This window comes from Rhodococcus marinonascens NBRC 14363 (assembly GCF_001894885.1).
Classification (GTDB): Bacteria; Actinomycetota; Actinomycetes; order Mycobacteriales; family Mycobacteriaceae; genus Rhodococcus_F; species Rhodococcus_F marinonascens.
The window spans coordinates 1-90,943 of the sequence record NZ_BCXB01000023.1 but is presented as its reverse complement, the minus strand read 5'-3'; the positions used below and the strand labels follow the sequence as shown (position 1 = coordinate 90,943).

Genomic DNA, 90,943 nt, shown 5'->3' with positions numbered 1-90,943 from the left:
GGAGGCGCTTACATAATTAGATCCGCTTCCATATAGTTGGGGTATGAGTTATTCAACGATGTTCCTGGAACCCGCGGTAGCCGACGCACCAGCTCACCAGCGCCCAATCGACCGAAAGCAGAACAGGGCTCCTGTGGCGCTGGCTGCGGTCGCGTGTGTGGCCGCGGTCTTGTTCGTCGTCCTGAACATCTTCGCCCTCGCCGGCCATGTCGGCGCGGCACCCGTGGTGATCGCGCTGCTGGTACTCGGTGTGTCCCTGGCCGGGGCCGTCGGAGCGGCCTTCGCCCGACACTCCTAGCTCGGAGTCCGGCGGGGATATTGCGATGCCGGTTCGTAGGATGGCCTGATGCAATTGCGCTCGGGAGATCGTCGTCGGCAACGGTCGGAGGCAAGCCGGTCGGCGATCATCGGTGCTGCCCGGCAGATCCTGGCCGACGGCGGAATCGAAGCGGTCCAGGTCGAGGCTGTCGCGGACATGGTCGACATGTCCGTGCAGACGATCTACAACCGCGTCGGTCGGCGATCGCAATTGTTGCTTGCCGTCGGAGAGCAGGCGATGGAGGAATGCAGCCAACTCCTCGGTGACGCCTTCGACACCCAGGGGACTCCCCGGGAACGGGCCGGGGCCATCGCGGCGGCCTACATGACCTTCGCGTCCGAGCATCCGAGCGAGTTCCAGCTTCTGGCCAACCCGGTGGACGACGACGCCCGCGAGCGGCTCGGTGAGTTGCAGCGCAAGGAGGTCGCGCGGCTCGCGCAACTGCTGCGCGACGCCTGGCAGTCGGGCGACATGGCGCTTCCCTCCGATCCGACGCAGGTTGCCGTCGCACTCTGGGCGATGATGGACGGCATCGTCGCCTTGCGATGGAAGGCGACTCAGCTGCAACTCGGCCAGGCGTCGTTCGAACAGGTGTCCGAGACCGCGGTGAGCATCATGTTCTCCGGTCTGGGTAGCAAGACGGCGGAGTGACACGGGCCTCTGGGGACGACCGCGAGCCCACGATTGCCCCGTGAGAGCTCGCTGGAGTCGCCGTCATGACATGTGCCCGAGCGCAGCAACTTCGGACGCGAAGCGGGCGGCAGCGCAGTGGGTGCTCGCGTAGGGTCGCCCCGCCCCCGTTGGGGGTGCCATCCGCGGTAGTTGCCATGGCCGTTCCTCGCCTCGATCCTCACCCGCACTGAATCCAGTGGCCGCACCCACACCGAATCGGGTGTCCGCGGTCTGCCGGTCCAATAGGCTGGCTGCCTGTGCAGCCTGTGACGAGCGTCCCCGACATCCCTGCATCGACGCGGCTGCCCGTCGAGGTGGCTGTGCTTGGCGACGTCGCCACTCGCAGGGACGGTGCCCTGGTGCCGCTGGCCGGAGCCCGGGCCCGGAGTCTGCTGGTCGCGCTCGCGCGACGGCCCGGACGCAGGCGTAGCGTCGCAGCCCTCGTCGAGGATGTGTGGGGTGAGGAGCCACCCAAGTCGCCGGCGAACGCCCTACACACCCAGATATCGCGGCTGCGTGCGGTTCTGCCGTACGGCGTCCTCGAGTCCGGGACCGCAGGCTACCGGCTCACCCTTACAGCCGAACAGGTCGATCTCGCGCGGGCGCGACAGCTCGCCCGGGCGGCGGGCGAGCAGCATGCCGACGGCGATCATCTCGGCGCCATCGAGACCGTGCAACTGGCCGGCGCGCTGTGGCGCGGTGAGCCAGGCGCGGACCTGTCGGACGGCGACCTTGCGCGCGAGCTGGTGAGCGAGGCAGCGTCGTACCGCGACGCGCTCGCTGCGACGGAACTCACTGCCCTGTTCGCCCTGGGGGAGTTCGAGCGAGCCCTGCCGAAGGCGCGCGCCGTCGCGGATGCTGCCCCGTTGGACGAGGGCGCGCACGCCGTGCTGATGGAGTGCCTGCGCGGTGGGGATCGATCCAACGAGGCACTGGAGGTGTTCGCGGGTCTGCGCGACCGGCTGGCTGATCGACTCGGGACCGACCCGTCGCCGCGGCTCGTCGACCTCAACGCGGCGATCCTGCGCGGCGGCGCGGAGCCCGCACTCCGGGCTGTTCGGGACGACGTGAGCGCAACGCGCGCATACGAACCCGGCATGCTGCCGAACGTGATCGGATTGCGTGCCGCACCGAACCGACTGTTCGGCAGAACGGGGGATCTGGCCGCGCTTGAGAGCCTGCTCGAGTGCTCGCGCGTTGTCACGGTGCTGGGGCCGGGTGGTACCGGCAAGACCCGGGTGGTCCATGCGCTCGGTGCTCGGATGGCCGGTCGGATGCCTGTCGTGCTCGTCGAACTGGCGTCGTTGCGCAGCGGTGAGGACCTGATGGCCGCCATCAGTAGCACCCTCGGCCTCAGCGAGAACGGTCTCACCCCAGGAGCATTGACCGGCGCGCGTATCCACGATTCGCCGCAGCGGCTGCGTGATGCACTGTCTGCCGCGCCGACCCTGCTGATCCTCGACAACTGCGAGCATCTCATCGACGATGTCGCCGAGGTGGTGTCCGATCTGATCGGGGCGAGTGACCAACTCACGGTGCTCGCCACCAGTCGCTCCCCGATGTCGATCACCTCGGAGGCGGTATATCCTCTGCCTCCGTTGGCAATCGGCGACGAGACGTCGCCGGCGGCCGAGCTGTTCCGGGCACGCGCGCTCGCCGTCCGGCCGTCGGCGAGGCTCGATCCGGCCGAGGTGACGCAGCTGTGCCGGACGCTGGACGGGCTGCCGCTCGCGATCGAGCTGGCCGCCGCGCGGGTTCGCACGATGAGCGTCGAGGAGATCAATGCCCGTCTTGTGGACCGCTTCGCGCTGCTGCGTTCGCGTGACCGCACGTCTCCCGCACGCCACCGCACCCTGCGTGCCGTCATCGAGTGGAGTTGGAACCTCTTGGAGGAGTCGGAACGCGCCGCGCTGCGCAGGCTGTGCCGCTTCCCCTCCGGGTTCACCCTGGACGCCGCCACCGCGCTCGCGCAGTGGGACGGGGTCGATGACGTCGCGGACGCACTCGAAGGGCTGGCGAACCAGTCGATGCTGTCGGTCGTCGAACCGGCCGAGGGGACCGACTCGGTGGGGCTGCGGTATCACATGCTCGAGACCGTCCTTGAGTTCGGCGAAGAGCAGTTGCTCATGGGCGCGAATTCGTCTGAGGCCGAAGAGGTTCAGCGCCGGACAGTGCGGTGGGCCGAACAGCTCTCCCAGGAGGCCGTGCGTGATTTCTTTGCAGGCAAGCAGATCTCGGTAGCACGCCTTGTCCGGGCCGAGCATGACAACCTACGTGTGGTCCTCCGACATGCGCTGGCCGAAAGACAGGTCCGGACCGCGTTGACGGTGTTCCCGGTGCTCGGTGGCGTGTGGGCGGGCTGCGGTGCCCCCTCCGAGGTGTCTGCCTGGGCGCCGAGACTGCTGGACCTCGACGGATCGACTCTCTCACCCGACGAGGTTCCGGGCGACCACCTCGCCATCAGTTACGTGCTGGCCGCCATGAACGGGACCATGAACGGAAACGTCCGCACGATGGCGCTCGCACGGACGCGGCTGCGGCGTCTGCTCGCCGCGCGACCCGACATCTCCGAGCAGCTGCGGATCGCAGCGGCGCTGATACTCACCCCTGCGGCGGGCAGGGGGTTGGCGCGGTTGCTCGCGACCGCCGTCCGTTCGGACGATCCGGACGCCCGCATCCTCGCGCTGGTGGCGAGGTCCAGCGTCCGGGAGAACAACGGTGACCTGCACGGCTCCGAATCGGACGCGAAGCGCGCGCTCACGCTGACGGCGGAACCCGACTCGTGGCATCATGCGCTGCTGAGTCAACATCTGGGCCGCCTTTGCGCTCAGTCCGGGCGTTACGCCGAGGCCATCGCCCACTACCGGCGCTCCGCCGAGGGGCTGTGGAAGCTGCACCTCTACGACGAAAGCCTGCAGGTGCGGGGGTTCATGGTGGCCGCACTGGTCGGCGGCGGGCAGATCGCGCAGGCGCGAGCGGAACTCGCGCGGCTCCGCCCGGCGCACCGCGGCGGGCTCGTGCACGCCGACGATCCGCACAACCAGGCGTCGCTCGCGATGACCACGGCGGAGGCGGATCTCGCGGCCGGGTTCGTGGACCGTGGCCTGGCCGAGTACCGGCGCGCCGCCGCGTGTGCCGGCGATCTCGCACTAGCGGTGGGGGTCTACCCCTACGAGGTCATCGTGGCGGCAGCGGCAATCGATGCCCATGTCCTCGCCGGACGGATCGAGCTGATCGCCGATCTGGCGGACCGCTTGCCGTCCGTCGCTGTGGTCCGGCTCGGGCCGGGAGGGTATCCCGACCTCCCACAGACGGGCGCCGTGGCGTGCGCGGTCGGCGCGGTCGACATCGTCACCGGTCGCGACCCGGGCCGGGGGCTGCGCCTGCTCGCGCTTGCCACGAGAGTGGCTGCCCGGCAGGACTGTCCCTCGATGCGCCTGGACCGGCACCTGACACGGGCGCGGACGCTTCTCGGTGGCGCGGGCGTCGCGACGGCGCTGACGTCCGTGGAGAGGACGCCCCGCGCCGCCGCGCACCGCGAGATCCTCGACATCCTCGCCGGGCTTGACTCGTGAACCGTCAGGCCTTGCGCATGTAGATCCACACCGTCAGCGGTGCCATGATCGCGGCGATCAGGGCCGCGCCGAGTAGGGCCCACGCGGTGTGGATGCCGAGGTGTCCGTCGTTCGCGAGTTCGCGGACGGCGGTGACCAGATGTGACACGGGATTGACGTCGACGAAGGCTTGCATCCATCCTGGCATCGTGTCTGCCGGGACGAACGCGTTGGACAGGAACGTCAGCGGAAACAGGATCAGCATCGAGCTGCCCTGCACGGCAGAGGCCTTGTTCATGAGCACACCCATCAGGGCGAAGATCCAGCTGATCGCGAAGCCGCACACAATGATCAGCAGTGCGGCTAACACCACGCCGACGGGGCCGCCCTGGGGGCGGTAGCCCATGGCGAGACCGACGGCGATCGTGACGGTCGTCGCGATCAGGTACCGGAGGACGTCGGCGAGCAGTGCCCCCGACAGCGGCGCGATCCGGGCGATCGGCAGTGACTTGAATCGGTCGAACACCCCCTTGTCCATGTCTTCGCGCAACTGTGTTCCGGTCACGGTCGACGTCGTGATCACCGTATGCACCAGGACGCCCGGGATGATGATCGGCAGATACGACTGCACGTCGCCGGAGATCGCACCGCCGAAGATGTAGGCGAATACGGCGGTGAAGACGATCGGCTGGAGTATCGCGTCGGACAGTTGCTGGGGATTGTGCTTGATCTTGAGGATGCCGCGGTAGGCCATCGTGAAGGTGTGGGCGACCGAGTCCCGGAGGCTGATCCGGTCGACGGCTTCTATGGTCGGCGTTCCTGCGGTGCCGGCGGGCGGGGTGAGTGTGGTGGTCATGCGACGCTCCGTTCGGACTCTGTGGTGTCGTGCCCGGTGATAGTGAGAAAGACCTCGTCGAGGCTTGGCTTGGAGACGGTGATCTCGTCGACGGCGATCGATCGATCCCGAAGTTGCACAAGCAGATCCGAGGCAACCGACGGATCGGACAGCGGTGCTGTGAGACGGCCCGATTCGGGGTTGACGATGACTTCGATGCCCAGTGCAGCGGAGAGTGCGGTCCGGGCCTGCTCTATCAGTTCGCGGTTCGCGAGGGTCAGCTGCAGCGTCGATGCTCCTACCGAAGCCTTCAACTCGTCGGCGGTACCGTCCGCGACCACCCGACCGCGGTCGATGACAGCGATCCGGTCGGCCAGCTGGTCGGCCTCGTCGAGGTACTGCGTCGTGAGGAGCACTGTCGAGCCTTGCGCGACGAGTTGTCGAATGGTGTCCCACATCTGGGCGCGCGTGCGCGGATCGAGCCCGGTGGTGGGCTCGTCGAGGAACAGTAGCGGGGGCCGGGCGATGAGGCTGGCCGCCAGGTCGAGACGCCGACGCATACCGCCGGAGAAGTTCTTCAGGGGCTTGGACGCCGCCTCGGTCAACGCGAACTCCTCGAGTAGTTCGGCGGCTCTGCGCTTGGCGGCCACGCGGCCCAGACCGAGCAGACGCGAGAAGATCACGAGATTCTCGGTGGCCGTGAGATCCTCGTCGACCGACGCGTACTGGCCGGTGACGCCGACAATGGAGCGGACGGCCGCCGACTCGCGGACGACGTCGCGGCCGAAGATTCGCGCTTCGCCGCCGTCGGGACGCAGCAACGTCGCGAGCATGCGCACGGTCGTGGACTTGCCGGCACCGTTGGGGCCGAGCACGCCGTACACCGATCCGGTCGGCACAGTGAGGCTCACGCCGTCCACCGCGCGCTGCCCACCGAAGGTCTTGACGAGCCCGACGGCTTCGATTGCCGGGGGTGAGGTGTTGAGGTTCATGACCTCACGATGAGGGAGGCCGCTTGCATAGAACTCACATCAGCCTTGCGCCGAGCTTGCATGTGCTCGCACACCGACGCGCCCCGGGGCCGTCGTGGTTGGGGACAGTGGGCGGTGGGGTCACGGGTGAGTCCAGGCCTCGCGCAGCGCAGCGCGGCCGCCGGGCTCATCCGTCGTCGACGGCGCGGTCGGCGAGCGCGGCGATGACGGGGGAGGGCGATGACGGGGGAGAGCGCCCTTGCGTACTCGATCGTGAGGTGGTTGTCGTCGCGGAACCAGGTCGCTGCCGATGATTAACGGGCAACGGTCGGCTGTGCAGGACAGGTCGGTGAGATCGGCGTGCCGAACGCCCCGGCCGCGGTGGGCGCCGCCTCGGCCGCTATGCCGGAGGCGTTCATCGCCACCGCGAGCTCCGGAGAACACGCCGTGGCGTCGTCGAGGTGCGTGGACAGACACGTCGGCACCGTCGAGTGCGGATCCGCCACAGGACCGAGGACCAGCACGTCCGCCCCGGTGGCCCGCGCAGCCGATTCTCGACTCTCGGTACAGGAATCTCTGCTCCACGTGGAGCAGAGAGGAGGTTAAAAGTACCAGGGGTAAGGCGTCCAGTCCGGTTCGCGCTTTTCGAGGAAGGAGTCGCGGCCTTCGACGGCTTCGTCGGTCATGTACGCCATGCGGGTTGCCTCACCGGCGAAGAGTTGCTGGCCGACGAGTCCGTCATCCTGCAAGTTGAACGCGTATTTGAGCATGCGCTGCGCCTGGGGGGACTTGCCGTTGATCTTGGTGGCCCAGTCGATCGCCACGTCCTCGAGCTCGGCGTGGTCGACGACCTTGTTGACCGCGCCCATCTGGTGCATCTCCTCCGCGGTGTAGGTCTCGCCGAGGAAGAAGATCTCGCGGGCGAACTTCTGTCCCACCATCTTGGCGAGATAGGCACTGCCGTAGCCGCCATCGAAGCTGCCCACATCGGCGTCGGTCTGCTTGAAGCGGGCGTGTTCGCGGCTGGCGAGCGTCAGATCGCACACCACGTGAAGGCTGTGGCCACCGCCTGCGGCCCAGCCGTTGACGAGGCAGATGACGACCTTCGGCATGAACCGGATCAGTCGCTGGACCTCGAGGATGTGAAGGCGTCCCGAGCGTGCCTTGTCGACGGTGTCCGAGGTCTCGCCGGCACGGCCGGTGGTCGCATCCTGCTCGGTGTACTGATATCCGCTGCGGCCACGGATACGCTGGTCGCCGCCGGAGCAGAACGCCCAGCCGCCATCCTTGGCGCTCGGGCCGTTGCCGGTGAGCAGCACAGCACCCACATCGGAGGTCATCCGGGCGTGGTCGAGCGCGCGATACAACTCGTCGACGGTGTGCGGGCGGAAGGCGTTGCGCACCTCGGGACGGTCGAATGCCACGCGGACGATGCCCTGGGTGACATGCCGGTGGTAGGTGATGTCGGTCAGATTCTCGAAACCGGGAACCGGTCGCCAGTGCTGTGGGTCGAAGGTCACGGCGTCGAGGCTATCGGGTGGTGTTGTCGGGTGCCGCGCGCGCAGGCGCTTCGTCCGGGTTTACCGTGCAGGTATGAGCGAACAGACCGCCGACGCGGCAAACCGGGCAGATTCATTGCCGCAACGCGACGACGACTACGAGCATCACGGTGGGTTCCCCAAGTTCGAGGCCGCAGCGCCCGATCCCGACTGGTCACGGTTCGTCGAGGGCATGCGCACTCTGCAGGATCTTGCGGTGTCGATCAACGCACCCGACGACGTCCTGGCGCAGGCAGCCGACCAGGTCGAAGCACTCGGCGAACTCCTCGGTCGCTACGTTGCTCCCGAGGGCGAATCTCCGGCAGGCCGGTCGATCCAACTCCCTGGACGCGGCAGCCTGCTCATGCTCCCGTGGACCGTCGAAAAATTTGGTCCGGACGGGGTCCGCAGCAAGGGCGTGTTCCGGCGCTTCCACCTCGGCGGCAACGGCGCGGCGCACGGCGGCACGCTTCCTCTGCTGTTCGATGACCTGATGGGAATGATCGTCCACGCGTATGGGCGTCCCATCAGTCGCACCGCCTACCTGCACGTGAACTACCGTGCGATCACACCGCTCGACAAGCCGTTGACCGTGGAGGGCAGCGTCGACCGCGTCGAGGGACGTAAGACGTTCATCACCGCCCGCCTGACCGACGGCGACACGCTGCTCGCCGACTGCGAGGCGCTGATGCTCGAGCTGCTACCCGGGCAGCCCTGACGCCGTGACGTCCCTGCCTGCCGTCGAGGAAGTCCTGGCCAACGCCGTCGTGGTGAGTCTGCACATGCGCGTGCGGTTTCGGGGCATCACGACGCGAGAGGCACTACTGCTCCGCGGTCCGGCCGGTTGGGGTGAGTTCTCGCCGTTCCCGGAGTACGCGGACGACGAAGCGGCGTATTGGCTACAGTCCGCGATAGAGGACGCTTGGCTCGGACCGCCGCCCGCGGTGCGGGCTTCGGTGCCGATCAACGCAACCGTCCCCGCGGTCGAGGCCTCCGCGGTGCCCTCCGTCCTCGAACGCTATCCCGGCGCGCGCACCGCGAAAGTGAAAGTGGCCGAGCGCGGGCAGATCCTGGATGACGATCTCGCGCGGGTGACTGCGGTGCGCGCGGTCATCCCGAACGTGCGTATCGACGCCAACGGGGGATGGTCGGTGGATGAGGCCGAGGCGGCGCTGCGAGCCCTCACCGCGGACGGTCCGCTCGAGTATGCAGAGCAACCGTGTGCGAGCGTCCCCGAATTGGTGGAGGTGCGCAGACGGGTGCCCGGTGTGCGGGTGGCCGCCGACGAGAGCATCCGCCGCGCAGAGGATCCCCTGAAGGTCGTGCGAGCGGGTGGAGCCGACATAGCGGTCGTGAAAGTCGCCCCGCTCGGGGGGATGCGGAGGGTGCTGTCGCTGGCCGACGAGTTGTCCGCGCACGGGGTGCCGGTGGTCGTGTCGAGCGCCCTGGACACTGCTGTGGGCATCGCCGCCGGCGTGGCAGCAGCAGCAGCGCTTCCTGACTTGCAGTTCGCGTGCGGGCTGGGAACCGGGGGGTTGTTCGAGTCGGACGTGGCCGGGCTACGCGAACCTGTCGGCGGGGCGATGGCCGTCCGCGCAGTGAGACCCGACACAACCCGAATCAAGGCGCTCGCCGCGCCTGCAGGGCGTTCGCGCTGGTGGATGGAAAGGCTGCGCCGGTGCCATGCCCTGCTCGATAAACGTGATGGTCTGTTTTTCGTATAGTGTCTGGCCGAACCTGATCGCTCAGTGAATACGGAGGCATTGAAAGTGGTTGCAGCTCTAAACGAAACCCTGCTCGACGAGTCGCGCGTTCCCGCGGTGATCGCGGACGTGCAAGCTCTGATCGACGCAGAGGTCTCGGACAAATCGGGAGCCTCGGGGCTGGCGCTCAAGGGTGGGTACGCCACGGTCAAGAAGTTGGGACCGTCCATCGTGCCGTCCGCAGTCGAGGGCCTGCTACCCGAATTCGTCACCAAGCTCGAGCCGTACTGGCAAACCTTCGCAGCCAGTGGCGAGAGTGGATTCTCCGAATACCTGGTCGCGCGCGGCGACGAGGTCGCGGACTCGTTGCTCGGCATCACCGACGAGCGCATTGAGGGCAGCGACCGTTCCGCGATCAAGAAGGTGTACTCCACGCTGCGTCCGTCGGCAAAGAAGAACGTGATCGAGGCACTTCCGCGTCTGGGAACTCTCGTCCAGAAGTACGCCGGCTGAAGTCCTCTGTGATGTGGCGAAGTGTGCCGCGGGACACTTCGCCACATCGCGGGCGGGTCAGTAGGAGGCGTGGCCGTGGCGCCAGTAGCCGGTGAACGCGATGTCGGACTTGGGGACGCCTCGGTCGCTCACGAGGTGGCGTCGCAGGGCGGTGGCCAGTCCGCTCTCTCCTGCGACGAACGTGTACGACGGCCCAGCCGGCAACTCGGCCTCCATGACCGTGTGCAGCGCCAGCGCCCCCGGACGGGCAGTTGCATCCCCGCGTATCAGCCAGTGCACGTTCACCCCGTCGCCCACCCGAACGTCCTGAGCGTCGTCGGCATCGGGAATCTCGATGAATACCTCGGCGCGCAGGTCGCGACGCGCCGAATTCATGATCCCGGCCATTGCGGGGAGGGCACTCTCGTCGCCGACGAGCAGTTGCCATTCGGCACCGGGTGTGGGGTTGTAGATCAGTCCCTCGTCGAGAATTGCCACTTCGTCCCCGGCAGTGGCCGTGCGCGCCCACGCGGATGCAGGACCGAGGTCGCCGTGCGAGGCGAAGTCGATGTCGATCTCGGTGGTATCACCGAACATCCCCGCTCCGGCCGCGCGAAAGTCGCGGATCGTGTAATTGCGTACGACGGGCCGGAGATCTTTGGCCATCAGCTTGTACTGGGCGTACCAGAACCCGCTCGCGGACGTCGGTAGCCGCAGCGTTCTCTGACCCTGCTGGGGGACGAACATCCGGAACCATTGGTCGAAACCCATCGGGCTCACGGAGCTGAGTTCGTCTCCCGCGATGGTGACCCGGACGAAATTCGGGCTGATCTTCTTTCCGGCGACGACCCGCGCGGACGAGATTTGGCGGTTCTGAGGTTTGACGAACTTGCCGCGCTGAGCCATGGCGTTGGTTTATCCCCCATTGGGTGCGATTTGTCAGGTAAGCCTAACCAATAGTCTCTCATTGTGGTCGGTCCAACGTCACAACGTGCGGTGGCAGCCCCCACTCGTTGCGACCGAGCCTGCTGAGTGGGGCGAGTTTCGTGAAGTCCGGCAGTCCGTCGTCGGCAACCGCCTCGGGGCGCACTGCGACCGTGACCACGTCGCCCATCACCACGAACGAGTCGCCGACCGGTACCACCTGCTTCAGGGTGCATTCGATTGCGACCGGCGATCCCGCGACCCGGACGGGCCGCACCTGCTCGCTGAGCTCGGTTTCGATGCCCAGTTCGGCGAACTCGTCGACGTCGCGGTCGAAGGCGGCGGAACTGGAGTTGATCACCGCCATCAGTGGTTCTGTCGCCAGGTTGATGACGAACTCTCCGGTGGCCTCGATGTTGTGGAGACTGTCCTTGCGGGTGACCGACGTGAACTGGACCACCGGCGGGTTCACGCTGGAGACCGAGAAGAAGCTGTAGGGCGCCAGGTTGGCCACGCCATCCTGCGAGAGCGTGGACACCCAGGCGATCGGCCGCGGCACCACCGAGGCGGTCAGGACCTGGTACATGCGGAGTGGCGGGAGTTCGGCGGGATCGAAGATCGTGCGCATGGGTTCATGGTGCATCGTCCGTGGTGTGGCCGCGAACCAACGAGGTTACGTCGCCGAACGCGCTCCCGCGGATCTGGCAAGCTCAGGTTGTGAACCCTTCCACTGCGCAAGCCGCTACAGTCGTCGACGAACTGGTCCGTGGGGGGGTGCGAGACGCTGTGCTCTGCCCGGGTTCGCGGAATGCCCCGCTAGCGTTCGCGCTGCATGCGGCCGATGCAGAGGGGCGACTGCGGCTGCACGTGCGCATCGACGAGCGCACCGCGGGATTCCTCGCTGTGGGTCTTGCCGATGCGAGCGGCAGTCCCGTCCCGATCGTCATGACTTCCGGCACCGCGGTGGCCAACCTCTGTCCCGCGGTCTTCGAGGCCAATTATGCACGGGTGCCGCTAGTGGTACTCAGTGCGAATCGCCCATACGAGATGCTGGGAACGGGCGCCAACCAGACCATCGAGCAGCTCGGACTGTTCGGCAGCCAGGTGCGCGCCACCATCAGCCTGGGGTTGGCCGAGAGCGACCTCCGCGAGAACAGTCAGTGGCGTTCGGCCGTGTGCCGGGTTCTCGCCGCGGCTAGGGGTACGCGGTCGGGCAACGCCGGTCCGGTGCAGTTCGACATTCCGCTGAGGGAACCACTCGTCCCCGACGTCCATGCACAGGGCCCGACCCCGCAGGGGCGACCAGGAGGGGCGGCGTGGACCACCACCCGGATTGCCACGCTCGACGTGCCGCTCGATCTCGACGTCACTGCCGACACCATTGTGATCTCCGGGCACGGGTCCGTCCTGCGGCCTGAGCTCGCCGGGCTTCCGACGGTCGCGGAACCGACGGCGCCCTTGCACGGCATTCCGGTGCACCCGATGGCACTGACGCAACTCAAACCGCGCCAGGTCATCATTACAGGACGCCCCACACTGCACCGTTCGGTGTCGAAGGTTCTCGCCGATCCCACGGTTGACGTCTACGCGCTTACTACAGGCCCGCGCTGGCCAGATGTGTCCGGCAACGTTCTCGCGACCGGTACCCGCGCGGTGGTCACTGGGGAACCTGACGTCGCCTGGATCAACCGGTGCCGCAAGCTGTCCGAGCACACCGACAATGCGATGCGGGCGCAGCTCACCGCTCACCCGAAAACAACCGGACTGCACGTGGCAGCCGCGGTGATGGACGCCCTCTCCGACGGTGACCAGCTACTGCTCGGGTCGTCCAACCCGGTGCGCGATGCCGCGCTCGTCAGTTACCCGTCTCTGCGGATCAGGGTGCTGTCCAACCGGGGTGTGGCCGGCATCGACGGCACTGTGTCCGCGACAGTCGGCGCGGCCCTCGCATATGAGGAAGGGCGCACCGTGGCTCTACTCGGCGACCTCACATTCCTGCACGACGCATCCGGATTGCTCATCGGCCCGGGTGAACCACGGCCCTCAGACCTGACGATCGTGGTGGCCAATGACGACGGCGGCGGCATCTTCGGACTACTCGAACAGGGAGATCCCCAATACGCCGGCGTGTTCGAACGGGTCTTCGGCACGCCGCACGGCGTGGATCTCGCCGCGCTCTGCGCCTCCTACCGCGTAGAACACCATCTGGTCGACGTTGTCGAGCTGTTCGATCGGCTGAGTGTTCCGCAAGCCCCATGTGACCGTGGAATCCGGGTACTCGAGGTGACCACCGACCGCTCCGGGCTGCGCGAATTGCACGCCTCGGTGCGGGCGCAGTTGTGACAGCGCAGGTAGCGAGGCGCCTCCGGTATGGAGTGCTGGTAGCGGCGGCCGGGATCTCGATCCTGGCCGTTCTCTTGGTGCTGGCCGCCTGGCGAAATGACCACACCATCGAGTCCGATAGGGGCGTCGCTACGGCCGAGGTGCTGTCGGCGGGTTCCATGCGCTCGGCGATCAGCTTCGTGACACCCGACGGGGTGACGCACAATCCCCAACTCGGCGTGCTCTACCCGACCAATCTCACCGTGGGCCAGCGGATCGACGTCGAATACGCGCGCAGCGATCCCGACCTGGTCCGGGTGTCCGGCCGCGACGCCAGGGTGGCCATTGTCCCGGCGGGGTCGGTGATCGTCGTGACGTGGCTGGTCGCGGGTCCGGTGAGCTGGTATCTCCGGCGGCACGAAAACTCGGCAGTGCTTTCGGTGCCGACCTCATCGTGAGTCTGCGAAGTTCGCACGTGGCCTGAGATCTGCGGCTGGTTGCCTTCTGCTCGGCCTTCGACGGGATCCGCCACGGAGTCCGCGCATGGTGCCGACATATGTATCGGGCCGCGGTTGGTAGCGTTTCGCCTGTGGCAACTACACACGGTTCGCGGGCGTCGCTCGAAAAGGATCCGCATGAGGTCGCGTCGATGTTCGACGCAGTCGCGAAGCGCTATGACCTCACCAACACGATTCTGTCGTTCGGGCAGGATCGCAGTTGGCGCAAGGCGACACGGTCCGCGCTGGCGCTGAAGCCCGGGGAGCGAGTTCTCGACCTTGCCGCGGGTACGGGGGTGTCGACCGTTGAACTCGGAAAGTCGGGTGCGTGGTGTGTGGCCACCGATTTCTCCAAGGGGATGCTGCAGGCAGGCATCGACCGCCGCGTTCCAATGGTGACGGGTGACGCCATGCACCTGCCATACGCCGACGCAGTGTTCGACGCCGCAACCATCTCCTTCGGCCTTCGCAACGTCTCAGACTTCGACGCCGGCCTCCGAGAGATCGCCCGGGTCACCAAGCCCGGCGGCCGCCTCGTCGTGAGCGAGTTCTCGACGCCGGTGTTCGGGCCGTTCCGCACGATCTACATGGAGTATCTGATGAAGGCGCTGCCGAGGGTCGCCCGCGCCGTCAGCAGCAACCCGGACGCCTACGTGTACCTCGCGGAGTCCATCCGCGCGTGGCCGACCCAGCGTGAACTCGCCCAGCGTATCGAGGCAGCCGGGTGGCGGGACGTGCAGTGGCGCAACCTCACCGGTGGTGTGGTGGCCCTACACCGCGCCACTCGCTGAACCTCAGCCGAACAGGGGTCGCGAGTCGACCTTCTGCGCCACCCGACCAGACGCCCGCCATACGCGGGCGGTGAGGTCGCTGTCCTCCTCGGTGACGAGGTTGCCCATGACACGGACCGCGACGGTCATCAGCGCCCGTGACCGCATCGCCACCGGACCGGACGTCGGTAGAATCTGCGGAACGGTCAGTAGTCCGGCGAGGCGCCGCGCCACCGAGAACGCCCGACCGTAACGCTCCCGGAGAATAGAAGGCCACAGTTGCGTCAGGTCGTCGGCGTCCAGGATCTCTGCCACCAGACGACCGCCCTCGAGTCCGTAGTCGATGCCCTCGCCGTTCAACGGGTTCACACAGGCTGCCGCGTCACCGACGATCGCCCAGTTCCGGCCTGCGATGTGTGACACCGCACCGCCCATCGGCAGCAAGGCGGATCCGACGGCCCGGAGTTCACCGTTCCAGTTCCACTCGGCGCGTCGCTGCGCGGTGTAAAGGTCGAGCAGTGGCCGCAGTGCACCCGAGGCTGGACGTTTGGCGGTAGCCAGGGTGCCGACACCGATGTTGACCTCGCCGGTTCCGAGGGGGAACACCCAGCCGTATCCCGACTGCAGCGTGCCGGCGCCGTCACGCAGTTCGAGGTGTGACGTGATCCACGGGTCCGCGCTGCGGGCGGTCGCGATGTAGGCGCGGGCGGCGACCCCGTAGGCAGTGTTCCGATGCCATTCACGGCCGAGTTGCTTGCCGAGCGTGGATCGGACGCCGTCCGCGATGATCAGTGTTCGGCAGGCGATCGTAGAGGTGCCGTGGATGGTCTCGAGCGTGACGGCTGTTACCTGATCGCCGGTTCGTTCGACCCCGACCGCCTTGGCGCCCTGCACCATCACCGCACCGGCGTCGACCGCGTTCGCCCGGACCTTGTCGTCGAGTTCGGTGCGGGCCACGGCGCTGCCGACCGAGGGGAAGGACTTGCCCGGCCACTCGAGTTCGAGTTCGTGGCCGAAGCCGCTGAGCCGCAGTCCGCGGTTGGTCCCCTTCGACCGTACCCACTCGCCGAGACCGAGAAGATCGAGTTCCGCGACGGCGCGCGGTGTGAGGCCGTCGCCACACGTCTTGTCTCGGGGGAATACGGCGGCGTCGACGAGGACTACGTCGCGGCCCGCGCGGGCGACCCAATACGCAGCCGATGAACCCGCCGGACCAGCGCCAATGACCAGGACATCGGTGGCGGTGGGTGGCGGGGAGCCCGCGGGCGACTGTTCTTCTGCTAGCACATGTACATCCTGTCAGGCGTCGCGATTCGACCACGGCGAGCCGTCATCCGTACCGCGGCGAGCCCGACGGGGAGCGGTACCGCTAGGTTCACTAGCGTGGTATCCGGGCCGTCAACGACGGCGCGGGACCGAGCCGTCACTGACGACAGGAATGGGTACTGAGAACGTGAGCACCGAGGGCACAGCACATACTGCTGCCGACGCCGTAGTAGAGACTACGGTCGCCGGGATCGATCTCGGCGACCCGCAGCTCGCCGCCGCGGTCCGTGAAGGACTGGAGAAGGTTGAGGAACTGCTGGTCAGTGAGCTTTCGGACGGAGAGGATTTCCTGACGGAGGCCGCATTGCACCTCGCGAAGGCGGGAGGTAAGCGCTTCCGCCCGCTGTTCACGGTGCTCACGGCGCAGCTTGGACCCAACGGCTCCGACCCCTCGGTCGTCACGGCCGCTACGGTCGTGGAACTGGTTCATCTCGCGACTCTCTACCACGACGACGTGATGGACGAGGCGTCGATGCGTCGGGGCGTCGTCAGCGCGAACTCACGGTGGGGCAACAGCGTTGCGATTCTCGCGGGCGACTATCTGTTCGCGCACGCGTCACGTCTCGTCTCGACGCTGGGACCGTCCGCCGTTCAGATCATCGCCGAGACGTTTGCCGAACTCGTCACGGGCCAGATGCGCGAGACGATCGGCCTTCGCGACGAGCAAGATCCGGTCGAGCACTACCTCAAAGTCGTCTGGGAGAAAACGGGATCGCTGATCGCGGCGTGCGGACGCTTCGGCGGCACGTTTTCGGGTGCGGATGCGGACCACGTCGAGCGGCTCGAACGCCTCGGCGATGCAGTTGGCACCGCGTTCCAGATCTCCGACGACATCATCGACATCTCTTCGGTGTCGGCGCAGTCGGGCAAGACGCCCGGAACCGACCTGAGGGAGGGCGTCCACACGCTTCCCGTCCTGTACGCGCTGCGTGATGAGGGTCCCGACGCCGATCGCCTGCGGGTACTCCTCGACGGCCCGATCACCGATGACGACGAGCTCGCGGAAGCCCTCACGCTCCTCGATCGGTCGCCTGGGATGTCCGCCGCGAAAGCGAAGCTGGGGGAGTTCGGGGTCCAGGCGCGTGCGCAGCTTGCCGAACTTCCGAAAGGTCCCGCCAACGACGCACTCGTCAAGCTCGTCGATTACACGATAGAGCGCGTCGGCTGAGCCGTACTGGTCATCACCCGGGTCCTCATCACCCGGTTTCTCGTCGTCCGAACGGGAACCGTCCGGCCACCTTGCTTCGTTGAATCATCATGATCCCGAAATATGAAACGATCGTGATCGGGGTGACAGCGATAGGAAGGTGAGACGTGCACTACGCAAACGGGATGAAGACTCTGGTTCTTTTGGTCGGCATGTCGGCGCTGATCGTGTTCATCGGCGCGTTGTTCGGCAACCCGACCATCCTGCTGATGGCGATCGTGTTCGCGGTGGGGATGAACGCATACGTGTACTTCAACAGCGACAAGATGGCGCTCAAGGCTATGCGTGCCCAGCCGGTCACGGAGGTGCAGGCGCCGGCCATGTACCGGATTGTCCGGGAGTTGGCTACGACGGCGCACCAGCCTATGCCGCGGCTCTACATCAGCCCGACGAGTGCGCCCAACGCGTTCGCGACAGGTCGTAGCCCCCGCCATGCCGCGGTCTGTTGCACCAGCGGCATCCTGCAAATCCTCAACGATCGGGAACTGCGTGCGGTGCTCGGGCACGAGCTTTCCCATGTCTACAACCGAGACATCCTGATTTCCTCGGTGGCCGGTGCCATGGCTGCGGTCGTATCGGGTCTTGCGAACTTCGCCATTTTCGCGAACATGTTCGGGGGACGCGGCGGGGGGCAGGGCACCAATCCGATCGCGCTGCTACTGGTGGCGCTGCTCGGTCCGATCGCCGCGACGATCGTGAAACTGGCGGTGTCGAGGTCGCGCGAGTTCCAGGCCGACCAGTCGGGCGCGGAACTCACGGGCGACCCCCTGGCGCTTGCGTCCGCGCTCCGAAAGCTCGAGCAGGGCACCCAGGCTGCCCCTCTGCCGCCGGAGCCTAAGCTCGCAGCCCAGTCGCATCTGATGATCGCGAACCCGTTCCGCACCGGTGAGAAGATGAGCAGGATGTTCTCCACCCACCCGCCCATGGCCGAACGAATCCAGCGTCTCGAGCGGATGGCGGGGATGTAGACGGCTCCGCCGCCGGATAACATTGCCGCCTTTTGGGGGTCTGCGCTTCAGTGGATCGCCAACCCTTCGTCGACGGTCCCTGGTGTATCGCGATGAAATGATGCAGTCTGAGGTGTGGAGCCTCGGCTCGACGCATGGGGAGGCTCGACACCTGGGGAGGACAGCATGGCAACCAATCACAAGTCGACATCCAAACACTTCCTCGAGCTCTGGGGTGACAATGCAATGCACAGGTCGGACGACTACCTGGCCGCGAGCTACGTCAACCATCAGATGCCCGACGCCGCGGGCGGCACGTCGACAAAGTCGCTGGCAGAATGGAAGTCCCTGCTCGCGGGCTTCCACGAGGCCTTCTCGGACGTGAAAATGGAAGTCCTGCTACAGGTTCACGAGCGAGACTACGTCTGCTCGCGATTTCGAATGACGGGCAAGCACACCGGCGCCTTCGAGGGCCTCGCAGCGACTGGCAAGACGAGCACATGGACCGGAGTCGACACGGATCGGTACGAAGACGGCAAGCTCGTCGAGACATGGGTCGATTGGGACAAGTACAGCTTCCTGGACGGTCTTGGGCTCGCTCCGCGAGATAGTTGATTTCTTGAAAGGTGAGCCGCAGCGAGGGCGGTGGTAGGTCGGGGCACGCCGGCTACAGCATGTGCCCTACTGCTGGGGGTATTCGTCGACGGCTTCTGGCGTTGGCTGCCGGTAGCTCACACAACTGGACCACCGGCAACCCCCGCCAAATGGTCACCGGTCGCCTACCACCGTTGACCCCACTGAGGCATCAACCATCTAGCGGTAGTTCACGAACTGCAGAGCAATCCCGAAGTCCTCACCCTTCAACAGTGAAATGACGGACTGCAGGTCGTCGCGCTTCTTGCTACTCACCCGTAGTTCTTCACCCTGGATCTGAGCCTTGACCCCCTTGGGGCCCTCGTCGCGGATCTTCTTGGTGATTTTCTTGGCGTTCTCTGTGGTGATGCCCTGGACAAGGCTGCCGGACAGCTTGTAGATCTTTCCGGACTGCGAGGGCTCGCCGGCATCGAATGCCTTGAGCGAGATGTCGCGCCGGATCAACTTCTCCTTGAAGACCTCCAGCGCCGCAAGCAGTCGCTCCTCGCTGTCGGCGGTCAGGGTGATGGTTTCCTCGCTGGACCATTCGATCGATGCTCCCGTGTTCCGGAAGTCGAACCTGGTCGACAATTCCTTGCCGGCCTGATGCAGGGCGTTGTCCACCTCTTGACGCTCCACCTTGCTCACCACATCGAAGGACGAATCAGCCACTTCATACTCCTAGGTTCATCTAGTCTTCCTCGTCGCAACCCGGCCGACGGCTCACCGAATGCCGGCGAGCAGATTCGACGCTATCGGTTCGCAACCGCCCGTATCCACCCGGTTTGCAAAACGGGGGCCTATTCGTTGTATTCTTCTTTCCGCAGCGGAGAGTGATTTCGCACAGACTTCGAGCTCCTCCTGCGACCCGGCAGATTGCCCGAGCGGCCAATGGGAGCGGACTGTAAATCCGTCGGCTTATGCCTACGTAGGTTCGAATCCTACATCTGCCACCCACAGAACCCCGGTGAGCGAACGCTCGCCGGGGTTCTGTCGTTCGTGGACGAGAACTGGGCTCTACCGGTGGGCGCCTCGTCGTCGGCCTCGCTGCGCCGGAACGGTCGGGTGAGACAACTAGGGGAAGTCGCTGACCAGCAAATTTGGTTCTGGAACAGACTTCTGTGTAATCTCGTCAAGGCTTCGACGCGCAGCGATGTGCGAGCGGAGCACGCCCCCTTAGCTCAGTCGGTAGAGCGTTTCCATGGTAAGGAAAAGGTCAACGGTTCGATTCCGTTAGGGGGCTCGCTGGATTGAAGTGGGACGCATTGTGCGCGACACTCGACACCGAGGCGGTGTAGCTCAGTTGGTAGAGCAAACGACTCATAATCGTTGCGTCGCCGGTTCAAGTCCGGTCACCGCTACACAATATGCATGATCCAACCTGATTGATCGTAATCAGATACACCCGAAAGAAGGCATCCTGTGGCCTCCTCGACTGACGTTCGGCCCAAGATCACTTTGGCCTGCGATGTGTGCAAGCATCGTAACTACATCACAAAAAAGAATCGGCGCAACGACCCCGATCGCCTGGAGATCAAGAAGTTCTGCCCGAACTGCGGAACTCACCAGTCGCACCGAGAGTCGAAGTAACGAGATCAAGGCAGGGCAGCGTCGGTGTGGGAGCCTTTCGGGCTCCTGAACGGGCCGGCGTCCCAGGCTAGATTCCAGGCTGGAAGGGATTGTTTCGCGTGACCGATATCGACGTGACCACTGAACCGACGTGGACAGCGTCGGTGCCTGGCAATTCCTTGGATCCGGCGGCGCAGGCGTCGGCGATGGTCGGCCATCACTACCGTGTAGAGGACTTCTACGAGGTAGGGCGCGAGAAGGTTCGCGAGTACGCGCGGGCGGTGCAGGACACGCACCCCGCGCACTACGACGAGAGCGCGGCAAAGGGCCTCGGCTACGACGGTCTCGTCGCACCGCTCACCTTCGTCTCTATCGTGGGTGCTATCGCGCAGCGTCGCCTCTTCGAGGAGATCGTCATCGGATATGACCTCAGTCAGATCATGCAGACCGATCAGCGGCTTGTATTCCACAAGCCGATCACGGCCGGTGACCGACTCTTCTGTGACGTGTACCTCGACTCCTTCCGGCAGGTCGCGGGCAGCGACATCATCGTCACCAAGAACGTCATCACGGATCAGAACGACGATCTCGTTCAGACCACCTGGACCACGCTGGTCGGTCGAACCGGCGGTGAGGTCGACGAGAACATCGCCCACGCTGTCAAGGATGTGATGATGCATGTCGCTTCGTAAGTTCGCCGAGGTCAAGGTGGGGGACGAGCTTCCTGAGCGGGTGGTCACTCTCACTCGTGGAAACTTGGTTCACTACGCCGGTGTCTCCGGTGATCCGAATCCGATTCACTGGAGCGACGAGGTCGCTAAGCTCGCGGGCTTGCCCAACGTTGTCGCGCACGGAATGCTCACCATGGGTCTCGGAGGCGGATTCGTCTCTTCCTGGCTGGGAGATCCCGGTGCAGTGGCCGAGTACAACGTCCGGTTCACGAGTCCCGTGTTCGTAGAGGCTCACAAGGCCGCCGCCGTGGAGTTCACCGGCAAGGTGAAGTCGCTCGACGAGGAAAGTAAGACAGCTGTAGTCGCGATCGTGGCGCGCTCCGAGGGAAAGAAGATCTTCGGTCGCGCCACCGCAACGGTCCGTCTGGCCTGACAGCCCGGGCGGATTGGGTTTGTTCCGGGGCTTTGAAGTACACTGAGATTTCTGGGATTACTCAGCGCTGCGCGCTGCCCTACGGTGCTGTTCAGCCGGCTAAGGGTAGCGCGCGTGTCATGTGATCGCAGAGAGGTCGGTACGGAGCTGGTCCACAATTATGGATCAGGTCACCCGACCAAAGGGGCGTAGCTCAACTGGCAGAGCAGCGGTCTCCAAAACCGCAGGTTGCAGGTTCAAGTCCTGTCGCCCCTGCCCCCGGATGCCAGCGACTGAGAGGAACGACGTGAGCGAGGAGCGCGCCAAGCGCGGCGGCGACACATCAGGGTCGACGCGCCAGGACGGTGTCGAAGATGCCGCGGCCGACGCCACTACGCGTTCCGACGCTCCCTCGGGCAAGCCCAGTGGGAAGCGTCAGAGCCGTCGTTCGTCGGCAGGTACCGAAGGTTCCGTGAAGTCGCCGGAACGTTCGAAGCCGGACGCGGCCACCAAGGTCAGACCCGCAAAGAAAGACCGGGCCGAGAAGCCGCGCAAGGAGAACATCTTCAAGCGCTTGCGCAGGTTCCTCCGCGAGGTCATTGCGGAACTCCGCAAGGTGATCTGGCCGAATCGCAAGCAGATGATTACCTACACGAGCGTGGTACTGGTATTCCTGGTGTTCATGGTGACGTTGATCGGAGTGCTGGATTTGGCGGTCATCAAGGGCGTCACCTGGTTGTTCGATTGACGGAATCCGCCTCGGTGGATCCGAAGTATGTGAGTGACGAGAGGAAGCGAGTGCCCCAGTGAGCACCCCCGAGAACGACACGAATGAGGCTTTGGCCGAAGAGCGTGTTTCTGCCGAGGCGGCAGCCGAAGTGGATGTCGAGGCTGCCGACGAGGGCATCGAAGCCACGGACACCGAAGCCACGGACACCGCAGGCGACGACCTTGCCGAGGCTCCGCTCGACGAGGCGGCGGCGGACGACGAGCCTGCCGCGGCTGAGGAGGCGGAGGATCCAGTTGCCGAGTTGAAGGCCGCGTTGCGCAGGGCTCCCGGCGACTGGTACGTCATCCACTCCTATGCCGGCTACGAGAACAAGGTCAAGACCAATCTCGAGACCCGTGTCCAGAACCTCGACGTCGGCGACTATATCTTCCAGGTGGAAGTTCCCACCGAAGAGGTCACCGAGATCAAGGGCGGACAGCGCAAGCAGGTGAATCGCAAGGTTCTGCCCGGCTACATCCTCGTCCGCATGGAGCTGAACGACGAGTCCTGGGGAGCTGTGCGGAACACACCCGGCGTCACCGGATTCGTCGGTGCCACTTCGCGCCCTTCCCCGCTGACGCTCAACGACGTAGTCAAGTTCCTGCTCCCGCAACAGGAGCAGAAGAGGCAGGCCGCGGCGGCTTCAGCGGGGGAGTCCGGCGCAGAGAGTATCGCGAAGCCGCTCATCGAGGTCGAGTTCGAGGTCGGCGAGTCGGTCACCGTCATGGATGGCCCGTTCGCGACGCTCCCCGCCAGTATCAGCGAGGTCAACGCCGAACAGCAGAAGCTCAAGGTCCTCGTATCGATCTTCGGTCGCGAGACCCCGGTCGAGCTGTCCTTCACGCAGGTCGCGAAGATCTAGCGGCTACATACTTGCACTGCAGTAGCAAGAACAAACCCAGCAAGAATTAGGAAATCGAGATGCCCCCCAAGAAGAAGAAGAAGCTCGTCGGGCTCATCAAGCTACAGATCCAGGCTGGTCAGGCTAACCCTGCACCGCCCGTGGGTCCCGCGCTTGGTCAGCACGGCGTGAACATCATGGAGTTCTGCAAGGCATACAACGCGGCGACTGAGTCTCAGCGCGGCAATGTGGTGCCGGTCGAGATCTCGGTCTACGAAGACCGGACCTTCGATTTCAAGCTGAAGACCCCTCCGGCTGCCAAGCTGCTACTCAAGGCTGCAGGCGTGCAGAAGGGCTCTGGCGAGCCGCACATGACCAAGGTTGCATCCGTGACCATGGACCAGGTGCGCGAAATCGCGAAGACCAAGCAGGAAGACCTCAACGCCAACGACATCGAGCAGGCCGCGAAGATCATCGCCGGCACAGCACGCTCGATGGGCATCACGGTCGACGGCTGAGTCATCTGATCTGTTGACGGCATCGCCGTCGGATCGACTGACCGGACCGCGGTCGAAGTAAGCGTGGGAGGGTCTGCCAGGCCCGGACCACAACTGAACCATTTACCACTGCGGTAAGAAGCGCACCGCGGTGAGAAGTTAGGACAGAAGATTATGGCAAAGCGCAGTAAGGCGTATCTCGCCGCCGCTGAGAAGATCGACCTCGACAACCTGTACAGCCCGTTGCAGGCTGCGAAGCTGGCGAAGGAGACGTCGTCGAGCAAGATGGACGCGACGGTCGAGGTTGCCGTCCGCCTCGGCGTCGACCCGCGTAAGGCGGACCAGATGGTTCGCGGCACGGTCAACCTGCCGCACGGCACCGGTAAGACCGCCCGCGTCATCGTGTTCGCCGTCGGCGAGAAGGCAGCCGAGGCCGAGGCCGCTGGTGCCGACGTGGTCGGTGCCGAGGACCTCATCGAGCGAATCCAGGGTGGATGGCTCGAATTCGACGCCGCGATCGCAACCCCCGATCAGATGGCCAAGGTCGGCCGCATCGCCCGCGTCCTCGGACCGCGTGGCCTGATGCCTAATCCGAAGACCGGCACCGTGACGGCTGATGTCACGAAGGCCGTTGCCGACATCAAGGGCGGCAAGATCAACTTCCGCGTCGACAAGCAGGCCAACCTGCACTTCGTGATCGGCAAGGCTTCGTTCGACGACGCCAAGCTGGTGGAGAACTACGGTGCCGCGCTGGACGAGATCCTGCGTGCGAAGCCGTCCTCCGCGAAGGGTCGCTACGTCAAGAAGGTCACCGTGTCGACGACCACCGGACCGGGCATCCCGGTGGACCCGAACCGCACGCGCAATCTTCTCGAGGATGCCGAAGCGTAGGTCTCGTTACAGTTCACACGGTTCGGCCGGTACGGAACCTCCGTACCGGCCGAACCACTTTTTTTTGCGGCTTCTGTCGTTGTCGAAGGAACCCCATGGGATTCGTGCGCTAGCTGGCACTACACCGAATCAGTGTGCGTGCCAGGGTCGATTTGGTGGCGGAACCTGCAATGCCGTAGGATTCTCTGCGGAGTCCAGCGCAGTATGTGAACTCCACCCCAAATCATGTTCTACCCAAGACCGTTGGTGATCGCTTCCCGCAAGGGTGCGATTGAAAGTCCGGGAATGTCCGGCGGCCCACGCAGGAGGACGAGGTAGGGGGACGCTATTCGGTTGTGGTTTTCGCGCCGCGATCGTATCGCTTCCTCACACGCCCCGTGTGCCCTGCACCGGGGCGTTTTGCATGTCGTGGATTGTGTGCTCCGGAACGTCCCGGTAGTGCGCGGCGGTTCCGAAGTGGGATAACGACTGTCATGAGAGGAGGCGAAGTATGGCAAAGCCTGAGAAGGTTTCCGCGGTTGCGGAGATCGCCGAGCAGTTCAAGGGTTCGACCGCTGCTGTGATCACGGAATACCGTGGTCTGACGGTGGGCAACATTACGACACTGCGACGCGCCCTCGGAGAAGGTGCCACCTACTCCGTCGCCAAGAACACCCTGGTCAAGCGTGCCGCCGTAGAGGCGGGCGTCGAGGGCCTTGATGACCTTTTCGTCGGTCCGACCGCCATTGCATTCATCAAGGGCGAGCCCGTCGATGCTGCGAAGGCTCTGAAGGACTTCGCTAAGGACAACAAGGCGCTCATCATCAAGGGCGGCTACATGGATGGCGCTGCGCTGTCCGTGGACGAGGTCAACAAGATCGCGGACCTCGAGTCCCGCGAGATCCTGTTGGCCAAGCTCGCCGGCGCGATGAAGGGCAACTTGGCAAAGGCCGCAGGCCTGTTCAACGCTCCTGCCTCGCAGATGGCCCGTCTGGCCGCTGCACTGCAGGAAAAGAAGGCCGCAGAAGGCGGAGCCGCAGAGGCGCCCGCCGAGGCTGCAGCCGAAAGCTGATCCGCACCCGCGCATCACTGCTATAACCCAGCCCGGTCGCGGATCAGCGACATGGGACTTACAGGAAGGACCGCCACAATGGCGAAGCTCAGCACCGACGAGTTGTTGGACCAGTTCAAGGAGCTCACCCTCCTCGAGCTCTCGGAGTTCGTGAAGTCATTCGAGGAGACCTTCGAGGTCACCGCCGCTGCTCCGGTTGCCGTTGCCGCTGCAGGCGCCCCGGCTGCTGCCGGCGCCGAAGCTGCTGAAGAGCAGGACGAGTTCGACGTCGTCATCGAGTCGGCCGGCGACAAGAAGATCCAGGTCATCAAGGTCGTCCGTGAGGTCGTTTCCGGCCTCGGCCTGAAGGAAGCCAAGGACCTCGTCGAGGGTGCTCCGAAGGCCATCCTGGAGAAGGTTGACAAGGCCGCGGCTGAGGCTGCCAAGGAAAAGCTCGAGGCTGCCGGCGCGAAGATCACCGTCAAGTAAGACGGTCGCTACTGCGCCGTTCGCGGAGCAGACGACAGGGCCATTCCCCCTCGTGGGGAATGGCCCTGTCGTCGTCTCCGCGAACGGTCCCAAGGTATCGAGAGGGCCGTCGAAACCCGGACGCGGGACCAGGATTTCACTCACTGATCAGATGTTCTTCGGCGCAAACCCGGCCCGCACCCGGTACGTGTACAACCGGGCACTGGCCGAGCGGTCCCACGCCTGGACGCAGGAACAGCGGCGTGTCACCTACGCGGACACCTCGACAATGCTGACCGGGTGGAAGCGCGACGAAGACACCACCTGGCCGACCGAACCCTCCACGGGGCCGCTACAGGAATCGTTGCGGCAACTCCATGGGGCGTTCGACAAGTTCTGGCGCAAACAAACCCGGTACCCGCAGTTCAAGAAGAAGGGCAGGAGCCGGGACTCGGCCACCTACTACTCGAACTGCTTCAGGTTCCGGGACGGGCGGATCACGCTCGCGAAACAGGCCGAACCACTGCACATCGTCTGGTCTCGGCCGCTGCCGGACGGGGCGGCCGGCTGGTATGGGCGGCAGGTGGTGGCGATCGAGAGGTTCTATCCGTCGAGCAAGACGTGTTCCGCCTGTGCTCGGGTCGAGTCGAAGATGCCGTTGCACGTTCGGGAGTGGACCTGCCTGTGTGGCAGCGTCCACGACCGGGACGTGAACGCGGCGAAGAACATTTTGGCCGTTGGACTGACGGTGACAGCCTGCGGAGATGGTGTGAGACCGTCCCGCACGTAAGTGGGGGAAGGCAACTATCGGTGAACCAGGAAACCCTGGGTGCGAACCCGGGAATCCCGGCCCTTCAGGGCCGGGAGGAAGTCAAATCCCGGTCTGGACACGTTGGTCTGGGGTGGTGGACCGGACTTTGGCATCTATTCTTACTCATGAGTAGTATCCCCCGTTACAGATAGCACTTCGATGCGATAGGGTGACCCAGCCCATATGGAGTGCGTACATCGGACGGTCGCGGAGGTATTTGGTGGGAGTCGAGGTAGCCGTAGAGGGACTGACAAAGTCCTTCGGCTCGCAGAGGATCTGGCAAGACGTCACGTTGACTCTCCCTGCAGGCGAGGTGAGCGCGTTGCTGGGTCCGTCGGGTACGGGCAAGTCGGTATTCCTGAAGTCCCTGATCGGTCTGCTTCGTCCGGAGCAGGGATCGATCGTGATCGATGGCACCAACATCCTGGAGTGCTCGAGCAAAGACCTGTACGAAATCCGCAAGCTGTTCGGTGTGCTGTTCCAAGACGGTGCCTTGTTCGGATCGATGAACCTGTTCGACAACGTGGCGTTCCCGTTGCGGGAGCATACGAAGAAGTCCGAGTCGGAGATCCGCAATATCGTTATGGAGAAGATGGAACTCGTCGGTCTGCTCGGGGCGGAGGAGAAACTACCTGGCGAGATCTCAGGTGGGATGCGCAAGCGTGCCGGGCTGGCCCGGGCGCTGGTCCTGGATCCTCAGATCATCCTGGTCGACGAGCCGGACTCTGGTCTGGACCCAGTGCGCACCACCTATATCAGCCAGACGCTGATCGACATCAACGCCGAGATCGACGCGACAATCCTGATCGTTTCGCACAACATCAACCTGGCGCGTACGGTGCCGGACAACATCGGCATGCTCTTTCGCCGGCAGTTGGTGATGTTCGGGCCGCGGGAGGTGCTGCTCACCAGCGAGGAGCCGGTGGTCAAGCAGTTCCTGAACGGCACGATGATCGGACCGATCGGCATGTCGGAGGAGAAGGACGAGGCACAGATGGCGCAGGAGCAGGCGATGGTCGACGCCGGCCATCATGCCGGTGGCGTGGACGACGTCGAGGGCATCGTCCCGCAGATGAAGGCGACACCAGGGATGCCGTTCCGTCAGGCCGTAGCCCGCAGGCAGGAACGGGTGCGGAACATCATGCACACATTGCCAGAGAACGCGCAGTTCGCCATTCAGGAAAGCCTCGACGAGAATCCCAACGGCAGAGCTGACCACGCATACAGCCTGGAAGACACGCAGATCATCCCCGTATATCAGGGCGATGGATACGAAAACACCACTAGCGGGCAAGGGTAGGCGCAACGGATGGGGTTTACCCGCAACTCGATCTTGCGGCCGGTCGACGGCGCGCTGACGCAGGCCGGCAACATAGTCGAGCTCTTCGTCGAGGTCGCACGCAACGCGTTCAAGCGGCCGTTCCAATTCCGCGAGTTCATCGAACAGGCCTGGTTCATCGCGAGCGTCACGATTCTGCCTACAGCGCTGGTCGCGATTCCGTTCGGTGCAGTGGTGTCACTGCAGACCGGATCGCTGATCAAACAGCTTGGTGCAGAGTCATTCACGGGAGCAGCCAGTGTGCTGGCCGTCATCCAGCAGGGCGCCCCGTTGGTGACGGCACTATTGGTGGCGGGAGCGGCAGGTTCGGCGGTCACCGCGGATCTCGGCGCACGGACGATCCGCGAAGAGATCGACGCGATGGAAGTTCTCGGCATCAACCCGGTCCAGCGTCTCGTCGTGCCTCGGGTCCTCGCCATGATTGTTGTCGCGGTTCTGCTCAACGGACTCGTGTCCTTCGTCGGCATCGCAGGCGGCTACTTCTTCAACGTGATCCTCCAAGGGGGCAACCCCGGTGCGTATCTGGCATCGTTCTCGGCCTTTGCACAACTTCCCGACCTCTGGGTCGGCGAGTTGAAGGCGGCCGTCTTCGGACTCATTGCCGGCGTCATCGCTTCGTACAAGGGGCTCCATCCGAAGGGCGGACCGAAAGGCGTCGGTGACGCAGTCAACCAGTCGGTGGTCATCACGTTCCTGCTGCTGTTCTTCGCGAACCTGATCATCACCATGGTGTACCTCCAGATCGTTCCGGCGAAGGGATCGTGACCCGATGACAATCACAAAGGGACGCGGTGACCGAACCCTGATGGCGGTACGCCGAGTCGGTCGTGCACCGCTCAACGTGCTCGATAAGGCCGGCGAGCAGATGTCGTTCTACGCCAGGGTCATCGCCTGGATTCCCCACACTCTTGTGCACTACCGCAAGGAAGTGCTCCGACTGCTCGCTGAAGTCACCTTCGGCACCGGCGCTCTTGCTGTCATCGGTGGCACGATCGGCGTCATCGCGATGATGTCCGGTTTCACCGGCGTAGTCGTCGGCCTACAGGGCTTCGCTGCGCTCGAACAGTTGGGCAGTTCGGTCCTCACCGGCTTCCTGTCTGCCTACGTCAACACTCGCGAGATCGCCCCGGTCGTTGCGTCGCTCGCGCTGTCGGCAACTGTCGGCTGTGGTTTCACCGCTCAACTAGGTGCCATGCGGATCTCGGAAGAGATCGACGCACTGGAGGTCATGGCGGTGCCCAGCGTGCCCTTCCTCGTCACCACTCGCATGATCGCGGGGTTCGTTGCCGTCATCCCGCTCTACATCGTGGGTCTGCTCGCCGCCTATCTGGCCTCCCGCACCATCAGCACCGTCTTCAACGGACAGTCGACAGGTTCGTACGACCACTACTTCAACCTGTTCCTACCACCGCAAGACGTCCTCTACTCGTTTGCGAAAGTGCTGATCTTCGCCTTCGTGCTGATTCTGGTCCACTGCTACTACGGCTATCACGCTTCCGGCGGTCCCGCCGGAGTGGGTGTGGCCGTGGGTAGGGCCGTTCGCACGGCTATCATCGCCATCGCCGTTCTCGACTTCTTCGTGAGCCTCGCCCTGTGGGGCACGACTACTACTGTGAGGGTGGCCGGATGAGCAACACGGCGCCGGTCGTGGGCCGACGGGTGCTTGGACTGGTGTTCTTCCTGGTCCTCGCACTGTTCCTGGCCGTCACCATCGGCATATACAACAAGTCGTTCACCAAGGTCGTCGAGGTCAGCCTCCTCACAGGCACCGTCGGAAACGCTCTGCCGGCCAACGCGGACGTGAAGGTCCGCGGTCTCATCGTCGGCGAGGTCCGATCGACGTCCACCAGGGAAGGCGCGGTCACGTTGGCTCTGGCTATCCAGCCGGACAAAGCGGGGTTGATCCCGGTCGATTCGACGGCTCGTCTGCTGCCCAAGACACTGTTCGGTGAGCGCTATGTGTCGCTCATCCTTCCCGAGGATGACAGCGCTCCCCCGATCCAGCCCGGCGACACGCTGTATCAGGACCAGAGCGGGAACGCTATCGAGGTCAGTGAGGTTCTCGACGGTCTGCTGCCGCTGCTTCAGGCGATTCCGCCACAAGACGTGGCTAACACGCTGGGCGCACTAGCCCAGGGCCTGAGTGGGCGCGGTACCGAAGTCGGTTTGACGATCGACCGTCTCGAAGAGATCTTCGGCGGACTGAACACCGAGCTTCCGGCCATCCAGGAGGATCTGCGCGGTCTGGCCGACTTCTCTCAGACGTATTCCGAGGCGGCGCCCGATTTGATCGACGCACTCGATAACCTGCGGACTCCCGGAAATACTGTGGTGGAGAAGCAGGGTGAGATCGCCACACTGCTCGCTTCTCTGACCGGGACCTCGGCGAGTACGGCAGATCTCCTACAGACCAACGCCGATTCGATCGTCGGTATCGCCGCAGATTCACGCGAGACGCTGCAACTTCTCGGTCGCTACTCACCGACCTTCGGTTGTGCTTTCGCGGGATTCGCGAAGACCGCACCCGCCGCTCTTGAATTGCTGGCTTTGGACGATCCGTATCCGGGCGCACGTGCCACCGTGCAGTTCGTGAACCCGAAGGGTCGATACTTGCCCAACCAGGATGAGCCGCGCCTGCTCGATGACCGTGCGCCCGCTTGCTACGACAACGTGACTGCATCCGGAGGATTTTTCCCGCAGTATCCGGGTGGGTCTTCGTACAACGACGGCGCCTACCAGGTTCCTTCTCGCAATCCGGGCCCCTCGACCGTAGAGTTCTTGCCGCCGCCCGCCGGCGTTCCGGACAAGGTCCCGGGATACGGGGCCGAGGTCATGCCCGCGAGTTACGCGGGTTCGAAGATGGAACAGGACACATTGGATGTTGTTTACGGCGAGGCCGGCGGCATCACCCCCGAGGACGTACCGAGTTGGACGACACTCGTCGGCGCGCCGGCCATGAGGGGGACCGAGGTGAGCTTCAAGTGAAGAGCCTGGCAGCACCATTGGTGAAGCTGATCGTGTTCGCTGTGGTCACCATTCTGGCGACCGGTCTGCTCGCGGCCACCATTGCCAACCTCGGTGGCGGGGGCGGCGCCAAGTTCAACGCGATCTTCTCGGATGTCACCTCGCTTAACGAGGGCGACGAAGTCCGAATCGCCGGTGTGCGTGTCGGCCAAGTGGAGAACATCGCGATCTACAACGAGCACGAAGCGAAGGTCCAGTTCACGGTGGCGGAACGCGATTGGCTTCCGGCCGGCACCACCGCAACCATCCGGTTCCGGAACCTCGTTGGGCAGCGCTACATCGCGCTCGAACAAGGGGAGGGGCCGCAGGGTATGAAATTGACTGGCGGCGAAACCATTCCGATCGAGCGGACGAATCCGGCCGTCAACCTCACCACGCTGTTCGACGGATTCCGGCCCTTGTTCCAAACCCTCAGCGCCGACGACGTGAACAAGTTGTCGTACCAGATCATCCAGGTGTTTCAAGGTGAGTCGGGAACGATAGAGGATCTCGTCAAGAACACGGCAAGCCTCACCAACACGATTGCCGACAAGGATCAGGTGATCGGGACGGTGGTCAACAACCTCAACGACGTGCTCGCCACGGTGAATCAACGTGATGATGAACTCGATTCGCTGATCGTCAACACTCAGCAACTCGTCACTGGGTTGGCAGCCGAGCGGGGAACGGTCGGCTCGGCGGTGACCTCTCTCGCGGGACTTACCGACGCGACGGCCGATCTACTCGAACCCACCAGGCCCGCGATCACCGAATCCATCGCGTCGCTCAACACGTTGGCCACCACGCTGAATCGTAACTCCGAAACGGTCAACAGTGTCCTCGAGACGCTTCCAGTGAAGCTTGAAAAGCTGGGCAGGGCAGCCAGTTACGGATCCTGGTTCCAGTTCTACCTCTGTGGGGTCGACATCGTCGCAGGACCAGGTACCGCGCCCCAACTGAACTTGCCCACTGGCCTACCTACTGTCAACGAGGCCGTCTACACGAACTCGGCGAAGCGGTGTACCCAAGATGGGCTACAGGAGTTGCAATCACGATGAGCAGACGTCGCAGCCCGGCAGTGGCTGGAGCCCTCGGCATTTTCGTAGTGCTGTTGGTTACCGTCTCGGCCTTCTTCCTCGATTCGCTGCCGATCATCGGGGCCGGATCGACCTACCATGCCCAATTCGCTGAGGCAGCGGGTCTCAAGCCGAACAACGAGGTCCGGATTGCAGGTGTCAAGGTCGGAAAGGTCACTTCGGTCGACCTCGACGGTGACCGCGTCGATGTGGCCTTCAAGGTGTCGGATGCGTGGGTCGGTAACGAGACGTCGGCCTCGATTCAGATCAAGACCATACTCGGCCAGAAGTATCTGGCCCTCGAGCCGCGTGGTTCGAAGACGTTGAATCCCCGTGATGTGATCCCCCTGGATCGCACCACTTCTCCGTACGACGTGATCGAAGCGTTCTCGTCGACCGCTGAGACGATCGGCGACATCGACTCCGATCAGCTCGCGGAGAGCTTGGCGACGCTGTCTCAGGCATTCGAGGGGACCCCCGCGGAGATCCGCGCATCGCTGGATGGCGTGAGCAGGCTGTCGCACACCATCGCGAGCCGCGACCAGGAACTGCGAAAGTTGTTCGATGCGACCAGCACGACTACGACGATCCTCGCGGACCGCGATGCCGAGTTCAACCGATTGATCAGTGATGCCGGACTGCTGCTGGGCGAGTTGAACAGCCGTCAACAGTCGATTTCGCAGTTGCTGACTGGAACGCAAAGGCTGTCACAGCAATTGACCGGACTTGTTCGCGAGAACGAGGCTGCCATCGGCCCCGCGCTCGAACAGCTCAATGGCGTCGTCGAGATCCTGAAGGCGAACAACGAGAACCTGGATCAGGCGACCAAACTGTACGAGCCCTTCATTCGCCTCTACACCAACGTGGTGGGTAACGGCCGTTGGTTCGATCAGGCCGTTGTGAATGTCCTGCCGCCGTCGATACCCGATTCTTCCAATACGCGCGAACCAGGCCGACAGTTGGGAGGCAACTGATGATAGACGTCGAGAACGGAGCCGCTCGCAGTGGACGCCGCCGCGCTATCACGCTCATCGCCGGTATCGTCGTTGCAGCGCTGGTGATTACGGGCGCAGTATGGTGGCTGTTCGCCCGGGCAGGTACCACGAAGATCACCGCGTACTTTGACAAGTCAGTAGGTATCTACGAGGGCTCCGATGTGCGCATCTTGGGAGTAAAGGTCGGGTCTGTCGACAGCGTCGAGCCGCAGGGCGCGCAGGTGAAGGTCGAGATGCGGGTCGATCGCGGAGTGGACATTCCCGTGGACGCGAAGGCTGCCCAGATTACCCCGTCCGTGGTGTCCGACCGCTACATTCAGCTCACGCCCGTCTACACGGGAGGGGCCAAAATGGCGAGCGGCGCGATTATCGAGCGTCAGGACACGGCCACACCTGTCGAGGTGGACCAGCTGTACGAGAGCATCGATCAACTCTCGAACGCTCTGGGCCCGAACGGGGCGAACAAGGACGGAGCGCTGTCGCAGTTCATCGAGACCGGCGCAGCAAACCTCGACGGCAACGGAGAGGCGTTGGGTGAGAGCATCGGCAACCTTTCAGACGCAGCCCGTACGCTGAACGAGAGTCGCGGCCAGATATTCGACACCGTCAAGAACCTCCAGGTGTTCGTGGGCGCGCTGGCGGCCAACGACCAGCAAGTCCGAGAATTCAATTCGCAGCTCTCGGATCTGTCGGGTTTCTTGGCGGGGGAGCGGGAGGACCTCGGTGCTGCCCTCAACCAGCTGGCGATTGCGCTCGGTGACGTCTCGAAGTTCGTGGCGGACAACAGGGAGATACTGGCGAAGAATGTGGACGACTTGGTTCCGGTGACGCAGACGCTCGCGGACAACCGGGAGTCTCTGGTCAACTCGCTGACCCTGCTTCCGCTGGCGATCAGCAATCTGGCCAACTCGTACGATGCGGAGTCGGGCACCCTGGCCTCGCGTGTGGTCTTGCAAGATCTGGAGGAACCTGCCGCCCTTGTCTGCAAGCTGATCGATCTTGGCAAGCTCAAGCCCGGAGATCCGCAGTTCGAGCAACTCGGACGGCAGATGCGGCCGTTGATCGACAACTGCATGAACATCGCCTCGGATATCACACAAGCGACATCGTCTCCGTCGCTTGTGCTTCCGTTCGGGATCATGAGTGGGGAAAACATCCAGCGGATGGTGACGCCTGGCACAGTGCCGGGTGTGGTGTCGCCGCGACTCGAAGGTGTACTGGGCGGTGAGGGCCAATGAAGCGGCCGATAATCTTTGGAGCCGGTGTTTGTGCCTTGGCGGTCGCAGTGAGTTCCTGCTCGTCCGAGGGAATCTACGGAGTTCCTCTGCCGGGCGGTCCTGATATCGGCAATGATCCGATGCATCTGACGATTCAGTTCGATGACGTTCTCGACCTCGTGCCGCAGTCCGCGGTAAAGGTCGACGGTGTTCCCGTGGGCCGGGTCGAATCGATCAAGGTAGCGTCGGACGGGTGGACGGCGGACGTCCAGGTCATCCTCGACTCGTCGGTCGATCTTGCGGCCAACGCTGTCGCTGCCATAGATCAGACCAGTCTGCTCGGTGAGAAGTTCGTGCAGCTGTCCGAAACACCGGGTGACAAGGATCCCGCGCGACTGGAAGACGGCGACAGGATCGGTCTGGACCGAACACGGCACGCCACCGAAATCGAGCAGGTTTTCGGCGCGCTGTCGCTGCTTCTCAACGGTGGCGGTGTGGGCCAGTTGCAGCCGATCGTGCACGAACTCAGCACCGCCCTCGACGGGCGTGAGGATCGTGTGCGGGGATTGCTCGAACAGGCGAACACCCTCATCGACGGTCTGAACCAGCAGCGCGACGACATCACGCGCGCCCTCGACGGACTCGAGACGCTGACCACACGGGTCGACGAACAGAACGAGAGGATCGGGCTCATTCTCGACGAGCTTCCGATTGCCGCCGAAGTTCTCAACGAACAGCGTCCGCAGCTCACCGAGCTGCTCGTGCAGTTGGACCGGCTTGGCACGGTCGGGACCGACGTGATCAATCAGTCGAAGGACGATCTGATCGCCGATCTCCTCGCTCTCCGTCCGACGTTGAAGGCTCTCGCTGAATCGGGCGACGACCTGCCGAAATCACTCGCATTCATTCCGACGCTCCCATTTCCGGACGGTATCGAGAAGATTGCGCTTGGCGGATCGGTCAACCTGTTCCTGTCGGTCGATCTTCAGATCGGCAACGCACTGAGCGCCCTCGGAGTCGGCCAGGGCGATCCGGTGTATTTGCCGCCAAAGTACGGCGAACCGAAGCCGATCGTCGATCCGTCGAACCCGTACTACAACGGCAATGGTCCAAAGTCAGGTTGGCCAACCGTGTCGCTACTTCCGATTCTGCCGACGATTCCCGCCCCGACGGATGTGGCGGCCCCGGGTCTTCCCGAAGCGGCACCCGCGGACGGCGAGGGCAATGACGAGGAGAGCACGATACCCAGCGAGTCGCGGTCTCCGCAGAATCCGCTCGAGGGACTGCTCGAACAGTTCGGAATCGGAGGTGGACAGTGAGGTCGCAAGTGATCAGGATCCAGCTCATCGCGTTCGCCATCGTGGCGATACTCGGGGTGGTCTACGTCGGGGGCAAATATGTCCGACTCGACAACTTGCTGGGGTTCGGTGAGTACAACGTGAACGCGCAGTTCAAGGACTCCGGCGGAATCTTCACCAATGCCGAGGTCACGTATCGCGGTGTTCCGATAGGTCGGGTGGGCGATCTGTCGCTCACCTCGACTGGTGTCAACGTCCAGTTGAAGATCTCCAACAGCTGGTCGGAGATTCCTGCATCGGCCAAGGCGGTCGTCGCCAACCGGTCCGCGATCGGCGAGCAGTACGTGGACCTCCAGCCCGACAGCGATGAGGGCCCGTTCCTCGGGGGTGGCTCGGAGATCGTCGAGAGTAACACCAGCACACCCGTTCCCGTGGAGCAGGTGCTGATGGCCACCGACACTCTGGTCAAGTCGGTGCCGATCGACCCTCTGCGCACAGTCGTCACCGAACTGGGAGCGGCATTCAACGGCAGAGGTGAGGACCTGCAGACATTGGCGGATTCCCTCTCGACGCTGTCGAAGGACGGACTCGACGTACTCCCGCAGACGTTGTCCCTCATCAGAGACAGTGAGACCGTGCTGGCGACGCAGACCGATCAGTCGTCGGCGATCGTTCAGTTCAGCTCCGACCTGGACGCCGTTGCCGCGCAGCTACGGAGCAGTGACCCCGACATCCGCTCGATCATCGACCAGGGAATTCCGGCGAGCGAGGAGATCGGAAAGCTGGTGAACGAGACTGGTCCGAACCTCACCACCGACTTGACGAACCTTGCCGCACTGAGCGAAGAGCTGGCTCCACGGGCAGTCGCTCTCCGTCCACTCCTGATCTTCCTGCCGGCTATCGCCGGGGCCGCCGGGACCGTGGCACCGGGGGATGGAACTGTGCACCAGGGCCTTGTTCTGGAAACCAACAATCCACCGGCGTGCACAATCGGCTACGAAGGGACTTACGAGATCCTGGCCGAGATGAAGCGGCAGGACCCGAACTTCGACGATACCCAGCAGGACTTTCCCTTCAACACCGAGGCAAATTGCGATGTGCCCCAGGGAAGTGTGACCGGCGTGCGTAGTGCAGACAGAATCGTGTTCGCAGATCCGGATACGATTCAGCCATGGGACTTCGATCCGAAGGTCATGCCGGACACGCTCAACTTGAATCCCATCGCAACGCAACTCGCACCGCTCCTCGGGGTTACCCCCAAGTAGCACTCGGCCTCCGCCGCGAGTGAGCAGAAGAAGACAATAAGTAGGGTATTGCTGTGACGCGAATTACCACGGACCCGGAGCCGGGACAACCCGCGCCGGGGAAGAACAGAATTCTGAATGCCTCGTTCGGCGCGGTGACCGCACTGGTGGTGATCGCGGTCGTCGCAGCCGGATGGTTCGGCTCGGGGTGGGCACGTGCTCTCTTCGCGGACAAGCCGATCGCCGTCGCACGCGATTCGGCGTTGACCGGCGCCCAACAGGCGGGGATCAACCTCAATACGGTGGACTCCGCGAACATCGAGGGGTCCTTCGAGAACATGAAGTCGTCGATCACGGGCGACCAGATGAACCAAGATCTTCAGTCGACGATTGACGGGCTCACCGACCAGATGCAGCAGACGGGGGCGTCGAGCAAGGCCGAATTGATTCAGGGCACCCTGACAGAATTGAACACGGATGACGGCACGGCGAAAGCTCTGGTCGTCGTGGCGGTGACGACGACGTGGCCGGACCGGTTCGACAAGGTCAAGGTGACGATGCGACTGGGCGTCGAGGACGTGGACGGGGTTTGGAAGGCGTCGTCGGTCGAACCGGTTGGCGGACGGATTCCGCTCGAAAATGGTCGGATCCCGGCGGTAGGCGCGGACCCTGCGCCCACCGGTCAGGAGCCGGCGCCCGATGGTAGTGCCGGTGGTCAGTAGACCTGATGTGCTGCGGTATCCCCTCGACGACAGGTCGTCGTGTTTTGAGTATGACGACGAGTCGTCGTGTAGTGAGAAAGCGGTAAAGTATGCCTCCCAAGCCTCGTAACAACGTGCCGGGCAGCGCTGCAAAGGGCAGGCGTCCGCGCGTAGCGGGGACCCGCAAGGCAACCCCGAAGCCGCCGGCGAAGACGGCCGAGCCCGCAAAGCAGGCCGAGCCCGCAAAGCAGGCCGAGCCCGCAAAGCCGGACTTGGCGAAGAAGTCCACTGGGGCGGAACCAACGGTGTCGACCGAGAAGCCGGTGTCGACCGAAAAGCCGGCTGCAGCCGGCAAGACCAAGATCGCGAACCTGCAGCCGCGGATCGGTACTCAGCAGCCTCCGCCCGCCGTCTGGGTCGAGGCGCCCGGCGGGAACAGCGGGGGCAACAGGATCACGTGGAAGCTCGTAGGGATCCTCGGTACGGCCGCGTTCGTGGTGGGCGTGTTTGCTGCAGCGGCGGCGTTCAAACCGGGAGCAAACATCACCAACACCGCGTGGGTCGACGAAGGCACGACCGCGGAAGTGACCAGGGCGGGCACCGACGCGATCGAGACGCTGTACACGTACAACTACGAGACCATCGACCAGGACTTCGACAACGCTCGAGAATACCTTGACGACGCCAGACGGCAAGAGTTCGATTCGACCGCGGACATAACGAAAGATGCTGCAATCCAGACGAAGACGGCCACCCAGGCAGCGGTCACCGATATCGGTGTCACCGTCCTCGACGGCGACCGAGCCGAACTTCTCGCGCACATGAACGTCAGCGCGACCGGAGACTCGGTGGCGATCGGCAGTGCCGCGACCCCGCTCTCAATCAAGATGGAGAAGATCGACGGCAAATGGGTGCTGTCCCATATCTCTGACAGTGACGGCTGAGTCGGCACCGCCGATGTGACGGCTGACGCGCTACGCGACTCCGCGCCTTGCGGGGGTCCGGCACCCGGGAGATCGGCGTGCAGAGTCGCTCGTCAGCGAATGGAGGATCATCCGACCCCTGTGCCCGTCGACCCTTGTGCCCGTCGACCCCTGTGCCCGTCGACCCCTGTGCCCGTCGACCCCTGTGCCCGTCGACCCCTGTGCCCGTCGACCCCTGTGCCCGTCGGCGAGAGCGGATACGAGCACCTTGCGGGTGGCGGGTGGCGGTGGCGACGGATCGGACTCGGACTCGGACTCGGACGGTCGATGACGTGAGCGTTCCGGCGCTCGCGGCCCCGCCTCCCCCGAAGATTGTCGGTTCCGTCAAAATTGTCCGCGATCGCGGGCGCACATCATTCGCCGACGTCAGCGGCTATGGAGGGATCCCGGGAGCGTCCTGCGACCGCTGTGAAACCACGCGACATGCGCCCTATCTCTTGACGCCACGTTGATCACCCGTCACTCTGATGCGTGAACATGCGCAGTGCCGCGTGGCCGAGCGCCCCAGCGGGTGCTGCTTCGGGTGCCCGACTCGACATCTACTGAGTTTGGGTGTACTTTTGGACGTTGCGCTGGCTGCCTCCTGTCCACCTCTCGTCCGTAACGCTTTGAAGGCTTCACTCTTCAGCAACTGTGGCGAGTTTCGTTCGGGTTGTAAGCAGCGAAATTCGAAGCAGATACAGCGGCGGTCGCAACAGCAAGAGCGGCCCGCGTGAGGTGCTGGAAGGACGCATCTTGGCAGTCTCTAGCCAGACCAAGGCAGTTTCCGGAATCCCCGGAGCCCCGAAGAGGGTTTCGTTCGCGAAAATTCGCGAACCCCTCGAAGTTCCCGGGCTACTTGATGTACAAACCGATTCTTTCGAGTGGTTGATCGGTGCGCAGAGTTGGCGCGAACGCGCCGCGGCACGTGGCGACAACGCAGTTTCCGGTGGCCTGGAGGACATCCTCGAGGAACTTTCGCCGATCGAGGATTTCTCGGGCTCCATGTCTCTGTCCTTCTCGGACCCGCGCTTCGACGAGGTCAAGGCCACGACGGAGGAGTGTAAAGACAAGGACATGACCTACGCGGCGCCGTTGTTCGTCACCGCGGAATTCATCAACAACAACACCGGTGAGATCAAGAGCCAGACGGTCTTCATGGGCGACTTCCCGATGATGACCGAAAAGGGCACGTTCATCATCAACGGCACCGAGCGTGTCGTGGTCTCCCAGTTGGTGCGTTCCCCTGGTGTCTACTTCGACCACTCCGTCGACAAGGCTACCGAGAAGGACCTGCACAGCGTGAAGGTCATCCCGGGCCGTGGTGCGTGGCTCGAGTTCGACGTCGACAAGCGCGATACCGTTGGTGTCCGCATCGACCGCAAGCGCCGTCAGCCGGTTACCGTGCTGTTGAAGGCTCTCGGCTGGACCACCGAGCAGATCACCGAGCGTTTCGGTTTCTCGGAGATCCTCATGGCCACGCTGGAGAAAGACAACACCGCCGGCACCGACGAGGCTCTGCTCGACATCTACCGCAAGCTGCGTCCCGGCGAGCCGCCGACCAAGGAGAGCGCGCAGACGCTCCTGGAGAACCTGTTCTTCAAGGACAAGCGCTACGACCTGGCTCGCGTGGGTCGCTACAAGATCAACAAGAAACTGGGTCTCAACACCGGACAGCCGATCGTCGCGTCGACCCTCACCGAGGAAGACATCGTCGCCACCATCGAGTACCTGGTGCGCCTGCACGCCGGTGACAACGAGATGACCGCCCCCGGCGGCGTCGCGGTGCCCGTCGAGGTCGACGATATCGACCACTTCGGTAACCGTCGTCTGCGTACGGTGGGTGAGCTCATCCAGAACCAGATCCGCGTGGGCCTGTCCCGCATGGAGCGTGTTGTTCGTGAGCGTATGACCACCCAGGACGTCGAGGCCATCACGCCGCAGACGCTGATCAACATCCGGCCTGTCGTGGCAGCGATCAAGGAGTTCTTCGGAACTTCCCAGTTGTCGCAGTTCATGGACCAGAACAATCCGCTGTCCGGACTGACGCACAAGCGTCGTCTGTCCGCACTCGGCCCGGGTGGCCTGTCCCGTGAGCGTGCCGGCCTCGAGGTGCGAGACGTGCACCCCTCGCACTACGGCCGCATGTGCCCGATCGAAACCCCTGAGGGTCCGAACATCGGTCTGATCGGTTCACTCTCGGTGTACGCACGGGTCAACCCGTTCGGCTTCATCGAGACCCCGTACCGCAAAGTCGAGAACGGGCAGGTTACCGATCAGGTCGACTACCTGACCGCGGACGAGGAGGACCGCCACGTCGTCGCGCAGGCCAACTCCGTCATCGACTCCGCCGGTCACTTCACCGACGAAAAGATCCTTGTTCGTCGTAAGGGTGGCGAGGTCGAGTTCGTCTCGTCCTCCGACATCGACTACATGGACGTCTCGCCGCGTCAGATGGTGTCCGTCGCGACCGCGATGATCCCGTTCCTCGAGCACGACGACGCCAACCGCGCGCTGATGGGCGCGAACATGCAGCGTCAGGCGGTGCCGCTGGTTCGCAGCGAGGCACCTCTGGTCGGTACCGGCATGGAGTTGCGTGCCGCTGTCGACGCAGGCGACGTCATCGTCAACGAGAAGACCGGTGTCGTCGAAGAGGTCTCCGCCGACTACGTCACGGTCATGGCCGACGATGGAAGCCGCAAGACCTACCGGATGCGCAAGTTCGCGCGTTCCAACCAGGGCACCTGCGCCAACCAGCGTCCGATCGTGGATGAGGGACAGCGTGTCGAGTTCGGACAGGTCCTGGCGGACGGGCCCTGCACCGAGAACGGTGAGATGGCGCTCGGCAAGAACCTGCTCGTCGCGATCATGCCGTGGGAAGGCCACAACTACGAGGACGCGATCATCCTGTCGCAGCGACTCGTGGAAGAGGACGTCCTGACCTCGATTCACATCGAGGAGCACGAGATCGATGCCCGCGACACCAAGCTCGGTGCCGAGGAGATCACTCGCGACATCCCGAACGTCTCCGACGAGGTCCTTGCCGATCTCGACGAGCGCGGCATCATCCGTATCGGTGCCGAGGTTCGTGATGGCGACGTACTGGTCGGAAAGGTCACGCCGAAGGGCGAGACCGAGCTGACCCCGGAGGAGCGCCTGCTGCGCGCCATCTTCGGTGAGAAGGCTCGCGAGGTTCGCGATACGTCGCTGAAGGTTCCCCACGGTGAGACCGGCAAGGTCATCGGCATTCGTGTGTTCTCGCGCGACGACGACGACGATCTGCCCCCCGGTGTCAACGAGTTGGTCCGTGTCTACGTGGCGCAGAAGCGCAAGATTCAGGACGGCGACAAGCTCGCCGGCCGTCACGGAAACAAGGGCGTCATCGGCAAGATCCTCCCGCAGGAGGACATGCCGTTCATGCCCGACGGCACCCCGGTCGACATCATTCTGAACACCCACGGTGTTCCGCGTCGTATGAACATCGGTCAGATCCTGGAGACTCATCTCGGTTGGATCGGCAAGACCGGCTGGAATGTATCGATCGCAGGCGACGGCTCCCGCCCCGATTGGGCAGAGAACCTGCCGGAGGAGATGCTGACGGCTCCCGCCGACTCCAACATCGCCACCCCGGTGTTCGACGGTGCCAAGGAAGACGAGCTCACCGGTCTCCTCGGTTCGACGCTGCCGAACCGCGACGGCGAGGTCATGGTCGCGCCCGACGGAAAGGCGACGTTGTTCGACGGCCGTTCCGGCGAGCCGTTCCCGTACCCGGTGTCGGTCGGCTACATGTACATCATCAAGCTGCACCACTTGGTCGACGACAAGATCCACGCTCGCTCGACCGGTCCGTACTCGATGATCACCCAGCAGCCGCTCGGCGGTAAGGCCCAGTTCGGTGGCCAGCGCTTCGGTGAGATGGAGTGCTGGGCTATGCAGGCCTACGGCGCGGCTTACACGCTGCAGGAGTTGCTCACCATCAAGTCGGACGACGTGGTAGGTCGAGTCAAGGTGTACGAGGCCATCGTCAAGGGCGAGAACATCCCCGAGCCGGGCATTCCCGAGTCCTTCAAGGTACTCCTGAAGGAGCTCCAGTCGCTCTGCCTCAACGTGGAGGTGCTGTCCTCGGACGGTGCGGCCATTGCGATGGCGGACGGTGACGACGAGGACTTGGAGCGGGCCGCGGCGAACCTGGGCATCAACTTGTCCAGGAACGAAGCGGCGACGGTCGACGACCTCGCGAACTAGGTAACGGTCCCCGGGTCGTGGGAAATCACGGCCCGGGGGCGTAGTTCACATTTGGAATTGGCAGTCAGGAATCGGCGGCCACCGCTGATCCACAATCCCTCTGGGGAAAGGAAGTTACGTGCTCGACGTCAACTTCTTCGATGAGCTTCGCATTGGCCTCGCCAGCGCTGAGGACATCCGCAATTGGTCCTACGGTGAGGTCAAGAAGCCGGAGACCATCAACTACCGCACGCTCAAGCCCGAGAAGGACGGCCTCTTCTGCGAGAAGATTTTCGGCCCCACCAGGGACTGGGAATGCTACTGCGGTAAGTACAAGCGTGTCCGCTTCAAGGGCATCATCTGTGAACGCTGCGGTGTCGAGGTGACTCGCGCGAAGGTTCGGCGTGAGCGGATGGGCCACATCGAACTGGCTGCCCCGGTCACCCACATCTGGTACTTCAAGGGTGTGCCCAGCCGCCTCGGCTACTTGCTCGACTTGGCGCCGAAGGATCTCGAGAAGATCATCTACTTCGCCGCGTACGTCATCGTCGGCGTCGATGAGGAACTTCGTCACAACGAGCTGTCCACGCTCGAAGCCGAGATGCAGGTGGAGAAGAAGACTGTCGCCGATCAGCGCGACGCCGACCTCGAGGCCCGCGCCCAGAAGCTCGAAGCCGACATCGCCGAACTGGAGGCCGAGGGCGCCAAGTCCGACGTCCGCCGCAAGGTGAAGGACGGTGGCGAGCGCGAGATGCGTCAGCTCCGTGACCGTGCCCAGCGGGAGCTGGATCGTCTCGAGGAGATCTGGAACACGTTCACGAAGCTGAGCGTCAAGCAGCTCATCGTCGACGAACTCCTCTACCGCGAGCTGGTCGATCGCTACGGCGAGTACTTCACCGGCGCCATGGGCGCCGAGTCGATCCAGAAGCTCATGGAGAGCTTCGACATCAACGCCGAGGCCGAGAACCTGCGCGAGACCATCCGCAGCGGCAAGGGGCAGAAGAAGCTCCGCGCCCTCAAGCGACTCAAGGTCGTCGCCGCGTTCCAGACCAACCAGAACTCGCCGATGGGCATGGTTCTCAACGCGGTGCCGGTGATCCCGCCGGAGCTGCGGCCGATGGTTCAGCTCGACGGTGGCCGATTCGCCACCTCGGACCTGAACGACCTGTACCGCCGCGTGATCAACCGCAACAACCGCCTCAAGCGACTGATCGATCTCGGCGCTCCCGAGATCATCGTCAACAACGAGAAGCGGATGCTGCAGGAGTCGGTGGACGCGCTGTTCGACAACGGCCGTCGTGGCCGTCCGGTCACCGGTCCCGGTAACCGTCCGCTGAAGTCCCTGAGCGATCTACTCAAGGGCAAGCAGGGTCGATTCCGTCAGAACCTGCTCGGCAAGCGCGTTGACTACTCGGGTCGTTCCGTCATCGTCGTCGGTCCGCAGCTCAAGCTGCACCAGTGCGGTCTGCCGAAGCTGATGGCGCTCGAACTGTTCAAGCCGTTCGTGATGAAGCGTCTGGTCGATCTGAACCACGCGCAGAACATCAAGTCCGCGAAGCGCATGGTGGAACGTCAGCGCGCACAGGTGTGGGACGTTCTCGAAGAGGTCATCGCCGAGCACCCTGTGCTGCTGAACCGTGCACCGACGCTGCACCGACTGGGCATCCAGGCGTTCGAGCCGCAGCTGGTCGAGGGCAAGGCCATCCAGCTGCACCCGCTGGTGTGTGAGGCGTTCAACGCCGACTTCGACGGCGACCAGATGGCCGTGCACCTTCCGCTGTCCGCGGAGGCGCAGGCCGAGGCTCGCATCCTGATGCTGTCATCGAACAACATCTTGTCGCCCGCGTCGGGTCGACCGCTTGCCATGCCCCGTCTGGACATGGTCACCGGTCTGTACCACCTGACCCGGTTGGACGAAAATGTGGTCGGCGAACTCGTCGCGTCCACCAGCGACGAAGCTGAGCATGGCGTGTACTCCTCGCCGGCCGAGGCCCAGATGGCTGTCGATCGCGGCTCTCTCGTCGTGCAGGCGAAGATCAAGGTGCGGCTCACGCAGCAGCGCCCGCCCCGTGACCTTGAGGCTGAGCTGTTCCCCGAGGGCTGGAACTATGGCGACGGCTGGACTGCGGAGACGACGCTGGGCCGTGTGCTCTTCAACGAGTTGCTCCCGGTGGACTACCCGTTCGTCAACGAGCAGATGCCGAAGAAGCGTCAGGCCACGATCATCAACGATCTCGCCGAGCGCTACCCCATGATCGTGGTCGCGCAGACAGTCGACAAGCTGAAGGACGCCGGCTTCTACTGGGCCACGCGTTCGGGTGTCACGATCTCGATCTCCGATGTCCTTGTGCCGCCGGAGAAGGCCGAGATCATGGAGTCCTTCGAGCAGCAGGCCGATCAGATCGAGAAGAAGTACCAGCGTGGTGCACTGAACAAGACCGAGCGCAACAGTGCACTGGTCAAGATCTGGTCCGAAGCCACCGATCAGGTGGGTAGGGCGATGGAGGCACACTTCCCCGACGACAACCCGATCCCGATGATCGTGAAGTCCGGCGCCGCCGGCAACATGACTCAGGTTCGTTCGCTCGCCGGCATGAAGGGCTTGGTGACGAACCCGAAGGGTGAGTTCATTCCGCGTCCGATCAAGTCTTCCTTCAAGGAAGGCCTGACCGTTCTCGAGTACTTCATCAACACGCACGGCGCCCGTAAGGGTCTGGCCGATACTGCGCTCCGCACCGCCGACTCGGGTTACCTGACGCGTCGCCTGGTGGACGTCTCGCAGGACGTCATCGTCCGTGAGGTCGACTGTGGAACCGAGCGCGGCATCGTCACCACGATCGCCGAAAAGCAGGCCGACGGGTCGATGATCCGCGATGCCCACGTGGAGACGAGCACGTACGCCCGTACGCTGGCCGCCGAGGCGGTAGACGGGAACGGCAACGTCATCGTCGAGCGTGGACATGACCTGGGTGACCCGGCTATCGATGCGCTGCTCGAAGCAGGCATTACGCAGGTCAAGGTCCGCTCGGTGCTCACCTGCACCACCGGTACCGGCGTCTGTGCCACCTGCTACGGCCGTTCGATGGCCACGGGCAAGCTCGTCGACATCGGTGAGGCGGTCGGTATCGTCGCCGCGCAGTCCATCGGTGAGCCCGGTACCCAGCTGACCATGCGTACGTTCCACCAGGGTGGTGTCGCCGGAGACGACATCACCGGTGGTTTGCCGCGTGTCCAGGAACTATTCGAGGCCCGCGTCCCCAAGGGCAAGGCTCCGATCGCCGACGTCACCGGTCGCGTGCAACTCGAGGACGGCGATCGCTTCTACAAGATCACCATCGTCCCGGACGACGGTGGCGAGGAGGTTGTCTACGACAAGCTCTCGAAGCGTCTGCGTCTGCGTGTCTTCAAGCACGAAGACGGCAGCGAGCGCCTGCTGTCTGATGGTGACCACGTGGAGGTCGGTCAGCAGCTCATGGAAGGTGCTGCCGATCCGCATGAGGTGCTGCGTGTCATGGGTCCCCGACAGGTGCAGATCCACCTCGTCAACGAGGTCCAGGAGGTGTACCGGAGCCAGGGTGTGTCGATCCATGACAAGCACATCGAGGTCATCGTGCGCCAGATGCTGCGTCGCGTGACGATCATCGACTCGGGCGCCACGGAGTTCCTGCCCGGTTCGCTGACCGAGCGTGCGGACTTCGAAGCGGCCAACCGTCGGGTTGTCGCCGAGGGCGGCGAGCCTGCAGCCGGACGTCCGGTGCTGATGGGTATTACCAAGGCATCACTGGCGACCGACTCGTGGCTGTCTGCGGCGTCGTTCCAAGAGACCACTCGTGTGCTGACCGATGCGGCCATCAACTGCCGCTCGGACAAGCTGATCGGTCTGAAGGAAAATGTGATCATCGGTAAGTTGATCCCTGCAGGTACCGGCATCAACCGTTACCGCAACATTCAGGTTCAGCCGACCGAGGAGGCCCGCGCTGCCGCGTACGCGGTTCCGTCGTACGACGACCAGTACTACAGCCCGGACGGCTTCGGCCAGGGCACCGGTGCCGCAGTGCCGCTGGACGACTACGGGTTCAGCAACGATTACCGGTAGTTGCTCTGTGCTTGGTTGACAAGTCTCGAGACTCTTCAACCAAGCAATACAGACGTGTTGGCCCCACCCCACTCTCTTCGGGGGTGGGGCCAACATTTGTTTGACCCACCGGTCTGTGGGTGGCCACAGTTGCGATGCGCGGTCGATGTTCGGCCCCGGTGCTCCATAACGACTACTCTCGACTACACCTGCCTGATATCCCTGATATCCCTGATATCCCTGATTCGTTGAACGGAGACGAGGATGCCGGAGAAGAAGATCGATCGCGTCAAGGCTGAGTCGGCGCTCGAGGCGGTGCGGGAAAGTCCCACGATCGCACTCATCACGGTGGCACCGGCACTCGTCGTGTTCGGCGTGGTGTGGTGGCTGCTCGGATTCTGGCTTGCGCTTGTGTTGGCCGTGGTGCTCGGGGTCGTCGCGGTCGCCGGGCGGAAGTTGTTCTGACGCCGCTACCTCGGGACGTGGAATGTGGTCAGTGACGCCCCATTCGAGGTGAGTTCGTCCCAGTCACACGCCACCGTGAGCACGGCGAGTGCCGACGTCGGGAACTTCTCCCGCGTCACGCGGGCCGCCGCGGTCTCGAGGTCGTCCGCCAGATCCAATGCTGTCAAGGGCATACCCGGAACATGGCCGACTACCAGCAGAGTGCGCACCGAAGGCTCGATCCGCGCGATCTCCGCCAGAACCTTTGCGGCGTATGCGCCGTAGAGTTCGTCCGCGAATCGGGTGGGGGCGTCGACCCGCGTGGCCTCGAGAGTTTCGCGGGTGCGGCGAGCGGTCGAACAGAGCACAGCATCGATCGGTGGCTGAGTCGACCGTAACCATTCGCCAGCCGCTCCAGCATCCTCGCGCCCGCGCGAGGTCAATGGGCGTTCGTGATCCGTGGCGCCCTCCGAATACCCCGACTTGCCGTGGCGCATCAAGATCAGGGTGCGGGCGGGTGCCGGGGAGTTCGCGGGCATGGGTTGACGCTAGATCAGGTTCCTCGCGAGCGCGAGTCTGCGCGGATCGAGATTTGCCGATGATTCTTCGGTGGCACACGGGGTCGAGAAGATTCTGGGCGAGTCGTTGCTACCAGTCAGTAGATTGAGTTTACTGTGCGAACCGGTTGTTCTACTGAAAGAGTTGGGGGCTCAGGTGGTGGCTGTCTGCGCCAGAACAGCAGGGGGAGGTAGGTGACTGCTGGCCGAATTCTGTATGTGTTGTGCCGAGGCAATCGCCGAGGTCTCCCCGCACCGAAGCGTAATTCGTGAATCCGGAAGCATTCGGCGGACGGATCTCTTTCCGGGCCGTTCCCGCGATAGCAGACCAAGTGGAGACGCATTGATGGACATTGAAGGCCGGCAACAGTTCATAGAGACTCCCGATGGAAAACTTTCTTCGGAATGGTTCCATGCCGAGAACGAGCACACTCGTTTGGTCTTCTTCCCAGCGATGGGTGTCAAGATCCGCCACTACCGAAGATTCGCGGCAGGTCTGGCCCGCGCAGGGATCACGTGCATCACCGTCGAGTACCGCGGCCAAGATGGCAACTCGAGCATCGATCGCCGCAGCCGATTCGGATATACAGAGATCGCCACTATCGACATACCTGCTGCACTCGCTGCGGCCGCACAACCAGGAGTGCTGACATGGGTGGGTGGACATAGTCTTGGCGCCCAACTGATTACGCTTGCCGTCGGCACGGACGGTCTCGACGCAGCCGAAGGAGTTATTTCCATAGCAGGAGGAACGCCGTACTTCCGCAGCTACCCGCTACTCGATGCATGGCGGCCGCTCCTGGGAACCACCGGACCTGCCTTCGTCGCAGCCGCAGTCGGATACTGGCCCGGCGACAGGCTCGGGATGGGTGGCCGGCAGTCGAAGTACCTCACTCGAGACTGGGCACGCCTTTCCTGGTCGGGAGATTTCACAAAACTCCGGGGGATCCAAGGCAGTTCAACCGATTTCAGCAAATTCGACCGGCCATTTACTGCAATCGTTTTCGACGATGACGCACTGGCGCCGGTCTCGACAGCCGAGGCACTCGTCGCGACACTTCCACACGCACACGGAAGAGTCGTTTCTGTCGCCGGAAGCGGCGGGCACGTCGAATGGCTGAAGAAGCCAGAGAACGCGGTTTCCTCGATACAGGCGGCGGTTGCTGTTCCTGAAAAATCCTGACCGACACGATATGGGAGCCTGAAGATGTTGACCATGAAGACGAAATGCGAGGCGTGCCGATCGTCTCTACGAAACGATTCCGCCGCAACGATCTGCAGCTACGTATGCACATTCTGCAGTGCCTGCGCAGCCGAGATGGACAATCAGTGCCCGAACTGCGGAGGAGAGCTGTGCGCCAGACCGCGTCGCACAACGGGCGCGGTGCAGATCAGTCGTCGCGCACCCGCGCGAATCCTCCGGTCTCTCAGGACCCGTCGTTGAACGTCTGATTGCTGCGCATGGAAGACACCGTAGTAGCGCTTCTGTTCCTGATGTTTGCGTTGGTGAACGGTTATGGCGTATACGTCGGTTACCGGGGCTGGGTCACCGACCCGGAGAAGCATGGCTGGCCGATTCCCGACAAGGTACGCGACAGCCCCGAGCTGACTCGAGTCGCGAATTCGCTCGTCACCCGCTGGTGCGCGGTGTCTTCAGTGCTCGCGCTGATCCCCGCGGTAGCCCTGATGCCCAGGATCTTGTCGGAGTTCCAGATCGAACTCTCGATCAAAGAACTCCTAGCCATCGCCGCTTACGGCATGGTCGTCTCCGTGGTGGCTGGGTACCCGTTCGACCGCATCTCACGCCTGTGACCCACCCGACCCACGAGGCGGCGCACTGAGGTGCGGGTAGTTTCGGGCGACTCCGTGGAAAAGAGTACAGCGATGCCGCGCGAGATCTGACGCGTGAGATCGATTGTGCCGGTAGTCGAAACGTTGCCCCAGACGAGCTGGTCCACCAGCTCGAGGTGGAGATCAGCCCGTTGGCCTCGCTGAACTCGGAGATTCCGCTGGTGTGGATGCTGTTGTGTCGAGTGGTCCGACATGGGCCACCGCCCGCAGGGCACCTTCGACCAAGAACCAGACGGTCAGCGACGTGTCGTCCCGGCGCCAACGCAGGACGATCTTGTCGCTCGAGACGATGGGGGCAAGGTACTCGAGTACGGCGCGATGAGGGTTGTCGACGAGTCGGCCGCCTCCGGGATGCTCGTGGTCCGCAAGCAACTCCTCCACGGCCTGCCAGTAGACGGCATTGTTCACGTGGTCGAACGGGTCGATATCGGTGCGGCGCAGGACGAATTCAGAGTCTTCGATGCCCTCCTCATCGGCGGCCGGAGCGTTCTCGACGAGCCAGCGCTTCCACTTGAGCCGGTGTTCGTCGGCGGATTCGCCGAGACGCTCGATGAATCCGTCGTCGATCCTGGTGGGCATCCCGGTGTCGCCGCTGATGTGGATCCAGAAGCCCTCGGTCTCGATCAGGGCGCCCGCCTCGCCCTTGACCTGCACCCGCATGTTCGTCCAGCGGGTCGACAGCGCCGAGCACCAGCGCCGAAGGTGGACCCGCTCGGGCCACACGGCAGGCCGCACGATGTCGATGACGGTGCGCCGGACGATCCACAGCGGGTGGCTGTCTGCAGCATTTACGGCATCGAGGTTGTCCAGTCCGACGTCCTGGAGGTAGCGCGCGATCCCGTCGAGGCGCAATCGCTTTGCGGCGTCGATATCGCCCGTACGGACGGGCCAGGAGGTCTCGAAGAATCGACCTTGTGAGGGTGGAACGGCGAGTGGTCCGTCGAGTGCCAAGATGCTGTTCCTTCTGTCGTGGGCGTAGCCCCGATTCTTCCAGTTCGCACAGGTGCTTGTTCGTGGACGTGATTCTCAGTACATATCATATATGTGTTACTAGAGGTGACATAAAGTAGTTCGATCCTCTGCACCGCGTGAGGAAACCGCAATGGCATATGTCATCACCCAGGCCTGTTGCAACGACGCGAGTCGTGTCTCCGCGTGTTGCATCCACCCGGTACCGGGTAAGCGGGAGTACGCGCAGACCGAGATGCTGCGTATCGACCCGGAGACCTGCATCGCTGCGGGGCCTGCGTCGACGCTTGCCCAGGCGATCTTCCCCGAGGACAAGCTCCTCGGCTCCCTGGCCCGATACAAGGACATCAACGCCGACTACTACAAGACGCATCCGATGCCCGAGGGCTGGATACCGCTGACACCTGCGACTCCGCCGCGACGCGATCTGGGCACGTTACGAATCGCTGTGGTGGGCACCGGCCGCTTGCTACGCGGCCGGTGAACTGCTCGACCGGTCTGACGTCGAGGTCGAGATGTTCGAGAAGCTGCCCACGCCGTTCGGGTTGGTGCGAGCCGGCGTCGCCCCCGACCATCCCGGAACCAAGGAGGTGACGCGAATGTTCGAGTGGAGTCTCGACAGGCCCAACTTCGAGTTTCACCTCAACGTCGAGATCGGCAAGCACGTCACTCACGACGAGTTGCTGGAGAACTATCACGCCGCCTCCGATTTCGTCGCCTGGTACAACGGTCACCCCGACTACGTGCAACGCACGTTCGACCTGTCCGGGAAGTGTGCGGTTATTGTAGGCAACGGCAACGTGGCGCTCGACGTGGCCGGCATCCTCACGATGAACGTCGAGGAGTTGGAGCGGACTGATATCGCGGATCAGCCCTGGCTGTATTGCGTCTCAGCAACGTCGAGGAGGTGGTGATCCTCGGTCGCCGCGGTCGCGCTCAGGCTGCCTACTCGGGTCCGGAGTTCCTGGCGCTCGGCGACCTCGAGAACGTGGACGGCGTGATCGACGGCGCCGACCTCGACCTCGGTGCCGCAGACCCGGTCCGGCCGGGCGATCCGGCCGCCGCGATGGAGGTCCGGCTCGCCAGGGAGTTCGGGCAGCGTGAACCGCGGCCCGGTTGCAAGCGCATCGTGTTCCACTACCTGACATCGCCGCTCGTGGTCACGGGTTCCGCCCGGGTCGAGGCCCTGCGCTACGGACGCAACAAACTGGTGATCGACGAGTCAGGCTTGCTGTCCTCGAAACTGCTATCGGCGAAGCCGAGGGGCGAAGAGGGGTCGCTCGACACCTCCCTCGTACTGCGCTCGATCGGGTATCGCGGCAACCCTGTCGGCGGAGTCGCGTTCGACGAGAAGCGTGGCGTGATCCCCAACGAACGGGGCCGCGTCTGCGATCGAGTGTTCGTGTCCGGGTGGATCAAGCGCGGTCCCAGCGGCGTCATCGGGACCAACAAAGTGTGCTCCAAGGAGACGGTGTCGACTCTGCTTGCCGATTTTGAGGCCGGGCGGTTCCCGACCACGGTGGGGCCCGTACGGACGCGAAGAAGCTGATCGAGCGACGACAACCGGAACGGATCGGGTTCGCGGGCCGGCGCGCGATCGATGCGGCGGAGAGGGCGCGTGCGGCAAGTTCCGGACGGCCGAGGGTCAAGGTGACCGACCGATCCGAGATGGTGTCCGTCGCCCGAAAGCGCAGGCATCTCTTCGCTCGTTGGCCCGACTGGTTCGTCCTGCTGTCCGCTCGAACGGAAAGTCGAGGGGCACGCGTCGGGATTGTGACACCCGACACCCTTAATTAGGTTGCGTCATAGTTGCTCTTGGGCAATAGTTGCGTAAGCGTTAGTATTTGGAAGTGCCTCTCAAACCTCCTGATCTCCTCTTCGAACTTCTCAACGATTTCTTCACCCAGTTGTTGTGCGTGGGGGAGTCGGAGTCGATGGACAACCTCATCGAACTGGACCTCACATTTTCACAGGTGCGGATACTCTTCGCGCTAACCCATCACGATGAACCGCTTCCGATCAACGAGGTGGCGGAACGGTTGCGGCTCTCTGTGGCCGCGGCTGGTCGGAACGTCGACCAACTCGTGAAGCTCGGACTGGTCGTTCGCCGGGAGGACGAGCGTGACCGGCGCGTCAAGCGGGTCTCGTTGTCTGATGCTGGGCGAAGGATCGCCACCTGGCACGTCGAATACAAGCGTGATCAGTTGCGACGGTTCGCAGGACTGATTCCGGATACCGACCGGACTCGACTGATCGAGGCACTACAGCCGATCCTCGCGGGGGATTCCCTGCGAGAACTTAACCAGGAGAGATGCGGATGACAACGCCGAAGGCCGCGCCCGCGGCGCCCGACAAGCTGGACAGCACGGTCCTCAAGATTGCGTCCGTGGTGGTGCTCGGCGCCATCATGTCGATCCTCGACGTGACCGTGGTCAGCGTCGCGCTCACTACGTTCGCCCAAGACTTCGACAGCACCTACGCCACCGTCGCATGGACGATGACCGCGTACACGCTCGCGCTGGCCACCGTCATCCCGGTGACCGGGTGGGCGGCCGACCGCTTCGGAACCAAGCGCCTGTACATGACGGCGTTGGTGCTGTTCGTCCTCGGTTCCGTAGCGTGCAGCATGGCCTGGGACATCACCTCGCTGATCGGCTTCCGCGTCCTTCAGGGGCTTGGCGGTGGCATGCTGATGCCCCTTGGTATGACGATCATGACGAGGGCCGCGGGTCCTGAGCGGGTGGGTCGGGTCATGGCGGTGCTCGGCATCCCGATGCTGCTCGGTCCTATCGGTGGCCCCATCCTCGGCGGCTGGCTGATCGAGGCCGCCAGCTGGCACTGGATCTTCCTGATCAACGTTCCCATCGGTGCTGTCGCCCTGGCCGCTGCCTTCATTATTCTGCCGTCCGACCGGCCGTCGCCTTCGGAGTCATTCGACTTCCTCGGAATGCTGCTGCTCTCGCCCGGTCTGGCGCTGTTCCTGTTCGGTGTGTCGTCCATACCCGAGGTCGGAACGGTGGCATCCGCCCGGGTGCTGGTGTCCGGTGCAATTGGACTCGCGCTGATCGTCGCGTTCGTCTTCCACGCCCTGGGCAAGGACCATCCGCTGATCGACCTGCACCTGTTCAAGAACCGGCAGTTGACTGTCGCGGTGATCACTATGTCGATGTTCATCGTCGCGTTCATGGGTGCCGGGCTGCTATTCCCGAGCTACTTCATCCAAGTCGGTGGTCACACCACTCTCGCCGCCGGTCTACTGATGGCGCCGCAGGGTCTCGGCGCGATGCTGACCATGCCGATCGCCGGACGTCTTGTCGACAAGATCGGTGCGGGCAAGATCGTGCTGACCGGTTTGCCGTTGATCTTCATCGGACTGGGTGTCTTCACTCAGGTTGCCGCGGATTCCCCGACGTGGTTGCTGATGGGTGCTCTGTTCGTGATGGGTATGGGCATGGGTTGCACGATGATGCCACTGATGACCGCGGCGATCGTGACGCTTTCCCATGAGCAGGTGGCGCGTGGTTCGACGCTGATGAACATCGTGCAGCAGACCGCCGGCTCGATCGGGACAGCTGTGATGTCGGTGGTCCTGACGAATCAGATTCTGAGCCACGGGGCGGCCGGACTGGCGGCCGCGTCGCGTGGCGATTCACCGGAAGCGGCGCAGATCGCCGCGCAGACGCCGCCGGACGTGCTGGCAAACGGGTTTTCGGAACTGGCCGATTCCTTCGGCAACACGTTCGTCGTGGCGGCGGTTCTGATCTTGCTGACGCTCATCCCTGCCTTCCTGCTGCCGCGCAAGAAGTCGGTGAACCCGAACCTTGGGGCCGAGGATGCCCCGACGGTCATGGTGCACTGATCTGCTCCACCCAGATCCGAGGTTCCGCGGGCAATCGAACCGTCCCAGCTGATCGCCCGATTTTCGTGGCGCCCAAGTAGTCGGTGGTCAGTATTTGCCAAAAATTTTGCGATGGGCAACGTCATTGCTGGGACGATGAGGGGGTGCGCAATCCACGATGGTTCACCCCGCGACCGGGACGCTTGGTTTCGCCGCCCCCTCGCCCCCTCCGTCGATCATGGCCGCAACCCGTGCAACTGCACGACTTCGAGCGTGCTGGTCTGCTCGACGGTCTCAGCGGCTCGGACCGTACCGCGCGCGTGGGAGTGTTGAACACCCTGGCCGGTGAAGGTGTATCGATCGAAGAACTGCGCACCGCTTCGTACGAAAACCAGCTTGCGCACCTGTTGCTCGAACACGCGCTGGCTCCGAAGAGTAACCGCAGCATCGACGAGATCTCTCAGATGACCGGAGTCACCGTGGAGGATGTTCGAAGGTGGTTCCGGGCGATAGGCAGGGGGGTGTCGGAAGACGGAAAGTACTACACCGACGCCGACGCGGATCTCGTTCGCGGGCTCGAGCAGTACCGCGAACTGGGGTTGGATGAGAGTGGGATGTTCGCAGCCGCGCGCGCTCTCGGCCGCAACATCTCGACAGTTGCCGACTCGGCCGGTGCAATCCTCCAGGAACGCCTCGAGGCCGCGCGTGACCATCCAGAATTGGCGCTGCGCTACGCGGTCGAGGTGCGGCGGATGGTGGATTTTCAGGCGCAGATCCTGGGCCACATCCTGGCGGCCAATCTTCGTCACCAACTGCGGTCCGACGCAGTCGGGATCGCTGGCGATTCCAATCTGCACATGCGTGGTGCTCAAGAGGTCGGTGTGTGTTTCGCCGACCTTGTCGGGTTCACGCTTCTCGGTGAGCGGGTGGCGCCCGGCGATCTGGGCCGGGTGGCCGAGCGACTCGACCGACTGGCCACCGAGATAGTGCAGCCACCGGTGCGACTGGTGAAGTCGATCGGCGACGCGGTCATGTTGGTGTCCCCCAATTCCGCGGCCCTGGCCGACACCGCTCTCGATCTCGTGCAGGCCGCTCGCACGGAAGGACTTCCGCCGCTGCGGGCGGGGATCGCGTGGGGCACCGCGGTACCGAGCGGGGGCGACTGGTTCGGACGACCGGTCAACATGGCCAGTCGGGTCGTCTCGGTCGCGCCGTCACACGAAGTGGTGGTAACCGGCGATTTCTATGACGAACTCGACACCGGGGAGTTCTGGGGCGAGACTTTGGGCCGTCATCGACTGAAGGGTATCGGCGCTCCGCAGGAATTGTTCGAGATCGGACGCCGTTCGGTGGCCTGAGCGACGCCGGGTGCAGGGCGATTGCGCGGCAAAGTTGTCGAGTGAGCGGCGCGCCGCCGGAAACCTGTCGTCACCTGACGCTAGTGTGTGTGTCACAGCTCACAGAAGCACATCGAGTGAGGCGCATCATGACTAGCGATTTGGGCGCAGGCTGGCACTTTTACGCGGTGGTCGAAACCGCGGTGGACGGCGGTCACACGCTCGCCGCGTTCGGCCCACGACCCACGGCACTCGACGCCCTCCGGTTGGCGGTGTACTCAATCAACCGCACCGCGTACTCGATGCTCGAACAAGGAATCGCCGGCGACCCGCGTGCCGACGCGCGTGTGGTCGAGCGGCTACCGATCACGTCGTTCACCATCAGGCGGCACCGCCACGGGACCAGTGAACTCGATGCTCGATGGATGCTGAACGGTCGCAGGAATCGCAAGCGGCATTCTCGGCCGTCGAATGCTCCTTCCGGTCCACGAGTTGCCTCCTGACCGTCAGGACATTCAATTCACGCGGTCCGGTCGCGACCTGCTACTCAGCACGGATCCGACTCCGGCCGTGACGACGAGCGCGATCGCGGCCAGCGACTGCATGCCGAGTAACTGTCCGAGCACGATCACACCGGCCAGGGTCGCCGCCGCCGGTTCCAGCGCGATGAGAACGGCGAATACCTTCTTGCTCATCACCCGGAGCGCCCGCAACTCCAGTGAGTACGGGATCACCGAGGACAGCAGCGCCACTCCGGCGCCGACGGCCAGGATTCGGGGATCGAACAGTTCGGAGCCGCCCGACACCACTCCCAGGGGAATCGTCAGGACTGCCGCAACGATGCTCGCTCCTGCGAGGCCGTCCGCGCTGGGAACCTTTGCCGCGAGATTCGAGCCGGCGATGATGTATCCGGCCCAGGCAGCCCCGGCGGTCAGCGCAAACGCCACACCAACGAGGTCGAGGGACTCGCCGCCCGAATTCTCGCGTAGGCCGAGCAGAACCACGCCGGCCAGTGCCGCCAGCACCCACACCCCGTCCCGCAGTCTTCGCGACAGCAGTGCGGCGAGTGTGAGTGGACCCAGGAACTCGATCGTGACGGCGGTCCCCAGCGGCAGTCGCGCAACAGCCTCGTAGAATGCCGAGTTCATCACGGCGAGGGCCACTCCCAGCGCGAGCATTCCCTGTCGTTGCGATCTCGTCCACCGCCGCCATCGAGGCCGTACGAGCACGCCGAGGATGAGCGCGGCGATGGTGAGGCGCAAGAACACGGCACCCCCCGCACCCACCGTGTCGAACAGAGTGCTCGCGAAGGCGGCGCCGAACTGTACGGACAACACCGCTCCGAGGACCGAGACGACGGGAAGAAGCTGACTGTGGGGTTCCGTGGTCCCTGGTGAGCGGGTGCCCGTAGTCATTGGTCAGTGCAATTCGGGCGCCGGCCCTCTTGCCGCAGCTTCTTTGTCGTTCGCAGGTCCCGCGGCGGGTTGACCGCCACCCGGCCGACCGGTGCGCCCGCGTTCCGGAGTGCCTCGATCACGTCCGGTTCGGAAATCGGGTTATCGGCTTCCGGTCGGTTGAGCGTCCAGGTGATGATGTCGTCATCGTGGGTGATGAGCACGGCGCCGGTCATGACGACTCCCTGGGCTGCGGGGCGATGAGTAGAGACCGCCCCAGTCTGTCACTGCTCAGATGCCGCTGCGCCGGACCAGAGCATCGGTGGCTGACGGCGCGAACATGCCGAGTACCCGGAACACCTCCGCGTATGTGGGGAGGAGTTCGGTCGGTCGGGTCCGGACCGCCGTGACGAACCACTCTGCCGCCTGCTCGGGAGACAGTGCGGGCATGGCGTCGTAGTCGACGGTGGGCGCGATCATCGGGGTACGCACCAACGGGAAGTCGAGTGTGGTGACAACGATTCCGTGGTGGCGCACTTCGGAGCCGAGGCTGCGACCGAACGCGCCGACCGCGGCCTTTGACGCGTGATAGGCGGCGAACTTGGGCATGACGCCGGCAGGCACGCCCCACGTAGCGACGTTGATGATGTGTCCCTCGCCCCGCTCAATCATCGACGGGAGTAACGCGAGTGTCAGTCGTGTCGAGCCGAAGTAGTTGATGGACATGGTTCGTTCGAAGTCGTGGAAGCGGTCCAGCGAGTCCTCGACCGTCCGTCGGATGGAGCGACCCGCGTTGTTGACGAGAACGTCCACGGGGCCGATCTCGCCGAGCACCTCCGACACGAGGGCGTCGACAGACTCCGGATCGGTGAGGTCGCACGGGACGGCGTGCGCGTTGCCCCCGGATTCGAGAATATCGTCGCGAACCGACTCGAGGGCCTCGGAACCGCGTGCGACAAGGACGACCTCCGCGCCGAGAGAGGCGAGACGACGCGCGCCAGCCTCGCCGACGCCTGACGATCCACCGGTCACGAGAATTCTCTTCCCGGCGACGGTGTGGCCGGTTTCCGGTAGGAGGCGGGAGGCCAGTGCCAGAGGGGAGGGAAGTGGGTTGAGCGCGGCCTGAGTCAGCAACTGTCGGATCATTCGACCAGACTGTCAGCTCTTTGTGGGACATGCACTCAAATAACAATCAATCGTGCTTGCTTTTCTATTTTAATGGTGTGATGCTGCTCTCATGGCCGAACTTCAGAGGTTCATTGATGACATGTGTGCCGAGAGTGAGTCGCTGGATGCGCTGGTCGCGGGCATCCCCGATTCTCGCTGGGCCGAGCCGACACCAGCCGAGGGTTGGACCATCGCTCACCAGATCGGGCATCTGTTGTGGACGGATGAGGCAGCCCTGCTGGCCATCACGAACCCCGACGGCTTTACCGAACAACTGACGGTTGCTGCATCGAACCCCGCCGGCTTCGTCGACGCCGGCGCCGAAGACCACGCGCAGCGGCCACCCGCGGAACTGCTCGCGAGCTGGCGCACGGCCAGGGCTCGTCTCGCTGAGGCCCTCATGACGGTGCCTCCCGGGCAGAAGATTCTCTGGTACGGCCCGCCAATGAAGGCGGCGTCGATGGCGACCGCCCGATTGATGGAAACGTGGGCGCACGGTCAGGACGTGGCCGACGCGCTGTCGGTGCCGCGGAAGCCTACCGGGCGGCTGAGGAGCATCGCCCACCTCGGTGTGCGCACCCGCGACTTTGCCAGCGTGGTCAACGGGCTCACGCCTCCCGCTGAGGAGTTCCGGGTCGAACTCACCGCCCCCGACGGGGTGTCGTCTTGGGTCTGGGGCCCAGAAGATGCGGCACAGAGGGTGACGGGCCCGGCGGAGGACTTCTGTCTGCTCGTCACCCAGCGCGCTCACCGCGAGGATCTCGCTCTCGTCGTCACCGGCCCGGACGCCGATGCCTGGCTGGACATTGCGCAGGCGTTCGCCGGCCCGGCCGGCGGTGGCCGCGAAGCGGGAACGCGATGACGGTACGGATCGGCAACTGCTCCGGTTTCTACGGTGACCGCCTGTCGGCGATGCGCGAGATGCTCGAAGGTGGCGAACTCGACTATCTGACGGGCGACTACCTCGCCGAACTGACCATGCTGATACTCGGCCGCGACCGGATGAAGGATCCGAACCTCGGCTACGCCAAGACGTTTCTCCGTCAGGCGGAAGACTGCCTGGGGCTGGCGCTCGACAAGGGCGTGCGGATCGTCGCCAACGCCGGGGGACTCAACCCCGCGGGTCTGGCCGACGCTCTGCGGACGGTGAACGACACGGTCGGGCTGTCGGCGAAGATCGCCTACGTCGAGGGCGACGACCTGGCGGCACGTGCGGCCGACCTCGAACTCGGCAATCCGTTGACGGCCAACGCGTACCTCGGAGCGTGGGGCATCGTCGAGTGCCTGAATGCGGGCGCCGATGTCGTGGTGACCGGACGGGTCACCGACGCCTCGGTGATCGTCGGCCCCGCCGCAGCGCACTTCGGCTGGCAGCGCAACGATTTCGACCAGCTCGCCGCGGCGGTGGTGGCAGGCCATGTCATCGAGTGCGGCACCCAGGCCACGGGCGGCAACTACGCGTTCTTCACCGAGATCTCAGATCTCGACCGGCCCGGCTTCCCGATCGCCGAGATCGAGGCCGACGGGTCGTCGGTGATCACCAAGCATGCGGGCACCGGCGGCGCGGTCACTGTCGGCACCGTCACCGCGCAGTTGTTGTACGAGGTGACCGGCGGTCGCTACGCAGGACCTGACGTGACCGCCCGCATCGACGCCGCCGAACTCACGCAGGTCGGCCCCGACCGCGTGCGTATCACCGGCGTCGTCGGTGAGGCACCACCCCCGAAACTCAAGGTGTCGTTGAACAGCCTTGCCGGGTTCCGGAACGAGGCGGTGTTCGTTCTCACCGGACTCGACATCGAGGCCAAGGCGGCACTGGTGCGGCGTCAGTTCGAGGGCGGGCTCAGCACCCGGCCGGCCGAGCTCGACTGGTCGCTCGCACGCACCGACCACCCGGATGCCGACACGGAGGAGGCGGCCAGCGCGCTGCTCCGCTGCGTCGTGCGGGACTCTGACCCGAAGGCGGTGGGGCGAGGGTTCTCTTCCGTCGCAGTGGAACTCGCTCTCGCGAGCTATCCCGGATTCACCCTGACGGCGCCACCCGGCCACGGTGAGCCCTACGGTGTCTTCACGCCGGGCTATGTCGATGGCAAGCAGGTGCCGCACGTCGCGGTTCTGTCGGGCGGCGCGCGCGTGGACGTCGAGCCGGCCGCTGAGGTCCGCGACCTCGAGGACGTTGCCGAACCCGACCTGCCGAGCCCGCTGAGAGTGGGGCCGACGACGCGCGTCCCGCTGGGTGTGGTCGCCGGCGCCCGCAGCGGCGACAAGGGTGGCAACGCGAACGTCGGGGTGTGGGTGCGCACCGACGACGAGTGGCGGTGGCTCGCGCACGTGCTGACTGTCGACGAGGTGAAGCGACTTCTCCCTGAAGCCGCCGACCTCACCGTCACGCGGCACGTGCTGCCGAAGTTGCGTGCCGTCAACTTCGTCATCGAGGGAATTCTCGGCCAGGGTGTGGCGTCCCAGGCGCGGTTCGACCCGCAGGCCAAGGGACTCGGTGAGTGGCTGCGATCGCGTCACCTCGATGTCCCGGATGCACTTCTCGAAGGGAAAGTTCTGTGAGCGTATGGGATACAGCGGAACGGCTGGAGCTGCGCATGACGGTGCGAGGTTTCGTCGAACGGCAGATACTGCCGTATCTCGACGACTGGGAGCGCGAGGGTGAACTGCCCCGAGCGCTGCACCGCGAGGCCGCCGAACTCGGACTGCTCGGTGCCGGATTCCCCGAATCCGTTGGCGGTGGGAGTGGCGACCTGATCGACACGGTCCTGATCTGCGAGGAGTTTCACCAGGCCGGGGCGTCCGGTGGCGCGTTCGCGTCGCTGTTCACGGCGGGCATCGCGCTGCCGCATCTGGTGGCTGCAGGGGATCCGGGCCAGATCGAGAAGTGGGTGCGCCCCACGCTGCGCGGGGAACTCATCGGGTCGCTTGCCATCACCGAACCGGGCGGCGGTTCCGATGTCGGGCACCTGCGGACTACCGCGGTGCGCGATGGCGACCACTTCGTCGTCAACGGCTCGAAGACGTTCATCACTTCCGCCGTCCGGGCCGATTTCGTGGTCACCGCCGTGCGCACCGGTGGGCCAGGGGCATCGGGTGTCTCCTTGCTCGTGATCGAGAAGGGGACACCGGGATTCGAGGTGACCCGCAAGCTCGACAAGATGGGGTGGCGTGCCTCGGACACCGCCGAGTTGTCGTTCGCCGACGCGCGGGTTCCGGTCGCCAACCTGGTCGGTGCCGAGAACAGCGGCTTCGCACAGATCGCCCAGGCGTTCCTCACCGAGAGGATCGCGATGGCCGCACAGGCGTATTCGAGTGCACAGCGGTGCCTCGACCTCACGCTGCAGTGGGTCCGAGACCGGGAGACCTTCGGCCGCCCGCTCATCAGCAGGCAGTCGGTGCAGAACACCGTCACGGAGATGACGCGCAAGGTAGACGTCGCACGGGTGTACACCCGTGCGCTCGTGGAGCGGTCGCTGACGTCGAACGAGGACTTCATCGCGGAGGTGTGCTTCGCGAAGAACACCGCTGTGGAGGCGGGAGAGTGGGTCGCCAACCAGGCGGTCCAGTTGTACGGCGGGCTGGGCTACATGCGCGAGAGTGAAGTAGAACGTCAGTACCGCGACATGCGGATCCTGGGTATCGGGGGCGGGACCACCGAGATCCTCACCGGGCTCGCGGCCAAGAGATTGGGGTATCAGTCATGACGACGCTGAAGTCGTTGCTCGACACGAATTCTGCGGAGTACACGGAGGCTGCGAAGGCCATGACCGGCAAGCTCGCCGAGATCGAGGCCGAGCACACCAAGGTGCTCGCCGGCGGCGGGGAGAAGTACACCGAGCGGCACAAGAAGCGCGGGAAACTGCTCGCGCGAGAGCGGATCGAACTGCTGCTCGATCCCGATTCGCCGTTCCTCGAACTATGCCCGCTAGCGGCGTGGGGCAGCGATTTTCCGGTGGGCGCCAGTACCGTGGTCGGAATCGGGGTGGTGGAAGGTATCGAGTGCCTGATCGTCGCCAACGATCCCACTGTTCGCGGTGGAACCAGCAACCCGTGGACCGTGCGGAAGGGATTCCGCGCCAACGATATCGCGCGGCAGAACCGGCTGCCCGTAATCTCCCTGGTGGAGTCGGGGGGTGCCGACCTCCCGACGCAGAAGGAGGTCTTCATCCCCGGTGGTCGCATGTTCCGCGACCTCACGCAGCTGTCGGCGGCGGGCATCCCCACGATCGCGCTCGTGTTCGGAAACTCTACGGCCGGCGGCGCCTACATCCCCGGGATGTCCGATCACGTCGTCATGATCAAGGAACGGTCCAAGGTCTTTCTCGCCGGACCGCCTCTCGTGAAGATGGCTACCGGTGAGGAGTCCGACGACGAGACTCTCGGTGGTGCCGAGATGCACGCGCGCAAGTCTGGTCTCGCCGATTACCTGGCCGTCGACGAGCAGGACGCCATCCGGATCGGGCGCAACATCGTCAAGCGGCTGGGCTGGAAGAAGCAGGGTCCGACGCCTCGCGCCGCGGTGATCGAGCCGATCGAAGACCCGGAGGAACTGCTCGGCATCGTCCCCGCCGACCTCAGGATCCCATTCGACCCACGCGAGGTGATTGCCCGCATCGTCGACGGTTCCGACTTCGACGAGTTCAAGCAGATGTACGGCTCCTCGCTGGTCACAGGCTGGGCCGAACTGCACGGCTACCCGGTGGGCATCCTCGCCAACGCCCGCGGCGTGCTCTTCAGTGAGGAATCGCAGAAGGCCACCCAGTTCATTCAGCTCGCGAACCGGTCGAACACGCCACTTCTATTCCTGCACAACACCACCGGATACATGGTGGGTAAGGAATACGAGGAGGGCGGCATGATCAAGCACGGGTCGATGATGATCAACGCGGTCTCCAATTCGACGGTCCCGCACATCTCGATACTGCTCGGTGCCTCGTACGGAGCCGGGCACTACGGCATGTGCGGACGTGCATTCGACCCGCGATTCCTGTTCGCCTGGCCCAGTTCCAAGTCGGCGGTGATGGGCGGCGCACAGCTCGCCGGAGTGATTTCCATCGTCAGTCGTGCCTCGGCCGAGGCACGCGGGCAGGCCTTCGACGAGGAAGCCGACGCCGGCATGCGGGCGATGATCGAGAACCAGATCGAGGCCGAGTCGGTGCCGATGTTCTTGTCCGGCCGACTCTACGACGACGGCGTGATCGATCCGCGCGATACTCGAACCGTGGTGGGAATGTGCCTGTCGGCCATTGCCAACGCCCGAATCGACGGCGCCGAGAACTTCGGCGTCTTCCGGATGTGAGGACTGTGTTGTCTACCCCGACCGCTCCGCTTGCCCCGAGCATGATCGCGTCCGTTCTGGTCGCCAACCGCGGCGAGATCGCGCGTCGCATCTTCGCCACCTGTCGGCGCGCGGGTATCGGCACCGTGGCCGTGTACTCGGACGCCGACGCGCTGAGTCCGCACGTTTCGGAAGCGGACGTCGCTGTTCGGCTGCCGGGCAGCAGTCCTGCCGACACCTATCTGCGTGGCGACCTCGTCATCGAGGCAGCGCGCCTCGCCGGTGCGGACGCCATCCACCCCGGTTACGGATTTCTTTCGGAGAACGCGGAGTTCGCGAGCGCCGTCGTCGACGCCGGACTGACGTGGATCGGTCCGCCGCCACCCGCCATCGAGAAGATGGGCTCGAAGGTGGAGTCGAAGAAACTCATGGCCGCGGCCGGCGTCCCAGTGCTGTCGGACCTCGACCCCGATGCCGTCACCAAGGCTGATCTGCCGGTTCTGGTGAAGGCGTCAGCGGGTGGTGGCGGTCGCGGTATGCGCGTGGTGCGTGCGCTCGCGGACCTGCCGGAGCAGCTGGAAGCCGCACGCCGCGAGGCGCAGTCGGCCTTCGGCGACCCGACCGTCTTCTGTGAGCGATACCTCGAGACCGGCAGGCACATCGAGGTCCAGGTGATGGCAGACCGACACGCAGCGGTGTGGGCGGTGGGGGAACGGGAGTGCTCGATCCAGCGTCGTCACCAGAAGGTGGTCGAAGAGGCGCCGTCGCCGTTGGTCGAGGCGCGTCCGGGCATGCGGGACCGACTGTTCGACGCTGCCCGTCTGGCCGCGAAGGCCATCGACTACGAGGGCGCCGGAACGGTCGAGTTCCTTGCCGACGACGCCGGCGACTTCCACTTCCTCGAGATGAACACCCGGCTGCAGGTGGAACATCCCGTCACGGAGTGCACCACCGGTCTCGACCTCGTCGAACTGCAACTGCAGGTGGCATCGGGGCAGGCTCTCGCCGCCGAACCTCCCGCCGTGTCCGGACATTCGATCGAGGTGCGGCTGTACGCCGAGGACCCTGCGCGGGGCTGGCAACCTCAGAGCGGCCCGGTTCACCACATCGAACTACCCGGCGGCTACACAGAATTCGACGTTCTGCACGCGCCCGGTATCCGGCTTGATTCCGGTGTGGTCGGTGGTTCGACGGTTGGCGTGCACTACGATCCGATGCTCGCCAAGATCATCTCGTTTGCGCCCACCCGCACGCAGGCAGCAACGCGGCTGGCCGCTGCGTTGAGCCGCGCAAGAATTCACGGTTTGCGCACCAACCGGGACCTACTGGTCAACGTCCTCCGTCATCCGGCCTTCCTCGCCGGCGACACCGACACCGCCTTCTTCGATACCCACTCCCTGGACGTGCTGTCGCGACCTCTGGCATCGGCCGAGACCGAGCGACTCTCGGCACTGGCCGCAGCGCTCGCCGACGCCGCACACAACCGCGATGTCGCCCCGGTGAACACGTCCCTGCCCAGTGGGTGGCGGAACCTGGCGTCCGCGTCGCAGAGTAAGACGTTCACCGCGAGCGACGGCGACATCGAGGTCCGGTACCTGCTCACCCGATCCGGGCTGAAGGCCGACGAGTTCGAGAACGTCACGCTCGTGTCGGCAACCTCGCGGCACGTCATGCTGGAGGTGGGCGGCCTGCGGCGGTCATTCGAGGTGGCCCGGTACGGCGACGACGTGTTCGTCGACTCCGCGCTCGGGCCGGTGAGCCTGCACGCGGCACCGCGATTCACCGACCCCAGCGAAGTCGTGGCGGAGGGATCGCTGCTCGCGCCGATGCCTGGTTCGGTGATCCGACTGGGCGCGGCAGTCGGCGACTCGGTCGTCGCGGGCCAGCCGATCATCTGGCTCGAGGCAATGAAGATGGAACACACGATCAAGGCGCCGGCCGCCGGCGTCGTCGGTGAACTTCCTGTCGTCCCCGGTCAACAGGTCGAGGTGGGAACGGTATTGGCCGTCGTCGAAGCATCGACAGTTAACACAGCAGAAAAAATTGAGGGAGAGTCATGACTTTCATCGAGACCGAAGAACAGAAGGAACTCCGGGCCTCGGTGTCCCGCCTCGGAGAGCGCTTCAACTACATTGACTACGTTCTGCCGAAGGCGCGGCGCGGAGAGCCGCTGACCGAATTGTGGAACGAGGCAGGCAAGCTCGGGTTCCTCGGGGTCAATCTGCCTGAGGAATACGGCGGTGGCGGTGCAGGTATCTACGAACTCGCTTTGGTCCAGGAGGAGCTCGCCGCCCACGGCGCAGGTCTCCTGCTGGTGGTCGTGTCGCCGGCGATCTGCGGCACCATCATCGGCAAGTACGGTACAGAAGACCAGAAGCAGAAGTGGCTGACAGGTCTCGCGGATGGTTCGAAGATCATGGCGTTCGGCATCACTGAGGCCGATGCCGGTTCCAACTCCCACCAGATAGCGACCACGGCGCGACGTGACGGCGCGGACTGGCTGCTGACCGGGAACAAGATCTTCATCTCGGGTGTCGACCAAGCCGACGCCGTGCTGATCGTCGCCAGGACCGAGGACTCGAAGACCGGGAAGCTGAAGCCGGCGCTGTTCATCGTCCCCACCGATGCCGAGAACTTCGTGAAGACGGCGATGGAGATGGACATCGTCGAACCCGATCACCAGTTCATGCTGTTCCTCGACAACGTCAGGCTTCCGGCGGACGCATTGGTGGGGGAGGCGGACGCAGCTCTGATGCAGCTGTTCGCCGGGCTCAACCCCGAGCGCATCCTCGGTGCGGCGATGGCAATCGGCGTCGGACGCTACGCCCTCGACGCCGCCGTCGACTTCGCCAAGCAGCGAACGGTCTGGAAGGACCCCATCGGCGCCCATCAAGGGATCTCCCATCCTCTGGCGCAGATCAAGATCGAGCTCGAACTGGCCAAACTGATGATGCAGAAGGCGGCGGTCCTCTACGACAGTGGCGACGACTTCGGGGCCGCCGAGGCCGCGAACATGGCCAAGTACGCGGCCGCGGAGGCCGGCATCAAGGCCCTCGACCAGGCGATCCAGACGCATGGCGGCGCCGGTCTCACCAAGGAGTACGGCCTCGCCTCCATGCTGGGGGCGGCGCGCATCGGCCGCGTCGCGCCGGTGAGCCGCGAGATGATTCTGAACTTCGTGTCCCAGCATTCGCTGGGCCTGCCGAAGTCGTACTGAGCAGGGAGGAATCCATGACCGACACTGCAACGGACACGAATGTCACGTCGGACCGGTACGTCCGGTACGAGGTGGAGCGCGGGTTCGCGACCCTCACGCTCGACTCGCCGCACAACCGGAACGCCATCTCGGGCCGGCTGGTGAACGAACTCCACGAGGGTCTGCGGGCAGCGGCCGCGGACCTGGACGTTCGTGGCGTCGTTCTCACCCACACCGGCGGTACGTTCTGCGCTGGCGCCGACCTGAGCGAGACCTCGGGTGACGTCGGCTCGCGCACTCGGCAGATGGCGGAGTTGCTGCGCGCGATAGTCGAGCTGCCGAAACCGGTGATCGCGCGGATCGACGGACACGTTCGGGCCGGCGGTATGGGACTTGTTGGAGCGTGCGACCTCGCGGTCGCCGGGCCGCGCAGCACTTTCGCCCTCACCGAGGTGCGCCTCGGACTCGCTGCGTCGATCATCTCGCTCACCGTGCTGCCGCGGATCGACTCTCGTGCGGCGAGCCGGTACTTCCTCACGGGTGAAAAGTTCGGCGTCGACGAGGCGGAAGCCATCGGGCTGATCAGTGCGGCCGCTCAGGATCCGGACGGCGCGGTCGAGGAGTTGCTCGATCAGTTCCGGCTGGCGTCGCCGCAGGGGCTGGCCGAGTCGAAGACGTTGACCACCCGCGCCGTGCTCGCCGACTTCGACCGGTACACCGACGAGTTGACCGCACAGTCGGCGAGGCTCTTCGAATCCGAGGAATCCAGGGAGGGCATGACGGCGTTTCTGCAGAAGCGGCCGCCGAGATGGGCTTCCGGCCCCACACGTGATTGAGGGTCTCTTGGACTCGACCCACGCGCCGGGTGAAGCGCTGAGAGCGGAAGGTACACGATGACCAGCGAACCCAAACAGGACCGTAGCCGGGTCACGCGCCGACACCTTCTCGAGGAAACCATCGATTGTCTCGCGCAGCAGGGTTGGGCAGCCACGACGGTCAGGCTCGTGGCTCAGCGTGCCGGCGTATCCCGCGGCGCGGCACAGCACCACTTCCCTACTCGTGAAGACCTCTTCACCGCGGCGCTCGAGGTCATGTTCGAGGCTCGGATGGAACAGGCGCGGCGCGAGGCCACTGATCTTCCAATCGGGGTGGGTCGCACCGAGGCCGTGGTGTCGAGGCTCGTCGACTACTACACGGGGACCCTGTTCAAGGCCGCGCTTCAGGTGTGGACGGCGGCCGCCGCCGACCCCGAGCTCCGGGCACGAATCGTGCCGCTGGAGGAACGGTTCGGTCGGATCGCGCATCGCACCGCCGTCGAACACCTCGGGTTCGACGACTCGGACCCGGTCGCGCATCGCATGGTGCAGGCCACCCTCGACCTCGCCCGAGGACTCGGACTCGCGAACGTGCTCACGGACGATTCCAAGCGACGTGCCGAGGTCGTCCGTCATTGGGCGGCCCAGTTGGATGCCGGGATGCGACGCGGCGAATTGGTAGAGCCGGGTGAAGTACGCGCGAGTGACGTGACCCGTTGACCTTCTCTGGCGTGGTCCTCGAGTTGGCCGTACTCGACCAGTGCCGCATCGGCCCGGAGTCTGGGAGAGAGTGAAAAGTCAGCCTCGGAATTCTTCGATTCCGCGAACGACGAACTCTCCGATTTCGATCATTGCCGTTGACTGTCAACGAGTCTGTACCGATCAGTGTCGAGAACGGTAAGCGACTACCGTTCATTTAGATTTCGTCCTGAACGAAGGGACTTGTGTAGACGCGCAATACCTATTCGACTCCCGTGGAATTACGGATGTCGCAGTTTCCACTAGTTCCTATTTCGAGCGAAGGATCGGCTGGATCGGTGCTCTTGACGTGAAGTTCGTCAGTGATGCCAAGTGTGTCGACGATAAAGTCTCGGACATACTCGAATAGCTCGTCAGCTGTTCGTGTAGAAGAATCGCGGGTAGGTTGGTAGCGCATCTCGCGGGCCGGGGATGTGCACGCGATTGCAGAGGACGAGAATGATATTGCGATCAGTGGTGCGACAACGAGTTGAGAACCGGTGCGGCGACCCATCCTGTTGCCCTTTCTTTGTAGACAGTTCAGTGGCAGGAAGGGTTGGCGAGCGTGGTTCGGGTCGTCATGACGGGGGAGTCCACATGCTTCCATTGTCGATACTGTAAATCTCGGTCGCCGACGAAAGCCATATTTTTTGTCGGGAGGCCTTGCCGCGTATTGAGCAGATCTCTGTCAACATTCCCCCGCGGTGCTTCGTTGTGAAGTTCGTGCAACTTGAATAGGACGCGTTCCAGGGATCCAGTTGGTCCCCCCCGGAATCAATTCGATACAGGAACTACCTTGCGGCTGCATTCGCGAGGTCGAATCCCGGAGAGAGAATACCAGGTCGAGTTTCGACTCTCGCTGAGAGTTACAAGTATTTAGTCCAAGCCTGTCGCTACTCATCCAAATCAACGCCGGCACTGGTGTTGTTCGTTGGACTTATACGGACACGGCCCGTCGATAGATCGATGCCTTGGCCGGAGGATGCATCCAGCCGTGTTGTTTTCTTGCTCTGAATTTCTTCAATTGAATGTTGATTCGAAGGAGCAAAGAGCTCATCCATCGCCCCTAACATGCCGCTGCCGGCACTACCGCGGCGCTTTCCGTTACCTTTCCGCCAAAAGATCCAACCCTTCTGTTCTGCCCAGAGCCCTAATCTATCGATAGTGATCATTCCGACCACGACCACGACCACGACAAGTGCCGTTTGCAATTCAACCCCCTTTCCTTCACCACCGTATTGTTGTCGGAGAATCAATGTTCCGCGACACATTCAGTGGATTGATTCGTGCGGCAAGCATTCTTGCTCGCAGCGTTGTACGCAGGGATTCTGCATCAGAATTCGTGGGCATGATAGCTACCTCAGAGACCAAGCGCGCACACTGAGGTCTTCTCACTTGGAATGCGTGAGGTCGATGCAACTGGCGGTGCCGGTGTGTCGTGAGAGCAGGACGTGGAGTCCTTGCAGCAGGCTCGGTTTCGACGAAGATTCCGAACCGCCCTGTACGAAAGACCCCACGTGTTCGCCTACCCTGCCATCTGCGACGTGCCCGAGGAGACCCTGCGGTCCGTGACCGCGTTACTGCAGGCGCACCGACACCGGATCCGTACCCGGCCCGGTCGGCGGGCGTCGACGGCCCGCACGCCAGCGAAACTGGTCCTGCGGTGGTTCCGCGACGATGCGGTGCTGCGGGTTCTCGCCGCCGAGGCCGGCCTGGCGATCTCCACCGCGTATCGATACCTGCACGAGGGCATCGAGGTGTTCTCCGAGCACGCCCCGGACCTGCAGGAGGTACTTGATCGAGCCACGCAGCAAGGATGGTCGCACCTGACGTTGGACGGGACGCTGATCGGGATCGACCGGGTCGGCGAGCGCAACGACGGCGGTCATCACCTGTGGTATTCGGGCAACCACAAGACCCAGGTCGGAAACGTTCAGATCCTCGCCGACCCGTCCGGGTTCCGGTGTGGTCGAGCCCGGTTGAACCGGGCAGTGTCCACGATCTCACCGCAGCCCGGACACACTGTCTGGGCGCGTTGTACAAGGCCGCAGCCGACGGGGTACCGACTCTGGCCGACAAGGGCTACGAAGGCTCCGGGATCGGGGTGCACACCCCGGTCAAGGGTCGCAGTCTCGGAGTCGAGAATCGCAGTTATAACATGCTGTTGACCGCGGTACGCGCGATCGGAGAGCGCGCCAATGCCGAATTGAAGGAGCGTCGGGCATGTCTCCGACGAATCCGACTGTGTCCGCGCAAGATCGGTTCGATCGTCGTCGCCGCGACTATTCTGTCGACGCTCCAACGGGGCCGCTACTGAGAAGACCTCACTGTGGTGGTTTCGAATTCACCTTGAGCGGGCTGGATGGCGCCGGTGTGTGGATTCCTGGGGACGCTTCGACGGAGCGAGAAAGACCTCCGTGTCATGAGCAATGACTTCGGCTCGTCCTGCCCGGAGGTCACCGGTCGGTAGAGTCACCGATCATGGGTCGAAAATCGGGAGCGCTCGTGTTGGTCGCTGTCTCGGCCGTTCTGGTCGGCTGCGCGGACGCGGGGGACGGTTCCAGCACGGTTGCCGCCGCGCCGCCGCATCAGGTGACCGCTCCGGGGCCGTTCTTCGGCGAGTGCGGCTCCGTCACCGACGACGAGGTGGCGGAGGCGTTCGCGATGCCACCCTTCACCGCGGTGACACGCAATTCGGTCGGCTGCGAATGGGAAGTGGCGGGAGCCGGCGGCCCGAGCGTGACGTTTTCGTGGTACCGCGGCAGCCCCATCGGCCGCGAACGTGCCGGGTCCGAGCTGATCGGAAGACCGGCCACCACGATCGACATCCAGGGGCATCCGGGGTTCGTTGCGTCATCGGGAGGAATCTTGTGTGAACTCGGTGTCGAATTCGGCGGCGACTTCATTCACTGGTCGGTGATGTATGCGAACGCGCGACCGGCGGCCGACCCCTGCGAGGTGGCTCGTGTTCTCGCTGAACTTAGTGTCTCGAGGGCTACATGAGCGCGAACGTGACCAGTCGCCGGACTCGGCGCGCTGTGGAGGTGGTGGCGGCGACGACCGCAGTCGCGTTGATCGCGGGGTGTGGTTCGTCGATCCAGGGCTCCCCCCGCGCCGAGGGGGCGTCGTCGTCCGGTGACAGGCAGCAGTTCACCGCGCTGCTGGAGGAATGTAATGCGGTGACCGAAGATCAGATCGCGCGCACCGTCGGTGCTGACGCGATCGAACGTGGTTTCTTCGGCGCGATCTGCCGGTGGGACACGGTCGGGGCCACCGGGCCCGCGAAGGTCACGTTCAACTGGTTCGAGACGGGGTCGCTGGATACCGAGAAGGCGACCGGCGAGAAGCTGGGCTACGCGGTGGAGTCATCGACCGTCCAAGGCCGCAGGTCCGTGGTGATGCGGCCCCCGGACGATCCAGGTTCGTGCGGTGTGACGGTCGGATCGCCCTCCGGGGGGATCGTCGGTTGGTGGGTACAGTTCAAGACTGGGGCGGCGGATCCTTGTGATACGGCATCGACGCTCGTCGATCTGACGCTCAACTTGAGCAGTTAGATCAGGGGTTTCCTTCCGGGATGTAGCGACGATCAACGAGGGGCGTCGGCGTCGGTAGCGATCCGCTGACGGGTGCTCTGGCGGTGAGGATGGATCAACGCCCCAGTGGAAGGAGTCCGCGATCGGCGAAGACGTTCTTGGCGACGAAGGTGGCGTTCATTGCTTTCGGCATCCCGCAGTAGACGGCTGCGTGCAGGAGTGCTTCGACGATCTCTTCAGGCGTCAGTCCGACGTTGAGCGCAGCGTTGATGTGGACGGTCAGTTGCGGTTCGCAGCCGCCCAGGGCGGTGAGCATGCCGAGGGTGAGCAGTTGTCGATCTCGGAGTGCGAGCTCGGGTCGGCTGTAGATGTCACCGAACGCCCAGGCCACGATCTGGTGACTGAGTTCGGGTGAGATATCAGCGAGCGAGTCGAGAACTTTCTGGCCGTCTTCGCCGTGGAGGGAAGTCAGGACTTTCGATCCCCGGGCGAACTGTTCGTCGCGAGTCTCGGCAGGATCGGTGTGCGTAGACGCCATTGCGGGCCCTCTTTCTGCTCGGATATGAGCCGTTCTACCGTAGAACTTTCCGCTGATCGGTCCTGCAAATCAACATTCACGCAGTTCGCCTTTAGCATAATCTGGGCCGTTTTGACCTTCCGGCGCGCCGACGGGTATCGTTGTGGGTCGTGTCCGGCCTGAGCCGGCCGATTTGTGTGCCTAGCATGGTATTGCCGAGCGCGCGTTCGTGCAGATTGTCTGCATGGAGCGAGTATCCGGCTGCCTGTGTGGGGGTATGCGACACACCCGACCTCGGGTACGTGCGAGGTGCGGGTGAGGGGCAGTAGCTCTCTTGCCCCAACTGCTAGATCCCTAATTTCAGAACAGCCAAGGTTGCTTGTCCAGAGCAGTCTGTTCAATACGAGAAAGCCGGTAAATGCCAACCATTAATCAGTTGGTCCGTAAGGGCCGCCGCGACAAGACCGCGAAGGTCAAGACGGCAGCCCTGAAGGGTAGCCCGCAGCGTCGTGGCGTGTGCACCCGCGTGTACACCACCACCCCGAAGAAGCCGAACTCCGCGCTTCGTAAGGTCGCGCGTGTGCGTCTGACCAGCTCCGTCGAGGTCACCGCCTACATCCCTGGTGAGGGACACAACCTTCAGGAGCACTCGATGGTGCTCGTCCGCGGTGGTCGTGTGAAGGACCTCCCCGGCGTTCGCTACAAGATCATCCGTGGCTCACTGGACACCCAGGGTGTCAAGGGTCGCAAGCAGGCACGCAGCCGCTACGGCGCCAAGAAGGAGAAGAGCTAATGCCACGTAAGGGCCCCGCTCCGAAGCGCCCCCTCATCAACGACCCGGTCTACGGTTCGCCCTTGGTGACGCAGCTGGTCAACAAGATCCTGATGGACGGCAAGAAGTCCACGGCCGAGCGCATCGTGTACCAAGCTCTCGAGCAGGCACGCGAGAAGACGGGCACCGACCCGGTCGTCACACTCAAGCGCGCGCTGGACAACGTCAAGCCGGCTCTCGAGGTGCGCAGCCGCCGTGTCGGTGGCGCCACGTACCAGGTGCCGGTCGAGGTTCGCCCCGGTCGTTCCACCACGCTGGCACTGCGCTGGCTGGTCACCTTCTCTCGCGCACGTCGTGAGAAGACCATGGTCGAGCGTCTCGCCAACGAGCTCCTCGACGCCAGCAACGGCCTCGGTGCCGCTGTGAAGCGCCGCGAGGACACCCACAAGATGGCCGAAGCCAACAAGGCATTCGCCCACTACCGCTGGTGACGTCACGTCGGAGCGGTCACCATTGATGGCTGCTCCGACGTTGTCGCCGCGTCGGGCCCCACAGGGGAACCGGCTGATCTACAACTCGAGACAATGGCCCCGCTGGTGAACACCGGGGAGGCCGACACCCGATACACGAGCTACGAGCGGGGAAGAATCCTGTGGCACAGGAAGTGCTGACCGACCTGAACAAGGTCCGCAACATCGGCATCATGGCGCACATCGACGCCGGCAAGACAACGGCCACCGAGCGGATCCTGTTCTACACCGGTGTCAACTACAAGATCGGTGAGACGCACGACGGTGCGTCGACGACGGACTGGATGGAACAGGAGAAGGAACGCGGCATCACGATCACCTCCGCCGCGGTGACCTGCTTCTGGAACAACAACCAGATCAACATCATCGACACCCCCGGGCACGTCGACTTCACCGTCGAGGTGGAGCGTTCGCTCCGCGTTCTCGACGGCGCTGTTGCCGTGTTCGACGGCAAGGAGGGCGTCGAGCCCCAGTCGGAGCAGGTGTGGCGCCAGGCCGCCAAGTACGACGTTCCGCGCATCTGTTTCGTCAACAAGATGGACAAGATGGGCGCGGACTTCTACTTCACGGTCCAGACCATCATCGATCGCCTCGGCGCAAAGCCGCTCGTCCTGCAGTTGCCGATCGGCGCCGAGGACGACTTCGACGGCGTCGTCGACCTGGTCGAGATGAAGGCCATCACCTGGCGCGGCACGGTCGCCATCGGTGCCGCTCCCACCTTCGAGGAGATCCCGGCGGATCTGGCCGACAAGGCTGCCGAGTACCGCGAGAAGCTGCTCGAGACGGTCGCCGAGTCCGACGAGAAGCTTATGGAGAAGTATTTCGCCGGTGAGGAACTCAGCGTCGAGGAGATCAAGGGCGCCATTCGCAAAATGACGGTTGCCTCCGAGCTGTACCCGGTTATCTGTGGTTCCGCGTTCAAGAACAAGGGCGTCCAGCCCATGCTCGACGCGGTCATCGACTACCTGCCGAACCCGCTGGACATCGGCAACGTCGAGGGTCACGCCCTGAATAATGAGGAAGAAATCCTCACACGTAAGCCGAGCAAGGACGAGCCGTTCGCGGCGCTTGCCTTCAAGATCGCCTCGCACCCGTTCTTCGGCAAGTTGACCTTCGTCCGCGTGTACTCGGGCCGTCTCGACCCCGGCGCCCAGGTGATGAACGCGACCAAGGGTAAGAAGGAGCGCATCGGAAAGCTCTTCCAGATGCACGCCAACAAGGAGAACCCGGTCGACGAGGCCGTGGCCGGTCACATCTACGCGATGATCGGGCTGAAGGACACCACCACCGGTGACACCCTCTGCGATCAGAGCAACCCGATCGTGCTCGAGTCGATGAGCTTCCCGGACCCGGTCATCCAGGTGTCGATCGAGCCCAAGACGAAGTCCGACCAGGAGAAGCTGGGCACCGCGATCCAGAAGCTCGCCGAAGAGGATCCGACGTTCTCCGTCGAACTCGACGACGAGACCGGCCAGACCGTCATCGGCGGTATGGGCGAGCTTCACCTCGACATCCTCGTCGACCGCATGCGTCGCGAGTTCAAGGTCGAGGCCAACGTCGGTAAGCCGCAGGTCGCCTACCGCGAGACCATCACCAAGAAGGTCGAGAAGCACGACTTCACCCACAAGAAGCAGACCGGTGGTTCGGGTCAGTTCGCCAAGGTGATCATCGCGCTCGAGCCCTTCGTCGGTGAGGACGGCGCCACCTACGAGTTCGCGAACAAGGTCTCCGGTGGCCGTATTCCGCGTGAGTACATCCCCTCCGTCGACGCCGGTGCACAGGACGCGATGCAGTACGGCGTTCTCGCCGGTTACCCGCTGGTCAACCTCAAGCTGTCGCTGCTCGACGGTGCATACCACGACGTCGACTCATCGGAAATGGCCTTCAAGGTTGCCGGTTCGCAGGCGCTGAAGGAAGCCGCCCGCAAGGCCGGCCCGGTCATTCTCGAGCCGCTCATGGCTGTCGAGGTCACCACCCCCGAGGAGTACATGGGTGACGTGATCGGCGACCTGAACTCCCGACGTGGCCAGATCCAGGCCATGGAGGAACGCAGTGGTGCCCGTGTCGTGAAGGCGCTGGTTCCGCTCTCGGAGATGTTTGGCTATATCGGTGATCTGCGGTCGAGGACCCAGGGCCGGGCAAACTTCTCCATGGTGTTCGATTCCTACGCAGAGGTTCCCGCGAACGTCTCGAAGGAAATCATCGCCAAGGCGACCGGCGAGTAACCTCGGTTCCAGCCGGCCGAAGCACGATCGAAGTAATAACAACCGCACTGCTGCATACCGCAAGCATCAATCAGTCCAGGAGGACACAAAGTGGCGAAGGCGAAGTTCGAGCGGACGAAGCCGCACGTGAACATCGGCACCATCGGTCACGTCGACCACGGCAAGACCACGCTGACCGCGGCCATCACCAAGGTTTTGCACGACGCGTACCCGGATCTCAACGAGGCCTCGGCCTTCGACGAGATCGACAAGGCTCCTGAGGAGAAGGCTCGCGGTATCACGATCAACATCTCGCATGTTGAGTACCAGACCGAGAAGCGCCACTACGCGCACGTCGATGCTCCCGGCCACGCCGACTACATCAAGAACATGATCACCGGTGCCGCGCAGATGGACGGCGCTATCCTCGTGGTCGCGGCCACTGACGGCCCGATGCCCCAGACGCGTGAGCACGTGCTGCTCGCCCGCCAGGTCGGCGTGCCGTACATCCTCGTCGCCCTGAACAAGGCCGACATGGTGGACGACGACGAGATCATCGAACTCGTCGAGATGGAGGTCCGTGAACTCCTCGCTGCGCAGGAGTTCGACGAGGAAGCTCCGGTGGTCAAGGTCTCCGCACTCAAGGCGCTCGAGGGCGACCCGGAGTGGACCAAGAACATCCTCGAGCTGATGAAGGCTGTCGACGACTCCATTCCGGATCCGATCCGCGAGACCGAGAAGCCCTTTCTCATGCCGGTCGAGGACGTCTTCACGATCACCGGCCGTGGCACCGTTGTCACCGGTCGTATCGAGCGTGGCTCGGTCAACGTCAACGAGGATGTCGAGATCGTCGGCATCAAGGAGACCAAGACCAAGACCACGGTCACGGGTATCGAGATGTTCCGCAAGCTCCTCGACTCGGGCCAGGCCGGTGACAACGTCGGTCTGCTGGTTCGTGGCATCAAGCGCGAAGATGTCGAGCGTGGACAGGTTGTCGTCAAGCCCGGCACCACCACCCCGCACACCGAGTTCGAGGGTCAGGCGTACATCCTGTCCAAGGACGAGGGCGGCCGCCACACGCCGTTCTTCAACAACTACCGTCCGCAGTTCTACTTCCGCACCACGGACGTGACGGGCGTTGTGACCCTCCCCGAGGGCACCGAGATGGTCATGCCCGGTGACAACACCGAGATGTTCGTCAAGCTGATCCAGCCGGTCGCCATGGACGAGGGCCTGCGCTTCGCTATCCGCGAAGGTGGCCGCACCGTCGGCGCCGGCAAGGTCACGAAGATCACCAAGTAGGCACCGCCTACGCGATCACCAAGTAGGCACCAACGCCAATGGCGCTCACCCTCCGGGGTGGGCGCTATTGGCGTTTCTCCGAACTGCGGCTTCTCTGAAGGCGGGCGGTGGTCTACCGCCATTCCTCACAGTTCGACGTGTGCCGCCGGATGGTCGGCACGGTCGAGATGGAGCAGGACCTGGGTGGCGACCTGCTCGCCACCGATCGTCGACTCGACCCAGGCCGCTATGTCCTCTGATGCGCGGGTGAAGTCGGCGATGTTGATAGTTGGATCGGCGGTTACGACGATCAACAGGGTGGGGAGTCCGCGTTCGATCACGGCCCGCGCCCGTGTCTGCCGGACGCCGGGATACTTGGCGAGTTCGCTGGACACTCCGCCGGCGATGGAATTGACGTCCACTGTCACGTAGGTGCCCGTCTCCGGGTCCGGCACGGCGACGGGGGAGGTGCGTCGCCGGGTCAGGTCCAGGGCGAGCAGGATGATCCCGAACACCAGTCCCACGACCACCGTGGCGACGAGTGCCCACACCCACCAACCCTGTTCGGGCAATCTGCTGACCAGGTCGCGGTCGTATCGCGACACCCATTCGCGCACGATCGGCACCTTCAGGTCCCAAGCTATGGCGTAACCGCCGACCCCGAGGAGTGCTAGTCCGACGACGAGGACGATCAGCCGATTGACGGCGGCGGTCCGATGCGTCATGACCTCACCTGCACTCGCAGTTCAGGCGAGGTGCCGAGCAACGACAACGTCGGCTGGACGGACTCGCGGACAGCAGTGGTGACATCTGCGGCGGATGCTGCCTCGTTGCGCACCACTCGGACCGTGACGTGCCTGCGATCCACGGTCGTGTGCGCCGACAGCACGCCGGGAACGGTGCCGGCGTGGCTGCTGGTATTGCGGGCCAGGTCCGTGGGCCGTAGCCAGACGGTCGGGGTGTCACCGATTTTCAGTGGCAGGTGGGTGCACGGCCGGGGCTTGAGGGCCGCGACGATGAACGCGATCCCCACGATGACCGCGCAGGTCGCCACGGGGACTATCCAGTCGGACCAATGGAGTCGCCCCAGCCATTCGGCGGTGTTGCGGATCCAGGGTGCGTTGCCCAGGGTGCCGCGCATGATGAGAAGTTCACGCCCCGCGACGACGGCGAGGCCGAGGGCTGTAATGGCCACGATGACGGCAGCAGGCACGGCGGCGGGTGTTGCCCGTGGCGTGCGTGGCCGGACGGGTACCGCCCGAATGGGTGACGTCGTCGAATCGGCTTGCTCCGGATATAGGGTATCTGGTGAAAGTTCCTCGGTTGCAGCAGATTCTGTTCCAGCAACCACAATGTTGAGTTCGCAGACCGGCATCCCGGTCATCTGCTCGACCTGATGGCAAACTTCTCCGCGCAGTCGGCGGTTGAGGACATCGAGTCGGCACGGCCATCCCACCGCGATGTAGAGGTTGATGGCAACAGCGTTGGCGCCGGTCGAGACGTCGGCGCGGGGGAGGTCTCGTCCGGTGAACCGGGACAGTCCGCCCGACTGCTTGACGACGCCGGGTACCTGGAGCGCTGCGGCGACGGCAATCTTGACGATGGCGCGCTCCTTGATGACCACAGCGCCGCGCGAGTCGGCTTCCTCGAACGCCGTGTCGTTGTGGGGTTCGGTGGAGGGACTGGCGGCGAAGGGCTCAGCCACGGCCGCGGCTTCGCAGGATGGCGCCGAGGTCGAGGTGACCATCGCGGTGTGCGCCCACAGCCATGCCGAGGGCGCCGAGTAGCACAGCGAATACGAACCCGCTGAATCCGCCGAGGATGCCTGCGATTGCCAGGAGTAATCCGACGATCAAGCCGGTGACTGTGCTGTTCATTGACTTTGTCCTGTCTCTGTCAGGAGATCTTCGATGGTCACGTCGACGGGGACGCTCACCAGCGGTTCCACTGCGGCCCGTACTCTTTCGGCGGTTTCGACCACATTTGCCGGGTAGCGCGCCGCGAGGTGGACGGCGCAAGACGCGGGGCCCACGGTCACGCCGGTCACACGCCGGCCCGGAAGGTAGGTCGCCACTTCACCGAACGCGCCCCCGTGCATGGCGGCAACGCCCGGAGTTGCAAGAACGGCGGCCACGATACGTTCGGAGAGGTCTTCACCGTCGGTTCCCGGCGACGGTGCACCGGTCACTGCACCCTCGGTTTGGTATCGAGTTCTGACCCGGCCTCGGATTCCTCGAACAGCATGACGTCGAAGACGGTGATGTTCACCTCGGTCACCTCGAGCCCGGTCATCCGCTCGACGGCGGTAATCACGTTGCGGCGGATACCGACTGCCAGTTCGTGGAGCGCAACACCGTATTCGGCGACGATGCCGATGTCGATGGCGGCCTGCTTCTCGCCGACCTCGACGGCCACGCCTTGGGCGTGGTTGACGCGGGCGCCAGGGATGCGATCACGCAGGGCGCCGACGGCACGAGCAGTGCCTCCCCCCACGTCGTAGACGCCGTTGATCTCTCGTGTAGCAATCCCCGCTATCTTGGCGACCACGGCGTCCGCGATGATGGTCCGCCCTTCGGAACTCATGAGTTCCGGCATCGCTCCGGCACCGAATTGCACACGGCTGCGTTCGCCTGAGTCGCTGGTCATCGTCGATCCCCTTCGAGTTGCCTGCCCTGTGTTCCACAGTAGTGATCGTGGCCGGTACGCGTGGGCCTCCCACGCCTCTTTCCCGCTGCGGATCTACAGGATGTCGGCGCAATAATCTTGATTCGTGTGAACCGGTAGCGGTCAGCCTGACCTGGGCACACCAGACCGCCGCGGGTAGCGTTTGCGCCCATGAGCACTCTTCGAGAGGTAGGCGACCGCGAGTCGTGGCACTGCTGGTTGTGTGACGAACCGGTGGACCCCGACATGTCGGTCAACGATCCGCGCGGCCCCAGTATCGACAGTGTGGTCACCGCGAAGAAGGCGAAGGCGAAGGCGAAGGCCAAGGGCGGAGTGGAGCGGCTCGCTCACCGTGCGTGCAACACCAAGAAGGGTGCTGTGAGGCCGGTCGTGCCGTGGCCGGACCGGTTGTTCGTCGTCGACCCTGCCCCAATCATCGGTGTGGTCGAACAACTCGGCCGCAAGGGTGGACGTGTCGCGGTGGCTCGATGCCCGAGCAGGCTGGACGCAGAGGAGGCGTCGGAGTGGTTGCTCGATCGACTGTCCCGCCTCGCGCCGGAACTGCGCGTTCACGCAGAGGTCGATGCCGCCGGCGGTGCTTTCCTACTCGTCGTCCGCACGAACTGACCCGTCGGATCGCCGACCGGCGGGCGGTGGCCACACCTGAGTGGTCCCGACAGCGGAATTGAGGTGGACGAAATAATCGCCCCGGGATGCCGTGGTGAATCGGGGGCGGTCAGGGTACGGTCTGGATCAGAACATGAATCTGACCTCGAGTGCGAAGGAAGTCCGATGAATCTGGCCTTGACCGACGAGGAGCTGGCGTTCCGCGAGGAGATGCGAACGTTCTTCACCACACAGATTCCGGCGGAGATCCGCGAGCGCTACGCGCGCGGCGAACATGTGGGGAAAGAGGCTTTCACCGAGGCCCAGCGAATCCTCAATGCGCATGGGCTGGCGACGCCGCACTGGCCAGTGGAATGGGGTGGTAGGGACTGGACGCCGGTGCAGCAGCACATCTGGCTCGACGAGTTGCAGCTCGCATCGGTCCCTGAGCCGCTCGCATTCAATGTTGGGATGGTCGGGCCGGTCATTGCGGCATTCGGTTCGCAGGAGCAGAAGGAGAGGTTCCTTCCCCCAACGGCCAACCTCGACATCTGGTGGTGTCAAGGCTTTTCCGAGCCGGAGGCCGGTTCCGACCTGGCATCGCTGAAGACCCGCGCCGTTCGTGACGGCGACGACTACGTGATCAACGGTCAGAAGACGTGGACCACCCTTGCGCAGTACGCCGACTGGATCTTCTGCCTCGTCCGGACCAACCCCGATGCCCCCAAGCGACAGGCCGGCATCTCGTTCATTCTGGTGGACTTGAAGACGCCCGGAGTCACGGTGCGCCCGATCAAGCTGATCGACGGTGGCTACGAGGTCAACGAGGTCTTCTTCGAGGACGTGCGCGTGCCCGCCGAGAACCTTGTCGGCGAGGAGAATCAGGGCTGGAGCTACGCCAAGTTCCTGCTCGGCAACGAACGCACCGGAGTCACCCGTCTCGGATTCTCCAAAGTCCGGCTTGCGCAGGCGAAGGAGTGCGCCGCCGAGATCTCGGTCGGGGCGGGGACGCTCCTCGACGACCCGCTGTTCGCCGCGCGGATCGCGGAACTCGAGAACGAGATCATCGCGCTCGAACTGACCCAGTTGCGCGTCGTCGCCAGTTCGGCTGACGGCAAGCCGAACCCGGCGTCGTCGTTGTTGAAGCTGCGTGGGTCGGAACTGCAGCAGGCCACGCTCGAACTGCTCGCCGACGTCGCCGGGCAGGATTCCCTCCCCGTCAGGGCTGGTGGTGCCATCTCCTCACCACTGTGGGCGCAGCAGACTGCCCCTACCTACATGAACTACCGCAAGGTTTCCATCTACAGCGGATCGAGCGAAGTGCAGCGCAGCATCATCGCCTCCTCGATCCTCGGATTGTGAGGCGTGACATGGACTTCGAATTGACCGACGAACAGAAGCTGCTGCGCGACACCACTCGCGAACTGCTGGTACGCAATTACGATACCGAGAAGCGCAACGCAGTAACCGACACCGAGCAGGGCTGGAGCCCGCAAGTGTGGAAGCAGCTAGCTGAGGTGGGTTTGCTAGGGTTGAGCTTCGACGAAGAAGACGGCGGAATGGGCGCCGGACCCGTCGAGGTCGCAGCGGTGATGACCGAGATCGGTCGCCGCCTGGCCCCTGAACCCGTCCTCGACGCGGTGCTCGTGCCGGGCGGTTTGATCGCCGCGGCAGGTAGCAAGGAGCAGCGTCGCCGAATTCTCCCCGAGGTGTCCGAGGGCAACTTCCTGCTCGCATTCGCCGACCGGGAGCCCGGCGTGCGCTGGCCGTCCACCCGAGTGTCCACGACGGCGGTGCAGGACGGTGACTCCTGGACCCTGACGGGAATCAAGAACCCTGTCGCGCAGGGCGGGAACGCGAACGCGCTCGTCGTCACCGCGACTCTCCCCAGCGGTGGTCTCGGGCTGTTCCTCGTCGATGCCGACGCACCCGGGCTCACCCGCACCGCATATGCCACCCACGACGGACTGCGGGCGGCGCAGGTCGAACTCTCGAACACTGTGGCCGAGTCTCTCGGCGAGGGCGGTGACGCTTCGCCGGCGATTGAGGAATCCCGTATCCGGGCGCAGGCCGCACTGTGCGCAGAGGCAGTCGGTGCGATGGAGGAAGCGCTACGGCTGACGACCGAGTACCTGAAGACCCGCAAGCAGTTCGGCGTCCCGATCGCGAAGTTCCAGACTCTCACACATCGCGCCGCCGACATGTACGTGCTGCTGGAGTTGGCCCGCAGCATGAGCCTCTACGCGACCATGTCGCTGGCCGACGGAACAGTGGACGCGGTGGTTGCATCCCGCGCCAAGCTGCAGATCGGCCGCTCCGGCCGGGAGATCGGGCAGGAGGCGATCCAGATGCACGGCGGGATCGGCATGACTGCCGAGTACCCCGTCGGTCACTATCTGAGCAGGCTGACCGCTATCGAGCACACCCTCGGCGGCTCCGACGACCACCTGCGGGTGCTCGCGTCAGCAGTCTCGCAGGGGACTGTGAGCATCATCTAGCACCCGCCCGTGGGTACTTCTCGACCACGGTGGGTCGAGAAGTATCCATATGGTGTTGGTCTCGGATTGGTATCGGATAGAGCGCATTCGACGTGTCGCACAGGGACCCCGGAGGTGATGCGGCTAACGTTCGGCGCGAAACACCGTCTTCGAACTCACGAGGGATGTAGGTCATCCCGGTGGAGGAGCGCTGTTATGGGGTCCAGTCCAGTCAAAGCGATCATGTGGAGCTTGCTCGTTGTCGGGCTCGTCGGTGCGGGGATGGGAATCTCCGAACTGCACGTCCACGGGACCGTCGCGTCGTTGATCGTCGCGTCGGTATCCGGTCTTGTCCTGCTCAGGATCCGTGCCGACGCACATCCGGAACTGCCCAGTGACCGCCGAATGGCCGTCGGCTGAGCCGCAACGTCCGTCTCGGCTCGTCCGGAGACTGCCTCATCTGGAGACCGCTCTGAGAGCGGATATTCTCGATCACTCGAGTTCCCTCAGCCCTGTCTTGCGATGTTCGATGTTGGCGGCCGCCGTGGAGAAGGCTTGCCGCCAGCCGTGGTCACGGGTGCCGACGGCGGCCGCGTGGAGCAGTGGCACTGCGGAGAAAGGGAAGTGGGTCTCGGCGCTGCGGAGTATCGAATAGTGGCTGTGACGGGAGAGTGGCCCGAGATCGGTGCCTGTTTCGGCGTGTCTGTCCGCAACGTCCTCGAGACGGATGATCATCCGTCTCGCGAGTTCGAGCGGCCAGGGGTGAGGGAGACCGTCGAATAGGGCGATACCGTCGACTCCAAGCAGGTAGGAGTCGGCCTGCCCCGACAGGATGTATTCCAGTCGTTCGCGGGCGGGGACTATGGAAACCACGCGCCGTTCAGCCTTCCGGCCCTCCCGGTGCAGCAATGCGGAGGCCCATTGCGGATTATGCTGGAGCACCGCGGCGTTGGTCCACGCCTCCATCATCACTTCGCGCCACTGATCCTCGATCTGAATTTCGAATGCCGCGGAGGCCGAACCGATCATGTTCTCCCACAACGACAGCGGAGCAGCCGTAACGGCCATGCGTAACCACCAGGTACGGATTCCCTTGTTCTTGTAGTGGAATTCCTCGATGCCATCCCGACGTGCTGAATCATCCAGGGAACCAGGCATATTCACTGCGAGACGAGTGCGCACTGGCTTCGTCTCCACCCGCACCCACGCCCGGGAGCGGGCCGCCATTCGTGCGGCGTACGCGGAGTCAGGTAGCCGCCAGAGAAACTGGACGGCGTGCCGGCGTACCTCTTCCAGCCGATCGTCGAGTGCGTGCTCGAGCAGTGCCTCATCAGAGTTGCCGAGTCCCGTCCGGAATGCCGCGATGAAAGCCGCTCGGTGCTCGCCCCGCTCGAAGTCCCACGTGCGGTGCAGTTCGGCCCTCGCGGCCGCCGGGTTGACTGCACGCATCGTGGTGAACCATTGCAGGCGTTCTGGGTGTGAGCCGTGGGTCCACACGTCGGAGCGATCTGTCCTGCGGATGAGCATCTCCCAATCCGGGTTTCGGGCGGCGAGCCACTGGCCGCGCGGGCCGACCAGTCGCAGGATGTTCTCGCGGTGCATCTCGTTGGTGGATGCGATTGCCATCAGGTCCTCGACGAGATGGTCCGGCGCCCGGTATCCGCGCTCGGCCGCCGCCGCGAACCACTCCGGGAGCGTCCACGACTTCGCGGCGAGCAACTTCATCAGATGGGATGCGGCAGCGGGTGGTAGTTGATGCCGCGAATCGTCGTCGTGCGGCACGGCGCCGGATCCGGCAGACCATTCGCCCCGTCGTCCGAACAGCTCGCTCGCGAACGCATCGCACGTGCTGCCGGTTTGTGCGCGCGAAGTCGATAGCTTGCTCGTGGCAATGAGCGAGCGAGCATCGGGGGAAACCGATGCGGCCCGTCCTTCCGACCAAGGCGACGTCACTTCGCCACCGTAGGCTGTTGCGGCGCACGGGGAGGAAGGACGCGCACCTTTCGGCGGTGCTGCCGTGAAATCTTCGTGGGGCGGTCGCCGACTCGCTTCTCATGTGCCGCTCGCGCGCCCCAGGAGACAACGTCTCAGGGGGTCAAGCTAAGCCGTATTCGGGCTGGGTGTGATGGTTTCAGGTCACAATCAGCGTTCCTCGCCAAGTGGCGCAGGGCTTGGGCGGCGATGTGCGTCTGGCAAGAAGCAGCGACATTGATCGCCAGGCTGCGCCGCGAAGCCGTTCACCGAGCACTCCGAACCGCTTCGCCTGATCCCTGGTCCCCGACCGAGTCGGGCACTCGCACGTCGCAGAACCGGATTGATGGTTCTTCCATCGGGTCCGATCGGGGGACGCCAAGCTCCCCCGATGTGGAGGCTGTTCGGGGGATATCTAAGCCTTTCGCTTGGCTATAGATTTTGTCGCAGTGGGCCGTAGGGAGGATCGTGCCTTCACCACCACTGAGCAATTTGCGCACCGTTTTCGCACCCACGCGACAGTTTCCCTTTCTGTACTACTCGGCAAGAGAGCAGGAAAGATGAAGACAGCCAGGCAGTGGCCGACGATCGCCGCCGCGATCACCCTGACCGCGGGAACGTTCATGCTCCCAGGCGGGTTGGCATCGGCAGACGACGCACCTTCCGGGGCGGACGTGCAGACCACCGACGTGAAGTTCACGACCAGTTGCTGGTCATCTCACGGTCGATACAATCCCTTCGGCATCGGAAAGGACGGGAATGCCACCAGCGACTGGGGGTATCGATCACCGCGCCGACCACGGTGGCTCCCGGGCAACAGTTCACCTACAGAATCCAACCCGACTCGGTGTGGATGAGGTCGAAAGACCCTACCGGCGTCTCGGTCACCGGGTCTTCTGATGACCGCACCTCCTGGATTCGGATGAAGTATGACATCGATATCCCGTCGGGAACGACGTTCGTCAGGGCTACGGCGGGCAACGACATGAACAAGAATATCGGCGGCGCCACAGTCACCGATGACCAGAAGCATGGCGTGTTTCGCGAGGAGGTCGATGGCGAGGCGCCTGACCTGCTTCGCGTGAACACCGACGGCGAGGAGGTTGAGAACGGGACTGTGCTGAGGCTGTCGGTGGGCAACATCACCGAAGGAACGTCGGCGGCCCCGACGGGGAACGGGCCCAATGCTCTGTCCGCAGACTGGGGGCACGACAAGAGGCTCGGACTAGCCACTCCCGAGATGGGCGCTTCACGACAGGAAATTGATTTTCCTGCCATCGAGGTGACAGTCATGGCCGATGCGGACGCCACCACGATTGAACCGACCCTGCGCAGTACGGTCGGCAATCCCGGCGATGTCGGAGCGGACGCTTATCAGAGCCCGAAGAACTTCTTCACCTTCCAAACAGATCATGGATATGAGGACGGACACTCTGACGGAAGTAAGATCGTTGGCAACCAAAATTTCAGCAATCACAGTATCCGCTGCTCACCTCGGGATACTCCAACCTCGACGGTGAATGTCGGTGGTCAGCCGCTGACAACGATTCCCGTTCTCCCCAACTCCACCGACGACAGCCTCAACTCCACCGACGACCTCTCTGTCGCCAGTATTTACGGGTTGGATGGTCGGGTATTGGATGTGGTCGACGAGGGAACCGACGTCGGTTCTCGGATACAGATATGGGATCCACACGGCGGACCGAACCAGAAGTGGGCGGTAACCGGCTCAGATGCGTTCTCACGTGAGATTGTCGGTTCCTCCGGGATGTGCTTGCAGAAACTCAACGTCGGCTCAGGGCAGTTCGGCGATGATCCCAGCGCCGATGGCGTCACCCCGGTCGAGTTGGGTATCTGTTCCGGGAACCAGAACCAACAATGGGTATTTTTCCCCGAAGTCACCGACGGTAGCCAACGGGGTGGCCCTATCGTCGAAGCCTCCACCGGCAGCAGATGCCTCGAGGTGGCAGATAGCTTCTCTGCCAATGGCACCCCTGTGCAGCTCGCTCCGTGCACCGAACACGCCAATCAACTATGGAACATGGCCTGATTGATCAGGCGGATGCCGGGCATCCTCCGGGTGCCGCACATCTCGAAATCTGTCAAGCGGGCAGAGTGAGACGCCGTCGGGTGACGTTACCCCGACGGCGTCTCGTGCTTCCATGTATCGGTTGATGGCGAGCGTCGTCGTTGACGGCGCAGGGCACCCGAACGCCCAGGCTCTCTCCTAGAAGGAGGGGGTCTCCCTTACGTGAGCCGTGGGTCGCACCTCACAACTCCGGTATGGCGCACCGAATCTCCGTCAACCTCCCCAAGTAAGGCGGTCTCTCGTGTCAAGCTGACATGAGGAACTACCTCGAGGAGGGCCGGTGATCCGCGGAAGGTACTTCGAGTTCAAGGGGCGTCCCGCCGTGCGGTTCAGGTGCGCGTATCAGTGCTCCAAGCAGACGTTGTGGAAGGCTGTGTCCGAGCCGGACGAACTTGCGCACTGGTTCCCATCGCGCGTTCGGATCGATCCCTATGCCGGTGGCGATATCGAGTTCTTCCCGGATCAACACGCTGATCCCGAAACGGGGATTGTCCTCGTGTACAGCGCCCCGCGCACCCTCGCGTTCACGTGGAGCGGCGACGAGATCCATTTCGAGGTAGAACCCACCGCCGAGGGTTGCGCGCTGACGCTTGTCAACGTCCTGGAGGTGCGAAACACCGCAGCGCGAATCGCCGCCGGATGGAGTGTGTGTCTCACCGACCTGAACCGGTTCCTGGACGGATCGGACGTGTCCGGGCACCGCGGCGAAATGTCTTCGGAGTGGAGACCGCTCTACCAGACCTACTTGGGGGAGGGGATGCCGTCCGGGGCGATGATTCCGGGAGATTCGACCTGACCGTTGTTGCGGAGGTCGGAGCCGAGGCGTTTGAACATTCCCTCCATGCGTGACACCTGCTCGGCCGGTGTGTCTACGGCGATGTTCCGGCCGGTCCGCAGCCATCCGGCCCGCAGCGAAGATGTAAGCCAGTTATCCAGCGCAGCTCGGGTTTCGAACTTCAGTACGATCACGCACACGTCGGACACACTGCTTTCCTTGAGCCATCCTCCGCCGAGGAAGCCGGGGAACAACCGGGCCAGTCCGAGGCCGGTCTGGATCCAATCAGCGAATTCCGAGTCGCAACCTGCGAGGACTCGGCGCACGATGGTCGTGGTGACGTCGTCCACCAGTTCGCTCGCGCGGGCACCATCGGCGACGTTCGCCATCGTCGTAACCTCGGTTCTCGCTTGTCCATTACTCGTACCATCTTAAACTACCAGCGGTTTCGAGGTCATTGGTCATGGAAACGGAGCGGAATGCCGGAATGTGTTGCCGGGTGGAGCAGAAGGCACTCCCGGTCGGGATCTCCGACCGTGCGGAGACGACGGACGTCACCGGCCCGATACCGCGCATCGACGCTCCCACCGAAGACAACCTCGGCGCACTCTCCACCCATCAGGTCGACGGGCAGACGGGCCCACCCATTCCCGCCCGCAGCCTCGACGACATCTTCGACTCCGAATTCTTCGCGGAAGGAACACCCTGATGAAACTCGACACCGTAGAAGAGGGCTGGGACACCTCCGACGAAACCGGGTACCAGAACCCGGATGACTACGACCCGACCGCCGCCGACGAGGACCCGACCCTCGACCCCGACGAGGACGAGAACCCCGAATCCACCACGGCCGCCGACGAAACCGTCGAAGGCAGCGAGGGCGGAGAGGGCGGCGAGGTCGAACCGATGTACGGCAGCGTCGTCGAGTGGGTCGAAGACTTCTTCACCCAGGTCATCCGCCGCCGCCTGGGTGCCGGCGGCGGCGAAGGCGGACTGGCCTGGGACGACCGCTGGTGGCTCTACCCCGAAGTCGCGGCCCGCCTCAAATCCCTCTGGTACGCGTGGGAGGAAGCCCGCGTCTCCGACAAGGCATCCGCAATGTCCTCCTGGTGGATCCACCACCTCGAACCACACCTACGGGTGATCCTCGACGGCGAAACCGGTCCTATGGCCCACGCCAAACCCGACGGATCATTCTCCGGGTGGCCCGCCCTCCCACACCAGCCCGTACCCGCGGAACTGCTGCCCGCCCTGGTCGCCGACTGAGCACCGCACCGGCGCTTCACTGCGTTCTCGGTCCAGAACGACTCGTCACGGGATACGAGAACTCCAGGTAGCTCGGGCGCAAGTTCGTCCGCCGCGCAGACCGGTGCACGTTGCAGGAAGCTTCATTCCCCTTGTGGACTGCTGCAACCCCGGTCGGGGTGGCGGTCACTACCCCGGACGGGTCCCACGCCTACGTCACCAACGGTAGCGACGATTCGGTGTCGGTGATCGAGACCGCCGGCAACACGGTGGTCGACACCGTCCCGGTCGGGGACGCCCCGGTCGGGGTGGCGATCACCCCGGACGGATCCCACGCCTACGTCGCCAACGGTGCCGATGATTCGGTGTCGGTGATCGGTCGACACCGTCCCGGTCGGGGACGCCCCGTTCGGGGTGGCGATCACCCCGAACGGGAAACGCGCCTACGTCACCAACATATTCGGCGCTTCGGTGTCGGTGATCGCCATCGACCAGTGCCTCGGCTCGCTGTGCCTCGACTTCGGGTCGCTGACCGGCAGCGGCTCGGGTGCAGGCAGCGCGTTCAGCTGACAACGGCACCGTTTAGCCGGATGACGCCGCCACCTCGACCGTGAGGGTGGCGGCGTCATCCGGTTCGTTGACGTGAGTCGTGCGGTGGTCGGGTGAACTGGCGGCCGACCGTGTTGCAGGCCCGTTCTACACTGCTGCCGCGACGAGAAAGAGGTCGCCGCACACTGCCGTGTTCGACAAGGAATGTTCCCTGTCGGCCCTGATCCGGGAAATGTTCTCGGATCAGCAGGGTGCGGCGACCTCTTTTTTCGGTTTCTGCCGGCATCGGGGTGGGGGCCTAGAGTGTGTGCGCTGTGTCGCGGTCGGCCTGTCGGTGGAGTTCGGTGTCCTGCTCGAACGCGATCTCATTCTGTTCGTCGGGGCGTTGTTCGACGTTGAGGAGTTCTTTGATGGTGCGGGGGTGGCTGGACATGGCTGCCTTCATCGCGGGGGCGATGCTGGCGGCCAGGTTGGCGATTTCCTCGCCCAGTTGGGTGAGGTTGACCGGTGCGAGAGGGGCGGCGACGTCGTCGTCGCCGGCTACCGGTCCGGCTGCTTGGGCGAGTCCGCGGCCGATCGAGTCGAATACGCTTTTGGCCTGGTCGATGGTGTTGGGTCCACCCCCCGCCGGGGCGGGTGTAGCGGTTTTCGTAGCGTCCGTGTCGGGGAGGAGGCCGAGCTGGGTGTCTGAAAGTTGGGCGAGCTGGTCGTCGCGCCGCCAATCGCAATTCCGGTGGCGTGTAGCGCGTCCCTGGTCGCCTCGAGCGTGCGTAACGCGTCGCCGGTGACATCGGGGTCTGCGACTGCAACCAGCACCACGGTGTTGATGCCCTGCCGCTGGGCGACTTCGGTGATCTGTGCGGCTGCGCCGTCGGCGTCAGCATTGACACGGACCGCGGAGATGCTCTTCGTGTCCGCGAGCAGGAGTGCGATGACCGATCGTGCGGGAATGAATTCGAGCGCCACGGGAATCGAGGCGATGATCTCTCCGGCAGTGCGGATGCGAATCAGGTTGGTCATGAAGGCCCCTCCGGTCGGTGGCAGGCCCGGGCGGCCCGCCAATTTTCTTGCCCTTCTGGCATGGGAGAGGTCCGACGGGAGTAGGGACGGAGTGCAACTGGCGGGTCGGAGAGTTTTCGGAGGAGCGCAGCGTGGGAGAAAAGCCTTCGGAGCCCTCTGGGCCGGCGTAGGCGCCGGCGGTTGCGCGGAGGACCGGCCCGGCGAGACTCGGAAAGCCAGAAGGGAAAAGGAAATGCTCTTGTCGGGGCGGAGCGCAGCGAAGCTCGAATCGGGGTGCGCCGAAGGCGCACTACCACCGGATCGCTTCCCCGACCCGGACT

The 90,943-nt window shown here is 64.0% G+C and carries 89 protein-coding genes, 4 tRNA genes and 3 pseudogenes; 72 read left to right on the top strand and 24 right to left on the bottom strand.

The window, feature by feature from the left end; all coding sequences use genetic code 11:
* Positions 1-43 precede the first annotated feature (43 nt).
* From RM2_RS16615 to RM2_RS16605, 3 genes are all read left to right on the top strand, one after another.
* Positions 44-298, top strand: a complete 255-nt coding sequence (locus RM2_RS16615) for a hypothetical protein (RefSeq protein WP_139277802.1) — start codon at positions 44-46, stop codon at positions 296-298.
* Positions 299-346: 48 nt separating this feature from the next.
* The gene (locus RM2_RS16610) at positions 347-970 is read left to right on the top strand and encodes a TetR/AcrR family transcriptional regulator (RefSeq protein ID WP_072690658.1); all 624 of its coding nucleotides are present in this window, start codon (positions 347-349) and stop codon (positions 968-970) included.
* 278 nt (positions 971-1,248) lie between these two features.
* On the top strand, positions 1,249-4,566 hold the full coding sequence (locus tag RM2_RS16605) for an AfsR/SARP family transcriptional regulator (RefSeq protein ID WP_245814003.1): 3,318 nt from the start codon (positions 1,249-1,251) through the stop codon (positions 4,564-4,566).
* 4 nt (positions 4,567-4,570) lie between these two features.
* Here the strand turns inward: RM2_RS16605 and RM2_RS16600 are convergent, their stop codons facing one another.
* The 4 genes and pseudogenes from RM2_RS16600 to RM2_RS16585 all read right to left on the bottom strand — a co-directional run bounded on the left by RM2_RS16600 (position 4,571) and on the right by RM2_RS16585 (position 7,871).
* Positions 4,571-5,401, bottom strand: a complete 831-nt coding sequence (locus tag RM2_RS16600; protein WP_072690657.1) for an ABC transporter permease — start codon at positions 5,399-5,401, stop codon at positions 4,571-4,573.
* Complete coding sequence (locus tag RM2_RS16595) at positions 5,398-6,372, bottom strand: ATP-binding cassette domain-containing protein (protein WP_072690656.1); 975 nt, start codon at positions 6,370-6,372, stop codon at positions 5,398-5,400. Before RM2_RS16595 ends, RM2_RS16600 begins: the two co-directional genes overlap by 4 nt.
* A 218-nt stretch (positions 6,373-6,590) precedes the next feature.
* Positions 6,591-6,893: pseudogene (locus tag RM2_RS16590) on the bottom strand (SGNH hydrolase domain-containing protein); the annotation flags it as partial.
* Between the two features lie 60 nt (positions 6,894-6,953).
* Positions 6,954-7,871 (bottom strand): 1,4-dihydroxy-2-naphthoyl-CoA synthase, encoded by a 918-nt coding sequence (locus RM2_RS16585; protein WP_072690655.1) that lies wholly within the window; start codon positions 7,869-7,871, stop codon positions 6,954-6,956.
* Positions 7,872-7,944: 73 nt separating this feature from the next.
* On the opposite strand from RM2_RS16585, the gene RM2_RS16580 reads away from it, so the two are divergent.
* From RM2_RS16580 to RM2_RS16570, 3 genes are read left to right on the top strand one after another with little or no spacing between them, the layout of a single operon-like run.
* Positions 7,945-8,607 carry a PaaI family thioesterase gene (locus RM2_RS16580; RefSeq protein WP_072690654.1) on the top strand — a complete coding sequence of 221 codons (663 nt, stop codon included), beginning with the start codon at positions 7,945-7,947 and terminating at the stop codon, positions 8,605-8,607.
* A 4-nt stretch (positions 8,608-8,611) separates the two neighbouring features.
* Positions 8,612-9,613 carry an o-succinylbenzoate synthase gene (locus tag RM2_RS16575; RefSeq protein WP_072690653.1) on the top strand — a complete coding sequence of 334 codons (1,002 nt, stop codon included), beginning with the start codon at positions 8,612-8,614 and terminating at the stop codon, positions 9,611-9,613.
* Positions 9,614-9,658: 45 nt separating this feature from the next.
* A complete protein-coding gene (locus RM2_RS16570) occupies positions 9,659-10,105 on the top strand; it encodes a DUF6918 family protein (RefSeq protein ID WP_072690666.1) in 447 nt (148 codons plus the stop codon).
* A gap of 57 nt (positions 10,106-10,162) precedes the next feature.
* Here the strand turns inward: RM2_RS16570 and RM2_RS16565 are convergent, their stop codons facing one another.
* Complete coding sequence (locus RM2_RS16565; RefSeq protein ID WP_072690652.1) at positions 10,163-10,990, bottom strand: siderophore-interacting protein; 828 nt, start codon at positions 10,988-10,990, stop codon at positions 10,163-10,165.
* A gap of 58 nt (positions 10,991-11,048) precedes the next feature.
* Positions 11,049-11,636 (bottom strand): flavin reductase family protein, encoded by a 588-nt coding sequence (locus RM2_RS16560; protein ID WP_072690651.1) that lies wholly within the window; start codon positions 11,634-11,636, stop codon positions 11,049-11,051.
* Positions 11,637-11,725: 89 nt separating this feature from the next.
* Between RM2_RS16560 and menD the strand changes: the two genes are divergently transcribed.
* The 3 genes from menD (at position 11,726) to RM2_RS16545 (ending at position 14,618) form a co-directional block, all read left to right on the top strand.
* Positions 11,726-13,351: a 2-succinyl-5-enolpyruvyl-6-hydroxy-3-cyclohexene-1-carboxylic-acid synthase gene (gene menD / locus RM2_RS16555; RefSeq protein ID WP_072690665.1), complete on the top strand. Its 1,626-nt coding sequence runs from the start codon at positions 11,726-11,728 to the stop codon at positions 13,349-13,351.
* Entirely contained in the window at positions 13,348-13,788 is a 441-nt protein-coding gene (locus RM2_RS16550) for a DUF3592 domain-containing protein (protein ID WP_072690650.1), read from the top strand. The genes menD and RM2_RS16550 overlap by 4 nt, the downstream gene beginning before the upstream one ends.
* Before the next feature lie 98 nt (positions 13,789-13,886).
* On the top strand, positions 13,887-14,618 hold the full coding sequence (locus tag RM2_RS16545; RefSeq protein WP_072690649.1) for a demethylmenaquinone methyltransferase: 732 nt from the start codon (positions 13,887-13,889) through the stop codon (positions 14,616-14,618).
* Between the two features lie 3 nt (positions 14,619-14,621).
* Here the strand turns inward: RM2_RS16545 and RM2_RS16540 are convergent, their stop codons facing one another.
* A complete protein-coding gene (locus RM2_RS16540) occupies positions 14,622-15,884 on the bottom strand; it encodes a geranylgeranyl reductase family protein (protein WP_072690648.1) in 1,263 nt (420 codons plus the stop codon).
* A 151-nt stretch (positions 15,885-16,035) separates the two neighbouring features.
* On the opposite strand from RM2_RS16540, the gene RM2_RS16535 reads away from it, so the two are divergent.
* The 3 genes from RM2_RS16535 (at position 16,036) to RM2_RS16525 (ending at position 18,692) form a co-directional block, all read left to right on the top strand.
* A complete protein-coding gene (locus tag RM2_RS16535; protein ID WP_072690647.1) occupies positions 16,036-17,091 on the top strand; it encodes a polyprenyl synthetase family protein in 1,056 nt (351 codons plus the stop codon).
* Positions 17,092-17,237: 146 nt separating this feature from the next.
* Positions 17,238-18,098 (top strand): zinc metalloprotease HtpX, encoded by an 861-nt coding sequence (gene htpX / locus RM2_RS16530; RefSeq protein ID WP_072690646.1) that lies wholly within the window; start codon positions 17,238-17,240, stop codon positions 18,096-18,098.
* A gap of 165 nt (positions 18,099-18,263) precedes the next feature.
* Entirely contained in the window at positions 18,264-18,692 is a 429-nt protein-coding gene (locus tag RM2_RS16525) for an ester cyclase (protein WP_072690645.1), read from the top strand.
* 198 nt (positions 18,693-18,890) lie between these two features.
* On the opposite strand, the gene RM2_RS16520 is transcribed toward RM2_RS16525, so the two are convergent.
* Positions 18,891-19,382: a YajQ family cyclic di-GMP-binding protein gene (locus RM2_RS16520; RefSeq protein WP_072690644.1), complete on the bottom strand. Its 492-nt coding sequence runs from the start codon at positions 19,380-19,382 to the stop codon at positions 18,891-18,893.
* Positions 19,383-19,580: 198 nt separating this feature from the next.
* Between RM2_RS16520 and RM2_RS16515 the strand changes: the two genes are divergently transcribed.
* From RM2_RS16515 to RM2_RS16380, 28 genes are all read left to right on the top strand, one after another.
* A tRNA-Tyr gene (locus RM2_RS16515) sits at positions 19,581-19,663 on the top strand.
* Between the two features lie 217 nt (positions 19,664-19,880).
* Positions 19,881-19,953 (top strand) — tRNA-Thr (locus RM2_RS16510).
* Between the two features lie 45 nt (positions 19,954-19,998).
* Positions 19,999-20,071 (top strand) — tRNA-Met (locus RM2_RS16505).
* Positions 20,072-20,132: 61 nt separating this feature from the next.
* The gene (gene rpmG / locus RM2_RS16500; protein ID WP_072690643.1) at positions 20,133-20,300 is read left to right on the top strand and encodes a 50S ribosomal protein L33; all 168 of its coding nucleotides are present in this window, start codon (positions 20,133-20,135) and stop codon (positions 20,298-20,300) included.
* Between the two features lie 185 nt (positions 20,301-20,485).
* The gene (gene hadA / locus RM2_RS16495; RefSeq protein WP_084721844.1) at positions 20,486-20,971 is read left to right on the top strand and encodes a (3R)-hydroxyacyl-ACP dehydratase subunit HadA; all 486 of its coding nucleotides are present in this window, start codon (positions 20,486-20,488) and stop codon (positions 20,969-20,971) included.
* The gene (gene hadB / locus RM2_RS16490) at positions 20,958-21,383 is read left to right on the top strand and encodes a (3R)-hydroxyacyl-ACP dehydratase subunit HadB (protein WP_072690642.1); all 426 of its coding nucleotides are present in this window, start codon (positions 20,958-20,960) and stop codon (positions 21,381-21,383) included. The genes hadA and hadB overlap by 14 nt, the downstream gene beginning before the upstream one ends.
* A 182-nt stretch (positions 21,384-21,565) precedes the next feature.
* A tRNA-Trp gene (locus tag RM2_RS16485) sits at positions 21,566-21,638 on the top strand.
* 31 nt (positions 21,639-21,669) lie between these two features.
* Complete coding sequence (secE, locus tag RM2_RS16480) at positions 21,670-22,110, top strand: preprotein translocase subunit SecE (RefSeq protein WP_072690641.1); 441 nt, start codon at positions 21,670-21,672, stop codon at positions 22,108-22,110.
* Between the two features lie 58 nt (positions 22,111-22,168).
* Positions 22,169-22,993 carry a transcription termination/antitermination protein NusG gene (gene nusG, locus RM2_RS16475; RefSeq protein WP_072690640.1) on the top strand — a complete coding sequence of 275 codons (825 nt, stop codon included), beginning with the start codon at positions 22,169-22,171 and terminating at the stop codon, positions 22,991-22,993.
* 59 nt (positions 22,994-23,052) lie between these two features.
* Complete coding sequence (gene rplK, locus RM2_RS16470; RefSeq protein ID WP_072690639.1) at positions 23,053-23,490, top strand: 50S ribosomal protein L11; 438 nt, start codon at positions 23,053-23,055, stop codon at positions 23,488-23,490.
* Between the two features lie 153 nt (positions 23,491-23,643).
* A complete protein-coding gene (rplA, locus tag RM2_RS16465; RefSeq protein ID WP_072690638.1) occupies positions 23,644-24,360 on the top strand; it encodes a 50S ribosomal protein L1 in 717 nt (238 codons plus the stop codon).
* Between the two features lie 490 nt (positions 24,361-24,850).
* Complete coding sequence (gene rplJ / locus RM2_RS16460; protein ID WP_072690637.1) at positions 24,851-25,411, top strand: 50S ribosomal protein L10; 561 nt, start codon at positions 24,851-24,853, stop codon at positions 25,409-25,411.
* 78 nt (positions 25,412-25,489) lie between these two features.
* Complete coding sequence (rplL, locus tag RM2_RS16455) at positions 25,490-25,879, top strand: 50S ribosomal protein L7/L12 (RefSeq protein ID WP_072690636.1); 390 nt, start codon at positions 25,490-25,492, stop codon at positions 25,877-25,879.
* A 151-nt stretch (positions 25,880-26,030) separates the two neighbouring features.
* Entirely contained in the window at positions 26,031-26,648 is a 618-nt protein-coding gene (locus RM2_RS16450; protein WP_072690635.1) for an RNA-guided endonuclease InsQ/TnpB family protein, read from the top strand.
* A gap of 238 nt (positions 26,649-26,886) precedes the next feature.
* A complete protein-coding gene (locus RM2_RS16445) occupies positions 26,887-27,969 on the top strand; it encodes an ABC transporter ATP-binding protein (protein WP_072690634.1) in 1,083 nt (360 codons plus the stop codon).
* 9 nt (positions 27,970-27,978) lie between these two features.
* Complete coding sequence (locus RM2_RS16440) at positions 27,979-28,773, top strand: MlaE family ABC transporter permease (RefSeq protein ID WP_072690633.1); 795 nt, start codon at positions 27,979-27,981, stop codon at positions 28,771-28,773.
* Between the two features lie 4 nt (positions 28,774-28,777).
* Complete coding sequence (locus RM2_RS16435; protein WP_072690632.1) at positions 28,778-29,638, top strand: MlaE family ABC transporter permease; 861 nt, start codon at positions 28,778-28,780, stop codon at positions 29,636-29,638.
* A complete protein-coding gene (locus RM2_RS16430; protein ID WP_072690631.1) occupies positions 29,635-30,993 on the top strand; it encodes an MCE family protein in 1,359 nt (452 codons plus the stop codon). Before RM2_RS16435 ends, RM2_RS16430 begins: the two co-directional genes overlap by 4 nt.
* Positions 30,990-32,069: an MCE family protein gene (locus RM2_RS16425; RefSeq protein ID WP_072690630.1), complete on the top strand. Its 1,080-nt coding sequence runs from the start codon at positions 30,990-30,992 to the stop codon at positions 32,067-32,069. The genes RM2_RS16430 and RM2_RS16425 overlap by 4 nt, the downstream gene beginning before the upstream one ends.
* A complete protein-coding gene (locus RM2_RS16420) occupies positions 32,066-33,061 on the top strand; it encodes an MCE family protein (RefSeq protein ID WP_072690629.1) in 996 nt (331 codons plus the stop codon). Before RM2_RS16425 ends, RM2_RS16420 begins: the two co-directional genes overlap by 4 nt.
* Positions 33,061-34,320, top strand: coding sequence for an MCE family protein (locus tag RM2_RS16415; RefSeq protein ID WP_072690628.1), 1,260 nt, complete (start codon positions 33,061-33,063; stop codon positions 34,318-34,320). The genes RM2_RS16420 and RM2_RS16415 overlap by 1 nt, the downstream gene beginning before the upstream one ends.
* Positions 34,317-35,618: an MCE family protein gene (locus RM2_RS16410; RefSeq protein WP_072690627.1), complete on the top strand. Its 1,302-nt coding sequence runs from the start codon at positions 34,317-34,319 to the stop codon at positions 35,616-35,618. The genes RM2_RS16415 and RM2_RS16410 overlap by 4 nt, the downstream gene beginning before the upstream one ends.
* Complete coding sequence (locus tag RM2_RS16405; protein WP_072690626.1) at positions 35,615-36,862, top strand: MCE family protein; 1,248 nt, start codon at positions 35,615-35,617, stop codon at positions 36,860-36,862. The genes RM2_RS16410 and RM2_RS16405 overlap by 4 nt, the downstream gene beginning before the upstream one ends.
* 134 nt (positions 36,863-36,996) lie before the next feature.
* Positions 36,997-37,563 carry a hypothetical protein gene (locus RM2_RS16400; RefSeq protein ID WP_072690625.1) on the top strand — a complete coding sequence of 189 codons (567 nt, stop codon included), beginning with the start codon at positions 36,997-36,999 and terminating at the stop codon, positions 37,561-37,563.
* 89 nt (positions 37,564-37,652) lie between these two features.
* Positions 37,653-38,486: a hypothetical protein gene (locus tag RM2_RS16395; protein ID WP_072690624.1), complete on the top strand. Its 834-nt coding sequence runs from the start codon at positions 37,653-37,655 to the stop codon at positions 38,484-38,486.
* 756 nt (positions 38,487-39,242) lie between these two features.
* Complete coding sequence (gene rpoB / locus RM2_RS16390) at positions 39,243-42,749, top strand: DNA-directed RNA polymerase subunit beta (RefSeq protein WP_072690663.1); 3,507 nt, start codon at positions 39,243-39,245, stop codon at positions 42,747-42,749.
* Positions 42,750-42,867: 118 nt separating this feature from the next.
* A complete protein-coding gene (locus RM2_RS16385) occupies positions 42,868-46,824 on the top strand; it encodes a DNA-directed RNA polymerase subunit beta' (RefSeq protein ID WP_072690623.1) in 3,957 nt (1,318 codons plus the stop codon).
* A gap of 243 nt (positions 46,825-47,067) precedes the next feature.
* Positions 47,068-47,268 carry a hypothetical protein gene (locus RM2_RS16380; protein WP_072690622.1) on the top strand — a complete coding sequence of 67 codons (201 nt, stop codon included), beginning with the start codon at positions 47,068-47,070 and terminating at the stop codon, positions 47,266-47,268.
* Positions 47,269-47,273: 5 nt separating this feature from the next.
* Here the strand turns inward: RM2_RS16380 and RM2_RS16375 are convergent, their stop codons facing one another.
* Positions 47,274-47,786 (bottom strand): SixA phosphatase family protein, encoded by a 513-nt coding sequence (locus RM2_RS16375; RefSeq protein ID WP_072690621.1) that lies wholly within the window; start codon positions 47,784-47,786, stop codon positions 47,274-47,276.
* 364 nt (positions 47,787-48,150) lie between these two features.
* On the opposite strand from RM2_RS16375, the gene RM2_RS16370 reads away from it, so the two are divergent.
* From RM2_RS16370 to RM2_RS16360, 3 genes are read left to right on the top strand one after another with little or no spacing between them, the layout of a single operon-like run.
* Entirely contained in the window at positions 48,151-48,987 is an 837-nt protein-coding gene (locus tag RM2_RS16370) for an alpha/beta fold hydrolase (protein WP_072690620.1), read from the top strand.
* A 24-nt stretch (positions 48,988-49,011) separates the two neighbouring features.
* Positions 49,012-49,248 carry a DUF1272 domain-containing protein gene (locus RM2_RS16365; RefSeq protein WP_072690619.1) on the top strand — a complete coding sequence of 79 codons (237 nt, stop codon included), beginning with the start codon at positions 49,012-49,014 and terminating at the stop codon, positions 49,246-49,248.
* Between the two features lie 17 nt (positions 49,249-49,265).
* Positions 49,266-49,616 (top strand): hypothetical protein, encoded by a 351-nt coding sequence (locus RM2_RS16360; protein ID WP_072690618.1) that lies wholly within the window; start codon positions 49,266-49,268, stop codon positions 49,614-49,616.
* A 162-nt stretch (positions 49,617-49,778) separates the two neighbouring features.
* Here the strand turns inward: RM2_RS16360 and RM2_RS16355 are convergent, their stop codons facing one another.
* Positions 49,779-50,606 carry an acyl-[acyl-carrier-protein] thioesterase gene (locus RM2_RS16355; protein WP_072690617.1) on the bottom strand — a complete coding sequence of 276 codons (828 nt, stop codon included), beginning with the start codon at positions 50,604-50,606 and terminating at the stop codon, positions 49,779-49,781.
* 151 nt (positions 50,607-50,757) lie between these two features.
* Between RM2_RS16355 and RM2_RS16350 the strand changes: the two are divergent.
* From RM2_RS16350 to RM2_RS16330, 5 genes and pseudogenes are all read left to right on the top strand, one after another.
* Positions 50,758-52,334 (top strand): annotated as a pseudogene (locus tag RM2_RS16350) (4Fe-4S binding protein); the annotation flags it as partial.
* 140 nt (positions 52,335-52,474) lie between these two features.
* Positions 52,475-52,945 (top strand): MarR family winged helix-turn-helix transcriptional regulator, encoded by a 471-nt coding sequence (locus RM2_RS16345; RefSeq protein WP_072690616.1) that lies wholly within the window; start codon positions 52,475-52,477, stop codon positions 52,943-52,945.
* Complete coding sequence (locus tag RM2_RS16340) at positions 52,942-54,483, top strand: DHA2 family efflux MFS transporter permease subunit (protein WP_072690615.1); 1,542 nt, start codon at positions 52,942-52,944, stop codon at positions 54,481-54,483. Before RM2_RS16345 ends, RM2_RS16340 begins: the two co-directional genes overlap by 4 nt.
* Before the next feature lie 143 nt (positions 54,484-54,626).
* Positions 54,627-55,820 (top strand): adenylate/guanylate cyclase domain-containing protein, encoded by a 1,194-nt coding sequence (locus tag RM2_RS16335; RefSeq protein ID WP_072690614.1) that lies wholly within the window; start codon positions 54,627-54,629, stop codon positions 55,818-55,820.
* 128 nt (positions 55,821-55,948) lie between these two features.
* Positions 55,949-56,302 carry a hypothetical protein gene (locus RM2_RS16330; RefSeq protein ID WP_072690613.1) on the top strand — a complete coding sequence of 118 codons (354 nt, stop codon included), beginning with the start codon at positions 55,949-55,951 and terminating at the stop codon, positions 56,300-56,302.
* A 12-nt stretch (positions 56,303-56,314) separates the two neighbouring features.
* On the opposite strand, the gene RM2_RS16325 is transcribed toward RM2_RS16330, so the two are convergent.
* From RM2_RS16325 to RM2_RS16315, 3 genes are read right to left on the bottom strand one after another with little or no spacing between them, the layout of a single operon-like run.
* On the bottom strand, positions 56,315-57,214 hold the full coding sequence (locus tag RM2_RS16325; RefSeq protein WP_072690612.1) for an EamA family transporter: 900 nt from the start codon (positions 57,212-57,214) through the stop codon (positions 56,315-56,317).
* Positions 57,211-57,429: a hypothetical protein gene (locus RM2_RS25305; protein WP_072690611.1), complete on the bottom strand. Its 219-nt coding sequence runs from the start codon at positions 57,427-57,429 to the stop codon at positions 57,211-57,213. Before RM2_RS25305 ends, RM2_RS16325 begins: the two co-directional genes overlap by 4 nt.
* Positions 57,430-57,484: 55 nt before the next feature.
* The gene (locus RM2_RS16315) at positions 57,485-58,339 is read right to left on the bottom strand and encodes an SDR family oxidoreductase (RefSeq protein WP_281250425.1); all 855 of its coding nucleotides are present in this window, start codon (positions 58,337-58,339) and stop codon (positions 57,485-57,487) included.
* A gap of 91 nt (positions 58,340-58,430) precedes the next feature.
* On the opposite strand from RM2_RS16315, the gene RM2_RS16310 reads away from it, so the two are divergent.
* Genes RM2_RS16310 through RM2_RS16275 form a run of 8 tightly spaced genes read left to right on the top strand, consistent with a single transcriptional unit; the run spans position 58,431 to position 68,372 of the window.
* On the top strand, positions 58,431-59,222 hold the full coding sequence (locus RM2_RS16310) for a TIGR03084 family metal-binding protein (protein WP_072690610.1): 792 nt from the start codon (positions 58,431-58,433) through the stop codon (positions 59,220-59,222).
* Positions 59,219-60,922: an acyclic terpene utilization AtuA family protein gene (locus RM2_RS16305; protein WP_072690609.1), complete on the top strand. Its 1,704-nt coding sequence runs from the start codon at positions 59,219-59,221 to the stop codon at positions 60,920-60,922. Before RM2_RS16310 ends, RM2_RS16305 begins: the two co-directional genes overlap by 4 nt.
* Positions 60,919-62,067, top strand: a complete 1,149-nt coding sequence (locus tag RM2_RS16300) for an acyl-CoA dehydrogenase family protein (protein ID WP_072690608.1) — start codon at positions 60,919-60,921, stop codon at positions 62,065-62,067. Before RM2_RS16305 ends, RM2_RS16300 begins: the two co-directional genes overlap by 4 nt.
* Positions 62,064-63,662 carry an acyl-CoA carboxylase subunit beta gene (locus tag RM2_RS16295; protein ID WP_072690607.1) on the top strand — a complete coding sequence of 533 codons (1,599 nt, stop codon included), beginning with the start codon at positions 62,064-62,066 and terminating at the stop codon, positions 63,660-63,662. The genes RM2_RS16300 and RM2_RS16295 overlap by 4 nt, the downstream gene beginning before the upstream one ends.
* 41 nt (positions 63,663-63,703) lie before the next feature.
* Positions 63,704-65,701 (top strand): acetyl/propionyl/methylcrotonyl-CoA carboxylase subunit alpha, encoded by a 1,998-nt coding sequence (locus RM2_RS16290; protein ID WP_072690606.1) that lies wholly within the window; start codon positions 63,704-63,706, stop codon positions 65,699-65,701.
* Entirely contained in the window at positions 65,698-66,858 is a 1,161-nt protein-coding gene (locus RM2_RS16285; RefSeq protein ID WP_072690605.1) for an acyl-CoA dehydrogenase family protein, read from the top strand. The genes RM2_RS16290 and RM2_RS16285 overlap by 4 nt, the downstream gene beginning before the upstream one ends.
* A gap of 14 nt (positions 66,859-66,872) precedes the next feature.
* The gene (locus RM2_RS16280; RefSeq protein WP_072690604.1) at positions 66,873-67,673 is read left to right on the top strand and encodes an enoyl-CoA hydratase family protein; all 801 of its coding nucleotides are present in this window, start codon (positions 66,873-66,875) and stop codon (positions 67,671-67,673) included.
* Between the two features lie 57 nt (positions 67,674-67,730).
* Positions 67,731-68,372, top strand: a complete 642-nt coding sequence (locus RM2_RS16275; protein WP_072690603.1) for a TetR/AcrR family transcriptional regulator — start codon at positions 67,731-67,733, stop codon at positions 68,370-68,372.
* Positions 68,373-69,283: 911 nt separating this feature from the next.
* Here RM2_RS16275 and RM2_RS24015 read toward each other — a convergent pair.
* On the bottom strand, positions 69,284-69,646 hold the full coding sequence (locus RM2_RS24015) for a DUF6191 domain-containing protein (RefSeq protein WP_169846748.1): 363 nt from the start codon (positions 69,644-69,646) through the stop codon (positions 69,284-69,286).
* Positions 69,647-69,907: 261 nt separating this feature from the next.
* On the opposite strand from RM2_RS24015, the pseudogene RM2_RS16265 reads away from it, so the two are divergent.
* From RM2_RS16265 to RM2_RS16255, 3 genes and pseudogenes are all read left to right on the top strand, one after another.
* A pseudogene (locus tag RM2_RS16265) lies at positions 69,908-70,707 on the top strand (transposase family protein).
* A 164-nt stretch (positions 70,708-70,871) separates the two neighbouring features.
* Entirely contained in the window at positions 70,872-71,393 is a 522-nt protein-coding gene (locus tag RM2_RS16260; RefSeq protein WP_072690602.1) for a DUF3558 domain-containing protein, read from the top strand.
* Positions 71,390-71,944, top strand: coding sequence for a DUF3558 domain-containing protein (locus tag RM2_RS16255; RefSeq protein WP_072690601.1), 555 nt, complete (start codon positions 71,390-71,392; stop codon positions 71,942-71,944). The genes RM2_RS16260 and RM2_RS16255 overlap by 4 nt, the downstream gene beginning before the upstream one ends.
* A gap of 94 nt (positions 71,945-72,038) precedes the next feature.
* On the opposite strand, the gene RM2_RS16250 is transcribed toward RM2_RS16255, so the two are convergent.
* Positions 72,039-72,461 carry a carboxymuconolactone decarboxylase family protein gene (locus tag RM2_RS16250; protein ID WP_072690600.1) on the bottom strand — a complete coding sequence of 141 codons (423 nt, stop codon included), beginning with the start codon at positions 72,459-72,461 and terminating at the stop codon, positions 72,039-72,041.
* 397 nt (positions 72,462-72,858) lie between these two features.
* On the opposite strand from RM2_RS16250, the gene rpsL reads away from it, so the two are divergent.
* From rpsL to tuf, 4 genes are all read left to right on the top strand, one after another.
* A complete protein-coding gene (rpsL, locus tag RM2_RS16245) occupies positions 72,859-73,233 on the top strand; it encodes a 30S ribosomal protein S12 (protein WP_005252198.1) in 375 nt (124 codons plus the stop codon).
* The gene (rpsG, locus tag RM2_RS16240) at positions 73,233-73,703 is read left to right on the top strand and encodes a 30S ribosomal protein S7 (protein WP_072690599.1); all 471 of its coding nucleotides are present in this window, start codon (positions 73,233-73,235) and stop codon (positions 73,701-73,703) included. The genes rpsL and rpsG overlap by 1 nt, the downstream gene beginning before the upstream one ends.
* Positions 73,704-73,864: 161 nt before the next feature.
* Positions 73,865-75,967 (top strand): elongation factor G, encoded by a 2,103-nt coding sequence (fusA, locus tag RM2_RS16235; protein WP_072690598.1) that lies wholly within the window; start codon positions 73,865-73,867, stop codon positions 75,965-75,967.
* 90 nt (positions 75,968-76,057) lie between these two features.
* The gene (gene tuf / locus RM2_RS16230; protein WP_072690597.1) at positions 76,058-77,248 is read left to right on the top strand and encodes an elongation factor Tu; all 1,191 of its coding nucleotides are present in this window, start codon (positions 76,058-76,060) and stop codon (positions 77,246-77,248) included.
* Between the two features lie 125 nt (positions 77,249-77,373).
* Here tuf and RM2_RS16225 read toward each other — a convergent pair whose 3' ends face one another.
* The 5 genes from RM2_RS16225 to RM2_RS16205 are packed head-to-tail and all read right to left on the bottom strand — an operon-like array spanning position 77,374 to position 79,873.
* Positions 77,374-77,952 carry an Asp23/Gls24 family envelope stress response protein gene (locus tag RM2_RS16225; protein ID WP_072690596.1) on the bottom strand — a complete coding sequence of 193 codons (579 nt, stop codon included), beginning with the start codon at positions 77,950-77,952 and terminating at the stop codon, positions 77,374-77,376.
* Entirely contained in the window at positions 77,949-78,932 is a 984-nt protein-coding gene (locus RM2_RS16220; RefSeq protein ID WP_072690595.1) for a DUF6286 domain-containing Asp23/Gls24 family envelope stress response protein, read from the bottom strand. Before RM2_RS16220 ends, RM2_RS16225 begins: the two co-directional genes overlap by 4 nt.
* Positions 78,925-79,104: a DUF2273 domain-containing protein gene (locus RM2_RS16215; RefSeq protein WP_072690594.1), complete on the bottom strand. Its 180-nt coding sequence runs from the start codon at positions 79,102-79,104 to the stop codon at positions 78,925-78,927. Before RM2_RS16215 ends, RM2_RS16220 begins: the two co-directional genes overlap by 8 nt.
* Positions 79,101-79,415, bottom strand: coding sequence for an Asp23/Gls24 family envelope stress response protein (locus RM2_RS16210; protein ID WP_072690593.1), 315 nt, complete (start codon positions 79,413-79,415; stop codon positions 79,101-79,103). Before RM2_RS16210 ends, RM2_RS16215 begins: the two co-directional genes overlap by 4 nt.
* The gene (locus RM2_RS16205) at positions 79,412-79,873 is read right to left on the bottom strand and encodes an Asp23/Gls24 family envelope stress response protein (RefSeq protein ID WP_072690592.1); all 462 of its coding nucleotides are present in this window, start codon (positions 79,871-79,873) and stop codon (positions 79,412-79,414) included. Before RM2_RS16205 ends, RM2_RS16210 begins: the two co-directional genes overlap by 4 nt.
* Before the next feature lie 189 nt (positions 79,874-80,062).
* On the opposite strand from RM2_RS16205, the gene RM2_RS16200 reads away from it, so the two are divergent.
* From RM2_RS16200 to RM2_RS16185, 4 genes are all read left to right on the top strand, one after another.
* The gene (locus RM2_RS16200; RefSeq protein WP_072690591.1) at positions 80,063-80,518 is read left to right on the top strand and encodes a hypothetical protein; all 456 of its coding nucleotides are present in this window, start codon (positions 80,063-80,065) and stop codon (positions 80,516-80,518) included.
* A gap of 165 nt (positions 80,519-80,683) precedes the next feature.
* Positions 80,684-81,859 carry an acyl-CoA dehydrogenase family protein gene (locus RM2_RS16195; protein ID WP_072690590.1) on the top strand — a complete coding sequence of 392 codons (1,176 nt, stop codon included), beginning with the start codon at positions 80,684-80,686 and terminating at the stop codon, positions 81,857-81,859.
* Positions 81,860-81,867: 8 nt separating this feature from the next.
* Positions 81,868-82,995: an acyl-CoA dehydrogenase family protein gene (locus RM2_RS16190; protein WP_072690589.1), complete on the top strand. Its 1,128-nt coding sequence runs from the start codon at positions 81,868-81,870 to the stop codon at positions 82,993-82,995.
* 195 nt (positions 82,996-83,190) lie between these two features.
* Positions 83,191-83,394 (top strand): hypothetical protein, encoded by a 204-nt coding sequence (locus tag RM2_RS16185; RefSeq protein ID WP_072690588.1) that lies wholly within the window; start codon positions 83,191-83,193, stop codon positions 83,392-83,394.
* A gap of 72 nt (positions 83,395-83,466) precedes the next feature.
* Here RM2_RS16185 and RM2_RS16180 read toward each other — a convergent pair whose 3' ends face one another.
* Positions 83,467-84,927, bottom strand: coding sequence for a DUF5691 domain-containing protein (locus tag RM2_RS16180; protein WP_072690587.1), 1,461 nt, complete (start codon positions 84,925-84,927; stop codon positions 83,467-83,469).
* Between the two features lie 940 nt (positions 84,928-85,867).
* On the opposite strand from RM2_RS16180, the gene RM2_RS16170 reads away from it, so the two are divergent.
* Together RM2_RS16170 and RM2_RS16165 are read left to right on the top strand one after the other, a co-directional pair.
* A complete protein-coding gene (locus RM2_RS16170) occupies positions 85,868-86,995 on the top strand; it encodes an RICIN domain-containing protein (RefSeq protein WP_169846747.1) in 1,128 nt (375 codons plus the stop codon).
* Positions 86,996-87,314: 319 nt separating this feature from the next.
* Positions 87,315-87,830 (top strand): SRPBCC family protein, encoded by a 516-nt coding sequence (locus RM2_RS16165; protein ID WP_072690584.1) that lies wholly within the window; start codon positions 87,315-87,317, stop codon positions 87,828-87,830.
* Here the strand turns inward: RM2_RS16165 and RM2_RS16160 are convergent.
* Complete coding sequence (locus RM2_RS16160; protein WP_072690583.1) at positions 87,776-88,198, bottom strand: putative antibiotic biosynthesis monooxygenase; 423 nt, start codon at positions 88,196-88,198, stop codon at positions 87,776-87,778. The genes RM2_RS16165 and RM2_RS16160 overlap by 55 nt on opposite strands.
* A gap of 74 nt (positions 88,199-88,272) precedes the next feature.
* Here RM2_RS16160 and RM2_RS24580 point away from each other — a divergent pair, with 74 nt between their 5' ends.
* The 3 genes from RM2_RS24580 to RM2_RS16150 all read left to right on the top strand — a co-directional run bounded on the left by RM2_RS24580 (position 88,273) and on the right by RM2_RS16150 (position 89,668).
* Positions 88,273-88,518 (top strand): hypothetical protein, encoded by a 246-nt coding sequence (locus RM2_RS24580; RefSeq protein WP_169846746.1) that lies wholly within the window; start codon positions 88,273-88,275, stop codon positions 88,516-88,518.
* The gene (locus RM2_RS16155) at positions 88,518-89,075 is read left to right on the top strand and encodes a DUF4913 domain-containing protein (protein ID WP_307718092.1); all 558 of its coding nucleotides are present in this window, start codon (positions 88,518-88,520) and stop codon (positions 89,073-89,075) included. Before RM2_RS24580 ends, RM2_RS16155 begins: the two co-directional genes overlap by 1 nt.
* Positions 89,076-89,206: 131 nt before the next feature.
* The gene (locus tag RM2_RS16150) at positions 89,207-89,668 is read left to right on the top strand and encodes a YncE family protein (RefSeq protein ID WP_245814000.1); all 462 of its coding nucleotides are present in this window, start codon (positions 89,207-89,209) and stop codon (positions 89,666-89,668) included.
* A 233-nt stretch (positions 89,669-89,901) separates the two neighbouring features.
* Here RM2_RS16150 and RM2_RS25670 read toward each other — a convergent pair whose 3' ends face one another.
* Positions 89,902-90,036 (bottom strand): hypothetical protein, encoded by a 135-nt coding sequence (locus tag RM2_RS25670; RefSeq protein WP_281250424.1) that lies wholly within the window; start codon positions 90,034-90,036, stop codon positions 89,902-89,904.
* 107 nt (positions 90,037-90,143) lie between these two features.
* A complete protein-coding gene (locus RM2_RS16140; protein WP_072690581.1) occupies positions 90,144-90,623 on the bottom strand; it encodes a DUF4192 family protein in 480 nt (159 codons plus the stop codon).
* Between the last annotated feature and the right edge of the window lie 320 nt (positions 90,624-90,943).

Coding starts and splice junctions, on each gene's coding strand:
- RM2_RS16615 (WP_139277802.1), top strand. CDS start 44: ATGAGTTATTCAACGATGTTCCTGGAACCCGCGGTAGCCGACGCACCA.
- RM2_RS16610 (WP_072690658.1), top strand. CDS start 347: ATGCAATTGCGCTCGGGAGATCGTCGTCGGCAACGGTCGGAGGCAAGC.
- RM2_RS16600 (WP_072690657.1), bottom strand. CDS start 5,401: ATGACCACCACACTCACCCCGCCCGCCGGCACCGCAGGAACGCCGACC.
- RM2_RS16595 (WP_072690656.1), bottom strand. CDS start 6,372: ATGAACCTCAACACCTCACCCCCGGCAATCGAAGCCGTCGGGCTCGTC.
- RM2_RS16580 (WP_072690654.1), top strand. CDS start 7,945: ATGAGCGAACAGACCGCCGACGCGGCAAACCGGGCAGATTCATTGCCG.
- RM2_RS16565 (WP_072690652.1), bottom strand. CDS start 10,990: ATGGCTCAGCGCGGCAAGTTCGTCAAACCTCAGAACCGCCAAATCTCG.
- RM2_RS16560 (WP_072690651.1), bottom strand. CDS start 11,636: ATGCGCACGATCTTCGATCCCGCCGAACTCCCGCCACTCCGCATGTAC.
- RM2_RS16545 (WP_072690649.1), top strand. CDS start 13,887: ATGTATCGGGCCGCGGTTGGTAGCGTTTCGCCTGTGGCAACTACACAC.
- RM2_RS16535 (WP_072690647.1), top strand. CDS start 16,036: ATGGGTACTGAGAACGTGAGCACCGAGGGCACAGCACATACTGCTGCC.
- RM2_RS16525 (WP_072690645.1), top strand. CDS start 18,264: ATGGCAACCAATCACAAGTCGACATCCAAACACTTCCTCGAGCTCTGG.
- hadA (WP_084721844.1), top strand. CDS start 20,486: ATGGTCGGCCATCACTACCGTGTAGAGGACTTCTACGAGGTAGGGCGC.
- hadB (WP_072690642.1), top strand. CDS start 20,958: ATGTCGCTTCGTAAGTTCGCCGAGGTCAAGGTGGGGGACGAGCTTCCT.
- rplK (WP_072690639.1), top strand. CDS start 23,053: ATGCCCCCCAAGAAGAAGAAGAAGCTCGTCGGGCTCATCAAGCTACAG.
- rplA (WP_072690638.1), top strand. CDS start 23,644: ATGGCAAAGCGCAGTAAGGCGTATCTCGCCGCCGCTGAGAAGATCGAC.
- rplJ (WP_072690637.1), top strand. CDS start 24,851: ATGGCAAAGCCTGAGAAGGTTTCCGCGGTTGCGGAGATCGCCGAGCAG.
- rplL (WP_072690636.1), top strand. CDS start 25,490: ATGGCGAAGCTCAGCACCGACGAGTTGTTGGACCAGTTCAAGGAGCTC.
- RM2_RS16450 (WP_072690635.1), top strand. CDS start 26,031: ATGTTCTTCGGCGCAAACCCGGCCCGCACCCGGTACGTGTACAACCGG.
- RM2_RS16440 (WP_072690633.1), top strand. CDS start 27,979: ATGGGGTTTACCCGCAACTCGATCTTGCGGCCGGTCGACGGCGCGCTG.
- RM2_RS16435 (WP_072690632.1), top strand. CDS start 28,778: ATGACAATCACAAAGGGACGCGGTGACCGAACCCTGATGGCGGTACGC.
- RM2_RS16430 (WP_072690631.1), top strand. CDS start 29,635: ATGAGCAACACGGCGCCGGTCGTGGGCCGACGGGTGCTTGGACTGGTG.
- RM2_RS16420 (WP_072690629.1), top strand. CDS start 32,066: ATGAGCAGACGTCGCAGCCCGGCAGTGGCTGGAGCCCTCGGCATTTTC.
- RM2_RS16415 (WP_072690628.1), top strand. CDS start 33,061: ATGATAGACGTCGAGAACGGAGCCGCTCGCAGTGGACGCCGCCGCGCT.
- RM2_RS16410 (WP_072690627.1), top strand. CDS start 34,317: ATGAAGCGGCCGATAATCTTTGGAGCCGGTGTTTGTGCCTTGGCGGTC.
- RM2_RS16395 (WP_072690624.1), top strand. CDS start 37,653: ATGCCTCCCAAGCCTCGTAACAACGTGCCGGGCAGCGCTGCAAAGGGC.
- RM2_RS16380 (WP_072690622.1), top strand. CDS start 47,068: ATGCCGGAGAAGAAGATCGATCGCGTCAAGGCTGAGTCGGCGCTCGAG.
- RM2_RS16375 (WP_072690621.1), bottom strand. CDS start 47,786: ATGCCCGCGAACTCCCCGGCACCCGCCCGCACCCTGATCTTGATGCGC.
- RM2_RS16370 (WP_072690620.1), top strand. CDS start 48,151: ATGGACATTGAAGGCCGGCAACAGTTCATAGAGACTCCCGATGGAAAA.
- RM2_RS16365 (WP_072690619.1), top strand. CDS start 49,012: ATGTTGACCATGAAGACGAAATGCGAGGCGTGCCGATCGTCTCTACGA.
- RM2_RS16360 (WP_072690618.1), top strand. CDS start 49,266: ATGGAAGACACCGTAGTAGCGCTTCTGTTCCTGATGTTTGCGTTGGTG.
- RM2_RS16340 (WP_072690615.1), top strand. CDS start 52,942: ATGACAACGCCGAAGGCCGCGCCCGCGGCGCCCGACAAGCTGGACAGC.
- RM2_RS16330 (WP_072690613.1), top strand. CDS start 55,949: ATGACTAGCGATTTGGGCGCAGGCTGGCACTTTTACGCGGTGGTCGAA.
- RM2_RS16325 (WP_072690612.1), bottom strand. CDS start 57,214: ATGACTACGGGCACCCGCTCACCAGGGACCACGGAACCCCACAGTCAG.
- RM2_RS25305 (WP_072690611.1), bottom strand. CDS start 57,429: ATGACCGGCGCCGTGCTCATCACCCACGATGACGACATCATCACCTGG.
- RM2_RS16315 (WP_281250425.1), bottom strand. CDS start 58,339: ATGATCCGACAGTTGCTGACTCAGGCCGCGCTCAACCCACTTCCCTCC.
- RM2_RS16310 (WP_072690610.1), top strand. CDS start 58,431: ATGGCCGAACTTCAGAGGTTCATTGATGACATGTGTGCCGAGAGTGAG.
- RM2_RS16305 (WP_072690609.1), top strand. CDS start 59,219: ATGACGGTACGGATCGGCAACTGCTCCGGTTTCTACGGTGACCGCCTG.
- RM2_RS16295 (WP_072690607.1), top strand. CDS start 62,064: ATGACGACGCTGAAGTCGTTGCTCGACACGAATTCTGCGGAGTACACG.
- RM2_RS16290 (WP_072690606.1), top strand. CDS start 63,704: ATGATCGCGTCCGTTCTGGTCGCCAACCGCGGCGAGATCGCGCGTCGC.
- RM2_RS16285 (WP_072690605.1), top strand. CDS start 65,698: ATGACTTTCATCGAGACCGAAGAACAGAAGGAACTCCGGGCCTCGGTG.
- RM2_RS16280 (WP_072690604.1), top strand. CDS start 66,873: ATGACCGACACTGCAACGGACACGAATGTCACGTCGGACCGGTACGTC.
- RM2_RS16275 (WP_072690603.1), top strand. CDS start 67,731: ATGACCAGCGAACCCAAACAGGACCGTAGCCGGGTCACGCGCCGACAC.
- RM2_RS16260 (WP_072690602.1), top strand. CDS start 70,872: ATGGGTCGAAAATCGGGAGCGCTCGTGTTGGTCGCTGTCTCGGCCGTT.
- RM2_RS16255 (WP_072690601.1), top strand. CDS start 71,390: ATGAGCGCGAACGTGACCAGTCGCCGGACTCGGCGCGCTGTGGAGGTG.
- RM2_RS16250 (WP_072690600.1), bottom strand. CDS start 72,461: ATGGCGTCTACGCACACCGATCCTGCCGAGACTCGCGACGAACAGTTC.
- rpsL (WP_005252198.1), top strand. CDS start 72,859: ATGCCAACCATTAATCAGTTGGTCCGTAAGGGCCGCCGCGACAAGACC.
- rpsG (WP_072690599.1), top strand. CDS start 73,233: ATGCCACGTAAGGGCCCCGCTCCGAAGCGCCCCCTCATCAACGACCCG.
- RM2_RS16225 (WP_072690596.1), bottom strand. CDS start 77,952: ATGACGCATCGGACCGCCGCCGTCAATCGGCTGATCGTCCTCGTCGTC.
- RM2_RS16215 (WP_072690594.1), bottom strand. CDS start 79,104: ATGAACAGCACAGTCACCGGCTTGATCGTCGGATTACTCCTGGCAATC.
- RM2_RS16205 (WP_072690592.1), bottom strand. CDS start 79,873: ATGACCAGCGACTCAGGCGAACGCAGCCGTGTGCAATTCGGTGCCGGA.
- RM2_RS16200 (WP_072690591.1), top strand. CDS start 80,063: ATGAGCACTCTTCGAGAGGTAGGCGACCGCGAGTCGTGGCACTGCTGG.
- RM2_RS16195 (WP_072690590.1), top strand. CDS start 80,684: ATGAATCTGGCCTTGACCGACGAGGAGCTGGCGTTCCGCGAGGAGATG.
- RM2_RS16190 (WP_072690589.1), top strand. CDS start 81,868: ATGGACTTCGAATTGACCGACGAACAGAAGCTGCTGCGCGACACCACT.
- RM2_RS16185 (WP_072690588.1), top strand. CDS start 83,191: ATGGGGTCCAGTCCAGTCAAAGCGATCATGTGGAGCTTGCTCGTTGTC.
- RM2_RS16170 (WP_169846747.1), top strand. CDS start 85,868: ATGAAGTATGACATCGATATCCCGTCGGGAACGACGTTCGTCAGGGCT.
- RM2_RS16160 (WP_072690583.1), bottom strand. CDS start 88,198: ATGGCGAACGTCGCCGATGGTGCCCGCGCGAGCGAACTGGTGGACGAC.
- RM2_RS24580 (WP_169846746.1), top strand. CDS start 88,273: ATGGAAACGGAGCGGAATGCCGGAATGTGTTGCCGGGTGGAGCAGAAG.
- RM2_RS16155 (WP_307718092.1), top strand. CDS start 88,518: ATGAAACTCGACACCGTAGAAGAGGGCTGGGACACCTCCGACGAAACC.
- RM2_RS25670 (WP_281250424.1), bottom strand. CDS start 90,036: ATGTCCAGCCACCCCCGCACCATCAAAGAACTCCTCAACGTCGAACAA.
- RM2_RS16140 (WP_072690581.1), bottom strand. CDS start 90,623: ATGACCAACCTGATTCGCATCCGCACTGCCGGAGAGATCATCGCCTCG.